At 59.4% G+C, this 114625-nt stretch carries 101 protein-coding genes, 6 tRNA genes and 2 rRNA genes (1 of these 109 cut by a window edge); 75 read left to right on the forward strand and 34 right to left on the reverse strand.

Features of this window, described 5'->3' with window-relative positions:
* The 5 genes from ACESWY_RS02625 to uvrB form a co-directional block, all read left to right on the forward strand.
* A 23S ribosomal RNA gene (locus tag ACESWY_RS02625) occupies positions 1–128 on the forward strand; the annotation flags it as partial.
* A gap of 147 nt (positions 129–275) precedes the next feature.
* Positions 276–391: ribosomal RNA gene (gene rrf / locus ACESWY_RS02630) — 5S ribosomal RNA — on the forward strand.
* Between the two features lie 192 nt (positions 392–583).
* The gene (gene coaE, locus ACESWY_RS02635) at positions 584–1225 is read left to right on the forward strand and encodes a dephospho-CoA kinase (RefSeq protein ID WP_373093971.1); all 642 of its coding nucleotides are present in this window, start codon (positions 584–586) and stop codon (positions 1223–1225) included.
* The gene (locus ACESWY_RS02640; RefSeq protein ID WP_373093969.1) at positions 1218–1799 is read left to right on the forward strand and encodes a lytic transglycosylase domain-containing protein; all 582 of its coding nucleotides are present in this window, start codon (positions 1218–1220) and stop codon (positions 1797–1799) included. The genes coaE and ACESWY_RS02640 overlap by 8 nt, the downstream gene beginning before the upstream one ends.
* Before the next feature lie 51 nt (positions 1800–1850).
* Positions 1851–4091, forward strand: coding sequence for an excinuclease ABC subunit UvrB (uvrB, locus tag ACESWY_RS02645; RefSeq protein ID WP_373093967.1), 2241 nt, complete (start codon positions 1851–1853; stop codon positions 4089–4091).
* A gap of 53 nt (positions 4092–4144) precedes the next feature.
* On the opposite strand, the gene ACESWY_RS02650 is transcribed toward uvrB, so the two are convergent.
* The 4 genes from ACESWY_RS02650 to ACESWY_RS02665 form a co-directional block, all read right to left on the reverse strand.
* The gene (locus ACESWY_RS02650) at positions 4145–5785 is read right to left on the reverse strand and encodes an NAD(P)/FAD-dependent oxidoreductase (protein ID WP_373093965.1); all 1641 of its coding nucleotides are present in this window, start codon (positions 5783–5785) and stop codon (positions 4145–4147) included.
* A gap of 80 nt (positions 5786–5865) precedes the next feature.
* Positions 5866–7137 (reverse strand): NAD(P)/FAD-dependent oxidoreductase, encoded by a 1272-nt coding sequence (locus ACESWY_RS02655; protein ID WP_118081923.1) that lies wholly within the window; start codon positions 7135–7137, stop codon positions 5866–5868.
* Positions 7138–7968: an Mrp/NBP35 family ATP-binding protein gene (locus tag ACESWY_RS02660; protein ID WP_250787734.1), complete on the reverse strand. Its 831-nt coding sequence runs from the start codon at positions 7966–7968 to the stop codon at positions 7138–7140.
* 145 nt (positions 7969–8113) lie between these two features.
* Positions 8114–10267: an LTA synthase family protein gene (locus tag ACESWY_RS02665; RefSeq protein WP_349125625.1), complete on the reverse strand. Its 2154-nt coding sequence runs from the start codon at positions 10265–10267 to the stop codon at positions 8114–8116.
* 193 nt (positions 10268–10460) lie between these two features.
* Between ACESWY_RS02665 and uvrA the strand changes: the two genes are divergently transcribed.
* From uvrA to ACESWY_RS02850, 37 genes are all read left to right on the forward strand, one after another.
* Positions 10461–13337 carry an excinuclease ABC subunit UvrA gene (gene uvrA, locus ACESWY_RS02670; protein WP_373093962.1) on the forward strand — a complete coding sequence of 959 codons (2877 nt, stop codon included), beginning with the start codon at positions 10461–10463 and terminating at the stop codon, positions 13335–13337.
* A gap of 136 nt (positions 13338–13473) precedes the next feature.
* A complete protein-coding gene (ybaK, locus tag ACESWY_RS02675; protein WP_373093960.1) occupies positions 13474–13974 on the forward strand; it encodes a Cys-tRNA(Pro) deacylase in 501 nt (166 codons plus the stop codon).
* A 3-nt stretch (positions 13975–13977) separates the two neighbouring features.
* The gene (gene murJ, locus ACESWY_RS02680; RefSeq protein ID WP_373093958.1) at positions 13978–16281 is read left to right on the forward strand and encodes a murein biosynthesis integral membrane protein MurJ; all 2304 of its coding nucleotides are present in this window, start codon (positions 13978–13980) and stop codon (positions 16279–16281) included.
* A 6-nt stretch (positions 16282–16287) separates the two neighbouring features.
* A complete protein-coding gene (gene uvrC / locus ACESWY_RS02685) occupies positions 16288–18228 on the forward strand; it encodes an excinuclease ABC subunit UvrC (RefSeq protein WP_338400634.1) in 1941 nt (646 codons plus the stop codon).
* 365 nt (positions 18229–18593) lie between these two features.
* Positions 18594–20207: an ABC transporter substrate-binding protein gene (locus ACESWY_RS02690; RefSeq protein WP_195645323.1), complete on the forward strand. Its 1614-nt coding sequence runs from the start codon at positions 18594–18596 to the stop codon at positions 20205–20207.
* Positions 20208–20364: 157 nt separating this feature from the next.
* Positions 20365–21321, forward strand: a complete 957-nt coding sequence (locus ACESWY_RS02695) for an ABC transporter permease (RefSeq protein WP_022094871.1) — start codon at positions 20365–20367, stop codon at positions 21319–21321.
* 3 nt (positions 21322–21324) lie between these two features.
* Positions 21325–23340, forward strand: coding sequence for a dipeptide/oligopeptide/nickel ABC transporter permease/ATP-binding protein (locus ACESWY_RS02700; RefSeq protein ID WP_022094872.1), 2016 nt, complete (start codon positions 21325–21327; stop codon positions 23338–23340).
* Positions 23341–24168 (forward strand): ABC transporter ATP-binding protein, encoded by an 828-nt coding sequence (locus ACESWY_RS02705; protein ID WP_006236159.1) that lies wholly within the window; start codon positions 23341–23343, stop codon positions 24166–24168.
* 80 nt (positions 24169–24248) lie between these two features.
* Positions 24249–25226 (forward strand): acetylxylan esterase, encoded by a 978-nt coding sequence (locus ACESWY_RS02710; RefSeq protein ID WP_373093954.1) that lies wholly within the window; start codon positions 24249–24251, stop codon positions 25224–25226.
* Positions 25219–26070, forward strand: a complete 852-nt coding sequence (locus ACESWY_RS02715; RefSeq protein WP_373093952.1) for an acetylxylan esterase — start codon at positions 25219–25221, stop codon at positions 26068–26070. Before ACESWY_RS02710 ends, ACESWY_RS02715 begins: the two co-directional genes overlap by 8 nt.
* Positions 26071–26138: 68 nt before the next feature.
* Positions 26139–27059, forward strand: coding sequence for a dihydrodipicolinate synthase family protein (locus ACESWY_RS02720; RefSeq protein WP_195520698.1), 921 nt, complete (start codon positions 26139–26141; stop codon positions 27057–27059).
* Positions 27060–27231: 172 nt separating this feature from the next.
* On the forward strand, positions 27232–28197 hold the full coding sequence (locus ACESWY_RS02725) for an ROK family protein (protein ID WP_373093950.1): 966 nt from the start codon (positions 27232–27234) through the stop codon (positions 28195–28197).
* Between the two features lie 141 nt (positions 28198–28338).
* Complete coding sequence (locus ACESWY_RS02730) at positions 28339–29025, forward strand: N-acetylmannosamine-6-phosphate 2-epimerase (RefSeq protein ID WP_006236154.1); 687 nt, start codon at positions 28339–28341, stop codon at positions 29023–29025.
* Between the two features lie 101 nt (positions 29026–29126).
* On the forward strand, positions 29127–30047 hold the full coding sequence (rapZ, locus tag ACESWY_RS02735; RefSeq protein ID WP_117638000.1) for an RNase adapter RapZ: 921 nt from the start codon (positions 29127–29129) through the stop codon (positions 30045–30047).
* A 6-nt stretch (positions 30048–30053) separates the two neighbouring features.
* Positions 30054–30983 carry a DNA-binding protein WhiA gene (gene whiA / locus ACESWY_RS02740; protein WP_373093947.1) on the forward strand — a complete coding sequence of 310 codons (930 nt, stop codon included), beginning with the start codon at positions 30054–30056 and terminating at the stop codon, positions 30981–30983.
* 193 nt (positions 30984–31176) lie between these two features.
* Positions 31177–32202 (forward strand): type I glyceraldehyde-3-phosphate dehydrogenase, encoded by a 1026-nt coding sequence (gap, locus tag ACESWY_RS02745; protein WP_006236151.1) that lies wholly within the window; start codon positions 31177–31179, stop codon positions 32200–32202.
* A gap of 140 nt (positions 32203–32342) precedes the next feature.
* Positions 32343–33533 (forward strand): phosphoglycerate kinase, encoded by a 1191-nt coding sequence (locus ACESWY_RS02750; RefSeq protein WP_022094881.1) that lies wholly within the window; start codon positions 32343–32345, stop codon positions 33531–33533.
* On the forward strand, positions 33526–34293 hold the full coding sequence (gene tpiA, locus ACESWY_RS02755; protein ID WP_195568290.1) for a triose-phosphate isomerase: 768 nt from the start codon (positions 33526–33528) through the stop codon (positions 34291–34293). The genes ACESWY_RS02750 and tpiA overlap by 8 nt, the downstream gene beginning before the upstream one ends.
* Before the next feature lie 5 nt (positions 34294–34298).
* Positions 34299–35852, forward strand: a complete 1554-nt coding sequence (gene gpmI, locus ACESWY_RS02760) for a 2,3-bisphosphoglycerate-independent phosphoglycerate mutase (RefSeq protein WP_373093945.1) — start codon at positions 34299–34301, stop codon at positions 35850–35852.
* A gap of 165 nt (positions 35853–36017) precedes the next feature.
* The gene (secG, locus tag ACESWY_RS02765) at positions 36018–36272 is read left to right on the forward strand and encodes a preprotein translocase subunit SecG (RefSeq protein ID WP_006236144.1); all 255 of its coding nucleotides are present in this window, start codon (positions 36018–36020) and stop codon (positions 36270–36272) included.
* A 293-nt stretch (positions 36273–36565) separates the two neighbouring features.
* Positions 36566–38242 (forward strand): peptide ABC transporter substrate-binding protein, encoded by a 1677-nt coding sequence (locus ACESWY_RS02770; protein ID WP_138375020.1) that lies wholly within the window; start codon positions 36566–36568, stop codon positions 38240–38242.
* A 156-nt stretch (positions 38243–38398) separates the two neighbouring features.
* The gene (locus ACESWY_RS02775; RefSeq protein ID WP_117877270.1) at positions 38399–39436 is read left to right on the forward strand and encodes an ABC transporter permease; all 1038 of its coding nucleotides are present in this window, start codon (positions 38399–38401) and stop codon (positions 39434–39436) included.
* A gap of 14 nt (positions 39437–39450) precedes the next feature.
* Positions 39451–40386 carry an ABC transporter permease gene (locus ACESWY_RS02780; protein WP_022094886.1) on the forward strand — a complete coding sequence of 312 codons (936 nt, stop codon included), beginning with the start codon at positions 39451–39453 and terminating at the stop codon, positions 40384–40386.
* Positions 40387–40388: 2 nt separating this feature from the next.
* Entirely contained in the window at positions 40389–41480 is a 1092-nt protein-coding gene (locus ACESWY_RS02785; protein ID WP_373093941.1) for an ABC transporter ATP-binding protein, read from the forward strand.
* Positions 41480–42508 (forward strand): ABC transporter ATP-binding protein, encoded by a 1029-nt coding sequence (locus ACESWY_RS02790; protein ID WP_022094888.1) that lies wholly within the window; start codon positions 41480–41482, stop codon positions 42506–42508. The genes ACESWY_RS02785 and ACESWY_RS02790 overlap by 1 nt, the downstream gene beginning before the upstream one ends.
* Before the next feature lie 597 nt (positions 42509–43105).
* Positions 43106–43195: transfer RNA gene (locus ACESWY_RS02795), tRNA-Leu, on the forward strand.
* 59 nt (positions 43196–43254) lie between these two features.
* Positions 43255–45600: a GAF domain-containing SpoIIE family protein phosphatase gene (locus tag ACESWY_RS02800; RefSeq protein ID WP_373093939.1), complete on the forward strand. Its 2346-nt coding sequence runs from the start codon at positions 43255–43257 to the stop codon at positions 45598–45600.
* An 81-nt stretch (positions 45601–45681) separates the two neighbouring features.
* Positions 45682–46428, forward strand: coding sequence for an anti-sigma factor antagonist (locus tag ACESWY_RS02805; RefSeq protein WP_271747262.1), 747 nt, complete (start codon positions 45682–45684; stop codon positions 46426–46428).
* 105 nt (positions 46429–46533) lie between these two features.
* A tRNA-Gly gene (locus ACESWY_RS02810) sits at positions 46534–46609 on the forward strand.
* 34 nt (positions 46610–46643) lie between these two features.
* Positions 46644–46717, forward strand: a tRNA-Cys gene (locus ACESWY_RS02815).
* A 42-nt stretch (positions 46718–46759) separates the two neighbouring features.
* Positions 46760–46835 (forward strand) — tRNA-Gly (locus tag ACESWY_RS02820).
* Positions 46836–47013: 178 nt separating this feature from the next.
* Positions 47014–48747, forward strand: coding sequence for a glycoside hydrolase family 13 protein (locus ACESWY_RS02825; protein WP_373093937.1), 1734 nt, complete (start codon positions 47014–47016; stop codon positions 48745–48747).
* Positions 48748–48889: 142 nt separating this feature from the next.
* Positions 48890–48965: transfer RNA gene (locus tag ACESWY_RS02830), tRNA-Gly, on the forward strand.
* Between the two features lie 3 nt (positions 48966–48968).
* A tRNA-Val gene (locus tag ACESWY_RS02835) sits at positions 48969–49043 on the forward strand.
* Between the two features lie 251 nt (positions 49044–49294).
* On the forward strand, positions 49295–50293 hold the full coding sequence (locus ACESWY_RS02840) for an Abi family protein (protein WP_373093935.1): 999 nt from the start codon (positions 49295–49297) through the stop codon (positions 50291–50293).
* Between the two features lie 165 nt (positions 50294–50458).
* Positions 50459–50968, forward strand: coding sequence for a GNAT family N-acetyltransferase (locus tag ACESWY_RS02845; protein ID WP_373093933.1), 510 nt, complete (start codon positions 50459–50461; stop codon positions 50966–50968).
* A 148-nt stretch (positions 50969–51116) separates the two neighbouring features.
* Positions 51117–51668, forward strand: coding sequence for a hypothetical protein (locus ACESWY_RS02850; protein ID WP_373093931.1), 552 nt, complete (start codon positions 51117–51119; stop codon positions 51666–51668).
* A 187-nt stretch (positions 51669–51855) separates the two neighbouring features.
* Here the strand turns inward: ACESWY_RS02850 and ACESWY_RS02855 are convergent, their stop codons facing one another.
* The 12 genes from ACESWY_RS02855 to ACESWY_RS02910 form a co-directional block, all read right to left on the reverse strand.
* Entirely contained in the window at positions 51856–52848 is a 993-nt protein-coding gene (locus tag ACESWY_RS02855; protein WP_373093929.1) for an IS1595 family transposase, read from the reverse strand.
* 184 nt (positions 52849–53032) lie between these two features.
* Positions 53033–53584: a PH domain-containing protein gene (locus tag ACESWY_RS02860; RefSeq protein WP_373093927.1), complete on the reverse strand. Its 552-nt coding sequence runs from the start codon at positions 53582–53584 to the stop codon at positions 53033–53035.
* A gap of 23 nt (positions 53585–53607) precedes the next feature.
* Positions 53608–54291 carry an SdpI family protein gene (locus tag ACESWY_RS02865; protein ID WP_373093925.1) on the reverse strand — a complete coding sequence of 228 codons (684 nt, stop codon included), beginning with the start codon at positions 54289–54291 and terminating at the stop codon, positions 53608–53610.
* On the reverse strand, positions 54281–54577 hold the full coding sequence (locus ACESWY_RS02870) for an autorepressor SdpR family transcription factor (protein ID WP_373093923.1): 297 nt from the start codon (positions 54575–54577) through the stop codon (positions 54281–54283). The genes ACESWY_RS02865 and ACESWY_RS02870 overlap by 11 nt, the downstream gene beginning before the upstream one ends.
* A 323-nt stretch (positions 54578–54900) precedes the next feature.
* Positions 54901–55098 (reverse strand): helix-turn-helix transcriptional regulator, encoded by a 198-nt coding sequence (locus tag ACESWY_RS02875; RefSeq protein ID WP_373093921.1) that lies wholly within the window; start codon positions 55096–55098, stop codon positions 54901–54903.
* A 6-nt stretch (positions 55099–55104) separates the two neighbouring features.
* On the reverse strand, positions 55105–55434 hold the full coding sequence (locus ACESWY_RS02880; protein ID WP_373093919.1) for a hypothetical protein: 330 nt from the start codon (positions 55432–55434) through the stop codon (positions 55105–55107).
* A gap of 670 nt (positions 55435–56104) precedes the next feature.
* Positions 56105–58057 carry a type IV secretory system conjugative DNA transfer family protein gene (locus ACESWY_RS02885; protein WP_373094291.1) on the reverse strand — a complete coding sequence of 651 codons (1953 nt, stop codon included), beginning with the start codon at positions 58055–58057 and terminating at the stop codon, positions 56105–56107.
* A complete protein-coding gene (locus tag ACESWY_RS02890; protein ID WP_373094292.1) occupies positions 58054–59379 on the reverse strand; it encodes a hypothetical protein in 1326 nt (441 codons plus the stop codon). The genes ACESWY_RS02885 and ACESWY_RS02890 overlap by 4 nt, the downstream gene beginning before the upstream one ends.
* A 7-nt stretch (positions 59380–59386) precedes the next feature.
* Positions 59387–59842, reverse strand: a complete 456-nt coding sequence (locus ACESWY_RS02895; RefSeq protein ID WP_373094293.1) for a hypothetical protein — start codon at positions 59840–59842, stop codon at positions 59387–59389.
* Complete coding sequence (locus ACESWY_RS02900) at positions 59839–60042, reverse strand: hypothetical protein (RefSeq protein ID WP_373094294.1); 204 nt, start codon at positions 60040–60042, stop codon at positions 59839–59841. The genes ACESWY_RS02895 and ACESWY_RS02900 overlap by 4 nt, the downstream gene beginning before the upstream one ends.
* Positions 60039–61103: an AAA family ATPase gene (locus tag ACESWY_RS02905; protein WP_373094295.1), complete on the reverse strand. Its 1065-nt coding sequence runs from the start codon at positions 61101–61103 to the stop codon at positions 60039–60041. Before ACESWY_RS02905 ends, ACESWY_RS02900 begins: the two co-directional genes overlap by 4 nt.
* Positions 61090–61320, reverse strand: a complete 231-nt coding sequence (locus tag ACESWY_RS02910) for a hypothetical protein (RefSeq protein WP_373094296.1) — start codon at positions 61318–61320, stop codon at positions 61090–61092. The genes ACESWY_RS02905 and ACESWY_RS02910 overlap by 14 nt, the downstream gene beginning before the upstream one ends.
* Positions 61321–61441: 121 nt before the next feature.
* On the opposite strand from ACESWY_RS02910, the gene ACESWY_RS02915 reads away from it, so the two are divergent.
* On the forward strand, positions 61442–62992 hold the full coding sequence (locus ACESWY_RS02915; protein WP_373094298.1) for a hypothetical protein: 1551 nt from the start codon (positions 61442–61444) through the stop codon (positions 62990–62992).
* A 58-nt stretch (positions 62993–63050) separates the two neighbouring features.
* Here ACESWY_RS02915 and ACESWY_RS02920 read toward each other — a convergent pair whose 3' ends face one another.
* Positions 63051–64037 carry a tyrosine-type recombinase/integrase gene (locus tag ACESWY_RS02920; protein WP_373094300.1) on the reverse strand — a complete coding sequence of 329 codons (987 nt, stop codon included), beginning with the start codon at positions 64035–64037 and terminating at the stop codon, positions 63051–63053.
* 1063 nt (positions 64038–65100) lie between these two features.
* Here ACESWY_RS02920 and nrdD point away from each other — a divergent pair.
* From nrdD to folB, 5 genes are all read left to right on the forward strand, one after another.
* Complete coding sequence (gene nrdD / locus ACESWY_RS02925) at positions 65101–67323, forward strand: anaerobic ribonucleoside-triphosphate reductase (protein WP_373094302.1); 2223 nt, start codon at positions 65101–65103, stop codon at positions 67321–67323.
* Between the two features lie 426 nt (positions 67324–67749).
* Entirely contained in the window at positions 67750–68331 is a 582-nt protein-coding gene (gene nrdG / locus ACESWY_RS02930; RefSeq protein WP_373094304.1) for an anaerobic ribonucleoside-triphosphate reductase activating protein, read from the forward strand.
* Positions 68332–68398: 67 nt separating this feature from the next.
* Positions 68399–68956: a GTP cyclohydrolase I FolE gene (gene folE, locus ACESWY_RS02935; RefSeq protein WP_117766073.1), complete on the forward strand. Its 558-nt coding sequence runs from the start codon at positions 68399–68401 to the stop codon at positions 68954–68956.
* Between the two features lie 2 nt (positions 68957–68958).
* Entirely contained in the window at positions 68959–69540 is a 582-nt protein-coding gene (locus ACESWY_RS02940) for an HD domain-containing protein (RefSeq protein ID WP_373094306.1), read from the forward strand.
* Between the two features lie 43 nt (positions 69541–69583).
* Positions 69584–70069: a dihydroneopterin aldolase gene (gene folB / locus ACESWY_RS02945; RefSeq protein ID WP_373094308.1), complete on the forward strand. Its 486-nt coding sequence runs from the start codon at positions 69584–69586 to the stop codon at positions 70067–70069.
* Positions 70070–70075: 6 nt separating this feature from the next.
* Here folB and ACESWY_RS02950 read toward each other — a convergent pair whose 3' ends face one another.
* The gene (locus tag ACESWY_RS02950) at positions 70076–70852 is read right to left on the reverse strand and encodes a M48 family metallopeptidase (RefSeq protein ID WP_373094310.1); all 777 of its coding nucleotides are present in this window, start codon (positions 70850–70852) and stop codon (positions 70076–70078) included.
* A 72-nt stretch (positions 70853–70924) separates the two neighbouring features.
* Positions 70925–71938, reverse strand: coding sequence for a dipeptidase (locus tag ACESWY_RS02955; protein ID WP_035138875.1), 1014 nt, complete (start codon positions 71936–71938; stop codon positions 70925–70927).
* Positions 71939–72058: 120 nt separating this feature from the next.
* Here ACESWY_RS02955 and ACESWY_RS02960 point away from each other — a divergent pair, with 120 nt between their 5' ends.
* The 3 genes from ACESWY_RS02960 (at position 72059) to ACESWY_RS02970 (ending at position 73949) form a co-directional block, all read left to right on the forward strand.
* A complete protein-coding gene (locus tag ACESWY_RS02960) occupies positions 72059–72487 on the forward strand; it encodes an FKBP-type peptidyl-prolyl cis-trans isomerase (RefSeq protein ID WP_035138874.1) in 429 nt (142 codons plus the stop codon).
* 3 nt (positions 72488–72490) lie between these two features.
* Positions 72491–73069, forward strand: a complete 579-nt coding sequence (locus tag ACESWY_RS02965; RefSeq protein WP_250787605.1) for an urease accessory protein UreE — start codon at positions 72491–72493, stop codon at positions 73067–73069.
* An 82-nt stretch (positions 73070–73151) separates the two neighbouring features.
* A complete protein-coding gene (locus ACESWY_RS02970) occupies positions 73152–73949 on the forward strand; it encodes an HAD-IIB family hydrolase (RefSeq protein ID WP_373093544.1) in 798 nt (265 codons plus the stop codon).
* Positions 73950–74025: 76 nt separating this feature from the next.
* On the opposite strand, the gene ACESWY_RS02975 is transcribed toward ACESWY_RS02970, so the two are convergent.
* The 5 genes from ACESWY_RS02975 to ACESWY_RS02995 all read right to left on the reverse strand — a co-directional run bounded on the left by ACESWY_RS02975 (position 74026) and on the right by ACESWY_RS02995 (position 77550).
* A complete protein-coding gene (locus ACESWY_RS02975; protein ID WP_172677978.1) occupies positions 74026–74406 on the reverse strand; it encodes a Fur family transcriptional regulator in 381 nt (126 codons plus the stop codon).
* Positions 74407–74467: 61 nt separating this feature from the next.
* Positions 74468–74878, reverse strand: coding sequence for an acylphosphatase (locus ACESWY_RS02980; protein WP_373093545.1), 411 nt, complete (start codon positions 74876–74878; stop codon positions 74468–74470).
* A gap of 2 nt (positions 74879–74880) precedes the next feature.
* Positions 74881–75987 (reverse strand): Gfo/Idh/MocA family protein, encoded by a 1107-nt coding sequence (locus ACESWY_RS02985; RefSeq protein ID WP_195624790.1) that lies wholly within the window; start codon positions 75985–75987, stop codon positions 74881–74883.
* A 75-nt stretch (positions 75988–76062) separates the two neighbouring features.
* Complete coding sequence (gene rnhA / locus ACESWY_RS02990) at positions 76063–76599, reverse strand: ribonuclease HI (protein WP_195521723.1); 537 nt, start codon at positions 76597–76599, stop codon at positions 76063–76065.
* Positions 76600–76647: 48 nt separating this feature from the next.
* Entirely contained in the window at positions 76648–77550 is a 903-nt protein-coding gene (locus tag ACESWY_RS02995) for a LysR family transcriptional regulator (protein WP_373093548.1), read from the reverse strand.
* A gap of 273 nt (positions 77551–77823) precedes the next feature.
* Between ACESWY_RS02995 and ACESWY_RS03000 the strand changes: the two genes are divergently transcribed.
* The 3 genes from ACESWY_RS03000 to ACESWY_RS03010 all read left to right on the forward strand — a co-directional run bounded on the left by ACESWY_RS03000 (position 77824) and on the right by ACESWY_RS03010 (position 80616).
* On the forward strand, positions 77824–79134 hold the full coding sequence (locus ACESWY_RS03000; protein WP_373093550.1) for an O-acetylhomoserine aminocarboxypropyltransferase/cysteine synthase family protein: 1311 nt from the start codon (positions 77824–77826) through the stop codon (positions 79132–79134).
* A 312-nt stretch (positions 79135–79446) separates the two neighbouring features.
* Positions 79447–80223 (forward strand): hypothetical protein, encoded by a 777-nt coding sequence (locus ACESWY_RS03005; RefSeq protein ID WP_373093552.1) that lies wholly within the window; start codon positions 79447–79449, stop codon positions 80221–80223.
* Positions 80224–80409: 186 nt separating this feature from the next.
* A complete protein-coding gene (locus ACESWY_RS03010) occupies positions 80410–80616 on the forward strand; it encodes a hypothetical protein (protein ID WP_035138870.1) in 207 nt (68 codons plus the stop codon).
* A gap of 108 nt (positions 80617–80724) precedes the next feature.
* Here ACESWY_RS03010 and ACESWY_RS03015 read toward each other — a convergent pair whose 3' ends face one another.
* Entirely contained in the window at positions 80725–81639 is a 915-nt protein-coding gene (locus ACESWY_RS03015; protein ID WP_373093554.1) for a ketopantoate reductase family protein, read from the reverse strand.
* Positions 81640–81964: 325 nt separating this feature from the next.
* Between ACESWY_RS03015 and ACESWY_RS03020 the strand changes: the two genes are divergently transcribed.
* The 6 genes from ACESWY_RS03020 (at position 81965) to ACESWY_RS03045 (ending at position 88538) form a co-directional block, all read left to right on the forward strand.
* Entirely contained in the window at positions 81965–83155 is a 1191-nt protein-coding gene (locus ACESWY_RS03020; protein WP_195503329.1) for an aldo/keto reductase, read from the forward strand.
* Between the two features lie 91 nt (positions 83156–83246).
* A complete protein-coding gene (locus ACESWY_RS03025) occupies positions 83247–84266 on the forward strand; it encodes a Gfo/Idh/MocA family protein (protein ID WP_373093556.1) in 1020 nt (339 codons plus the stop codon).
* 152 nt (positions 84267–84418) lie between these two features.
* Entirely contained in the window at positions 84419–85285 is an 867-nt protein-coding gene (locus ACESWY_RS03030; RefSeq protein WP_195192519.1) for a deoxyribonuclease IV, read from the forward strand.
* Between the two features lie 147 nt (positions 85286–85432).
* The gene (locus ACESWY_RS03035; RefSeq protein WP_099431468.1) at positions 85433–86293 is read left to right on the forward strand and encodes an ABC transporter substrate-binding protein; all 861 of its coding nucleotides are present in this window, start codon (positions 85433–85435) and stop codon (positions 86291–86293) included.
* A 118-nt stretch (positions 86294–86411) separates the two neighbouring features.
* Positions 86412–87773: an ABC transporter permease subunit gene (locus tag ACESWY_RS03040; protein WP_229058824.1), complete on the forward strand. Its 1362-nt coding sequence runs from the start codon at positions 86412–86414 to the stop codon at positions 87771–87773.
* Between the two features lie 12 nt (positions 87774–87785).
* Positions 87786–88538 carry an amino acid ABC transporter ATP-binding protein gene (locus ACESWY_RS03045; protein WP_195521917.1) on the forward strand — a complete coding sequence of 251 codons (753 nt, stop codon included), beginning with the start codon at positions 87786–87788 and terminating at the stop codon, positions 88536–88538.
* Between the two features lie 115 nt (positions 88539–88653).
* On the opposite strand, the gene ACESWY_RS03050 is transcribed toward ACESWY_RS03045, so the two are convergent.
* A complete protein-coding gene (locus ACESWY_RS03050) occupies positions 88654–89073 on the reverse strand; it encodes a flavodoxin (protein ID WP_373093560.1) in 420 nt (139 codons plus the stop codon).
* A 46-nt stretch (positions 89074–89119) separates the two neighbouring features.
* Positions 89120–89824: a DUF3793 family protein gene (locus ACESWY_RS03055; RefSeq protein WP_373093562.1), complete on the reverse strand. Its 705-nt coding sequence runs from the start codon at positions 89822–89824 to the stop codon at positions 89120–89122.
* Between the two features lie 173 nt (positions 89825–89997).
* Between ACESWY_RS03055 and ACESWY_RS03060 the strand changes: the two genes are divergently transcribed.
* Together ACESWY_RS03060 and ACESWY_RS03065 are read left to right on the forward strand one after the other, a co-directional pair.
* On the forward strand, positions 89998–90381 hold the full coding sequence (locus tag ACESWY_RS03060; RefSeq protein ID WP_373093564.1) for a heavy-metal-associated domain-containing protein: 384 nt from the start codon (positions 89998–90000) through the stop codon (positions 90379–90381).
* Between the two features lie 272 nt (positions 90382–90653).
* Positions 90654–93188 carry a hypothetical protein gene (locus tag ACESWY_RS03065; RefSeq protein WP_373093566.1) on the forward strand — a complete coding sequence of 845 codons (2535 nt, stop codon included), beginning with the start codon at positions 90654–90656 and terminating at the stop codon, positions 93186–93188.
* Here the strand turns inward: ACESWY_RS03065 and ACESWY_RS03070 are convergent.
* Positions 93185–93610: a hypothetical protein gene (locus ACESWY_RS03070; protein ID WP_373093568.1), complete on the reverse strand. Its 426-nt coding sequence runs from the start codon at positions 93608–93610 to the stop codon at positions 93185–93187. The two genes, ACESWY_RS03065 and ACESWY_RS03070, sit on opposite strands and share 4 nt — an antisense overlap.
* Positions 93603–95129: a Y-family DNA polymerase gene (locus ACESWY_RS03075; RefSeq protein ID WP_373093570.1), complete on the reverse strand. Its 1527-nt coding sequence runs from the start codon at positions 95127–95129 to the stop codon at positions 93603–93605. The genes ACESWY_RS03070 and ACESWY_RS03075 overlap by 8 nt, the downstream gene beginning before the upstream one ends.
* Positions 95130–95331: 202 nt before the next feature.
* Here ACESWY_RS03075 and ACESWY_RS03080 point away from each other — a divergent pair, with 202 nt between their 5' ends.
* Together ACESWY_RS03080 and pgi are read left to right on the forward strand one after the other, a co-directional pair.
* A complete protein-coding gene (locus tag ACESWY_RS03080; RefSeq protein WP_373093623.1) occupies positions 95332–95856 on the forward strand; it encodes an iron-containing alcohol dehydrogenase in 525 nt (174 codons plus the stop codon).
* Positions 95857–96055: 199 nt separating this feature from the next.
* The gene (gene pgi / locus ACESWY_RS03085) at positions 96056–97750 is read left to right on the forward strand and encodes a glucose-6-phosphate isomerase (RefSeq protein WP_006234371.1); all 1695 of its coding nucleotides are present in this window, start codon (positions 96056–96058) and stop codon (positions 97748–97750) included.
* A 141-nt stretch (positions 97751–97891) separates the two neighbouring features.
* On the opposite strand, the gene ACESWY_RS03090 is transcribed toward pgi, so the two are convergent.
* The 3 genes from ACESWY_RS03090 to ACESWY_RS03100 all read right to left on the reverse strand — a co-directional run bounded on the left by ACESWY_RS03090 (position 97892) and on the right by ACESWY_RS03100 (position 100916).
* Positions 97892–99196 (reverse strand): VirD4-like conjugal transfer protein, CD1115 family, encoded by a 1305-nt coding sequence (locus ACESWY_RS03090; protein WP_373093572.1) that lies wholly within the window; start codon positions 99194–99196, stop codon positions 97892–97894.
* A complete protein-coding gene (locus tag ACESWY_RS03095; RefSeq protein WP_022094432.1) occupies positions 99189–99806 on the reverse strand; it encodes an ATP-dependent Clp protease proteolytic subunit in 618 nt (205 codons plus the stop codon). Before ACESWY_RS03095 ends, ACESWY_RS03090 begins: the two co-directional genes overlap by 8 nt.
* A gap of 63 nt (positions 99807–99869) precedes the next feature.
* On the reverse strand, positions 99870–100916 hold the full coding sequence (locus ACESWY_RS03100; RefSeq protein ID WP_373093575.1) for a hypothetical protein: 1047 nt from the start codon (positions 100914–100916) through the stop codon (positions 99870–99872).
* A 333-nt stretch (positions 100917–101249) separates the two neighbouring features.
* Between ACESWY_RS03100 and ACESWY_RS03105 the strand changes: the two genes are divergently transcribed.
* The 8 genes from ACESWY_RS03105 (at position 101250) to ACESWY_RS03140 (ending at position 109746) form a co-directional block, all read left to right on the forward strand.
* A complete protein-coding gene (locus ACESWY_RS03105) occupies positions 101250–102092 on the forward strand; it encodes a Cof-type HAD-IIB family hydrolase (protein WP_373093577.1) in 843 nt (280 codons plus the stop codon).
* Between the two features lie 15 nt (positions 102093–102107).
* The gene (locus ACESWY_RS03110; RefSeq protein ID WP_373093579.1) at positions 102108–102815 is read left to right on the forward strand and encodes an HAD family hydrolase; all 708 of its coding nucleotides are present in this window, start codon (positions 102108–102110) and stop codon (positions 102813–102815) included.
* 150 nt (positions 102816–102965) lie between these two features.
* The gene (locus ACESWY_RS03115) at positions 102966–103709 is read left to right on the forward strand and encodes a GntR family transcriptional regulator (protein ID WP_373093581.1); all 744 of its coding nucleotides are present in this window, start codon (positions 102966–102968) and stop codon (positions 103707–103709) included.
* Positions 103710–103927: 218 nt separating this feature from the next.
* The gene (locus ACESWY_RS03120) at positions 103928–105391 is read left to right on the forward strand and encodes a YfcC family protein (protein ID WP_195239145.1); all 1464 of its coding nucleotides are present in this window, start codon (positions 103928–103930) and stop codon (positions 105389–105391) included.
* Between the two features lie 9 nt (positions 105392–105400).
* A complete protein-coding gene (locus ACESWY_RS03125; protein WP_373093583.1) occupies positions 105401–106984 on the forward strand; it encodes an amidohydrolase in 1584 nt (527 codons plus the stop codon).
* Position 106985: 1 nt separating this feature from the next.
* Positions 106986–107837, forward strand: a complete 852-nt coding sequence (locus ACESWY_RS03130; RefSeq protein ID WP_373093585.1) for a sugar phosphate isomerase/epimerase family protein — start codon at positions 106986–106988, stop codon at positions 107835–107837.
* Positions 107838–107899: 62 nt separating this feature from the next.
* Positions 107900–108868: an SIS domain-containing protein gene (locus tag ACESWY_RS03135; protein WP_022094440.1), complete on the forward strand. Its 969-nt coding sequence runs from the start codon at positions 107900–107902 to the stop codon at positions 108866–108868.
* Between the two features lie 14 nt (positions 108869–108882).
* Positions 108883–109746, forward strand: coding sequence for a PfkB family carbohydrate kinase (locus ACESWY_RS03140; RefSeq protein WP_373093587.1), 864 nt, complete (start codon positions 108883–108885; stop codon positions 109744–109746).
* 280 nt (positions 109747–110026) lie between these two features.
* Here ACESWY_RS03140 and ACESWY_RS03145 read toward each other — a convergent pair whose 3' ends face one another.
* Entirely contained in the window at positions 110027–110809 is a 783-nt protein-coding gene (locus ACESWY_RS03145; RefSeq protein WP_373093589.1) for a TatD family hydrolase, read from the reverse strand.
* A 14-nt stretch (positions 110810–110823) separates the two neighbouring features.
* Complete coding sequence (locus ACESWY_RS03150; RefSeq protein WP_373093591.1) at positions 110824–111621, reverse strand: tRNA threonylcarbamoyladenosine dehydratase; 798 nt, start codon at positions 111619–111621, stop codon at positions 110824–110826.
* A gap of 179 nt (positions 111622–111800) precedes the next feature.
* Between ACESWY_RS03150 and ACESWY_RS03155 the strand changes: the two genes are divergently transcribed.
* From ACESWY_RS03155 to ettA, 3 genes are all read left to right on the forward strand, one after another.
* Positions 111801–112079 (forward strand): autorepressor SdpR family transcription factor, encoded by a 279-nt coding sequence (locus ACESWY_RS03155; RefSeq protein WP_195361222.1) that lies wholly within the window; start codon positions 111801–111803, stop codon positions 112077–112079.
* Entirely contained in the window at positions 112072–112776 is a 705-nt protein-coding gene (locus ACESWY_RS03160; protein ID WP_373093593.1) for an SdpI family protein, read from the forward strand. Before ACESWY_RS03155 ends, ACESWY_RS03160 begins: the two co-directional genes overlap by 8 nt.
* 184 nt (positions 112777–112960) lie before the next feature.
* Positions 112961–114625 carry the 5' portion of an energy-dependent translational throttle protein EttA gene (gene ettA / locus ACESWY_RS03165; protein WP_368131380.1) on the forward strand. The gene runs 15 nt beyond the window's last position, so the window shows 1665 of its 1680 coding nt (coding positions 1–1665); its start codon is at positions 112961–112963; its stop codon lies off the right edge, out of view.

Below are 114625 nucleotides of genomic sequence, written 5' to 3' on the forward strand. Positions count from 1 at the left end.
AAGCCGTTCCAGGGATCAGTTCTCCTTCCGGTAAGGGCCCAGGTAGACTACCTGGTCGATAGACGGCAGGTGCAAGGACGGCGACGTCCTCAGCCGAGCCGCACTAATCGCCCGAGCTCTTCCGGAACCGCACCTCGCGGCCCGCGGGACTGAGCGCTCTTAGGCGCGGTCCGGGCACGAGGATGCCCCCGAGTCAGACCTTTCCTATACGCCATGCGGCCCCCAGGGCACGCGATATCGACCCAGGACACCGTAACGGTGGGCGCCGCCCACCGGTCAGCGGCCAGAGCATGGGGGGCACGCCCGGTCCCGTTCCGAACCCGGAAGCTAAGCCCCATCGCGCCGAGAGTACTGCGGGGTCAGCCCGTGGGAGGCCAGGGCGCCGCTGACCGGTGGACGGCACCGAGCCGCCATTGGGAATGTAGAAGGGGGAGGCCTCGCGGCCTCCCCCTTTTTTCGTTTGATAGAGAGCTGTAATACAAGAACTCGCCTTCGTTTAGCTTGTCTTACTGTTTGGCTGTATTTTGAGTCCTTCTTTTGTATTTGCGCGATAATAACTCCCATTGGCGTTAGGGAGGACTTGATGTTTACCGTTTTTGTCTTGGGCAATATTGCTTCGGGTAAGTCGACCGCCTGTCGCTATCTTGAGTCTCGCGGCGCCATGCTCATTGATTTGGATGATCTCGCAAAATCGTTATATGTTCCGGGTTCTGATCTCGTTGGCGCACTCGCTGAGGAATTTGGCTGGGACATTCTTGACGAGGAGGGCGGCGTTCGTCGCAGCGTTTTAGCCTCTCGAGCTTTTGTTTCTCCTGATTCCGTCGCTCGGCTCAACGGTATTGTCCATCCGGTCCTTATCGATCAGTTGTCGCTGAGGATTCTTGATCCGGTTTGCTGCACGGTTTCGTCCCCCCGTTATCCCTTTGCGGTTGTCGAGGTTTCTGCCCCGACTGGTTTTGAGGATGCTTTTGGCCTGGCTGATGAAATTCTGGTTATCAGCGCTCCTTTAGCAGTTCGTCGCGAGCGTGCCATTCATCGTGGTATGGGGTCCTCTGATTTTGATGCTCGCTCTGCATGCCAACCTGATGAGGCTTCGCTTTGCAATCTCGCTACGACGGTAATCGATAATGCGGCAGGCGATAATTCGCTCTATGAACAACTGGACGCATGGCTTGCGCGCCATGGCTTCGGGGATGTAGCGGATAAGGAGGAGGCCGATGCCTAAGACACGTTTCTTTACGTGGTATCGCGTGGCGCCAATTGTCGTTGTGTTCGTCTTCGGCCTTATTTCGCTCGTCTACTCGTATGCCCCTGCCGCCTTCTTTAAGCCTTTGTATCCGATTGACTATGAGGCATATGTAAAGCAATCGAGCATTTCGCACAATCTTGATCCGTATCTGGTGTGTGCTGTCATAAAGTCTGAATCGAATTGGGATCCCGAGGCTGAGTCGAATCAAGGCGCTCGGGGATTGATGCAGCTGATGCCTGAGACTGCCCAGGATATGATTGCCTTGGGTCTTGTCGATGGTAGTGAGTATTCAGCCGACAACCTTAACGATCCCGCTACGAACATCGAGTTTGGCTGTGCGTATTTTTCGTATCTTCTAACGTATTTTAACGGGTCGACGGACAGCGCTATTGCCGCATATAACGCCGGCATGGGTAATGTGGACGGTTGGGCACAGCAGGACACATCGCTTCACAACGCGATTACCTTTCCCGAGACGCAGGCGTATCTGATCCGCGTCAATAATGCCTGGGTTCGCTATAAGACTCTCTATCCCGATCGGTTCGTATAGGACTAAGCCCACCGCCTGCGTATACTGCAGATGTATGAGTTAGGAGTATCCATGGCGGAATTTGAAGTAGAGCGCGTTGGCGGTGAACTTAAACGCTTTGGCGTTGAGGGCTCTGAGGTGCCATTTGAAGTCGTTTCTCCCTATGAGCCTGCCGGTTCCCAGCCCAAGGCCATTGAGTCGCTTGTGCAGGGCGTGAGGGACGGAGACCGTTATCAGGTTTTGCTGGGTGTGACTGGTTCGGGTAAGACTTTTACGATGGCCAAAACCATTGAGGCCTTGGGTAAGCCGACGCTTGTCATGGCTCCCAATAAGACCCTTGCCGCTCAGCTTGCAAGCGAGCTCAAGGAGTTTTTCCCCAATAACTCCGTAGTCTATTTCGTATCGTATTACGATTACTATCAGCCCGAGGCGTATGTGCCGCAAAGCGACACCTATATCGAGAAGGATTCTTCGATCAACGAAGAAGTCGAGATGCTGCGCCATCAGGCGACCGCCTCGCTGCTCTCTCGACGTGATGTGATCGTCGTTGCATCGGTGTCTTGTATCTATGGTATTGGCTCTCCTGAGGATTATGCGGGGCTGGCGCCGAATGTCGACAAGAAAGTGCCGCTCGAGCGTGATGACTTTATCCATGCGCTCATCGATATTCAATACGATCGCAATGATTATGACCTGGCGCGCGGTACGTTTCGCGTGCGTGGCGATGTCGTCGACGTGTATCCGCCCTATGCCGAGCATCCGTTGCGGTTTGAGTTCTTTGGCGATGAGGTCGAGCTTATCGCCGAAATCGATGAGGTCACCGGCGAGATGCTTCGTGAATACGAGGCTATTCCCGTGTGGCCGGCATCGCATTATGTGACCGAGAAACCCAAGGTCAAGGCAGCCCTTAAATCGATTAGCGAAGAGTGCGAGAAGCGTGTGGCAGAGCTCAAGGCGACCGACAAGTTGCTCGAGGCGCAGCGTCTGCAGCAGCGCACCGATTACGATCTTGAGATGCTCGAGACAATGGGATTTTGTAACGGCATCGAGAACTATTCGCGCCATTTGGATGGCCGCAAGCCGGGCGAGCCTCCCTTTACTTTGATTGATTACTTTCCCAAGGATATGCTCTGCATCATCGACGAGAGCCATGTGACGGTGCCGCAGATCCGCGGTATGCATGAGGGCGATCGTTCGCGTAAGGTGACCTTGGTGGAGCACGGCTTTCGCCTGCCCTCGGCACTCGATAACCGTCCGCTCCGATTTGATGAGTTTGAGGCGAGGATCCCCCAGTTCATCTATGTTTCGGCAACGCCAGGTGATTATGAGCTGCGTGTGAGTCAAAACGATGTGGAGCAGATCATTCGACCGACCGGTCTACTCGACCCCAAAATTGACGTACGTCCGGTTCGCGGCCAGATCGATGATCTCGAGGATGAGATTCGCGAGCGTGTGGCCCGCAAGGAACGCGTGTTGGTGACCACGCTGACCAAACGCATGGCAGAGGACCTTACCGACCACCTGCTCGACGCTGGCATTAAGGTCAACTACATGCACTCCGATACGGCGACAATGGACCGTGTCGAAATCCTGCGAACGCTGCGCGAGGGCAAAATTGATGTTCTGGTGGGCATCAATCTGCTGCGCGAGGGCCTGGACCTCCCCGAGGTCTCGCTGGTGGCGATTCTCGATGCCGACAAGGAAGGCTTTTTGCGCAACCGCCGTTCACTGATTCAGACGATTGGTCGTGCGGCCCGTAACGCCGATGGCGAAGTCATCATGTATGCAGACGTTGTGACCGATTCGATGAGAGAGGCCATCGAGGAGACGCAGCGCCGTCGCGAGATTCAGATGGCATATAACGAAGAGCATGGCATTGTGCCCAAGACAGTGCGCAAGGCCATCAATGACATCTCAAGTTTTATTGCCGAGGCCGAAAAAACCGTGGGTTCCAAGGGGCGCTCGAAGGGCGACTCTCTTGGCCATGGCGCATTCTATACGCCCGATGAAAACGGCGAGGGTGCTGCGCCGGAGACGGTATCGTCCGAGCAGACACTAGCTGAGCAGCTCGAGGAACTTCCACATGATGAACTTGTGCGGATCGTCGAAACCATGGAGGAAGATATGCGCAATGCTTCTGCTGCCATGGACTTCGAGGAAGCAGCGCGTCTGCGCGATGCAGTCGTTCAGATTAGGGCGATGCTCGAGGGTGCGACTGAGGACGAGACGATTGAGCGCTTGCGCTCGCAGGCCCGCAAAGGCTCTACGTTCGCTTCGGGCAGAAAACGCCAGGGTGCGCGGTTTAAGAAATAAAAGCACTGCCCTCGAGCTCCTCGCGGAGTTCGGGGGCAGTGCTATTTAGTGGACTAGAGATCAGCAATGATGGCTTCGGCGCAACGGATGCCATCGGTAGCTGCGCTCATGATTCCTCCGGCATATCCGGCCCCCTCGCCGCAAGGGTAGAGCCCCGGGGTCGATACAGCGTGGCATTGACGGTCTCGAGTAACGGTGACCGGAGAGCTCGAGCGTGTCTCAACACCGGTGAGGACGGCATCGGGATGGTCGTAGCCACGCAGTTTTTTGCCGAGTAAGGGAATTCCCAGACGAAGCGACTCGATGATATGTTGCGGCAATGACTCATCGATTGCTGTCCAAGTCACGCCGAGCGGATAGGTGGGCTTTACCTTGCCGCATGTCGTGCTGGCGCGTTCTGCAAGGAAATCGCCGACGAGCTGTGCCGGTGCGTTCCAGTTGGAGCCGCCAAGGTGATAGGCAGCCCGCTCGCAAATGCGCTGGAGTTCTACGCCTGCAAGAGGATCGTCGCTGGGGAGATCGTCGGGCGTGACGTTAACGAGGAGAGCGGCGTTTGCGTTGCGGCCGGCGCGGGCGTTGAGACTGGCGCCGTTGACGCACAGATGGCCGGGCTCTGAAGAGGCTGCGACAACCTGTCCGCCAGGACACATGCAGAATGAGAATACGCTGCGGCCGTTGGGAAGATGGGTAACGAGCTTATAGGGGGCTGCTCCGAGCGCGGGATGACCCGCCGCGGGGCCATATTGCGCCCGATCGATATCACACTGCGGGTGTTCGATGCGAACGCCCATGGCAAACGTCTTTTGAGCGAGGGCGACATCATGGGTTTTGAGAACCTCGAATACGTCGCGGGCAGAATGACCGCAAGCAAGGATGAGATGCTTTGTGTTGATTGACTCGCTTGTCGCGTCGTGGGACGACTGGATGTCGATACCGACAATGGCGCCAGATGTGTCAGTGTGAATGTCAACGAGTTTCGTTCGATAGCGAACGGTTCCTCCGAGCTGTTCAATGCGCTGGGAGATGCTGGTAACGACGGCGGGGAGGATGTCGGAGCCAATATGCGGTTTTGCATCCCATAGAATATCGCGGGGAGCGCCCGCTTCGACGAAGGTCTCGAGGATAAGGCGATGGGCGGGATTTTTGGTTCCCGTATTGAGCTTGCCGTCCGAGAAGGTCCCCGCGCCGCCCAGACCAAACTGGATATTGCTCTCGGGGTCGAGGATGCGCTCCTTTAGAAAGAGGTCGATCGCATGTGAGCGGCGAAATGCCGGGTCGCCGCGCTCGATGAGCAGGGGTTTAAGGCCCGCTTCGGCAAGGGTCAGGGCGGCGAAGAGACCGGCGCAACCGGCGCCGACAACGACGGGACGCCCCTTGGGTGCATTCGGGACGGGGTTGGGGAATGAAGGAGCCTCGCCGTCAACCATGCGGATGCGCGAGCGGTTGCGCTCGGCGACGCGGTCGACCACTTCCTGTTCGAGTCGGGAGCTTGTCAGCTCAACTCGAAAGCTCAAAATAAAATGAACATCTCGCTTTTTACGGGCGTCGATTGACTTTCGGTGGAGCTCGATGGACTTGATCTCGGAGTCCTTGCAACGTAGGACGCGCTTGGCGACTCGCTTGCCAACAATGAGACAGGCACTCTCATCGCCGGCTTCATCGAGCGACGCGTTGACTTGGGTGATTTCGATCATCGAGGTCTCCTTAGAGGCAAGAAAGAGGCCGTCCGGTATCCCAGACGGCCCGAATGCGTTTTTGATTATAGACTGCGCGGCTACAGGCTGCTTGCAGCGCGAATACCCGAGATCCAGGCCCACGCAAGGTTAAAGCCTCCGCAATCGGCGTCGATGTCGAGCGCTTCTCCGCAGACGTAAAGCGGGGCGCCTGTGGTGCTGTTCACGTAAAGATTGGGTGTCGAGACGCACTCGATAGATATGCCGCCACGCGTGACCTGTGCTGAGCGCTCCTCTGCCGTCCCTTCGACGGACAGTTTAAAGTGCTTGAGGATCGAGACCAGGTGGATGACATCGCGCGAGCCGGGATGGCACCGCTCGAATGCCGTACAGACGACGTGTGAGAGCTGCGGGGCGAGCATGCCGTCAAGCCAGTGGGAGTTTCGGGGCGAAAAATCGCCGAGCACGTTGACACGCTGCTCGAGCGTATCGAGCAGCTCATCTTTGGAGAAATCTGGAAAGAAGTCGATCAGAACAGTGTCGCCCTGGTTGATACGGCGAGAGAGATTGAAGGCGGCGACGCCTGAGATGCCGAAGGCACGGAACAGCACTTCGCCATCTTCTCGCCAGAGCTCTTCGTGGCTGCGCGAGAGCGTTAAGCGGGCTCGGACGCGCAGACCATCCAGAGTTCCGAGTGCCGTCCGGTCGCCGACGACTGATGCCGATACGGGGCACAGGACGGGGCGCAGGGGCGTCAAGGGAAGGCTAAACACCTCGGCGATGCCGGTGGGGTTGCCGCCCGTAGCGATAACCACGGCCCTTGCCTGCAGGGCATCGCTCGTGCGAGGAGTATCGGCTAACGCCTTTCGAAGCGAACGGAGCTCCGTCTTTCGGTCGCCGTGCTTTTTGGGTTTGAGTACATGAGCGGGACGGTCGATCTGAAGCGTCCAGCCTTCGGAAGCCTTATGAGCCGCAATGACGTTAGTTCCGCAGAGTAGGGTGATGCCCAAACGCTCGCATGCATTGAGGAGTGCATCGCGAACCGACTCGGCGCGAAGGGAGCGCGGGTATAGGCGGCCTTCCTCACGGATCGTCATGATGCCCAGCGAGGAGAAAAAACTCTCGAGATCTTGCTCGGGTTGGGGGCCCATGATGGATTCGACAAAGGCGGGGCGGTTATATCGCCGAATGTCGATGGATTCGTTTGAGAGGTTGCAGCGGCCGTTTCCGGTTGCGAGCAGCTTGAGACCGCAGGCGACGTCGCGCTCGACGACGCAGACCCTTTTGTCGACACGCGCCGCCGTAATGGCGGCGGCGAGGCCCGAGGCCCCGCCGCCGATCACCAAGACGTCATAGAAGGCGCTTGCGTTCACTTAGGCCTCGTCTGTCTTGTGCGGGGCGATGGCCTCAACGGCGGAGACGGCCTTGGGCAGCATGTCATCGGGCAGTGCGGTCTCGACTTCACCCTTATCGCAGGCCTCGGCGAGTGACGGATTGATGGGAAGCTGACCCAAGATGTCGAGGTTGTAGCGCTCGGCGACTTCGGGGAGCTTGCTCTTACCAAAGACCTCGATCTTCTTGCCGCAGTCGGGGCACTCGATATAGCTCATGTTCTCGACAATGCCCAGAATAGGGACGTTCATCTTCTCGGCCATGTTGACTGCCTTGGCGACGATCATCGAGACCAAGTCTTGCGGGCTCGTGACGATGACGATGCCATCGACGGGCAGCGATTGGAAAACGGTGAGCGCGACGTCACCCGTTCCCGGAGGCATATCGACCAGCAGGTAGTCGATGGGGCCCCACGAGGTCTCGCTCCAGAATTGCCTGATGGCGCCCGCGATAACCGGGCCACGCCAAAGGACGGGATCGGTTTCGTTTTGGAGCAACAGGTTGGAGCTCATGACCTTGACGCCGTGCTCGGAGATCTCGGGCAGCATGAGGTTGCCGAGGGCATGGACATGGCGTCCGCTCATGCCGAACATTTTGGGGATGGAGGGGCCGGTGATGTCGGCGTCGAGAATGCCAACCTTGTTGCCGCGGCGGGCGAGCTCGGTTGCGATGGCGCCCGTCACAAACGACTTGCCGACGCCTCCCTTGCCGGAAAGCACAGCGATAACGCGCTTGACCTCCGACAGCGTATTCTCTTCAAATTGCGACGGCGTTGATTGTCCGCCGGCTGCTTGTGCGTGCTCGCAACCCATGTATGACTCCTTTGTATATGTTGGGGCCGGGGCCCCGCGATGTGACACGAGCGTCATTGTACCCTCGTTTGCGAGCGGGAGTCATTTGCGATGCATTTGGGCCGAGCGTGCTTGCAATACGATGGGTCCAAGCGAATGGGCGGGCTTACTGAACTTTGCTGGCGAACTCGAGGTATTGCATGCGCTGCAGCTTGTCGATCGTCGAGGCGTATGGGCTGTCTTCAGATTCCAAGTCGTAGCGCAGCCCGTCGGCACCAAGATAGCCGGCGACATTGATGGTGGGCACATCTGACCTTGTTGCAAGCAGGGCCTTTTGATAGTCAGTGAGCGGGGCGCCGATCTTATTAAGGGTAATAGCTGCAATCTCGTTTGCCCCGACGGTGTCGTAGACGTTGAGCTCGGTATTGCCGGCGATTTCATAGTTAGCCCAGACGAAATAGGTCGACTGATAGATACGGAAAGCGTGGCTTGCCGTATCTTCCTGAGGGTACAGCTCGTCGTTGAGAGTCGTTGCGGCGCTCGGCTGATGGTCGCCAAAAAAGACAAGAACAACCGGTCTGCCGATATTGCGGAGCTCGTTGATAAAGTACTCGAGGTCCCGGTCGGATGCATTGATGCAGGTGAGATAGGTATTGAGCGCGCTATTGGCGCCCTCGCTGGCTCCCTCGACCCAATAGTTTGTCAGCTCTTCGGCGGGAACGGTGCCATAGTCGTAGCCGCCGTGATTTTGCATCGTGACGTCAAAGATGAACTGCGGGGCTTCGTCGGTTCTGAGCAGGTCGAGTATCTTGTCGTAGGTGGCGTAGTCGCATACGCCGGCATGGTAATAGGGCGCACCTTCGAAATCGCCGATTGAAAGAAAGTCTCCAAAACCCAGCTGCTGATAGATTTTATCTCGATGGTAGTTGACGGGGTTTTGCGGGTGCATAGCGGTAGTGGTATACCCGAGCTCTTTAAGGTCCTTTGCCAGGCTGTTGACGCCATTCATCTGATACAGCTGATAGGGGATTTTGCCTAATCCGACAAAGGCCGTTGTCGCTCCGGTCAAAAATTCGAATTCGGAGTTCGCCGTTCCGCCACCGGTGACCGAAGCGAGCATGGTGCCGCGAACAAGTGTGTCGGGAAGCGAGTTGTAGAATGCGGGACCGGTGTACCCGGCCGCCTGGAGCTGCTCAAAGCACGAAAGGTCGCTAAAACTCTCGTTCATGACGGCAACAATCGTCGGCTTGATTTCATTGAACTGGGCAACGGCCGCCGCGCGCTGCTCGCTCGAGCCATACGTGCTGTCGTAGGCGGCGGCGAGCTCCTGCTCGATGCTCTGCGCCTCATCGGGCGTATAGTCTTCGGGCTTTTCAATGGGCAACTCGTTGACCATTTCGGTGAACGAAGTGATAAAACCCTGAGACGCATACGTGGTGATGGGCTGCCAACGGTCAAATCCAAAATCCAGCGACTGCTCCAAGTCGATGTTGGAAAAGCCCAAGAGCCCCACAACGGTCACTAGCAGAAAAGCGCAGAGGTTAGCGGCGATTGCGGGGAAGACATGGGCGGGCGTACGGAGCTTTCGCGGTCGGATAAGCGAAAGAAGCCCCAGGGAAATCTCCAGCAGGGCGAGTGAGGTTACGATTCCTGCAGTGAAGGTGAACTCATATCCCTCACTTACTTCCATTGCGGTGCCCAATGCCAAAATGTCGCTCGGCAGGATGGCCTCGCCTTTAAACGTTATGACGAAGTGCTCGGCAATGCCAAGGGTACAACAGACGACGGGCACGAGGGCCATGACTCCTCCATGACGCTGTCCCAGCAAATAAAGGGAGAGCAGAACCGTCGCGAGCAGCCCAACGGAAAACCCGAATGAGTTGGCGGGAATGCGATAGAACGTTTCGTTGCAGGCAATTTCGAGTGAAACGAACGAGAGCGCTGAAACAGCGGCGACGACAAGGATGTCGCGGCAAATACAGGCAACCGTTCCCGTCGCAAGATCGGTTTGGTCGATAAGTCCCGAAACCAAGGGCTCGACAAGAAGTATGACAGCGGCAGCACCGAGCGCCGAATAAGAAAGGACCCATAGGGAACAGTCCTCATTTACGAGCAATTGATTCGTAATCCATGCAGCTACCATGCCGAGCGGGATGAGGAGCATCGCGCACCAAAAGACGCGGGCAATGGGCGGTTTTTCGTTGTGTTTGATTGAAAAATACACGCGCACGACGACGGCGGCCACGATAAGGACGGCGATGAATATGGGCAGATTGGCCATGCCACTCGAAGTGATTTCAAGGGGGATATCTTCGGTCATGGACGTTCCTCTGTTACAGCAAATTAAGTTCAGTTTTAGATTACTCTAACCTTTCCACGGCATTTCGAGAAACAAAGCACCCGACACGCAAAGCAAAAGGTCTGCGAATCTTGTATTACGAACATCTGTGCGCGTTGAGTGCGTTAAACTCATCGACAGTGTGATTTGAGGTTATAGGAGGCAAGGAGCTTCCATGTCTGATTCTTCTATCGTTATCCGTGGTGCGCGCGAACACAACCTGCGCAATATCGATGTTTCCATCCCGCGCGACGAGCTCGTGGTCATTACCGGTCTTTCGGGCTCGGGCAAGAGCTCGCTGGCGTTTGACACGATCTATGCCGAGGGTCAGCGTCGCTACGTGGAGAGCCTGTCGAGTTATGCGCGCCAGTTTTTAGGCCAGATGGACAAGCCCGATCTAGACTCGATCGACGGCCTTTCGCCGGCCGTCTCGATCGATCAGAAGACGACGTCCAAGAATCCGCGCTCGACGGTGGGTACTGTAACTGAGATTTATGACTACCTTCGCTTGCTTTTTGCACGCGTGGGCACGCCGCACTGTCCCGAGTGCGGTCGCGTTATCGAGCGCCAGACCACCGACCAGGTCGCCGATAAGGTCCTGGCAGCGGGAGAGGGTCGTCGTGCGTTTGTGCTGGCACCGGTGGTGCGCGGGCGCAAAGGCGAGTACGCAAAATTGTTCGAGGATCTTCGGGCTGAGGGCTTTAGCCGCGTGCGTGTCGACGGCGAAGTACGCTCGCTCGACGACCCCATCGATCTGGACAAAAAGTTCAAGCACGATATCGAGGTCGTAGTCGACCGCATCGTGATTCGGGAAAACTCTCTGGGCCGTATCGCCGAGTCGGTTGAACAGGCGACTGCCTTGGCACACGGCAATGTGAACGTGTACATGCTGCCCGATCGCGATGCTCCCGAGGGAACCGAGGGCGAGCTGCTGGAGTATTCGTTGGCTCTGGCGTGCCCGGAGCACGGGCATTCCATCGATGACCTGCAGCCGCGCGATTTCTCGTTCAACGCGCCCTATGGTGCATGTCCCGAGTGCGATGGCCTGGGCTTTAAAAAGACAGTCGATGCCGAGGCACTGATTGAAGATCCCTCAAAGTCGATTGTCGACGGAGTCTTTGGCAGCCTGTTCGGCAACTCCAACTATTATCCGCAGATTTTTGCTGCGGTCTGCAAACACTTTAAGGTGAGTGCCGATACGCCATGGGAGGACCTGCCCCCGCGGGTGCGTCGTGCGTTTTTGGATGGCATGGGCGACACGAAGATTTCGGTCGACTATCAAAAGCTCGACGGTCGTCGCAGCCAGTGGGACACCAAGTTTTCGGGCGTGCGCAATATCCTGTACGAGCGCTATACCGAGACGACCAACGAGAACACTAAGGCGCGCCTGGAGAAGTACATTCGCGAGGAGCCGTGTTCGAGCTGCCATGGTGCTCGCCTGCGCCCCGAGATGCTCGCCGTCACCGTGGGCGGCAAGTCCATTTATGAGGTTTGCTGCCTGTCGTGCCGCGAGTCGCTCGAGTTTTTTGAGGACCTTGAGCTCACAGAGCGTCAACAATTCATCGGCGGTCGTATCGTCAAGGAAATCCTGGAACGCTTGCGTTTTCTGGTTGATGTCGGCCTTGATTATCTGACGCTCGATCGTGCTTCGGCGACGCTTTCCGGCGGTGAGGCGCAGCGCATTCGCCTGGCTACGCAGATCGGTGCGGGCCTCATGGGCGTTCTCTATATTCTGGACGAGCCTTCGATTGGTCTTCACCAGCGCGACAACGAGCGGCTGATTAAGACACTCGAGCGCCTGCGCGATATCGGCAACACCGTTATCGTCGTTGAACACGATGAGGACACGATTCGCGCTGCCGACTATGTGATCGATATGGGGCCAGGCGCGGGCGTCAACGGCGGGCAAGTGGTCGCCGCGGGAACGCCCGCTGACATCATGGCGTGCCCCGAATCAATGACGGGTGCCTATCTGACCGGCAAGCGAATGATTCGAGTTCCCAATGAACGCCGCAACCCCGGACGTGGCTGTCTTAAGATTACGGGAGCATGTGCCAACAACCTCAAAAACGTTACCGCCAAGATTGAGTTTGGCACGCTTACCGTCGTAACCGGCGTATCGGGATCGGGAAAGAGTTCCTTGGTCACCGATACGATTGCGCCTGCCCTCACCAACGCTATCCATCGCTCTACGCGCCCCGTGGGCCCGTTCAAAAAAATCGACGGTATCGAGTGCATCGATAAGGTGATCGACATTGACCAGTCGCCGATCGGTCGCACGCCGCGTTCGAACCCTGCGACCTATATTGGCCTGTGGGATGATCTGCGCGCGCTGTTTGCGAGCACGCCGGAGTCGAAGGCGCGTGGCTACTCGCCGGGACGCTTCTCCTTTAATGTGAGCGGCGGACGCTGCGAGGCGTGCAAGGGCGACGGCCAGATCAAGATTGAGATGCACTTTCTTCCCGATATTTATGTTCCCTGCGAGGCTTGTGGCGGCAAGCGCTATAACCGCGAGACGCTCGAGGTTACCTATCGTGGCAAGACTATCTCGGACGTACTTGACATGAGCGTGGCCGAGGCACTGGCTTTCTTTGGGAATATTCCGCAGATCAAGCGAAAGCTTCAAACCCTGTATGACGTCGGCCTAGGTTATGTGAGCTTGGGCCAGCCCGCCACGACGCTCTCGGGTGGTGAGGCGCAGCGCGTAAAGCTCGCCAAGGAGCTTCATCGCCGTCAGACGGGTAAGACGTTCTATATTTTGGACGAGCCTACGACCGGTCTTCATTTTGAGGACGTTCGCCAGTTACTTGATGTGTTGCAACGTCTAGTCGATGCGGGCAATACGGTGTTGGTGATCGAGCACAACCTCGATGTCATCAAGGTCGCCGACCGTCTGATCGATATGGGTCCCGAGGGTGGCAACGGTGGCGGAACTGTCGTGGTCTCGGGTACGCCAGAGCAGGTTGCGGCATGCCCGCAGAGCTATACCGGCAAGTTCTTGGCGCCGTTGCTCAAACGCGATAAGGAGCGTCAAGCGCAACTCGATGCCTAATACATAGGTGTTTTTGAAACATGAGCGCCGCCGATTCCTTGCGATTCGGTGGCGCTCTCTTTGTCGAGATAGCGTATGCCGCGCAAATGGACATATACTTAAAAATTGCGTTCTTATATGAGGGAAAGGATATGCCATGCCGAAGGCCGTGAAGACGCCAAAGACCAACGCCATGCGTGAGCTGGAAAGCGCCGGCATCCCCTATGTTCTCCATACGTACGAAGACGATGGCGACGAATCGTCGGGGCTGGGCGTCGCGATTTCCGAGCAGCTTGGCGAGGAGCCCGGTCAAGGATTTAAGACCCTGGTCTGCACGACGCCGTCCAACGACCATGTCGTGTGCTGCATTCCCGTTGCCGACGAGCTCGACCTCAAGGCCGCCGCGCGCGCCGCAGGCGAAAAGTCGCTGACCATGATGCATGTCAAAGATTTGCTTGCCGCGACGGGGTATGTCCGCGGCGGTTGCAGTCCGGTCGGTATGAAAAAACGATTCCGGACGCTGATTGATGAGACATGTATCCTTTGGGATACCATTTTTATCTCGGGTGGCAAGCGCGGCTATCAGCTTGAGCTTGCTCCCGATGACTTAGTTGCATTTTGCGGGGCGACGGTTGCCCCGATCACGAGAGAGGACTGAGCGATGCCGCAGGAAGAATCAAAGCGCGGAGCTCACTTTGCAAAAGGGTCGGCTCCTCAGACGCCCGCGCCCGAGGCCGCTTCGTTCGATAACGAGATTCGAAGCGCCTGGTCCGCTGCCGCTGACCCGGGCGAGACGGCCGTGTACTTGCGTGCCGCCGGTGCCGGCACGGCACTTCCCCGTACGGTTCTTTCTTCGGCTCGTCCCGATGAGACGGCTGTCTTTTTGGCCGCCGCTCAATCGAGCGCCAGCGTGATGCCGATCGCCTCCGAGGCTCCTCGTGCGCCGCGTCCCGATGAGACGGCGGTGTTTTTGATGGCAGCCCAGGGAAAGAGCACACCGCAGAGCGCTCCTGCCGCTCGTTCCGCCAAGCCCACGGCTCATGATGATGGCGAACCGCTTCTTTCGGATGACGAATGGTCGCCGCTTGGTTCGACCGATCCCGTCGAGGGCGTGGCCATCGACGGTGATGACGACTGGGACCCTCTGTCGTTTTCTGCCCGAACCGTCGCCGCCAATGAAGTTGACACGGTGTTTGGCGACCATGCCATATTCGATGATGATGCCGTATCCGGTAGCAACATGCCGAACAGCGATGACGCCGCACCTGCTGATGACGCCGTTTTGGTTGACGATCCCTTTGCGATGACCGGCTCCTTTGCCGTCGTGGACGATTTGCCGCCACAAGATGAGGTTTATGAGGACTCTCAGGACGACGTAGACGATATGGGTTCGTCGGACTACTCCACGGTTGGTCGTTCTGCTGGCCTTATGACCGTGCTGACCATCGTGTCGCGTGTCACCGGGTTTATCCGCACGTGGGCCATGGCGGCCGCCATCGGTATGTCGCTGCTCTCGTCCTCCTATCAGGTTGCCAACAACCTGCCCAACATGCTCTACGAGCTCGTGATGGGCGGCATGCTCGTTACGGCGTTTTTGCCAGTGTATATGGGTGTGAGGCGCGAGCAGGGTCGCGAGGCATCGAACGAGTATGTCGGCAACCTGCTCGGTATTCTGCTTCTGCTGCTGGGCGGTATCTCGCTGCTGGGCACCGTGTTTGCTCCCGGCTTTATTTGGACGCAGTCGTTCCTTTCGGGCGATGGCGGCAGCATGGATACCGCTGCGTTCATGTTCCGCTTCTTTGCTATTCAAATTCTGTTTTATGGCTTGGGCTCGGTGTTCTCGGGCGTTCTCAACGCACACCGCGACTACTTCTGGTCGACGTTTGCCCCGGTTCTCAACAATGTCATCGTCATCGCCAGCTTTATGGGCTTTGCTTCCGTGTCTGCACAATTTGGCGAGCAGGCCGGTATTATCTTGATCGCAGTTGGTACGACCCTCGGCGTCTTTGTCCAGATGGCCTGCCAGATTCCCGCGCTTGGCAAGCATGGCGTGCATCCTCATATCCATATCGACTTTAAGGATCCCGCGCTGCGACAGACGATCGCGCTTGGTATCCCGACGCTGCTCGCCACGGTGTGCATGTTTGTCTCGACCTCCATTACCAATGCCGCCGCGCTGGTGGTGCAGCCCGAGACCGGCCCTTCCGTCATCGCATATGCGCGCTTGTGGTACACATTGCCCTATGCGCTGATCGCCGCCTCGCTTTCGACGGCACTTTATACCGAACTCTCCCACGATGCGCAGGAGAAGGATTACGACAGCGTCCGCACGGGCATTTCGCGCGGTGTCGCCCAGATGCTCTTCTTCCTGATTCCGTTTGCGATGTATCTGATCGTCTTCGCCCGTCCGCTCAACATGATCTACTGCGCCGGCAAGTTCGATGAATCCGGTGTGGCGCTGGTGTCGGAGTTCCTTATCTATCTGGCACTTTCCCTGCCGCTCTACGGCGTGGTCGTGCTGATGCAGAAGAGCTTCTCGGCCCTGCTCGATATGAAACCTTATAGCCGCTATTGCCTGTACTCCGCTATCGGTCAGGCCGGTTCGGTGCTGCTGTTTGGCGTGGTGCTGGGCTACGGTATGCCGGCAATTGCGCTTTCGTACGTCGTTGACTACGTAGTCTTGGTCGGATGCTCACTGTGGTGGCTGCGCCGTCGTCTGCATGGCCTTCAGGTCAAGTCTATCCTGCATGGCGGTTTCTTCGGCCTACTGTTCGGTGGCTTGGGCGCTGCCGCGGGTGCCGGCGTCATGTGGGCACTTGAGCACTTTGTCGGAGCGCTTGGCAGTTCGATCCTAATTACCCTGGGCTACGTTTGTGTTGCAGGCGTCGTCTCGCTCGCTGTAACTTTTGGTCTTGCCTTCGTCTTTAAGATGCCCGAGGTCTCGGCGCTGCTTCGTCGCAAGTAGGTGCGCGTGGCAGGTCACGACAACATTCCAACACTTGCCGAGCAGGTTTCGCGCGTTCCCACGCAACCCGGCTGCTACCTTTGGAAAGATGCCAAGGGTGATGTCATCTATGTGGGCAAGGCAAAAAACCTGCGTGCCCGTATGCGTCAATACGTGACACTGCAGGACGAGCGTCAAAAGATCCCGCTCATGATGCAGCTGGTGGCGAGTTTCGACTATATCGTGGTGGAGACCGAGCACGAGGCATTGGTGCTCGAGCGCAATCTGATTGGCCAGTACCATCCGTACTTTAACGTCGATCTCAAAGACGATAAAAGCTATCCCTTTATCGCCATTACCAAGAGCGACTTGTTTCCGGCTATTAAATACACGCGAGAGCGTCATAAACCGGGAACGCGCTATTTTGGCCCCTATACCGATAGCCGTGCGGCGCGTGAGACCATCGATACGCTACGCAAGGTTATTCCTATTTGCTCGGCATCCTGTGCGGAATGGCGCCGCTGCCGCCGCATTGTCGAATCTCATAAGGGCGAAGAAGACATCGTCAATATGATTTGCGCGCAAAACGGGCGTCCCTGCTTTGACTACCATGTCGGGCGCGGGCCGGGCGCATGCGTCGGCGCGATTTCCCCTGCCGACTATGCCAAGAACGTCAAACGTGTCGAACGTTTCTTGTCGGGCCATCGCAAGGATGTCGTTGACGAGCTTACGTCCGAGATGACGGAGGCAGCCGAGACGCTCGATTTTGAGCGTGCGGCGCGCGTCAAGCGTCGCCTGGAAGTCATTAGGGGCCTGGACGATCGCCAACAGGTCGTTTTTCCATCGAGCGTCGATATCGACGTCATCGGCTTCTATCGCGAAGAGACTATCTCTGCCGCCTGTGTCTTTGTCGTTCGCGAGGGCCGAACGGTTCGAACTTGTGAGTTCATCCTCGATAAAGGCCTGGATGTCGACGAGGAAGAGCTTCAATCGGGCTTTCTTAAGCGCTATTACGACGAGACGGCTGATATTCCAGCCGAGATCAATCTCTCTGTCGAGCTTGAGGACGCCGAAGCGTTGGGGGAGTGGCTTGCGGGCAAGCGCGAACGCTCTTGCCATCTCCATAGGCCGCAGCGCGGCGAAAAGCACCGCCTGCTCGATATGGCTTCCAAAAATGCGCGCCATGCCCTCATGCGCTACATGATGCGCACGGGGTATGCTGACGATCGCACTAATCAGGCGCTCCTGGAGCTCGAAAGCGCGCTGGCGCTGCCTGCGCCGCCGTTGCGCATCGAGTGCTTCGATATCTCGACGTTGCACGGCACCTTTACCGTCGCTTCGATGGTGGTATTTACCAACGGCCGTGCCGACAAGGGCCAGTATCGTCGCTTTAAAATTCAGGCCGAATTGGACGAGGCGAACGACTTCGTATCGATGTCCGAGGTTCTGGGGCGCCGCTATGCTCCCGAGCGCATGGCGGACGAGCGCTTTGGCTCACGCCCCGATTTGCTCGTTGTCGATGGCGGCAAGCCGCAATTGACCGCTGCAATTAAGCAACTTGAGGCGCTTGGCCTCGATATACCAGTTTGTGGCTTGGCAAAGGCCGATGAGGAAGTTTTCGTGCCGTGGGACGAGACTCCCGTCGTGCTGCCGACCGGCTCCGCTTCGCTTTATCTGATCAAGCAGGTTCGCGATGAATCCCACCGATTTGCGATTACCTTCCACCGCGAGTTGCGCGATAAGGCTATGACGGTTTCGGTGCTTGACGACGTTCCGGGCGTGGGACCCACCAGAAAACGTGCCATTATGCGCCATTTTGGCTCGATGAAGCGTTTACGCGCAGCAAGCGAGCAGGAGATTGCAGAAGTTCGAGGCGTTCCGGCCGATGTCGCCAAAGCGGTCCACGAGGCACTTGTTGCATGGAATGCCGAACGCGCCCAGGCATCGGCCAACCGATCCGAAAACTAAACGCGCTTCTAAACAACTGATATACATGATTGGTCAATTTTCAATCATTTGTTTCGCGGTGATTACCTGCCGATTTCGGGTTTTATTAACGCTAAAACGTTTGACTAGCCATGGTGAACAACACTGCTATCCTGCGGGTTGACGAAGACTGATATCTCACCTCGTCGATACATACTGTCTGTCGAATCATTTGTCAATGAATTCGGTGAACGGTAGTAAATACCGTTCAAGCGTATGTATGTATCGGTCGCCGAGCGCGGCACCTCAGTTGGGTTCGTCGGTAGGTAAGGTATATATCGTCCGCAAGTTGCGCGGGGGCAAGTCTAGGTGCTCCCGGGTAAGATTCTCTATTGATAGGAGAAGACATGGCCATCATCAACAAGGGTATGTCCAGGCGTTCGTTCCTCGGCCTCACCGGCAGCGTCGCTGCTGTCGCAGGGCTTGGTCTCACCGGCTGCGGTGGCAGCTCTAGCGACGAGGGTTCCGCTTCCGGTTCCACCGATTCCGCCAACCGTGGCGGCGGCGTGATCACCGCTGGTTCCGCTTACGCTCCGTCCAGCTTCGACCCCGCCAGCACCGGCTCCGCTGTGGGCCTGGGTGCTAACTGGCATGTCGTCGAGGGCCTTTACGGCATCGATTACCACGACTACAGCACCTTCAACGAGCTCGCCACCGACGACCCCAAGTCTGTGGACGACACCACTTTCGAGGTTACCATCCGCAAGGGCGCCAAGTTCTCCGATGGCACCGAGGTCACCGCTGACGATGTCGTTGCCTCCTACACCGCTTGCGCCGCTTCCGCTACCTATGCTCCGTTCTTCCAGCCCTTCGAGTCCATCGAGGCTAAGGACGCCAGCACCGTGACGGTCAAGACCAAGGTCCCCAACTTCTCTCTGCTCAAGGATCGTCTTGCCATCATCCGCGTTACCCCGGCCACCCAGACCGAGGAGGATCGCGCCAAGCAGCCGATCGGCTCCGGCCCCTGGATGTACGACTCTATCTCCGATACCGAGATCACCCTGGTTCCCAACCCCGAGTACAACGGGGAGTATGCTGCCGAGGATAAGAAGATCCAGTACAGCATCCTGACCGACCCCACCGCTCGCGTTACCGCTCAGCAGGAGGGCTCCACGCTCGTTATGGAGCTCGTTACCGCTGACGCCGTCGACCAGCTCGAGAGCGCCGGCTGCAAGATCGATAACGTTCAGGGTTTCGGCACCCGCTTCATCATGTTCAACGTCGCCAAGGAGCCTTGGAACAACGTCAAGGTCCGTCAGGCTGTCATGTATGCGCTCGACACCGAGAAGATGGTCAGCAACACCTTCGCCGGCCTTGCCACCGCTGCCAGCTGCTACCTGCCTAAGAGCTTCACCAACTATCATGAGGCTTCCACGGTGTACAAGACCGACGCCAAAAAGGCTAAGAAGCTCATCGAGGAGTCCGGCATCACCCCGGGTGCCATCACCCTGCGCACCACCGACAACGAGCAGATTAAGGGCATGGCCGCCCAGGTCAAGAACGACCTCGACGCTCTCGGCTTCGATGTGACTATCCAGACCGATACCTCGCCGGCCACCTACGCTGCCATCGACGGCGGCGAGGCCTACGATATCCTCCTTGCCCCTGGCGATCCTTCCTGCTTCGGCGCCGACCCCGATCTGCTGCTCAACTGGTGGTACGGCGACAACGTCTGGATGCAGACCCGTTGCCCGTGGAAGGAGTCCGCTGAGTGGCAGAAGCTCCACGGTCTCATGGACGAGGCTCTTGCCGCCGAGGGCGACGAGCAGCAGAAGAAGTGGAACGAGTGCTTCGACATCATTGCTGACAACGCCGTTCTGTACCCCGTTGTCCACGTCAAGACCGTCTCCGCTTCCTGGGACGATCCGTCCACTGCGCCCAACGGCGAGGCCCTCGATGGCTTCAAGGGCATTGGCACGACGAGCATGTCCTTCAGAGGCGTTGCGACCGTCAAGGCGTAAGACTCGCTTGAGTCTGTATGCAGGATGTCGGCCGTTGGGACCGTATCCTCATAGTTGAAACAAAGACCCGGGCGGCAACGATGTCGCTCGGGTCTTGTAATGAGTATCCGTACTCATATACCAGTTGGTCCTACCGACAAAAGAAAGGGGAGAGAACGTGAACAACTTTCTACGTTTGATTGGAAGGCGTCTCGTGGCGCTGCCGATCATGGCATTGGGCGTCACCGTCCTGGTGTTCTTCCTTATGTCGTTCTCCAAGACCGACCCCGCCTATACGGCGTTGGGTGACGGTGCCTCGCCCGAGGCGGTTGCCGAGTACCATGAGAAGTATGGTCTGGACGACCCCTGGCCCGTGCGCTACGTGCGCTACATGGGCGATCTGATCCATGGTGACATGGGCACCTATGGTGCTGCTCGCAACTCCGTTGCCAAGCGCATCTCCACGGCCCTGCCCGTCACGATGCAGCTGACCTTCATCGGTCTAGCCATCGGCGCGGTCGTCTCGTTTTTGCTCGGCGTCATCGCGGCACTGTATCGCGATAAATGGCCGGACCAAGTGATCCGCGTCTTCTCCATCGCCGGCTTGGCAACCCCGTCGTTCTGGCTTGCCGTTCTGTTGATCCTGCTGTTCTCTTCCTACCTTAAGGTGCTCCCGGCATCGGGTGCTCTGCCTCACTTCACCACCAACCCGGCTGGCTATCTGGGACGTATGATCATGCCCGCTATCGCTCTGGCATTCCCGCTGACGGGCCAGATGACTCGTATCGTGCGTACGGCCATGGTCGAGGAGCTCGATAAGGACTATGTCCGTATGGCTCGCGGCGCCGGCGTTCCCGAGAAGGTCGTCGTCGGCATCAACGTCTTGCGCAACGCGCTGATCACCCCGGTCACCACCCTCGGTCTTAAGATCGGTTACCTTATGGGCGGTGCCGTCGTCATCGAGGTCATCTTCAACCTCCCCGGCATGGGCACCGCGATTCTGCAGGGCGTTCAGGGCAACGAGGCGAACCTGGTTCAGGGCGTCGTCATCGTCGTTGCTCTTGCCTTCATCATCATCAACATCGTGGTTGACATGCTCTACCTGCTCATCAACCCGCGCATCAGGACGGTGTAGATTATGGTAAAGATTCGAGAGAAGCAAACCGAGCAGCTCGAGAAGGCTGCCTCCAAGGGGCTCAAGCTCGGTGGCTGGAAGAAGATGACGCTGTCTTCTAAGATTGCCGCCGTCGTGTTGGTGCTGGTCGCCTTGACCGCGATTCTGGCGCCCCTTCTTGCCCCCTATAGCCCGGTCGAGATCTTTACGGCTCGCCAGGCTCCCGGCAATGGATTTATCTTCGGTACCGACGATAAGGGCCGCGACATCCTGTCGCGTATGCTCTACGGTGGCCGTTACTCGCTGATCATCGGCTTCGGTGCTACCGCCATGGCTCTGGTCTGCGGCTCGGTCGTGGGCGCCCTCGCGGCGGTTTCGCGCAAGTCCGTTTCCGAGGCGATCATGCGCATCCTGGACATCATCATGTCCATCCCGGGCATCGCCCTCGCTGCCGTCTTCGTCTCCATCCTGGGCAACTCCGTGCCGTCGATTATCTTCGCCATCGGCTTTATGTACACTCCGCAGATTGCCCGTATCGTGCGCGCCAACATCGTGTCCGAGTACGGCGAGGACTATGTCCGCGCGGTCATCGTTTCCGGCGCCAAGGCTCCGTGGATTTTGATCAAGCATGTTCTGCGTAACTGCATCGCCCCGATCATGGTCTTCACCGTTACCCTGGTCGCCGACGCCATCATCTTCGAGGCCTCGCTGACCTTCATCGGCGCTGGTATCCAGGAGCCCACCGCTACCTGGGGCAACATTCTCGCTGACGCTCGCGGTGGCGTGCTCGCTGGCCGTTGGTGGCAGGCGCTGTTCCCGGGCCTGGCCATCATGATCACCTGCCTGGCGCTCAACATCCTCTCCGAGGGCATTACCGACGCCATGGCCGCTGCTCCCTCCGCCGCCCTGGATCCGACCGACTCCTCCAAGCGCCGCGAGGCCGACCTGCTGGTCTCCGACCCCGTTCGCGCCTACAAGGAGCAGGCTCAGTCCCTGTCCGCCCGTCTTGGCGCTCTGCGCGATGTCGAACTCAAGCGTAACGACCGCCATGTGCCCGATGAGTCCGTTGAACCGATCCTTTCGGTCCGCGATTTCTGCATCCAGTTTGAGCACCACGGTGACATCAACGTCGTCGACCACGTCAACTTTGACGTCCGTCCCGGCCAGACCATGGGCCTGGTAGGCGAGTCCGGTTGCGGTAAGTCCATCACCACGCTGGCCATCATGGGCCTGACCGACGATGACGAGCATCTTTCCGGCGAGGTTCTCTGGGAGGGCCGCGACCTGCTCAAGATGAGCAAGAAGGAGTGGTTCGGCCTTCGCGGTACCGATATCGCCATGGTCTATCAGGACGCCCTGTCCTCGCTCAACCCCTCCATGCTCATTTCCGCTCAGATGAAGCAGCTCACCAAGCGCGGCGGCACCCGTAGCGCCGAGGAGCTCCTGGAGCTCGTGGGCCTCGACCCCAAGCGTACGCTCGAGAGCTATCCGCATGAGCTTTCCGGTGGTCAGCGTCAGCGCGTTCTGATCGCTATGGCCCTTACCCGCGACCCCAAGCTGGTCATCTGCGACGAGCCCACGACCGCTCTGGACGTTACCGTCCAGAAGCAGGTCATCAAGCTGCTCAACGATCTTCAGGCCAAGCTCGGCTTTGCTATGATCTTCGTTTCGCACGACCTGGCACTGGTCGCAGAGGTCGCTCATAACATCACGGTTATGTACGCTGGCCAGGTTATCGAGCAGGCGCCCACCAAGGAGCTGCTCACCAACCCGATCCACGAGTACACTCGCGGTCTTCTGGGTTCCGTCCTGTCCATCGAGAGCGGTTCGGGCCGCCTGCACCAGGTACCCGGCGCCGTTCCGAGCCCGCGCGATTTCCCCAAGGGCGATCGCTTCGCACCTCGCTCGAGCCATCCGCGCATTGGCCTGGACACCCGTCCGGTCTTCAAGCGCGTGCCCGGCACCGAGCACTTCTATTCCGAGCTCCCCGATGAGGTGCTCAAGGCAAATGGTTTGACCCCTCACGCGGAGGTGATGTAGATGAGCGAGACCGCAGTCAACGGCGTCGAGCCGATCATCTTCCTTGATGACGTCCACGTCACCTTTAGGACCCGTACCGGCTCGATTCTGCACCCCAACCTGGTTCACGCCGTCCAGGGTGTAACGATTAAGCTCATGCCCGGACAGACCATCGGCATCGTCGGCGAGTCTGGTTGCGGAAAGTCCACCACCGCCAACGTCATGTGCGGCCTGCAGGCCCCCACGAGCGGCAAGGTCTACTTTAAGGGCAAGGACGTTACCAAGCGTACCGCCGAGGACCGTCGCCACATGGGTCGCGTCATCTCGGTCGTGTTCCAGAACCCGGCCACGGCGCTCAACCCCCGCATGGTCGTTCGCGAGCAACTGCTCGACCCCATGCGCGTCCACAACTTGGGTACCGAGGCCGAGCAGGAGAAGCGCGTCAAGGAGCTCTTGGAGCTCACCGGTCTGCCCAGCTCCGCCGCCGAGGTTCTTCCCGGCCAGCTTTCGGGCGGCCAGCGCCAGCGCGTCGCAATTGCCCGTGCCCTGTCGCTGAACCCCGATGCCATCATCGCCGACGAGCCCACCTCGGCTCTGGACGTTTCGGTCCGCGCGCAGATTCTGAACCTGCTGACCGACCTTAAGAAGGAGCTCGGCCTGGCCATGGTGTTCATCAGCCATGACATCCAGACGGTCCGCTATATCTCTGACGACATCATCGTTATGAATGGCGGCAAGATCGTCGAGCAGGGCGAGGCCAAGCAGGTTTTCCAGCACCCTCAGGACCCCTACACCAAGATGCTGCTCGGCGCTGCGCCGTCGCTGCTGCATCCCAAGCTCGGCGAGTAGCCTCGCTTTCCCTCCCGTGCGCCCGGTTCCCTTACCGGGCGCACCTCCGTTGCGATTTCGAAAGGTTGGGTTCACGAGCCGTGCCAAGTGCTCAGGAGCTACAACAGCAATTTGGTGAATATCGAGGCGCTATGCCCCGTCCATCGGATTTCGATTTCTTTTGGAAGGACCGCATGGCCGAGGCCGACGCCGTCGAGCTCGATTATGCGATTGAGGCGGCTTCGGTTGCGGATTCCGCGACCTGTCGGTTTTTCGACCTCTGGTATACCGGCATGTGTGGTGCACGCCTGCATGCCAAGTACCTTAAACCTGTCTCGGACGAGCACGTGCCATTGGTACTTCAGTTCCATGGATATCCGGGTGCGAGCCGCAGCTGGTTTGAGCAAGCGTCGTTTGCGGGCATGGGCATGGCGCTCATTGCTCTCGATTGTCCTGGCCAAGGAGGCCCCTCCGAGGACATTGGTGGATTTGAGGGCACGACGGTCGCGGGCCATATCGTCGCCGGTATCGACGGCGACCCAGCCAACCTCTACTATGTCCGCCTACATCAGGATATCCGCATTCTGTGCCGTATCGTTCGCGAGCTCGAGGGCATCGATCTTGCCCGTGTGTTTGTGAACGGCGCGTCGCAGGGCGGCGGTTTGGGTATAGCGACCTGTGCGCTTAACAGCGAGCTTATCAATCGCGCCGCCATCCTCTATCCCTTCCTGTCGGATTTCCGCCTGGTCTGGGATTTGGATGCCGACGACATCGCCTACGAGGGCCTGCGCTATTGGTCTCGCTGGTTTGACGAGGACTCGACTCGTATCGACGAAGCCTATGCCAAGCTGGCGTACTTCGATTCCAAGAACTTTGCCCCCATGGTCAAATGCCCCGTGCTGTTTGGCACGGGCACAGCCGATATCGTCTGCCCTCCGGCGACGCAGTTTGCAGTCTACAACAACCTGACCTGTGAAAAGCGTCATGAGTTCTTTGAAGGCTTCGGTCACGAGGAGATTCAGGATTTTGACGATCTGATCATTCCATTTTTCTGCAAGGGAGGGGAGGCTCATGTCTAAGTGCGAGAGCAATATCGATGAGCTGATTGTCCCCGAGCTTGCGGGAATTGCTGGGACGGTTTCGTCAAGGCTCGCAGAATATCGGGACTGGCACGGTGATGTCCAAGCAGATGTTTCTGATTTAGAGACATGCGCTCCGAATCTTGAGATTCAAGGCCTGGCCATTACGGCAATTGACTTTGTTAACCCCTGCGCCCGTTACTCGGAGGTTTCCTTTAAGCTCGGTGACGATGCGGTCCACGCTCGTTTGATTGAGCCTGTCGGTCGTGCCCGAGTATCTGAGCGCGTGCCGCTGTGCCTGATGTTCCATGACATCGATCGGCCTGTGCGAGGCTGGCATCACATGACGAGATTTGCCGCCATGGGGTATGCCGTCCTCGCGCTGGATGACGATGTTGCTGGTGCGGACGACCTGCAGCGGGGGATTGCTTCACCCGCTTTTGTCGAGCGCGTCCGTTGGGGTTGCGCGATGGCGAAGGTTGCGCGCAATCTTGATGGCGTGGACTCCGATCGCATTTTTGCGTGGGGCGAGGGCCTTGGCGGCGGTGTTGCGCTGGCGGTTTCCGCTCTGGACGAGCGGGGCCTTGCCTGCACGGCGGTTGCCAATCCAATCCCCGGTGGCCTCGAGGCCCTGTCGTCTCGGGTGCGCGGATTGGTGCTCATGGGCACATCGCTTATGGACACCGTGAGCGATCCCAAGGGTCAGTTTGCCGTATTCAACGGTCTTGAGTGTGACCGAAGGCATATCATCTATGCCAAATACGCTCACGAGCGCATCAATGCGTTCGAAAACGAAGTCGTCGACTTCTTTAACCAAACGTTCTACCCGTGTTCTTTGGCCTAGACGGCCTGGACACTGCCAACAAGAGTGGGCGGCATAGGGCTGCCCACCAGACAACTAAGGAGATTCTTGTGGCAACTCAGAAATTCACCGGCGTTATCCCTCCCGTCGTTGTTCCCGATACTGAAGACCACCAGCTCGATGTTGCCTCCTTTGAGCGCAGCATCAACCGCATGATCGATGCCGGCGTCGATGGCTTGTTCTTCCTGGGCTCCTCGGGCGAGGTCGTCTTCTCCACCGACGAGCGTCGCCGTCAGATCATCTCCGAGGCCGTCCGTATCGTCGACCACCGTGTGCCTGTTCTGGTCGGCATCATCGATACCGAGACCGAGCGCATGATTGAGCACGGCAAGGTCGCCCAGGAGCTGGGCGCCGATGCCCTCGTCGCCACCTGCCCGTTCTATGCCCTGCAGGGTATGACCGAGGTCGAGGAGCACTTCCGCATCCTGCACGAGGAGCTCGACCTGCCCATCTTTGCCTATGACATTCCCGTCTGCGTTCACACCAAGCTCCCCTGGAAGCTCCTTGCCAAGCTCGGCGCCGAGGGCGTCCTTGCTGGCGTCAAGGATTCCTCGGGTGATGACATCTCGTTCCGCTACCTCGTTCAGGAGAACGAGAAGAACGGCCATCCGATGAGCATCCTCACCGGTCACGAGGTTGTTGTCGACGGCGCCTATCTCGGCGGCGCTGACGGTTCCGTCCCGGGTCTCGCCAACGTTGAGCCCGAGGGCTACGTGCGTCAGTGGAAGGCCGCTCAGGCTGGTGACTGGGCTACCGTCAAGGCCGAGCAGGATCGTCTCAATGAGATCTCCCACATCTGGGATGTCACCTCGGGCGTCCAGGGCTATGCCGGTGGCGTCGGCGCCTTCAAGACCGCTATGAACCTCATGGGCATCTTCGACAGCCCGACCATGCCGCGCCCGGTGAAGGCCATGACCGGTGAGAACGTCGAGGCGATTAAGAAGGTCCTCCAGGACAACGGTCTCCTGTAAAGCTTCCCCGGGCACCCGATCTTGGGGCTCAAGCGGTCGAGCGTGACCCATTAGGTCAACGCCCGACCGCTTTCACCCCAACCTCGGGCACCCGGGAAACCTTTACCAAGCTGCGGCGATAACGCAGCCTTCATTTCCTGTAGTTGTTTTTTTATCTCCTAAGGAGAGCGACATGGAGAACAAGTACGTCTGCTCTGTCGATATCGGCGGAACTAAGATCGCGACTGCCATCATGGAGTACCCGGCTGACGGCAGTGTGCCCCATCCCGTTTTTGAGGCCGAGGTTCCCACCGAGGCTCTAGAGGGCGGCGAGGCCGTCTTCCAGCGTATCGAAGCGTCCATCAAGGCTGCTCTCGAGGCGAATCCCGATGTCGAGGTCCTCGGCGTCGGCATTGGTGCCGCCGGCGTCGTCGATCCCAAGACGGGCGCCATCGCGTATGCCAACGAGATCATGCCCGGTTGGTCCGGCGTCCAGTTGGGGCCGCGTCTGCGCGAGGACCTCGGTCTTCCCGTTGCCGTTGTAGGCGACGTGCAGGCTCATGCTCTGGGCGAGGCCCACTGGGGCGTCGGCAAGGGCAAGTTCTCCGTCTTGTGTCTGGGCATCGGTACGGGCATCGGCGGCGCATATGTCGAGAACGGCCGCGTGATGCAGGGCTTCCACGGTGCTGCCGGTCATATGGGCCACATCGAGTGCTCGGCTGCCGCCGGCATTCCCTGCGCCTGCGGGCGTTCTGGCCATCTTGAGTCTGTTGCTTCGGGCACTTCCATTGGTCGCATGTACGACGAGCGCTTTGGCCGCGTCGACCCCAGCCGTCCTTCGGTCGGTCGCGATGTAAACGACCTGTGCCGCGCGGGCGACGCAAAGGCGACTGAGGTCATCCATGACGCCGGCTTTGCGCTGGGTGCCAGCTTGGGCTCGCTCGCTAACATCCTGGACCCTGAGGTCATCGTGCTTTCGGGTGGCGTGATTCACCAAGGTCCCGATTGGCGTTCACAGACGTGGAAGGATTCGGTACACGAGGGCTATGCCAGCCAGGCGCTCGATCCGCTTCAGGACACGCCGATCCTCATCGGTTCTCTTGAGGGCGATGCTCCGCTCATCGGTGCCGCCGAACACCTTCTTGCGTCGTTGAAATAAACATAGCTACCAAGTGCGCCTTCTGAGGTGCCGCAGATTGACGTGAAAGAGGAGCGAAGCGTACTTCGGTACGCGAGCGACGGTTTGAACGTCAAGGTGCGGTGTCTCAGAAGGCTGTTTTTGAGAAAGGTTGAGTCGAACATGACCGTTGATCCTTTGATCCAGTCCCTGAAGGGCAAGCTCGTCGTGAGCGTTCAGGCGTATATGGGCGAGCCGCTTCGTACGCCCGAGACCATGGCTCAAATGTCTCGTGCTTGCGAGCTCGGCGGCGCCGCCGCCATTCGCTGCCAGGGCCTTGCCGACATTGCCGCCATTAAGGGTCGCTGTGAGGTCCCCGTTATCGGCCTGTGGAAGGATGGGCACGAGGGCGTTTACATCACGCCGACGCTGCGTCACGCTCGCGCCTGCGTTGCTGCGGGTGCCGATATCGTGGCGATCGACGCCACCGATCGTCCGCGTCCCGACGGCAAGTCGGTCGAGGATACCTTCCGCCCGCTGCACGAGGAGGGTGTGCTCCTGATGGCGGATTGTGCCACCATCGAGGACATTCGCCGTGCGGTTGATATGGGCTTCGACCTTGTATCTACCACGCTTTCTCACGGTGTCGCTGCCATCGACTGCACCATGGCCGATGGCCCCGATCTGCCGCTCCTGCGTCAGGCGACCGAGGAATTCCCCGGCCTTCCCATCATTTGCGAGGGTCGCGTGCATACGCCCGAGGAGGCTCGCGCCGCGATCGATGCTGGCGCCTGGGCCGTTGTCGTCGGCACCGCCATCACGCACCCCACGAGTATTACGAGTTGGTTCAAGGCTGCGCTTGAGGCGTAAGACAGGCCTCGTATCCGCTCGGGGCGGTATACTCAATATAGGCAATTGACCGCGCGGGATCCGGGTTGCTGGGTCCCGCGCTTGTTTTCGGGAGGCAGCACATGCAAAAGGGAGATGCCATGGATGCGGCGGAGCGCTCGGAGCGTATCCCCGATATCGTCATCATCACCGGAATGTCCGGATCGGGCCGCACACAGGCCATGCACGTGTTCGAGGACATGGGCTATTTTTGCATCGATAACCTGCCTCCGCGTCTCATCGCCCAGCTTGCCGAGCTCGTCGGCATCAATACGGGCGTGGGCAGGCATCTCGCCGTCACCTGCGATTTGCGTAGCCAGGGCTTGTTCGATGAGCTGCTCGATGCGGTCGCCGCGCTCGAAGAGCGCGAGATGAGCTGCGACATCGTGTTCCTGGAGGCGTCTGACGAGGTGCTGATTCGTCGCTACAGCGAAAATCGCCGCCGTCATCCCATTGCCAAGCCGGGAGAGACTACGGCCGATGCCATTCAGCGCGAGCGCCTGCAGCTACGGGGCGTGCGCGATCGAGCCGATATGATTATCGACACGAGCCGTCTGCGCACCTCTGCGCTGCGTAACAAGCTACGTATGGCATTTTCCGAGCTGTCCGACCAGCAGCTCATGGACGTCCATGTGTTCTCGTTTGGCTTTAAGCACGGCATGCCCGTCGAGGCGGACATTATGATCGACGTCCGCTTCCTGCCCAATCCGTTCTACGATCCCGAGATGCGCACCATGACCGGTCTCGATAAAAAGGTCTCCGATTTTGTTCTGGACCATCCCAAGACGCAGGAATTTTGGAAGGCTTGGACACAGCTGCTTGATACGGTGATGCCGGGCTACATCGCGGAGGGCAAGCCGCAGCTTTCTATTGCCATCGGCTGCACGGGCGGCCAGCACCGCAGCGTTGCCATTGCCGAGGCCACGGCTCGTTACCTGGAAGGCGCTCAGTACCATGTGAGTATCTCCCACCGCGACCTCTCGCGCGCCAACACGAAGGCATAGGCCTGCATGTCGTTTACCGCTGAGGTGCGCGATGAGCTTGCGCGCTGCGAACCCGAATGTGAATACTGCGACTTGTCGACGCTTGCCGCCCTCACGCGCGTGAGTGGCACGCTCTCGCTTACTGGCTCTGGGCGGTATCGTTTGACGGTTGCGACTGAGACGGGAGCCGTCGCGCGCACGATGATCACGCTGACGCATCGCATCCTTAAACTCAAAACGGAATTCACCGTTCGTAAATCGGTCTTGCATAAGGTTCGAAACTACCTCATCACCTTACCTGATCAGCCCGATTTGGATAAGGCTCTGGTGCTGCTGGGCATCCTCGACCGTAGGGGAGGACTTGTCGCCGGCGTGCCCCGACATATCGTTGCGCGTCCTTGCTGTAGACTTGCCTATATCCGCGGCGCGTTTATCGCGGGCGGCTTCGTGGCCGATCCACGCGGCGATTTTCATTTGGAAATCGCGGTGCAGGGCGAGCAATATGCCAAGGGGCTTTGCGATCTGTTGGAGCAGATTGGGGTCCATGCGCGTGTTAATGCACGGCGGGGGTCATATGCCGTGTACATTAAGAGCGCCGAGGAAATCGAGCATCTTTTAAAGCTGATTGGTGCCAAGCGCAGCGTTGCCGAGATTGAGGAGGCGCGTGCGGTCAAGTTGGTTAAAAACGATGTGAACCGTCGCGTGAACGCCGAACTCGCCAACCAGACCAGAAGCGCCGGTGCCGCCCAACATCAGCTTGCGCTTATCGATGAGCTTGAGCAGCGTGGCCTTCGCGATGCGCTTCCGGATGCCTTGGCGGTCTTTTGCGACCTGCGCGAGCGATATCCCGATCTGTCGCTGCGTGATTTGGGGGAGATGGCTGACCCTCCCTTGTCGAAGTCGGCCCTCTACCATCGAGTTTTGAGGCTTGAAAAGCTCATTGAAGCAAACAGGTAGTTTAAAGTATCGACTTATATACGGATTTAACTGCTGTTTTATTCTTTAAAACGTTTTAACGTAAATTTGATTTTCAATTTCGAGCATTCTCGTGAAATTCAAGTCAAAAAAAAGGTATATTAGGCGAGTGGTTAGTTTGTGGGCCTCAACGGCAGGCGCTGTAGCTTGCGGGGGCCTTACGAAAGGAGACACAATGGCAGTAAAGGTTGCTATTAACGGCTTCGGTCGCATCGGTCGTCTGGCTTTCCGTCAGATGTTCGGTCATGAGGGCTCCGAGATCGTCGCTATCAACGACCTCACCTCTCCCGATATGCTCGCTTACCTACTGAAGTACGACTCCACGCAGGGCAACTATGCTCGCGATCACGAGGTCGTTGCTGGCGAGGATTCCATCACCGTTGACGGCAAGGAGATCAAGATCTACAAGGAGGCCGACGCCAACAACCTGCCTTGGGGCGACCTCGACGTCGACGTCGTTCTCGAGTGCACCGGCTTCTACACCAGCAAGGCTAAGGCTCAGGCCCACATCAACGCTGGCGCCAAGAAGGTCGTCATCTCCGCTCCGGCCGGCAGCGATCTGCCCACCATCGTGTACAACGTCAACCATGAGACGCTGACCGCTGAGGACAACATCATCTCCGCTGCTTCCTGCACCACCAACTGCCTCGCCCCGATGGCCAAGGGTCTGAACGACTTCGCTCCCATCGTGTCCGGCATCATGACCACCATCCACGCCTTCACCGGCGACCAGATGCCGCTCGACGGCCCGCAGCGCAAGGGCAACTTCCGTCGCTCCCGCGCCTGCTCCGAGAACATCGTCCCGAACACCACGGGCGCTGCCAAGGCCATCGGCCTGGTTCTCCCCGAGCTCAACGGCAAGCTCATCGGTGCCGCCCAGCGCGTCCCGACGCCGACCGGCTCGCTGACCAACCTCTACGCCGTCGTTGACAAGAAGGTCACCGTCGACGAGGTCAACGCTGCCATGAAGGCCTACGCCGAGACCATCCCCGATACCTTCGCCTACAACGAGGACCAGATCGTCTCCCGCGACATCGTCGGCGAGACCCACGGCTCCATCTTCGACGCCACTCAGACCATGTGCTCTGATCTCGGCAACGGCCAGACCCTCGTTCAGGTTACCTCTTGGTACGACAACGAGAACTCCTACACCTCTCAGATGGTCCGCACCATCAAGTACTTCGAGAAGTTCGTTGCTTAATTTAGCTTTTAGCGAATAGCTCGTTGAGCGTCTAAAGAAGGGCGCGGCCTCATAGGGCTTACACCCTAGGGTCGCGCCCTTTTTATAAGAAATCGTCTGCCGTAATGGGAGGCAGACACGTACGAAAGGTAGAAGCAAACATGGCCTTTACCAAGAAGACCGTCCGCGACATCGATGTCGACGGCAAGCGCGTTCTCGTCCGCGTTGACTTCAACGTGCCTATCAAGGATGGCGTCGTTGGCGACACCACCCGTATCAAGGCTGCCCTGCCCACCATCAACTATCTCGTTGAGCACAACGCTCGCGTCATCCTCATGAGCCACCTCGGCCGTCCCGATGGCACCGGCTTCCAGCCCGAGCTGTCCCTCGAGCCCGTCGCCAAGAAGCTCGCCGAGCTTTCTGGTCTCGACGTTGCCTTTGTCGCCGACACTTACGGCGAGAAGGCTGCCGAGGCTGTCGCCGCCGTCGAGCCGGGCAAGGTTCTCGTTCTCGAGAACGTCCGCTTCGATAAGCGTGAGAAGAAGAACGATCCCGAGATCGCCAAGAAGCTCGCTTCCTATGGTGACGTCTTCGTTCTCGATGCCTTCGGCACCGCCCACCGCGCCCAGGGTTCCGTCGTGGGCCCCGCCGCTTACCTGCCCGCCGTCGCTGGCTTCCTGCTCGAGAAGGAGGTCGACACGCTGACCGGCATCTTCGCCGAGCCCGAGCGCCCCTTCGTCGCTATCGTCGGCGGTTCCAAGGTTTCCTCCAAGATCGGCGTTCTCGATCACCTCATCGACTCCGCTGACACCCTGATCATCGGTGGCGGTATGGCCTACACCTTCTTCCTGGCTCAGGGCCTGTCCGTCGGTCAGTCCCTCAAGGAAGAGGACTGGGTCGAGCGCGCTGGCGAGATGCTCAAGAAGGCCGAGGAGAAGGGCGTCAAGATCCTGCTCCCCATCGACAACCGCGTTGCCGATCACTTTGGCGAGGACGCTGTCCCCGAGGTTGTCGCTTCCGACGCTATCCCCGACGATCGTGAGGGCATGGACATCGGCCCCAAGACCGAGGAGCTTTATGCCGAGGCCGTCAAGGGCGCCAAGACCGTGTTCTGGAACGGCCCCATGGGCGTTTTCGAGTTCGACAACTTCGCTCATGGTACCCAGGCTATCGCCGAGGCTGTCGCCGAGGCCGACTGCACCTCGATCATCGGCGGTGGCGACTCTGTCGCAGCTGTCAACAAGTTCAACCTGGCCGATAAGATGAGCTGGATCTCCACCGGTGGTGGCGCTTCCATGGAGCTCGTCGAGGGTAAGGCCCTGCCCGGAGTGGAGGCGCTTCTCGATGCCTAATCGCACCCTTCTCATCGCTGGTAACTGGAAGATGAACAACGACGTCGCTGAGGCCGCCAAGCTCGCCGACGAGCTGGCTCAGGCTCTGCCTGAGGTTCCGGCTGGCGTCGAGGTGCTCGTCTGCCCTCCGACCATCGACATCACCACGGTTCATGACCGTATTCAGGCTGCCCCCATCGCCCTCGGTGCACAGAACGTGTACTGGGAGGCCAAGGGTGCCTTCACCGGTGAGTCCTCTTGCGACATGCTCAAGTCAGCTGGCTGCACTTACTGCATCATCGGTCACTCCGAGCGTCGCGACTACTTCCACGAGTCCGACGAGGATCAGAACAAGAAGGCCAAGGCTCTCGTTGCCGCCGGTCTTGTTCCCGTCTTCTGCTGCGGCGAGTCCCTCGAGGTCCGCGAGGCTGGCACCTATGTCGAGCACGTTGTGAACCAGGTCAAGGCTGGCCTTGCTGGTCTTGAGATCACCTGCCCCAAGCAGGTCGTCGTCGCCTACGAGCCCATCTGGGCCATCGGCACCGGCAAGACCGCTACCGCCGAGGACGCTCAGGAGGTCTGCGGCGCTATCCGTGAGACCCTCAAGGAGATGTTTGGCGAGGAGCTCGCTAACGGCATCCGCGTTCTCTATGGTGGCTCTGCCAAGCCCGGCAACATCGCCGAGCTCGTCGCCAAGCCCGACGTTGACGGCGCCCTCGTGGGCGGCGCTTCGCTCAAGGCTGCCGACTTCGCCTCTATGGTCGTCAAGGCAGGCGAGTAGGACATATGGCACAGCGTCATCTTCCTGCACTCCTGATCATCATGGACGGCTGCGGCCTGGCTCCGGCTGATGGCGAGAACGCCGTCGCCGCTGCCAAGACGCCCTTCCTTGATAACCTGTACGAGAAGTACCCCCACACCACGCTCGGCGCTTCGGGCGAGGACGTGGGTCTTCCCGATGGCCAGATGGGTAACTCCGAGGTGGGTCACCTCAACATCGGTGCCGGCCGCATCGTGTTCCAGGAGCTTTCGCGCATCAACAATGCCATCAAGGACGGCTCCATCGCCAAGAACGAGGTTTTCGTCAAGGCTATGGACGATGTCAAGGCCGAGGGCAAGACCCTTCACCTTATGGGCCTTATGAGCCCTGGCGGTGTTCATTCTCACATGAACCACGTCGAGGCTCTGGTCAAGATGGCTGCCGAGCATGGTGTCAAGACCGTTCGCGTCCACGCCTTCATGGATGGCCGCGACGTCGACCCGCAGTCCGGTGCCGGTTACATGAGTGAGTTCTGCGCCTTCCTGGCTAAGATTTCCGAGGAGACCGGTTGCGACGCTCGCGTTGCCACCGTCTCGGGCCGTTATTGGGCTATGGACCGCGATAATCGTTGGGAGCGCATCCAGCGCGCCTACGACGTCATGGTCAACGCGTCCGATGCTGATACCGACCCCGTTGCCGGTATCAAGGCCTACTACGAGAAGGATCCGCGCGGCGACGAGTTTGTCGAGCCCTTCGCTGCCCACAACGAGGGCATCCACGAGGGCGACGCGGCCATCTTCTTCAACTTCCGTCCCGACCGCGCTCGTCAGATGACCCGCGTGTTCACGGACAAGGAGTTCGACGGCTTTGAGCGCGAGCAGATCAAGCTTTCGCACTTTGTGACGATGACCGAGTACGACCCGACGTTTGACGTCGAGGTCGCTTTCCCCAAGACGTTCCCCGAGAACGTTCTGGCCGACGTTATCGCCGCCAATGGCCTGAAGCAGCTGCACACCGCCGAGACCGAGAAGTACGCACACGTGACGTTCTTCCTCAACGGCGGCATCGAGGAGCCCAAGGAGGGCGAGGAGCGCGTGCTCGTCGCTTCCCCCAAGGTCGCTACCTACGATCTGCAGCCTGAGATGAGCGCTCCCGAGGTTACCGAGAAGCTCGTCGCCGCCATCAACGAGGATCGCGCTGATTTCTACATCGTGAACTTCGCGAACTGCGACATGGTTGGTCACACCGGTGTTTTCGACGCCGCCGTTAAGGCCGTCGAGGCTGTTGACGATGCCCTGTCCAAGGTTGTCCCGGCGATTCTCGCTAAGGGCGGCTTTGCGCTGATTACCGCCGATCACGGCAACGCCGATCACATGTTTGACGTTGCTTCCGACGGTTCCAAGCATCCGTTCACGGCTCACACCACCAACCGTGTGCCGTTCATCATTGTTGATGAGAAGGCACAGCTCACCGGTATCGAGGACGGCCGTCTTTCCGATATCGCTCCGACCATGCTCACCATGGCTGGTATTGAGCCTTCCGCCGAGATGACGGGTCGCGTGCTCGCCACCGAGGCCTAAGAGAAAACAAATACCGTTTTCTAGTAAGGGGGTTGTCCACAATCGGGCAACCCCCTTTTTTGGTATTTCTGCCATTTCTAACCCGCCCCCAAATGGCAGGTAGGGGAGTGCTGGGGGTTGTGGTACAGTACTGGAGTTTGAACTGTTCTATTAAGGAGCTTATCTATGGGTCCGTTTCAGATTCTTCTGTTTGTCGTTTGGGCTGTCTCTGCCGTGGCGCTGACGATTCTCGTCCTGATGCATTCCGGTAAGGGTACCGGCGTTTCGGATATGATCGCTAGCTCGCTGTATAACTCCAGCTCTGCCACAGGCGTTATGGAGCAGAACCTCGACCGCCTGACCGTCATCATGGCTGTCGTGTTTGCCGTGTGCGTCGTGCTGTGCATGTTCTTCTTCCCGCAGGGCATCGTTGGCTACTAAGCATTGGCGTTTATACGTTTGAAAAGGGTCCCGCATGTGCGGGGCCCTTTTTGTTTACAGACTTGTAACAGAGTCAAAATATCCCCACATACTTCGCCCAACTAAAGAAATTCTCGACCTTTAACCGGAATTAGCCCCAAATCGTGCATAAAATGCGCTACTGTATTGCAAAACGTTGGCCTGTTGTGCATAACCAGCCATAGCAGCGGGCGGCGTTTTGATGGTTCGGATCGGATTGTCTCGACATGTGTCCGACTGAACATTTCTTTGTCCTATCTCATAAGGAGGATGGCATGGCTGATTCTATGTTCCACCAGCCCGTTATGGGTCGTCGCGCCTTTGTCGGCGGCACCCTTGCTGCGAGCTCCATGGCTTTTCTTGCCGCATGTGGCAAGAAGGGCGGCGACGCTTCCGGTTCTGAGTCCGGTTCGACGCTGAACTTCTACATCAACAACCCGGTCTGCATCGACCCCTACAATGTCCAGGAGGACCAGGGCACTCAGGTCGAGTACCAGCTCTTTGACGCTCTGACCTCTTATGACGCCGAGAAGGGCGAGATCGTTCCGCTGGCTTGCGAGTCCTTTGAGGCCAACGACGACGCCACCGAGTTCACCTTCAAGATCAAGAAGGCCAAGTTCCACAACGGTGACGACGTTACCTCCAAGTCCTTCAAGCTCGGTTGGGAGCGTCTGGTCAACACCAAGTCGGCCATCGCTACCGAGTACGGCCCTTCCGAGGTCTCCTATCACCTTTCTATGGTCGAGGGCTATGACGACCTGCTTGCCGGTAACGCTACCGAGCTCAGCGGTGTTACTTGCCCCGACGATGAGACCCTCGTCGTCAAGCTGTCTTCCGCTTACGCCGACTTCCCCTTCGTCGCCTCTCACCCGGCTCTGGCCCCGGTTCCCGAGTGCGCCGAGTCCGATGTCAAGAGCTTCTATCTTGCACCGGTCGGTAACGGCCCGTTCATGATGGACGGCAAGTGGGAGGATGGTCAGGAGATCAACCTCAAGAAGTTCGACGATTACTATGGCGACAAGGCCAAGATCGATGGCATCCACTTCCAGGTCATCAAGGACATGGAGACTGCTTACAAGGAGTTCCAGGCCGGTAACCTCGATGTCTGCGACGTTCCCGTCGCTCAGATCGATGCCGCCAAGAAGGATCGCGGCGTGTCCAAGGACGGCTACACCATGGGTGACGGCGAGCGCATGCTGCTCGGCGCCGAGCCTTCCACGTACTATCTGACCTGCAACACCACGGCCGAGCCGTTCAACAACGCCGACCTGCGCAGGGGCATCTCCCTGGCCATCAACCGTGAGGCCATCTGCAAGACCATCTATAAGGGTACCCGTACCCCTGCCGACGGCATTGTTCCTCCGGGCATCGATGGCTACAAGGAGGGCGCATGGGAGTTCTGCGCCTACGATGTCGACAAGGCTAACGAGTACCTCGACAAGGTTGCTCCCGCTGGCGCTAACGGGGATCGTGGCATTAGCGTGACCCTTTCCTACAACCAGGACGGCGGTCACAAGGAGATCATGGAGTCCATCATCGGCGACCTCGCCAAGGTTGGCGTTACCGCTGTCTCCGATACCCCTGAGTGGTCTGCCCTGCTCGAGCAGTATCAGAACTTTAACTATCAGTTCGGTCGTCTGGGTTGGATTGCCGACTACCCGATCATGGACAACTTCCTGTATCCGCTGTTCCACTCCGACTCCCTCGGTGGCGATAACCGCTCCGGTTACAACAACCCCGAGTTCGACGCCAAGGTCGACGAGGCTCGTACTATTGTTGACGACGAGGAGCGCGTCGCTAAGATGCAGGAGGCCGACGCAATGGTCGCTGCCGACTGCCCGGTCATCCCGATTATGTTCTACACGCACACCATCGTCGGCTCCGATCGCATCAAGCACCTCTATGTCGATCCGCAGAAGCATGCCGAGCTGGGTACCGCTGAGCTCGCCTAAGAGTTTGCAGCTTCCGTGAGGGTCAAGTATTTACGTAGACCTCATGGGAAACATACAGTTCTCCCTAACCTGGGGTAAACTGGCTGATGGTAATTTTGGGATGCCGGTCTGGCGATCGGCATCCCATTTAGGTTAATCCCTAGATAGGGGAGTGGTATGGGTAAGTACATCGTTAAACGTGTGCTTCAGTTCATCCCGGTGTTTTTGGGCGTTACGCTGATTCTGTTCGCCCTCCAGAATATCGTGCCGGGAGATCCGATCAAGCTGATCGGTGGAGACAAGGCTCTGTCCCCCGAGGTGGAGCTTCAGCTTCGCGTCCGCTATCACCTGGTCCAGTCGGACGAGGACGGCAACGCGATCCTTGACGAGAACGGCGACCCCGTTCAAACGTCGCTCGTGGACCGTTATTTGTATTACATGAACGGCCTGCTTCATGGCGATCTGGGCAATTCGTATCAGCGTAAGCTGCCGGTTACGGAAATCTTTGCCCAGAAGTATCCGTATACGGTCAAACTTGCCGCGTGCGCCATCGTGCTCGAGGCAATCATGGGTATCGGTGCGGGTATCATTTCGGCGGTAAAGCGTTATTCCTTCTGGGATATTTTGGTAACGCTCACCACGTCGATCCTCGTTGCCGTCCCGGCCTTCTGGCTCGGTATGTTGCTGCAACTGTTCTTTGGCGTCATTCTCAAGGACGCCACGGGCGGTGCATTCTCCATGCCGATCTCGGGTGCCGGTGGTTCCAGCTCTCAGTATCAGGATTGGATGCACTATGTGCTCCCGACCATTACGCTGGCTTCGGTTTCGACCGCTTACGCCGCCCGCATTATGCGCTCGCAGCTGCTTGACGTCATGAACCAGGATTACATCCGCACGGCAAAGGCCAAGGGTCTCTCCAATCGCGCGATCATCATCAAGCACGCGCTTAAGAATGCACTCATCCCTGTCGTTACCTATATTGGTGTCGACTTTGGCGGCATGCTTTCTGGTGCCATCCTGACCGAGACGGTCTTTAACTGGCCCGGTATCGGCTATGAGGTCTATCGCGCCATTAGCATGCGTGACTGGCCCATCGTTATGGGCGGAGTTACGCTCATCGTCGTCGTCGTCATGGTGATCAACCTGCTCGTCGACATTAGCTATGCATTCCTCGACCCGCGCATCCGCCTTGGCGGTCCGTCGGATAAGGCCTAAGGGAGGTACGTCTCATGCAGGAAACTGATTCTCAGTCTCAGGAGCAGGCTACCGCCACCAAGGCCGCATCTGCTCCCGCCAAGTCCCGCACGCTGTGGGGCGACGCTTTTAAGCGTCTTCGTAAGAACAAGCTCGCCGTTATCGGTGTCTGCTGGATCATCATCGTCGTTGTGGTTGCCCTGACCGCAGATCTGTGGGCTAAGCCCTGGCTCGGTTCGCCGACGGCTTCGGACTCGACCACCATGGCCCAGACGTCGCTGCTGGCTCCGTGTGCAGAGCACCCGTTTGGCACCGACGCCCTTGGTCGCGACATTCTCGTCCGCGTTATCTACGGTGCACGCGTTTCGCTTTCCGTCGGTATTATGGCCACTGCGATTTCCACGCTGATTGGTCTGGTCATGGGTGCTCTGGCCGGTTTCTACGGCGGCATCTGGGATACGATCATCATGCGCTGCGCGGATATCTTCCTGGCGTTCCCGTACGTGCTGTTCGTCGTCGCCATGATCGCCGTTATCGGCCGTGGTCTTCAGAACGTCTTTATCGCCATCGGCATTCTCGGATGGCCTTCGATTGCGCGCGTCTTCCGCTCTGCAATCTTGACAGTCAAGGAAAACGACTATGTTGACGCTGCACGCGCGATGGGTGCATCTGATGCTCGTATCGTCGTGCGTCACATCTTCCCGAACTCTGTCGCCTCCATCGTGGTCTATGCGACCATGAACATTGGTGGCGCCATTCTGACCGAGTCCGCTCTGTCCTTCCTCGGCATGGGCGTTATTCCGCCTACGCCTTCGTGGGGCTCCATGATTCAGGACGGTCAGCAGTATCTTCTGACTGCTCCCTGGATGATGATCATGCCCGGTCTGGCAATTCTCTCGACGGTGCTCGCCTTCACCCTGCTGGGTGACGGTCTGCGCGACGCCCTCGACGTCAAGATGAAGGACGCATAAGGATGAAGAAGAACAAGAACTATGTGGACCTGAAGGACCAGCCGGTTCCCGAGGGCCAGCATCTGCTCGAGGTCGATGACCTTAAGATGTATTTCCATACCGAGGATGGCGTCGTTCGCGCTGTCGACGGTGTCTCCTACACGCTCGATCGCGGCGAGACCCTGGGCGTCGTCGGTGAGTCCGGCTCCGGTAAGTCCGTGACCGCCATGACCATTATGGGCCTCATCTCGATGCCTCCGGGAAAGATTGAGGGCGGCGACGTTCGCTATCGCGGTCGTTCTATCCTCGAGATGACTGAAGAAGAGATGCAGCACATTCGCGGTAACGATATCGCGATGATCTTCCAGGATCCTATGACCTCCTTGAACCCGGTCTATAAGATTGGCAAGCAGGTGGGCGAGGGCCTTCGTCTGCACCGTGGCTACTCCAAGCAGGAGGCACTCAAGCGCGCTACCGAGCTTTTGGACCTCGTTGGCATTCCTGAGCCCGAGAAGCGCGTCAATGAGTATCCGCACCAGTTCTCCGGCGGTATGCGTCAGCGTGTCATGATCGCTATGGCACTTGCCTGCGATCCCGATATCCTGATTGCCGACGAGCCCACGACGGCTCTGGACGTTACCATTCAGGCTCAGATTATCGAGCTCATGCAGGAGATGCAGGAGAAGAACGGCAACGCCATCATCATGATTACCCATGACCTGGGTGTTGTCGCTGATATGGCCGACAAGATCATGGTTATGTACGCCGGCCGTCCCGTCGAGTTCGGTACTGCTGAGGAAATCTTCTACGAGAGCCGCCACCCCTACACCTGGGGCCTTATCCGCTCCATCCCGGAGCAGGCCATCGAAGAGAAGAAGCCGCTCACGCCGATTCACGGCAACCCGCCATCGCTCATGAACCTGCCTGTGGGCTGCGTCTTCTCTCCTCGCTGCCCCTATGCGACCGATAAGTGCCGCAAGCAGCGCCCCGAGCGCGTTGTCACTGAGTCTGGTCATTACTCTGCGTGCCACTACTCCGGTGACCCCGAGTTCCTCAAGAACGCTCCTGAGACGTCCCGTACGCGCAAGGATTCCAAGAAGGGAGGCGAGGCGTAATGGCAGATACCAACGAGCGTACTCCGCTGCTGAAGGTCGAGCACCTCTCTAAGGAGTTTCCCGCTGAGTCCGGCATGTTCGCCAAGCGCTTCTCCAAGCGTGTCGTCTCTGCTGTGAATGACATTTCGTTCGAGATTTATCCGGGCGAGACCTTTGGCCTGGTCGGCGAGTCTGGTTGCGGTAAGTCCACCACGGGCCGCACCATCATGCGTCTGACCAAGCCGACTGCCGGTAAGGTGTTCTTCCAGGGCAAAGATGTTGCCGAGATGAGCAAGCATGAGATCAAGGACATGCGTCGTGAGATGCAGTTTATCTTCCAGGATCCTTATGCTTCGCTCAATCCTCGTATGACCATCGGCGAGATCGTCTCCGAGCCCATGACCATTCACGGCGTGGGCACCAAGGAGGAGCGCATTGAGCGTGTCCGCGAGCTTCTCGACGTTGTCGGACTGAACCCCGAGCACATTAACCGCTATCCTCATGAGTTCTCCGGCGGTCAGCGCCAGCGTGTCGGCATTGCCCGCGCATTTGCGTTGAAGCCCAAGCTGATTATCTGCGACGAGCCGGTTTCCGCTCTGGATGTGTCCATTCAGGCCCAGGTTCTGAACCTGCTCAAGGAACTTCAGGACAAGTTCGGTACCGCATATCTGTTTATTGCCCACGACCTGTCCGTCGTGCAGCACATCTCCGATCGCGTCGCAGTTATGTATCTGGGTAAGATGGTCGAGGTTTCGGACTGGAAGACGCTCTACAGTGAGCCGCACCACCCGTACACGCAGTCGCTGCTGTCTGCTGTGCCGGTGCCCGATCCTGATATCCAGAAGACCCGTAAGCGCATCATCCTTGCCGGCGACCCGCCGTCACCGCTGGATCCGCCGACCGGTTGCCGTTTCCACACCCGCTGCCCGATCGCGCAGGGCATCTGCTCTGAGAAGCTTCCCGAGTTTAAGGAAGTTGCACCGGGTCACTGCTGCGCCTGCCACTTCGCCGAGCCGTTCCCGATCAAGGAATCGCACATCGACCTGTAGTCGGTTGTTCTCGTCCAGGCCCGCCCTGGTGTTACTTTTCAGAACGTCCTCGGACATGCAAGAAACCCCCGCTGCGCACTTCGTGCGGCGGGGGTTTCTTGCGTCCTGCGGAATGTTCTGAAAAGTAACTTCAGGGCAGGCCCTGCGGTAACTCGGCAGAGGAGGGGAGTGCGATTCCTCGATCGCTCACTTAATCTAATAGGAAAGTTAGTGAGGCCGGAGCTTTAGCTCCGGCCTCCCCATATAAGGGCTCGGCTTTGCCGAGCCACCAAATTTACATCAGCCCCCAGAACATGTTTGAGAACTGTGCCTGAAGTATGTATTTGCAGGCCCCGAATCGGTGTTGCCTCCCGGCGCATTCCGCAGGGGGAGCGATATTTTGCAGCACGAAGTGCGCAGCAAAATATCGCTCATGCCCGAGGACGCGCCGGGAGGCAACACCGATTCGGGGCCGGACACACGGATCTACCTGCGCATTTACAAATTCGTAAACTTTTTTGAAAAAAGTGCTTGCACAGTTCTCGAATCATAGGTTATTATCTTCCTCGTTGAACGCGCGGGTCCAACAAAAGGAACCGCAAATCAACAACATAGCATGTCGGAGTGGCGGAATTGGCAGACGCGCTAGCTTGAGGTGCTAGTGACCGCTTTTTGGTCATGCGGGTTCAAGTCCCGCCTCCGACACCATCGCATTTGAGAAGCCTCTTCGGAGGCTTTTTTGTTACCGATAGACGGTGAGGTCCACGATGGAAACGCTTGAGCGCAACGAGTGGGCAGACGTTGCCCAACTGGTCGAGATCACGAGCGATGCTGTCATCATTTGTGAGCTCGACGGAACCATTCTGCATGTGAATAATCGCTTACTTGGTTTGATGTGCGAGGAACGCGCCGATGTCATCGGTGGAGATGTTAAAGATGTCCTGTACTCGTCCGCTTTTGAACGTGCGACGGAACATCGTCTGCCATTTGAAACTGATGGGTCCGAGAGCGAGCTGATGCTCAAGCTGAGTGACGGCTCCTTTATCCCCGTCTTGGTTCGCGCGGGTTCCGTTACGCCTCCGCGTATCTTTGGACGCCGTGCGCCACGTGTCCTGGTGGCACTTCACAGTATCGAGGAACAGTATTCTCACGACCGTCAACTCAAGCGTGCGTTATCGGAGCTTAGAGTGGCGAACAAGCGTCTCTCTGGCACGCTTTCGGTCATTATGAGCACCGTGGGCTCCGATGAGTTACCCAGCCTGCTTGATACCGTTTTAAACCAGCTTGTCGGAACGCTCGATGCTTCTGGAGCTGCGATTTATTTTTCGGAGAGCGGCGGCTTTAAGCTCCGCGGTGTTTCTAAGGAGCTTGAGGATAGCTATCTGCCCGAGTTTTTGCCGTATGGTGCGGGCATTCCGACGTATGTGCTTCGCGAGTCGCGCGCTTGCCGCTTGTCGATTCAGCAGGATCTTGAGGGCGATCGTGTCGCCTCGGGCATGTTTATGGATTTGGACAATCGTTCTAAGCATCTGTTGCGCATGCAGGATATGCCTCCGTACCGCAGTGAGATCTGTCTTCCCGTTTTTTACGGTACGCAGATCCTTGGCGTGCTGGAAGTTGGTTGGAAACGCCCCCAGGCACCGCTCGCCTATGACGTTAATGTACTCGAGGTCATTTGCGATTACCTGTCTATCCAGCTGGTCGGCATGGCATCGAGCCTTCGCTCTCGTCGCACGGCCGAGCTTGGCCGCTCGCTCAATGTCTTGCGCGATGAGCTGTTTACCTTTCTAGACGATTCCGCCGCGGCTACCCAGGTGGTATCGTCCGAGATCTGCAATATGCTCAACTGCCATTTTTGCCCTGTTGAGTATGACGCCAGTCTGGACGCCTACGTCATAGATTTTGAAGGCGGCAGTCGCGTTGCTTTGCCGGACGATCCCGAGAAGCTTTTCTTTTCTACGACGGCGCCGGCGGCACGTCTGGGAGCTGGCCCTGATGGCTTTGAGGCCTCTGTTTTGGGCGGCACGAGTGCCGAGGACCTTAAACACGTCCGTATAACTCGCGTTGACGAATCGATGCCTATGGGAGGCTGGCTTAGGGCGCATGGTCTGCCTTGCCAGGGCCTCTACGTCGACACCGGCATCGAGGCGGGGCACCCGCGCTCTGAGGGTGATGGCAAGCACGGTAACGACGCGATTGTTCCTGCTTCTGTTGCGAAGGGCCCGACGACGCGCGCGCTGCTGCTTCGTGATGGCAGCCAAGAGCCGATTGATGACCTTGAATATGACTACTTGGTGCACTTGGCGCATGACTTTGAACTGATCTACGAAGGCGAATCTCAAAAGCGCGAGGAGCGCCATATCGCTCAGACCCTCCAGATCGGCATGAGAAATTCCCTGGGGGATGTTCCGGGTATCGCAACCGATTCGGTGTACCTGTCGGCCACGAACTCGGCGTTGGTCGGCGGCGATTTCTATACGCTCATCCGTCTTCCCGACGACTGCGCCGTCATGATTCTGGGCGATGTGTCTGGCAAAGGCATTGAGGCCGCATCGATGTCCGCGCTCGTCAAGACGGCCCTGACGGCATATGCCTGGGAGGGCGCTGGCCCGGCCCGCATGGCACGCTCCCTTAACAGCATGCTCATGGGCTTTTCGAGGGTCGAGACGTTCGTGACGGCCTTTATCGCCAAGATTGACCTTAAAGCCGGACGCGCAACGTATTGTTCGGCGGGCCATCCTCCGACCATGGTCATCAGGCCAGAGTCGATGCCGCTGGGCGGCGGCGGGGCCCGAGGGGGAGAAGTGGAGCTCCTTGGGTGCCAATCGGGCGTGATCGGTGCCTTTGAGAGCATGGTCTACGAGACGGGTGCCTTTACGTTCGCTCCTGGTGACATGCTGTTTATGTATACCGATGGAACGATTGAGGCACGCGACCGCACGGGGGCGTTCTTTGGCGAACAGCGTCTGCGCGATCTTTTGCTATCGGTATCGGGCGAGGGCGTATCGCGAATCTGCGGTAAGGTCTTGGGCGAGCTTGACCGCTTTACCGAGTCGGCGCTGGACGATGACATCGCGCTGGTTTCCCTTGAGTTTTTACGGGGTCGATCGTAGGCCGCGACGTTTGACGAGCAAAATCTGCGCGGTTGCAGATGCGTATGCATCGAGCGAGCACTTTTGGGGAACCATGGTCGTATGAATGAGTGGAATGACATAGCGGTTTTGACGCCACCAGGCGATATCGACATCGCCACGGTGCCTGCACTGCGTCGGCGGTTGGATGCTTTGATTGACCGCGGCGTGCGTCGTGTCGTCATCAACTGTCAGGCTGTTAGCTTTATCGATTCGACGGGCTTGGCATTCCTGCTTACGCGCGCTCGTGAGCTCATGAGGCGAGAAGGCCTGCTTTCGCTCGTCAATGCATCAGGCGAAGTTGTTCGCTTTTTGGAGATTGCTCGTCTTGTCGATATCCTTCATGTCGCGGGTCCGGCACGGGAGTCTATTCCCGCCATTCCGGTGGGGGAGCTGCCTCGCTGGAGCAAGAGCGTCGAGGTCCGTCAGGGTATTGAGAATCTTCCATACTACCGACATCGCATCGCCGAACTCCTTGAATCGCTTCCGTTGCGCCGCGACGAGCGCTACGATGTCGCATTGGCGTCGGGGGAGGCGCTGGGTAATGCCTATGACCATGCGGGCGGTATCGGGTGCGTCCTGACGGTTCAGGCCTATGGCGATCGCGTCGTGGTTGAGGTGCTTGATCGAGGTGCTGGCTATTCTATCGATGAAACGAGCGAACCGGTCGCATCTGAGGAGCGCGGCCGTGGTATCAAGCTTATGCGTTTGCTCGTCGATAACGTGGATGTTGCTCGTCGTACAGACGGCGCTGGCACGCGCGTGCAGATGGTGAAGCTGTTTAGCGGAGCGCTGGAATCGTGTGCCTAGCCAATCGCTTTAGCGTGTTTGGCTACCAAGAACATGCGGCCGGCAACTTTTTTGAAAAAAGTACTTGCGTCTTTTGGGCAACTCGCGTAAATTAATAACCCGCAAGCGGACATGGCTCAGTTGGTAGAGCACAACCTTGCCAAGGTTGGGGTCGCGGGTTCGAGCCCCGTTGTCCGCTCCATTGCATTTCCGGACCGTCTCAAGCGGTCCTTTTTGGCGAAGTGGCCAAGTGGTAAGGCAGAGGCCTGCAAAGCCTTTACCCCCGGTTCGAATCCGGGCTTCGCCTCCAGGCAACATCCGGGCGCTCCGGCGCCCGTTTTGTTTTACATATGCGGACATGGCTCAGTTGGTAGAGCACAACCTTGCCAAGGTTGGGGTCGCGGGTTCGAGCCCCGTTGTCCGCTCCAAGCACAACAGCCCGACTACTACGGTAGCCGGGCTTTTTCGTACCCATCGCCTGGGCTCGAACCCGAGAGGGGGCGAGTGTTTTGGGGCGTGGCTGTGGTGTTATTTGCCGCGAATGTTAGCTTTGAGCGTATCATCGTGGACATCTCGCAAAACCTCGTTGCAAGGGAGGCACACCCCATGGCTACAGAAAAGTCCTCTTCTCGCTCATGGATGTCCGATGCCGCGATCTATCAGATCTACCCGCGCTCGTTTAAGGATTCGACTGGTTCGGGTCTGGGCGATATCGCGGGCATTACCCAGCAGATGGACTATCTTGAGCGGCTGGGTATCGAGGCCATCTGGCTGAGCCCGTTTTACCCATCGCCTCTTGTCGATGGTGGCTATGATGTGGCGGACTACTGCGATGTCGATCCACGTCTCGGCTCGCTTGACGACTTCGATGACATGATCGCCGCGGCTCACGCGTGCGGCATCAAGGTCATCGTCGACATCGTGCCCAACCATTCATCCAACCAGCACCCGTGGTTCAAAGCCGCTCTTGCCGCTGGCCCCGGATCGCCCGAGCGCGCTCGTTATATCTTCCGCGATGGTCGTGGCGAGTACGGCGAGTTGCCTCCCACCAATTGGAATGCCAACTTTGGCGGCCCCGCCTGGACGCGTGTCGCGGACGGTCAGTGGTATCTGCACATGTTTACGCCCGAGCAGCCGGACTTTGACTGGTCATGCCCCGAGGTTCACGCGTTCTTTTGCGACGTCCTGACGTTTTGGAGCGATCGAGGCGTCGATGGCTTTCGCATTGATGTGGCGCACGGTCTTGCCAAGGATCTCGACCGCGATGACCTCGACCGGTGGCATCTCGCCGAGGGCGATGACATGGTTGACGACGGCACCCATCCGCTGTGGGACCGCAACGAGGTCCACGAGATCTATCGCGAGTGGCGCCGCGTGTTCGACCGCTATAATCCGCCGCGCAGCGCCGTTGCCGAGGCGTGGGTGCTGCCCGAGCGCCAGTATCTCTACGCGCGTCCCAGCGAGCTTGGCCAGACATTCAACTTTGAGTTCGCCAAGGCCACTTGGACCTATGATGACATACACACTGCAATCGAGAAGGGCTTGAAGGCGGCCATCGAATCCGATTCCGCCTCGACCTGGGTTCTCTCCAACCACGACGTGCCGCGCGTGGCGACACGCTATGCCCTGCCGCAAATCAAGGCGACGCGCTACCACCAGATTGCGCTCGACTGGCTCTTACGCGATGGGTCGTCTTATGACGAGGACCGTGAACTCGGCGAGCGCCGCGCGCGGGCGGCCCTTTTGCTTGAGCTGGCGCTTCCGGGCTCGGCATACGTGTATCAGGGTGAGGAGCTCGGCCTTTTTGAGGTGGCTGACATCCCGTGGGCTGCACTCGAAGATCCTACTGCGACCAATACGCGCGGACCGAAGCGTGAGAAGGGGCGCGACGGCTGCCGTGTGCCCCTGCCGTGGGTGGCGGCGGACGATCCCGCGCAGGGCGGATCGTTTGGGTTTTCGCCGGCGGATGCCGATGCGGCGCCCCATCTGCCGCAGCCTACATGGTTTTCCGATTACGCCGCCGATAGGGAAGAAGCGGACCCGACATCGATGCTTGCGCTCTATCGTGACGCCCTCTGGCTTCGGCGCAAGCTGCGCGGTTGCGCCAACGATTTTGCGTGGCTCGATCTTGACGGGCGCACCGGTCTTGCGGATGGTGCCGAGGGCGCTGAGGGCGGCGTCATCGCCTATCGCCGCGACAACGGCTGGGCGTGTGTGACGAACTTCAGCGCAGCACCCGTGGAGCTGCCGGCGGGCAGGGTCCTGCTCACTTCATCACCGCTTGCAGACGGCAGGCTCGCGCAGGACAGCTCTGCCTGGATCATGCTCGCTGAGTTGTAGGGGGCCTTTTGCGGCGAATTTGCGTTTGCCTACACCTTCCGTGGTGGCTGATGTCTTCGCGAGGTTAGCGAGGGCGTTGGAAAACTTTTCAAAAAAAGTTCTTGCATAGGATGCGGGCATCACGTAAGATTAATCCTCGTAAGCGGACATGGCTCAGTTGGTAGAGCACAACCTTGCCAAGGTTGGGGTCGCGGGTTCGAGCCCCGTTGTCCGCTCCATTTGGGCGTTTAGCTCAGGGGGAGAGCGCTTCCCTGACACGGAAGAGGTCACAAGTTCAAATCTTGTAACGCCCACCACGAATTCGCAGCTCAGAGCATATTCGCTCTGAGCTGTTTTTGTATCTGTCCAAATGGCGTCCAAACAGCTGTCCAAATTCGGTGGGATTCACCGGACGATATGGAATGTCAAGTTATGCATGGACTTGAGTATCGGTGCCCTGAAGTACCGATATAATGCCACCAATATTCCATAATCATCTAACCGTTTCGGCTCATGAGGTTCGGGAGCCGGGCTCTTCAGTTTCTGGTCGTAGGGTAGAATTGCTTGCATGATGGATGATGTTAGGAAACTCACAGCTTGGGGCATGGATGACGGCGTTCATGACGCGCTGCCCCTCAAGCCCATAACGACTCCTGAGCAGCAGATCGATCTGCTCAAGGGCAAGGGCGTCACGTTTGAGCGCTGTGCGGAGGAGCGCGCGCTCGAGATTCTTTCGAATGCCGAGACCTACCTGCACCTCTCCGCCTACCGAGTGCTTTTCCAGCGCCATGAGGACGGCTCCGACGCCGGGAAGTTCGTGAGCCTCGACTTCGGGAATCTCTTGGACGTGAGCTCTCTTGACGACGTTCTTCGCGAGACGTTTCGCCTCATGGCGAAGGATGTCGAGCGCGCGGTCAGGGCATGGCTCGTGTCCGATGCCGCTAAGCGCGGGGAGGATGGCTATGGGATTGTCGCCGACTTCGTGTCCTCCCTACCGCGCGGCTTCCGTGAGGGGCTGAGACGCGATCTCGTATCGCGTTCCCAGGCGGACGAGTACGCGGGGTCGCTGATCGACCACTACCGGGATGCCATGCCTGTATGGGTGCTGCTGGAAGTGGTGCCGTTCGGGACGCTGCTCGCCTTTTACCTCTTTTGCGTTGAGCGCTGGGACGAGGCGGAAAGGCGGGAGATTCACTACGCTCTTAAGGATGTGAAGGCCGTTCGCAACTGCGCGAGCCATGCGGGCTGCCTGTGCAACGGCTTCGTGCCCGAGCGCGAGACGAGGCACGCAACCTCGGGGGTCGTGCTCGAGTGGCTGAACGCCCACGGCATCCGAAACAGCAAGGGCCGTCGAGCCAGATTGCGCAACCGACGTACGCAACAGCTCGTAACCACCGTGGCACTGCATGACATGCTTGCGGGCGAGCATGCCTCCCCGGCGGCGCTTGACGCGGTTGCTGGCCTCCGTCCCCTGATGGACGACGCGATTGCGCGCTATGGGACGCAGAACCCTCTCGTGTCTCATCTTGCGTTTCTTGCAAGGGTTCTTGACGTGGCACGAGGCTGATGCCATGATGTACGCAGATGCAAAAACCTTCGAGGTTTTGTAAGGGCCGGTCCTCTCGGGGACTGGCTCTAGTTGTTGCCTTAATTGATGCTGGATGCCATGCGGTGACTAGAAGAACGACCGGCGGGTGATACGATGAACGGTGACGCGCCCAGCAGTGCAGTCATGTCGGTCAGGAAACTTTCCCATTCCGACCTTCCCGCATTGCTCTCCCTCTGTCTCGGTAACCCGCAATACTACTCATTCCTCGACGAGGAACCGACGATGGACGCTCTTGCTGCCGAAATGACCGAACTACCCCCAGGATGCTCCCTGGATCAAAAGTCTTATCTCGGATTCTTCGATGCCGGCGGGGATCTTTTCGCCGTGCTCGACCTCATCCGGGGATACCCAGCTGAGAGGAGCGCCTTCATCGGGTTCTTCATGGTCGACGCCTCTCGGCAGGGGGCAGGTGTTGGGAGTCTGCTCATCTCGCAGCTTCTGGACCGCCTCCGCGGCGAGGGCGTTTCTCGCGTGCGCCTCGCCTACGTCGAGGGGAACGAGCAGTCACGCCACTTCTGGAGGAAGTGCGGTTTCTTTGAGGCTGGCGCACCGATTGACCAAGGCGAATACAAAGTCGTCCCCATGGAGCGTTCGCTGGCACAGACCATTTCTGCTCCGCCGCACTGCATCTGACTACGACAAGCTCAAGAACTAGCACAACGTTGCGCCGCTTGCCGAGAAATCCCTGCCTCCTGTCGAAAGACAACCAGCTAGTCGAACATTCCTCAGGGGGGGGGTAAGCTGACGGTGGCATCAATCAAATCCGCATGAAGGGACGCTCATGACTGGTCAATCAAGGCGGAAATTCAGCGTCGTCGGCGTTATCGCATTGTTTGCTTGCGTCATCGCCATCGTGTTGATGTTCCTAATCCAAACCTGCGGGTTCAGCAACGGGACTTTCTATTACCGACATTCCGACAACGGCATGTACGATGACGCCACCGCAATCACGGCCCAGGTGGCGAAGAGCTCCCAGGGCTTCCTATCCTTTACCGCCGATTCGGAAAAAGCCTGCGCCGGCACAATCGAATGCCTCGGTTTCGGAGGGCGAAACAACTTGGCGATGATCGATAGCTCCCAGTCGAACCAACCCGCCTCCGTCTCTATCAACCTCTCCTGCACGCAAGGCAGGGCAAAAGTCGTGCTCTACCAAATAGAGAGCGGCGACTACATCACCCTCGCCGAGGGGACAGCGACGTTCAACGATGTCGTGTCGCTACCAGAAGGAACAAGCATTATCGCCCTGATCGGAGATAAGGCAGACGTCGTTTGCGATTTCGATATCGCTGCAAACGAGGAAGTCTCTGCCTCCCTCGCAATGACCGATATATAACGCGGTTTTCCTTCGCATTGCAACCCGGACAGGCCTTCCGTCTAGTAAGCTATACCCATGAATCAAGCAGCCCTCCTATTAATGAGAGCCTCTCAGTAATCCAATCTCTGCATCTCGTAATTTGAGTATCTTAGCCATCATGCACCTTTTGGCTGGGAACGCTTTTAAACCAGCTTGGAGATGGGGGTCACGCCGCGGCTCGCCTCCTCTCCCAGTAGCCCATGTCGTAGCGCGGGGCGGCGAACAGCGCCCTCCTCGTCGTCCGGTAGCGGCCAGAGAGGCACAGGTCGCGCGCGGCCTCGCGCGCGCCGCCCCCGCGCCTGCGCGCCCGCTCGAGCCAGCAGAACCAGGCCAGGTAGAGCGGCAGCCTCCTGGTGGAGACGCCGTTCATCCGGCCGAGGAAGTCCTTGAGCCGGGCGTGCAGGGCGTTCACGCCGGAGAGCGCGGCGTCCGCCTCGTCGCCCGAGTGGTGGGCGAGGTGCTCGGCGTCGACGCCCAGCGCCTCCTCGACGCCGGCGTAGGCCCAGTGCGCGTCGGTGACCAGGACCGACCCGTCGCCGACCCTGCCCGCGAGCATCTCGCGCACGCGCGCCTTCGTCGCCCGCCCGCGGCAGCAGACCTCGGCGAAGACGTCGCCGAGCGAGTTCTCCCCGGCGAGCACGCACACGCGCTCGCCGGAGACGCCGCCCATGGCCTCGCCGCCGTGCCGGTGCGGCGGCCTCGGCATCTCGAACGGGCCGCCGCCCGAGAGCGACTCCGGGACCATGGTGCCGTCGACCTGCGCCTCGATCCCCTCGCCGCAGCGGAAGGGGCCGAGGGCCGCCGACATCGCCTCGCACGCCCTCATGCGCATGAACCACGCCGTGGGCAGGCTCGCCGCGCAGCGCTCCGCGACGACGCGCAGCGGCGCGCCGTCCGCCATGCACGCCGCGAGCTCCTCCCACTGCCACGGCTCGAGCTTCGACCAGCTCACGGGCCCCAGCGTCGAGGCGGTGAAGGAGCGGCCGCAGCCCCGGCAGAGCCACCTCTGGCGGCCGCGCCCGTCCCGGCCGCGGCGGACGACGACGGGGCGGCCGCACCTCGGGCAGCGGCCGACCTCGCGGTCGGCGGCCGCCGCGCGGTCGGCCGCGACCATCCTCCTCAGCTCCTCGGCGGCCTCGACCCTCTCGTCGGCGGTCATGCCGGCCAGCACATGCCTTACAATGTCCCTCACGGGCCCTCCGATCGTCGATTGTTCCTGGCAGAACCATCGTATCGGAGGGCCCGGACACTTAGCGGAGGCCGCCCATCTCCAGAGTGGTTTAAAAGCGTTTGGCTGGGATACTTTGTTGCCGACTAAGGTGTTAGATTGCCCGTACCCCCACTCATTCGCCGTGCCCGTCTCCTCCATCGGCCTCAAGATGGCCTCTGGAGGAGCGCGGGGCCCATGCATGTCCGCCATCTCGTGGGTGTCCTGCGGCAGGACGGGGACGGCCGGGCCGCAGGGCGCACCTGCGCTCCAGCTCGGCCACGAGGGCGTCGTTGTCCCTGACCGAGACGATGGCGTCGCCGTCGTAGGGCGCCTCGATGTAGACACGGTCGAGCGAGTTGGCCGTGCCCGCCAGAAGCGTCCTGGTGCGCCGGACGCCCCGCACGTGGGCGTAGGGAATCGCCGAGCGCGTCCCCGCGTACACGATGACGAAGCGGTCGTCGTAAAGCTCGATGCGGTTGCTGCGGATGGGCAGGGCCGCCAGGGCAACGAAGACCGGAACGAACAGGAGCACGAGCCAGCTCCACGGGAACGAGGGGGCCGTGGCCACGAAGCACGCGACGCACCCCGCCGCGAGACCACCCGCGACGACCGCCATGACGGCAATGAACCACGGATCGTTCCGGCCGGGGAACACCCGATCCGGTCGCACATTCTCTTCAGTCATCGCGACTCCCTTCCAATGCCCTCCTAGCGACTCTCATGCCGCCAGACGAGGAAACTGTAGGCGCCCACGACGAGGGTTGCGACCAGTACCGACGCCATGCCGGCCCAGAACGACACGTCGGGCGCAACGGTTGAGAGCACCGCTGCGACGAGCATCACCGCGCCGGCAACCACGAAGACGGGACCGGCAAAGCGGTGCGTGCGGCGCCAGTTGTCCTCGCTTGCGAGCGTCCAGGGCGTGCGGATGCCAAAGGTGTAGTTGGGCTTGACGCGCGGCAGGTAGTTGCCGAGCGCAATTATGAGGGCGCCGAGCGCGAAGAGGGTTACCGTCGAGACGATCGAACCTCCCTCAGACACGAGGCCGAAGGCGGTGAGCGGCGTCATCCACGCGATGACGACCAGAAGCAGGGTAAGCGCGGCGCTCATACCCAAGTAGACGCCACGGAAACGCTCGAAGTTGCGCCCCTTGGGGTCGAGGCGCGGCACGGCGAGCATGAAGATCGCGACGAGAGCGGGCATGGCCGCCATGAAGATCGTGCCCGCCTTGTCGCCCCAGCCATCGACCGCGCCATCGGCACCCCAGTGCGTGGGCACCGTCTGTGGCATGGCGGGGTAGGCCAGCATCACGTACGCCAACAGGTGCGCCGCCACCACCGCAAAGAGAACGATCCAGAAGATGCGATCGCCGCGCCCAAGCTCAACCTTCATCGCTTGCCTCCGTTTCCGTGAGCCCGAGGAACCATGGGATGAGGCCCTGCAGGACGGTAGTGTCCAGCCGGTAGCTGACGTTCCTGCCCCGGCGCTCCGCCTCCACGAGACCCGCCTCGCGCAGGACCTCGAGGTGATGCGAGAGCGTCGCCTTGTTCTGGGGGAAGTGCTCGCCGATCTCACCCGCCGTCATATCCCGCTCGCCGAGGAGCTCGAGGATGCGGCGGCGCGTGGGATCCGAGAGCGCCTTGAACCCGTCACCGACCATCTCGCCTCCCCTCGCCATGGACCTCTTGCGACGGAGTATGCCCCCGATTGTTCGATGGGTGTCGTACTATTCGATATTTGTCGAACTTTTTTGAAATGATGCTGCGCCGGCGAGCGAAGACGGGTCCCATGGGTCACTCGTGATGTGCCCATAGCTTGTGACTGCTGGTTTTTCGGGTGCGGGGAGATCGCCTTCTCCGGGCTCGACCCCTCGTCTCTCGAGGAGCTCGCCTACACCTTCGGCGGGTGCGGCTCGCTCACGCCGCGCGTACCGGAGGGGTGGACGCGCCGCCACGGGGGCTCGGGACGAGCCCGCCGCGTGCGGCGCGAAGGATAAGCCGATTATCGGTCGTCCAAGAAGAAGATCTCGTCTACGTGAAGTCCCAGCAGCCTTGCGATCTTCATCGCAAGCTCGAGCGTGGGGTTGTACTTGTCGTTCTCGACGGCGATGATTGTCTGGCGGCTCACGCCAAGCTCCCTCGCCATGTCCTCCTGTCGCAGCCCAGCCTGCTTCCTCAGCCGCTTCACTATGTTCCTCATGGCGGCCTAGGCCCTTGCCAGGAGGTAGGTCCCGATCGACAGGACGAGCACGGTGACGACGATTGCGGCCACCACCGTCCGCAGGAGCTTGTTGGGCTCCCGGTACTCCTCGTCCCCGACGACCATCCTCCGCTTCATGGACATCTGGGAGAATCCCTGGACGCACACCGCGAGGCACAGGACCAAGGCGGGCAGGGGGCTGTACTCGGAGCCGTGCGCGAGCGCCTTCCAGCAGTTGAAGAGCGCCCACGCGCTCAGGGACAGCAGGGCGGTTCGATACCCCCGCTCCTCCGCATGAAGCTGGATGCTCCTCTCCATCTCGTCCATCTTCCTCATGTCACTTACCTCCCGTCGCATAGTGGGGCCGGCCTTGCGATTGCTTCTACCTCCCTCCGCTTGTCGAAGTCGGCTTGAAATGTCAAAGCCTCTTTACATTTCTCGTTATACTGCAAGGTAGAAAAATGTCAAGAGTTTTTTACATTGTGAATGACTTTTTCGGGCTGGCGCAAAATGCCGCCCGCCCGGCTTCGGCGCGTCGCTGCATGGCGCATGGGCACTTTCAGAATCTCCTTCCCTGAAACCGTTGCGCGAAGCGACGAGACGCGCCGGCCGCCCCCTCCCGACTGAACAGCTCTCTTCGACGAGGCGATCGCCGCGGACGAGTGGGGTCGCCGGAGCGATGGCGGGGGGGGGGGGGGTGACGGGACGGGGTGCCGGCGCATGGTCGGCACCCCGTCATCTTGTACGGCATGCTCGGCGTCCCAGCGCCCCGCGCGCCATGGGGGACGTTCAGAGTCCCATCATTTCCGCCGAAAACCGGCGGAGCAGGATAAGGCTCCACTACGTTCCGCCGGAAGAACGGGCGGCGCAATCCGGCGAGCCGGGTTCGGGGCGCAGGTGGGGACGCCGTGGGCGCTCCCGGCGCGGCCTAGGTGCCGCGTTTACGTGTCGTTCCCCATGTAGTTGTTGCTCTCGAATAGTCAGGTTGCGGGCGATTACGCGCGGCTCAAAAGCCCTCGGGGGTGTATCCGGTGCGCGCGCCGGCGACCCGTGTGGGGACGCCGCCGCCGGCTCCCGTCCAGACGGGCGGCGCCGCCTCGTTCCGCACCTCGCGATGGCCAAGCGCCTCCTCCATCATGCGCCGCTCGGCCTCGGGGGAGGCCATGCCGAGCATCCCCGCGACGAACGTCTCGGAGACGTCCCGGCTCGGCAGTGCGAGCGCGCGGCCGTCGCGGATGACGAGTGCGCCGGTCTCGCGGCCCGTCCAGCGCATCAGCTCGTCGGGCGCGATGAGCGGCCGGCGGACGACGCCCTCGCTGGTGCCCGTCGAGCCCGAGTTCGTGCCCTTGGTGCGGCTGCGGGACTCGGTGAGCGCCGTGTAGGAGCCGAGGGAGTCCGAGAGCTTGCGTGCGGTATCTATGTTCGAGCAGGAGAGGACGACCTTGTCCTTGAGCAGGTCGAAGATCGTCTCCGCCTCCTCGCGCGTGTACCCGGAGACGCTTTGGAGCTGCAAAAGCGACTGGCAGAACCACAGGATGTGGATGCCCTCGCTGCGCATCTCGCCGAGGTCCTGGATGGTGCGCTCGTTCCTCCCGAGCGACGCCGCCTCGTCGAGTACGAGGACGGTCTCGACGGGGCAGCGCCCGGCGTGGCGCGCGGCGCACACGCGCAGCGCCGAGAGCGACTGAGCCACGAACGTCTGCACGAGGCGCTTGTAGTTGCCCGTCGCGGAGCTCGAGGAGACGAAGAAGGCGGTCGGCTCCTCTCCGATGCGGTCGAGGCCGCACTCGTCCCCGTGGAGCATGGGCGCGACGTTGCCGTCGGCGTACTCCGACAGGTAGGTCGTGAGGGTCGAGACCACGCCCGGCGCGCCTCCCGACTCCCCGTTGATGCCGGAGAGGAACGGCAGCGACGGGTGCCCCGGCGGGAGCTCCGATACGAGGGCGGCGATTCGGTCGAGCGCGGACTCCTGCCCGGAGGGCGCCAGTGCGGCGGCGACCGACATGACGGTCTTCCGCTCCTCGGGGATGTCGTCGTCCATGATGATCCGCAGCGCGATGCCGACGAACAGGTTCCGGGCGTTGTCGGTGAAGAAGGGCTGGCCCTTGAGGGCGGAAGGGACGATGCAGCGCGCCAGCTCGCGGAGCTCGCGGGTGGCCCCGCCGTGCCCCTCATCCCGATACGCGGCCTTCGCCCGCTCCAGTGGGTCGAACCTCGCCGAGGCGGCGGGCGCGTCGAACATCACGTCCACGATGCGGTGGGTGCCCGCGCGCCTGAAATACGGCTCGAGGTAGGCCCTCAACTCGCCCTTGATGTCGTTGATGACGAGGCTCCTCCCCATCAGGAAGTTCGCCATCGCCGAGGGGATGGCGACCCTGCGCGACTTGCCCTCGCCGCTCTCCGCCAGCACGCACGCGTGGACGGAGTCTACCAGCCGGATCTCGCCGCCGAGTGTCCCCACGGCGAGCGTGCCGCCCTCAGGAGGGCGCCCCTCGCGCCAGCCGCGCGTGAGCCGGCGCAGCTCGGAGGGCTTGGAGACGAGCCGCGCGTCGCCGTGTATCGGCGCGCCCGGCGCCCTCCTGCCGCCTACCCACGTGCCGTCGTGGATCCACCTGAGGCGCGAGAGCCGGCTCGCGAGCGCGGTCGCGACTGAGAGGGCGAGCATGGCGAGCGAGGCCAGCAGGAAGGCGTTTCTCTGATCTCCTGACAGGATCGACGGCAGCGCGTCGATGGGGCATTCGAGGTGGATAGATGCCGCCGTCCCGGTGGGCGGGGCCGCAGTCGAGGGCGACATGAGGTACAGCGCCGCGCCTGCAGCGTTGGCGACGAACTCCGTGAGCCATTTCCATGTGGCGGGGAGCGCCGTGAGGTCGATGGCGAGTCCGACCGCCACGCCGAGGAGCGTCGCCTTGGAGACGCTTGCGCCGCCTTTTCCGTTGAAGCTCTTCTCCCTGTTCATATCCTCATTCCCCTCTCTATTCCGTTCGTCAGGCGGACGGTTCTCTCGCCCGTGCTCATCGCCGCCCGCAACGCGGCGAGCGCCGCTCTGGTGAGGATTCGCAGGGCCTCTTTGCCCGCCTCGTCGCCGAGGTCCCTCCGGCCGCCCGAGGTTGCGGCATCCTCGATGACCGCGAGTGCGGCCCGCGCGGCGTCGGCCGGAGCGCGCCGGACGGCCGCGAGGTAGGTGGGACACGCCCTGAGCGCGCCAGCGGGGACGGGGCGGCGCTCGCGGACGGCTGCGGCCGCCTCTGCCATCTCCCTATGGGGCACGCACGCCGCGACCTCGCACCTCACGCACCTCTCGCGCTGCCTCCGCGTCGCGGGGCCGTTCTGCGGGGCGGGCGCGTGCATGGGAGCCGCCTCGGGTGCCTCGGTGCGGTCGGGTGCGATGGTGCGGAGCAGGGCGTTCGCCCTGCGGGCCGTCAGGTCCCGCATCGCGTCGCCGACGTAGCGGTCGCGCTCGCCGCCCCCGAGCCCCTTGAGGTCGGCGCAGTGCTCGACCGCCGCGCGGTACCGCTCCCCGGCGTCCCTGATTGCGGGACACCTCTCGGCGGCGCGGGACAGCTCCTCGCGTACCCCGCCCGCCGTCTCGGGGTGCCAGCAGCGGAGGTGCGCGTAGCTGATGCGACCGGTGGGCGGGAGCGTCACGCGCACCTCTTCTGCTGGGACGCGGCGCACGGCTTCCACGGCGAGGGACCGCGCGATGTCGCGCTCGCGGAGCGCGGCCTCCATGGCCGGGGCGAGTGCCGCGTCCGTGAGCATCGCGCGGGCGCGCTCGAGCCGCTGCTTGGGCATCACGGATGAGAACGAGCCGTCCGAGGACCACGAGATGACATGAACGTGCTTCGAGTTCTCCGCGTTCTCGTGCTCGGCGGCGACCCAGCGGACCGACGACTCGGGCACGCCCATCGCGGCGGCGAGGGCGGGGGTCAGCTCGCGGCGGCACCAGCGCTGCCACTCCTCCTTGCAGCCGAGGGCCAGCTCGTCGGCCTCCTCGCGCCGGACGCTGACGACCCACGTCGCGACCGCGCCCTCGGCGGCCGCGAGCCGCGTTCGCGCCTCGTGCAGGGGCACCTGGCCGTCCTGGTCGAACAGAGAGGTCGAGCCGGGGCGCTCGGCGTAGTAGCCCGCGAGCGCCATCCGCTCCGCGAGCTCGGCACGGCGGAGGTCGCTCGGGGTCGCGGACATATCCGCCCCCGGCCTCGTCGCGATGTAGCCGACGGTGCCCGTGGCGACGGCCGCGCGGCCCTTCGAGCCGGGGAGGTGGACGCGGGCGTTCACGAAGAGGCTACTCCTTCCCACGGCGCACACGCTCCCTCGCCTCCCCAAGGGAGTAGCCTGCCTGCATCAGGCCCGCCTGCTTGTCGTATGCGGCGTATATGTCGGCGGCGCTGACGCCCTCAAGCCCCTCGAAGGTGCCCTTCTCGATCTCGACCGACGCGATCGCGGCGACGATGGAGGCTCGGGTGGCGCGGTGGACCACGCGCGCGATGCGATCCTCCTGCTCGGCGTTGCGCCGCTCGAGCGACTCGTCGATCTGGTCGAGCAGCGGCTGCACGACGCCGCGCAGGTAGGTTCCCAATTCGGTGCTGTAGAGCGAGAGGCCGTCGGCGGCGAGGCCGCCCGCGATGAGCTCGCGGGCGGCGGCGCTGTCGGAGATGCCCCTCGACGTGCCGTAGGCGTTGAGGCGGCGGTAGGTCTGCTGGTCGAGCCGGAGGCTCATGACCTTCGTCTTTTCACTCATCTATTCTCCTTGAGGTTGCGGTTGTGATAACGGTTCCTTGCGAGCGCCTCGATGCGGAGATCCTGGCGCTCGAGCTCTCGCTCGATGGCAAGCAGGCGCAGTCTGAGCCCGCGCTCGTCGAGCTCCTCGTCCAGGCGGTGCTCACGCAGCGCTACGTTGAGCTTGAGGCGCGTGAGCGGGAGGTTGTCCAACACACTCATCGGCTTCCCCTTCCGGTGACGGAGTGACGGTCTGCAGACGCCCCGGGGAGGGGCGAGACCGCCACTCCGTCACCGCTTGCTGCGTCGTGCGCCCTTCCCAGAGAGACGACGGTCCCACGGTTGGTCCGCCGCCACGCGATAGAGATGCCGATTGCGCCGAGGGCGTCCGCGTTGTCGCGGAGCTGCTGCGACAGGGCGCGCTCGGTGATATCGGGAACGCCGATGGTCTCCAGGAGCTCCTTGCAGGTGCCGCTCCAGGAGTCGCGGGGCCCCATGAGGTCGGTGACCCGCTTGACTGCAACGGGCAGCGTCCGTACGGCGCGCTCGCGCACGGTCCCCTCGTCTGCGAGCTCCCAGTTCCCGCCGTTGAACGCGAGGTCGTACTCGCGCTCCTCGAACTCGCGGCCTTTGACCAAGAGTTTGGTCTCCTCGCCGGCGCGGGAGAGGACCATCATCGTGTCCGCCACGCCGGTGATCCCCGACGTCCCGGAGATCCTGTCGTACTCCGTCCCCGCCTCGGATTTGCGCGTGTGGTGGAGGAGCAGGATGGCGATGCCGTGCTCGTCGGCGTACTCCTTCATCAGGCCGAGGTCCTCGTAGTCGGCGTTATATCCGACATCTCCCGCGCGGTGTCGGACCTTCTGGAGGGTGTCTATCACCACGACGCGAATGTCGGGGAACGTCGCCAGCTGGGAGTCGAGCTCGTTGAAGAGCGCCCCGGGTAGGCCGTCTGACGACGTCGCGAAGTGCAGCCGGTCTGTCTTGTCGTAGGGGAGAGCCGCGAGGCGGTCCTTGATTCGGTCGAGGGTGTCCTCCAGGGCGAGGACGAGGACGCCGCACTGGACGGGCGGGAGGCCGAGGAAGCTCACCCCGAGCGCCAGGCAGAGGCCGAGCTTGATGGACATGAAGGACTTCCCGTCCTTGGGGCGCGACGCCAAGATGGTGAGCCCGACGTAGAGAAGGCCGGGGATGATCGCCCGGCTGACGCTAAACTCCATGGACATGAGGGCGGCGGCGTCGATGGACTCGCCCGGCGGCAGCAAACGCCTAGATGCGGCCATAGCGCCTCAGCCTCTCCTCGACCTCGGAGCGGCGAGCGCGGACGCAGCCGCCAATGCGGATGGTGTCAAGGCGCTTGAATGCCTGGTAAGCGGTCGAGCGCCCGACGTGGTACTCGGCGGCAAGCTGTTTCGCCGTGATCCACTCCTCGCGGGTGTCCGACGACTTCCTTCCCCGCACGCCCCCGCACTCAGGAGATGTGCCGATGCTGTGCCTCATATAGTCCTCCTTGTTCGAGTCGTCCCGGTTTTCCCGGCTGTCCCCAATAATTCTCAACTGTTCGCAATTGAGTTACAATATGGATAAGTTATCGAGAACACGCAGGTAAGAGGTGGTATTGATGGAGGCGGAGCAGTATTGGAGCGTTTACGATTGCTCGATCGCTGATTTGGGCGAAGGCAGCGCGGGGTATCCGAAGCTCCCCCGAGCGATCCGCATCGACAGGGACAAGGAGCTCAAGAAGGCGGTCGCCCTCCCGAGAGGCTTCGTCACGAAGGTCCTGCTCGACTACGACTTCTCGGACGACGAGCAGGTGCTGTCGTTCTTGAGGGAGTACGGTCCCGTGATGTGCCCTTACGCCGGCGCCATCGACCGCACCTTTGCTGCGATCGAGGACCCCCTTTCGTACCGTCGTCTGCTCCACAGCGTCGTCTCCGAGCGCCAAGCAGAGGACGAGCGACGCGACGGAGGCGCCTTCGCCCGCCTGTTCAGCATCGTGAGAGACATGAGGGACAGGATGGGGTCCCGTGACCGGTGGCCCCTCGACCCGTCCGAAAACTTCTCGGGGTGCGACTACGCGTGGGATGCCAAGAGGCTGTTCTACTCCGGGATGACCGCCAGCGCCGAGTCCGATTACCTTCGAGCGGGCTGCCGCGGCTTCGTGCGCTATCTCGAAGACGATGACAAACTCGTCGGTACAGAGCGGCTTCGGGCCCTTGCCTGGAACGAGGCGGCGGGCAGGCATCACGATGCCGGGTTCTGGGAGGCGCCTCCGTGCCTCATATCGTTGGAGGAAACGCGGGCGGTGCTCTATCTGCTGCAGATGGCGTCCGTGGTATTACAGGGGTTTTCCTACATCGACGATACGGCCAGCGAGCGCCATATCACCGGACTCCAGCGTCATCGCTACGTGAGCGCCCTCAAGCCGGGGTCGCTTGAGGGCGTGAGGAAGGGGGAGACTGAGAAAATCGAGCGCGCAGCCAGACGCGTCGGCGGAATGCAGCTGGACATTCGCCGGGTCGAGAGGCTCTTCGACCTGTTCATCAAGGGCCGACCCAACCTCATCAAGGCGTTTTGCGCGGTAAGCTGGGAATACCTCCCCACCTTCGAGGAACCCGACTCAAGGCCGGGCATGCCGGACGGCATCCTGAACGATTCCGAGGCAAAGCGCGTAGACGAAATCGTGCACAAGGCGTTGGAGCGCAGCGGGGACGACCCCGAGACACTGGCCCTTCTCGAGAGGCGTCCGCTGTGGCAGGCGTGGGATGGGCTTCAGGGGGACCTCGCGATATTCCTCGAGGCCTGCCTTACGAACTGCTGGGGGACCTACGGTCACCGCCTCGTTTCAAAGGAGTCCCTGCGCGTGGACGGCCTCGAGGACGGAGGGGCGTACTTCGGCGGCTCTGCGGACAGGATGACGCTCCAAAGGGCGATTGCCGAGCAGATCGTCGAGAACCTTGACCTCGCCCGCAGGAAGAATCCTGAGACCAGGCGAAAAGGGGCGGAGGACGACCCGGTTTGGCAGGTCTGCTCCGTGTGCGGAAGCCTCTACATGGCGAGGAGCAGGTCGAGGAAGCTCGTCCTCCTCGGGGAGGAGAAGCCGAGCCGATTCAAGATTCCGACGGCTACCACGTGCTCAGAGGCGTGCCGCATGGCCGCGACGCGGGCATAGCGGCAGGATGTCGTACCGATTGAGTGGGGCGCAGCTCAATAGCGGGCTGCGCCCTCTCTTATCCGGCGAGCCCCTCGAGCGCTTCCGCCGCCGACTCCATCCCGGCGGGCGTGTTGGACGTATAGACGTTGAGGGTCATTGCCGCATTTGCGTGACCGAGAAGATAGGAGACAGTCTTCACGTTCACCCCTTGGGAGATAAGGTGCGTGGCGAACGTGTCGCGGAGGTCGTGGAACGTGGCTCGCTTTCCAGCCGCTCCGATGAGGTTCATCGCCTTGGCGAGCGACGTGAAGTCCTTCGTGATGCGGTCGGGCGTGTAGAACGAGTCTCCGTCTCCGAGGACATAGCGGTCCTCCCGCGCGCTTACCCCGAGAGAGCTCCTGAGGGAGCGCAGAGTATCGGCGAGCCCCTTCTCGAGGACGACCTCCCGTTCGCCTGCCTCGGTCTTCGTGCCCTTGAGATAGGGTCTCCCGTTCGACACCCCGACGGCGCGACCGACTCTGATTCTGTTGGCAATGAGGTCAACGTCGCCCCACCTGAGGCCAGCGACCTCCTCCCTTCTGAGTCCGGCGAGCAGCCCGAGGCGCGCCGCAACGCTCTGCTTGGTCGTGGGGGACGCGTCCAGGACGGATAAAAGCATCGAACGGCTCCTCTCGTCGAGCGCGTTCGGACGAGGCTTCCGACGCTTCGGCGGCTTGGTCGCCTTGTTGAAGGGGCTGCGATGGATATGGCCCATCTCGCAGGCGTAGTCCATCACCTGTTTGAAGAAGCGATGGTCCTTTGCAACGGTATCGGCGACGAGGCCGTCCGCGAGCAGGGCTGCCTGCACGTCCATGACGTTCTCCGGCGTTATCTCTTCGATTGAGTAGCCCTCGAGATAGCGCGCGAGATGCTTGATTGAGCTGCGGTAGTTGGTTGCGGTGCTCGCCTCTATCTGCTGGGAGCGCTCGCGCTCGTCAACGTAATCCAACATGTACGCAATGAGCTCGCGACTTGAGGCGCCGTCGCCGTCCTGCTTGATCAGCTCCCTTCTGATGTCCTCCATGATGAGGGTCGCGGCTCGGCGAGAGGTTGCTTCGAACGATCTGGTTACGATGCTCGAGCCGTTTCTATCGGTTCGGCAGAAGCGTGCTTGCCAGTGCCCCTTGCTTCGCTCGCGCAGGCTGCCTTTCGAGTAAGTTGCCATTGAGATCAGCTCCCGAGTATCTGTCCAAATGAATGATGTCCGCTGTCCAAACGCTGTCCAAAATAGGTTCGGACTTACCGTAACGGACGGCCTGTCTGGAATCATAGAGAATCAGAAAAGCCGAGATAGACGGACCAATCGGACGCTCTGGATGCATGAAGTGTGAAGATTGATTCACTGGGAAACGCCTGTTGGCGGAGCGGCAGGGCGCTGACACGGAAGAGGTCAGAAGTTCAAATCTTCTAACGCCCACCAAATGTTCGCAGCCCAGAGGCTTAGCCTCTGGGCTGTTTTGTTTTGGTCGCCAAATACGTCACCAAATTACGAGTTTTTTGATCTTCCGGGATGCTTCTCAGTGGTCATCCGAGGAAACTCTCGTCTTTTCCGTTTGCATACACATATCTTTCAAGGATTCGTGTCGCGTTGCATGAGGCTCGGCAGGGCACGACCGCAACATGTTGGTCAAGCATAATCTTTTGGATTCTTTTGGCGTGAGCGGCTTGGTTTTGGTAGGATTTGTCAGCGGCTTGACTAAGGGGGTTTTATAACTGCCATGCAGGTAGCCGTGTTGGTAACGTTCTACCGACTTGTCAAATACCCCTCATTTTTAATGCGTCTGCAAAATGACCAATTGCTTTGACCTGCTGAAACACTATATGTTGTGTTTGACCTAAAAAAAGAATACAGGATATAGGTGCGTCTTTGTCGTATGATAGATGGCGGACAGAGAACGAAGACCTTGTTCGTCCCATTTGGACACGCCTTTGAGCCGCTTGATCGGCCGCGAGGATTGTCCGCATGAGGACCTATGGTTTATCGAGAACACAGATTGCGCGACGGCGCCGCAAGACAGGGGCAAGCCCTGCCGAGCATCGTTTGGCTCTGAAACGCAATGAGACTACGACGTGAAAGAGGCAAGAGGATGAAGATCATCAAGCGCAGCGGCACCGAGGTTGTCTTTGACATCGATAAGATTGTCAATGCGATTCGCGCCGCCAACTTGGAGGTCGAGGAGGGCTCTCGTCTTACCGACCGCCAGGTGGTTTATGCGGCGCAAAACGTCGCCGAGGCATGCGAGAACGCGGGCCACACCGTGTCGGTCGAGGAGATTCAGGATCTGGTCGAGGACGAGATTATGCGTCTCGACTGCTACGAAGTGGCCCGCCACTACATCATCTATCGCTATGTTCAGAGCCTGAAGCGCCAGAAGAACACGACCGATGACAAGATCCTGTCGCTAATTGAGTGCAATAACGAAGAGGTCAAGCAGGAGAACTCCAACAAGAACCCGACCGTCAACTCCGTTCAGCGCGACTATATGGCCGGCGAGATTTCTAAGGACCTGACCCAGCGCGTGCTGCTGCCCCAGGAGATCGTGGATGCCCATAATGAGGGCCTGATCCATTTCCACGATTCCGACTACTTTGCCCAGCACATGCATAACTGCGATTTGGTGAACCTGGAGGACATGCTCCAGAACGGCACTGTTATCTCGGGCACGCTGATCGAGAAGCCGCACAGCTTCTCGACCGCCTGCAACATCGCGACGCAGATCATCGCCCAGGTTGCTTCCTCCCAGTACGGCGGCCAGTCTATTTCGCTGACCCATCTCGCCCCGTTCGTTGAGGTGAGCCGTCAGAAGATTCGCGGCGAGGTCGCTCGCGAGCTTGAGGAGCTCGGTGTTTCGGCATCTGCCGAGAAGGTTCGCGAAGTCGTTGAGGATCGCTTGCGCGATGAGATTCGTCGCGGCGTCCAGACGATTCAGTATCAGGTCGTGACCCTTATGACCACGAATGGCCAGGCGCCGTTCGTGACGGTCTTTATGTATCTCAATGAGGCCCGTACGCCCCAGGAGAAGCACGACCTTGCCATGATCGTGGAGGAGACGCTTCGTCAGCGCTATGAGGGCGTTAAGAACGAAGCCGGCGTGTGGATCACTCCGGCGTTCCCCAAGCTTATCTATGTGCTCGAGGACGATAACGTTTACGAGGATTCCCCGTACTTCTACCTGACTCAGCTGGCTGCAAAGTGCACCGCCAAGCGCATGGTGCCCGACTACATCTCCGAGAAGAAGATGCGCGAGCTTAAGCTGTCGAAGGGCGAGACCGCGGGCAACGGCGATTGCTACACCTGCATGGGTTGCCGCAGTTTCCTGACGCCCGACCGTTCGGGCAACGGCTTTAACAACGTCGCCAACGCGCTGAACTATGACCCGACCAAGCCTAAGTACTATGGTCGCTTTAACCAGGGTGTTGTGACCATCAATCTGCCCGATGTCGCGCTGAGCTCGCATCAGGACATGGACAAGTTCTGGAAGATCTTCGACGAGCGCCTTGAGCTGTGCCATCGTGCCCTGCTGTGCCGTCATGAGCGCCTGATGGGCACGCTTTCGGATGCCGCGCCGATTCTTTGGCAGTACGGCGCCCTGGCGCGTCTGAAGAAGGGCGAGACGATCGATAAGCTGCTCGTGGGCGGCTATTCCACCATCAGCCTGGGATATGCCGGTCTGTATGAGTGCGTCAAGTACATGACGGGTCACAGCCACACCGAGAAGGAGGGCACGCCGTTTGCTATGGCCGTCATGCAGCGCATGAACGACAAGTGCGCGGAGTGGAAGGCTGCGAGCGACATCGATTTCTCGCTGTACGGCACGCCGTTGGAGTCGACGACCTACAAGTTCGCCAAGTGCTTGCAGCGCCGTTTTGGCATTATCCCGGGCGTGACGGACAAGGGCTACATCACTAACAGCTATCACGTCCACGTGTCCGAGGAGATCGATGCCTTCGACAAGCTTAAGTTTGAGGGCATGTTCCAGCAGCTTTCGCCGGGCGGTGCAATCTCCTACGTCGAGGTTCCCAACATGCAGGACAACCTCAAAGCTGTCATTCGCGTGATGCAGTACATCTACGACAACATCATGTATGCCGAGCTCAACACCAAGAGCGACTACTGCCAGGTGTGCGGCTACGATGGCGAGATTAAGATTGTCGAGGACGATGGCAAGCTGGTGTGGGAGTGCCCCAATTGCGGCAATCGTGACCAGGAGAAGATGAACGTCGCCCGTCGTACGTGCGGCTACATCGGTACCCAATTCTGGAACCAGGGCCGAACCGAGGAGATCCGCGACCGCGTGCTGCATCTCTAATAACCATCCCAGGCTGCCCCGTAGCGAGGCCCCGGACCTTTACTCGCTATTTCGAACAGTCCTGGCTCACGACGGAGGCGCCACTGGCGCCTCCTGTTCGTGCGGAACTCATATCGAGTAAAGGTCCGGGGCCTCGCTACGGGGCAGCCAAGTTGATGTAGCTGAGATGCAGCATGCGGTCTGCTCACTCCTCGAAGTTCTTAGCGGAAATGAGTTGACTTGCAACAACGCTTTGCTTGCGATGGCGGTTGAGCTGCAACAAAGTTTTTATTAGACCTCGAACCCTATGCTCGATGTTCGCTTCGTTCATTGAGTTACCCTTTGCATGAGGCCGGGACATATCGTCCCGCCCGCAGTTTCGCAGGCCGCAGGCCGAGAATGTTTGAGGACGGGATGATATGTCCCGGTCTCCCGGGAGAGTTACCTATGAACTACGCGAACATTAAGTATTTCGACATTGCTGATGGGGAAGGCGTTCGTACTTCTCTGTTTGTGAGCGGGTGCCGTCGTGGGTGCAAGAACTGCTTTAACTCTGTCGCGTGGGACTTTGCTGCGGGCGAGCCGTTCGATCGCGCCGTCGAGGATAAGATTATCGAGAGTCTCGACCATCCCTTTATTGATGGCCTGACGATTCTGGGCGGGGAGCCTATGGAACCCGAGAACCAGGCGGGGCTCGTTGATTTCATTGAGCGTGTTCGTGCCACTTATCCTGTGGATTCGGGGAAGACCATTTGGTGCTTTACCGGCGACGTGCTTGAGGAACTTATGCCGGGCGGTCGTCATCATACCGAGGTGACGGACCGCATTCTCGCCTGCCTCGACATGTTGGTGGACGGCCCGTTCGTTCAGGATCTGTATGATATCTCGTTGCGCTTTAGGGGCTCGAGCAATCAGCGCGTGATTGATATGAACGCCACGCGTGCCCGTGCCGAGCGTGAGAACGTTGCGCTTTGCGACGCCGTGGAGCTTTGGCGAGACGATCCGGTCTATTCGACCCATACTATGTAGCTTGTGGCCGATGCCGGAGGGCGTGGTACCATAGCGCGAACGCGAAATCGAAAAAAGTGAGGCCCAGATGGTCGATCAGGAAAAAGTCGAGACTGCCATTAAGCTGCTACTTGAAGGTATAGGCGAGGACCCAACTCGCGAGGGCCTGCTGGAGACGCCGGCGCGCGTCGCCCGTATGTATGGCGAGATTGCCGGCGGTATGGACCAGAGTGCCGAGGAGCATCTGTCCAAAACTTTCGCTGTCGCTTCGAACGATTTGGTTATCGAGCGAGACATTACGTTTTACTCGCTGTGCGAGCACCATCTGCTGCCGTTTTATGGCAAGGCTGCGATCGGCTATATCCCTAACGGTCGCGTGGCGGGTCTGTCTAAGCTTGCTCGCACGGTTGAGGTCTATGCCCGTCGTCTGCAGCTTCAGGAGCAGCTGTGCGCACAGGTTGCCGATGCCCTCATGGAATATCTTGCTCCCCAAGGGGCGATTGTGCTGATGGAAGCCGAGCATATGTGCATGACCATGCGCGGCGTGCAAAAGCCCGGCACCAAGACCGTGACGCTCGCTCGCCGCGGCGTCTTTGAGACCGATCCCGCGCTCGAGGAGCGGTTCTTTAGGATGCTGGGCCGCTAACCATGAGAGTCGTCAACGACTTTACATCGAAGACCGATGAGGGGACGCCGCGTCGCGGCTTTATGGCTTCGGGCCTGACTCCCTTTGGCTCCATGCCTCGCATTGATTACATTTGTGCCAACGGGCTGTTCCGGCGGCACCTGGGCAACATTGCACAGTTGGAATCGGGGCGCATCTTTTGCCGCCACGGTATTGACCATCTGCTGGATGTCGCGCGCATTATGTGGATTAAGAATCTCGAGGAACAGCTCGAATTTGACCGCGAGGTCATCTACGCCACGGCACTTCTTCACGATATCGGCAAAGATGAACAGTATGAATCGGGTATATCCCATGATGTTGCAAGCGAGCGCGTCGCTGATGCGATTCTCGGCGGCATGCCCGATGACGTGGCGTTTGAGCCGGCCGATGCCGCAGCCATTAAGACGGCCATTCTGGGCCATCGAAAGCTGCGCGTGAACAGCCAACCGCTTGAGCGTCTGCTCTATGCAGCCGACAAAGCGTCGCGCGCCTGCTTTGCATGCCCCGCGCGCAATGCTTGCAACTGGAGCGATGATAAAAAGAACCTGTCGATTCGCGTGTAGTTAGTTTGCGCGGTCGGGGTTCTAAACGAAGGAGACGATCGCGATGAGTAACAAGAAGCTGCCCGAGAATGCAACCAAGACTGAAGGCGCTGAGCTCGCCCGCCGTGGAAGGGGCGAAATATCCACTGCAACGGCGGTGCCCCACGTGAGCTATGACGATCTTCGCCATGCCGATCGCATTACTATCGACGGTCTCGAGGTCTTTGCCAACCACGGCGTGTATCCCGAAGAGAACGCGCTGGGCCAGAAGTTCATCGTGTCCCTGGTGCTCTATGCCGACCTGCGTGCAGCGGGGGAGCACGATAACCTGGACGCCTCGATTGACTACGGCTCGGTGTGCCACGATGTCGATGGCTATCTGCGTGAGCATACGTTTAAGCTTATCGAGGCTGCAGCCGAGGGTGTGGCCCAGATGCTGCTACGTCGTTACCCCCTGATGCTTGGCGTGCGCGTTAAGCTCGATAAGCCTTGGGCGCCCGTCGGTCTTCCCCTGGCAAGCTGCGGTGTCGAGATCGAGCGCGTGCGCTAGTCGACGCTAGGGCTTGTTGAGGGGTGGCTGCTTGAGCCGCTGGGACAGTGCTCTATTGTTGGGGCAGTACGTGTCGAGCAGGGCGTGAAACCGCCGATTGTGGCTTGGCTCGAGCAAGTGGACGAGCTCGTGGGCGACAACCATGTCGAGGCATTCGACGGGGTAGGCGGCAAGTTCTCGTGCGATGCGAACGGCGCCGGATTTGGGCGTGCAGGAGCCCCAACGCGTTTTCATGCTGCGTACGGAAACGCGGGAAACGGCGACACCCATTGCGATTTCGTATGCGTGCACCATATCGTGCAGCGCCGTGGTGACCTCGGTTGCATAGAGCTGGTCGATGTGGGCTTGGAGCTCATCGGACGTTAGGCCGTCGAGGATTGCGCGCCGCTGGGCTTGTGGGCCTTCGTCCGATTCATCGGTACCCATAAAACTTGCGAAGGTGGCCTGTTTGGGTCGCGGTGCGGGTGATGCAAAGTTGTGATCGAGCGCATCCTGTACCGTGATGGGCTTGCCCCAAAGTGCAATGATGGACGAGGGGCTGAGCGGCTCTCGTGCCGTCGCCTGACGTTGCTCGCGCTGGGCAAGTCGACTGATAATCCAGGCGCTGTTGCGCTTCACAAACGCTTCGATACGCTCGCGGCTGGCGTCGAGCGGTGCACTGGCGTGGACCTCACCGCTCGATGTGACGCGTAGGTTGAAGTTCTTGACGCGCTTTTTGGTAACGACGACGGGGATGGATGTGCCATCCGGTCGGGATACGGTAATCGTAAATTGCTGCGTCAAAAGCGGTCCTTCAGATTGGGGACGGGCCGCATGTCGACCGTTCGGCATGCGGCCCGCTCAGGGGATGTGAAATTAATAACGCTCGAAGAAGGCAAGGGCATTATCGCTGCAGAGCTTCTGCATCACGGTCTTGCCAAAGTGCTTGGAGAGCATGTTCTGGAACTCGGGCATCTTGCTGGCATCGGAGAGGAAGGCGGGCACCGTGGCACCGTCCCAGTCGCCGCCGAGCGCGATGACATCCTCGCCGCCCAGGTCGAGCCAGTGCTCGATATGTGCCGCTAGCTGGTCGAAGGTGACGTCTGCGGCGGTCTTGTCGGTTGCGTCGTTGGAAAGGAACTCGCTGCAGTAGTTGAGGCCGACGATACCGCCCATGTCGCGAATGGTGCGGAACTGGTCGTCGGTAAGGTTGCGTTTGACGCCGCAAACCGCACGGGAGTTGGAGTGGCTGGCGACGAAGGGACGCGTGGCGTGGGCGACAACCTCGTCAAAGCACTCATCGTTGAGGTGGGAGACGTCGAGTACCATGCCGGCGTGCTCCATCTGCGTAAGTGCCTCGATGCCGGCGCCGGTGAGGCCGGCGTGGGTGTCGTGGCCGCTCGCGAGCGGCCCCTGCGCATTCCAGCTGAGTGACGACATAAGCACGCCCAAGCTCTTGAGCACTTCGATCAGCGCGGGGTCCTCGGCAAAGAACGTGGCGTTTTCGATGGTGTGGATGCAAGCGACCTTGCCGTCCTTGAGCGCGGGGCGAATGTCTGCGGCGCTGCGCACGTTGACCATACGGTCGTGGTTGAGCATTGCCTGGCCGCTCATATGCGCCATGATCTGCGCCTGGAAGCGCGCGGCGTGGGCGGTGGGAATCTCGTCGGGGACAAACGTGGCGAAGCACTGTGCCCACGGCGTGTTGCCGATCTTTGCGAGCGAGATGGCACAGGCGTTACCCTCGATGAGGTCGAAATCTTGCGGATGCGTTTCGTCGCCGGGGAAATAGCCGTCGGTGCCGGCGGTAAAGCGCAGGTCGAGATCGAGCGTGGCCCAGCCGATGCGGTCGGCGGTGTCGCAGTGTAGGTCAAATACGGGATATGCCATGGTTCCTCCGGTTGCAGCGTTTCTTTGCAAACTGTCATTGAATTGTATGACTAGGGTATAGTTAGCGCCATATGTTCACGGCGGCCCGCGTTGTGCGCCGCCCTTATCACGGAGGTTACCATGTCTAACCAGGGCAAGAAGGTCAAGACCCATTATCGCGGCACGCTCGACGACGGCACGCAGTTCGATAGCTCCTACGATCGCGGCGAGCCGCTGGAGTTCACCTGCGGCGCCGGTCAGATGATCAAGGGCTTCGACGCCGCTGTTGTCGATATGCAGGTGGGCGAGAAGAAGACCGTGCACATTCCTGCTGCCGATGCCTATGGCGAGCACAATCCCGAGATGGTTCTGACCTTCCCGGCCGAGCAGGTTCCCAACATCGAGCAGATCGAGAAGGGCATGAAGCTCTTCCTGTCCACGCCGAGCGGCATGCCTGTCCCCGCCGTCGTCATTGACGTGACGCCCGAGGCCGTGACGCTCGACGCCAACCACGAGCTGGCCGGCAAGGACCTCAACTTTGATATCGAGCTCGTCGAGGTCGAGGGTTAGAGCATGCCTGAGCGCTTGGTTTCGACGACATGCTTGGGAAATCTCAACGATCCGTCCTATGAACTCCTGCTTCGCCGGAAGCTGGGCGGCGTCTTTGAAGTTGACGAGCTGCTGCTCGATTGGGACCAGGCTGATGTATACGCGTTTGTGGGCGTGACGGAGCTGGGGCGCACGGTCGATGTTCGGCTGGATACTGCCGACGGCGGTCGTTTTGTCGACGGCGACGTGCTCGCCGTCGACCGTTCGGGCGTGGTGCCCGTGGCGGTTGTTGTGCGCCTGCGCAGCGCCGAGGTTTATTTGGTCGAAGTTGACCGCTTGGACCCGATTGCGCTCGCGCATGCGTGCTGGGAGATCGGCAATATGCATGCGCCGCTTTTTCGAGGCGATTCGGACGAGCATACCGTGCGCATGTATACGCCGGTGCAGCCTGTTTTGGGCCGCATGCTCCGGGGCGTCGAGGGCGTTCGGCTCTCGACGGTTACCCGTGAACTCGATTCGGACCGGCGCTTTGCGTCGAGTGCGGCGGATGCCGTTGTGAGTATGGCTCCAGACTTTACGATCGTAAAGAAGGCGCGCGGCTAAGCACGCATATGCGCAAGACGGGCTTTGAGGGGCGACCAATCAAGGTCCGTCTTGCTGTTGATAGGAGGCTTTGGGGGAACATATGGGTCTTGAGGGAATCAAGCTGATTGCCTGCGATTTGGACGGCACGTTGCTGCATCCGGGGGAGCGCGAGCCGCGTTCCGAGGCCTTTGAGCTTATCGATGAGCTGCATCGTCGCGGTATCGTGTTTATGCCGGCGAGCGGTCGTCAATATGCGAGCTTGCGCTATCTGTTTACCCCGGTGGCCGATGAGCTCGCCTATGTATGCGAGAACGGAGGCCTGGTGATGAGCGAGGGGCGTGCCGTTGTCAAGCGCTCCATGGAGCGTAGCCTTGCTATGGATATCGCGAATGCCGTGGTTGCGTATCCCCATGCCGACGTGACCCTTTCGTGTGAGGGACACCTCTACACCATGAGCGGCAACGATGCGTTCGTCGACCATTTGCGCTATGAGGTCCACTGCGATGTGGCGGTGGTCGACCGTCCCGAGGACATCGACGAGGACGTCATTAAGATTGCCTTCCAGACGCCCGAGGTGGATCAGCCGGCGGCCCTGGAGTATTTTGAGCGCCTCTTTAGCGACCGTGTCGACGTGATGACGTCGGGAACCGAGTGGACGGACTTTATCGGCTTTGGTTCGGGCAAGGGTTCCGCGCTTGCCGATTACGGTCGTGCCCTGGGAATTTCGCCCGACGAGATGATGGCGTTTGGCGATAACGAAAACGACCGCGACATGCTCAACGTAGTGGGCCATCCTTATCTAATGGAGAGCTGCAATCCCTCTATGTGTGGCATCAACGACCGCGTCCGCTACGTGCGCACGGTCGAAGAAGAACTGCGCCGCCTGCTCGCCGAGTAGATATATGTGGCATGCCTAGGAATCTCTTTTTGCTGCAGAGTGCAGAAAGGTGGATTTTAAGGCATGTCCCGAACATCTACCGGCAGTCGGGGCAGAGACCCTCGAAGATGGTGTAGTGCGACGTGACGTGCCAGCCGATTTGCTCGGATGCCTTGGCGTCGAGCTGGGCATCGAAGGGGAGCGGTACGTCGATGACGCGGCTGCACGAGGTGCAGATGATATGCGCATGCGGCTCGATCGTGCGATCGAAGCGGCTGCCGCCCGGCGTCTTGATGGAGAGAATCTCGCCGGCGTCGGCCAAGAGATTGAGGTTGCGGTAGACCGTGCCGCGGCTGATTTTGTCATCCTGCGCGCGCACGACGTTGTAGATTTCGTCGGCGGTGGGATGGTTATAGCTTTGGCGCACGGCGTCAAGAACCAGCTTTCGCTGCCTGGTATTCCTTCTTTGCACCGCCATGCGCCTCGCCTCTTTTCTATCAACGGTCGTAGGTAAATGATACCGTATTTAGCACACAATACTAATAACGAGGCGTGAAACCGTCTTCATTGGCAAGTGGGGCTCGGGCCTGGGCGTCTACGAGGCGAAAACGCGTTCCCATACGCTCGTAGGAGGCATGAAGCGCCTCGAGATGAGATAGGATATTTGCCGGAGCCCCCTGTATCTCCATCTCGACTGAGCCGTCTTCCATGTTACGCACCCAGCCGGTGAGCGCGCGTGCCTGCGCGAGGTTGGTGTTGGTAAAGCGAAAGCCAACGCCCTGGACTTGCCCCGCCCAGCGCAGGAAATAGCGCAGGGGAGTGTCTTGAGTGGCCTCGTCGCTTGCGAGCACAGTAAGCCTGCGGCGCAGCTCGAGCTCGACGCTTGATGGTTTTTGAGGCTCTCGACTGCTGCCGGTGACGCTGGAGAAGAACGTATCGAAGAGGCCCATAGCTATGCCTGCTTGCCTGCGTCGGCCGGGAAGGTTATGCCGGCCTGCTGGCGCACGGCATCCATGATGCGCAGTGAGACGAGTGTGACATCGCGGTAGTGGCCAAGCTCGTGGCGTCCCGCCGGGGTCTCCCAAATCTCTTCCTTAACGTTATCGATGCCGCCGATGGCGGTGATAAAGTCTGTGAGTTCGTATTCCATAGTGTTGCTCGATTTGGGCAGGTCGAGCACGCGGCCGTTGTCTCCCTGTTCGCGCGGTGCCTCGGTCGCCGAGCCGCGTACGACGTCGCCGCGATAGTCGATGCGGACGTTGCGGGGCGTGGACAGATGGTCGATCTGGATAGTGCCACGCTCGCCTTCGATCTGCGAGGGCAGCAGGTCATTCGTAATTTTGGAGTGCGCGAGCTCGACGGAGATACGCCCTCCGCCATAACTGGCGAGAATGGAGCCGCAGCCGTCGATGGGGCCATGGGTGAGCTCTTGCGTTGAGGGGTCGAGCAGCGTGGTCATGCTGGTGAGACCGGAGGGCATGCCGAAGATCTCGACCATGGGCTCGACGGTGTAGACGCCAATGTCCATGAGGGAACCCGATGCCATATTGCAGTCGAAGATATTGGTGGCACGTCCCGCGAGAATCTCGTTGTAGCGCGAGGAATACTTGCCAAAGCGCAATGAGGCGCGGCGGATGGGGGCAATCTCGCCTAGGACGTCCTCGATGGCGTGGAAGGCGGGATCGTGGAGGGGACGCATAGCCTCGAGGGCCACGACACCTGCTGTCTCGGCAGCGCGAAAGACCTCGAGCGCCTGCGCTTCGGTGGCGCAGAAGGGCTTTTCGACGATGACATGCTTGCCACCGGCGATGCAGGCAAGGGCCTGCTCGTAGTGAAGTGCGTTAGGGCTGCCGATATAGACGGCGTCGACGTCGCCGGCTGCCGCAAGCTCATCGAGTGACGTAAAGTTTCGCTCGCCACCGCGCTCGGCGGTAAAGGCAGTACCGCGCTCGGCATCGCGCGAGAGCGTGCCCACAAACGCGGCTTGGTCGTTGGCGTTGACGACCTGGATAAAGTCGTCGGTAATCATGGATGTGCCGATGGTCGCTATACGCAGCATGTATCCCCCTCGTGCCGTTCGGTTTACAGGATGAGTGTAGCGCGAGGGGGCAGGAAATAGCGTGCGAAAACGCCGTTACAGGTCGCTCTCGTTAAAGCCGGTGTCGATATCGAGGTTGCTGCCGTCGGCCGCCGTGGTGGCGAGCTCATCGCAGCGCTCGTTGAGCTCGTGGCCGGCGTGACCCTTAACCCAGATGAACTCAACCTTGTGCTTGCTTTTGGCGGTGAGCAGGCGCTCCCACAGGTCGCGGTTCTTGACGGGCTGCTTGTTGGCGGTTTTCCATCCGCGCTTTTTCCAGCCGTCGATCCAGTGCTTGTTAAAGGCGTTGACGACGTACTGCGAATCGGAATGGACTTCGACGTCGCAGGGGCGGTTAAGTGCCTCGAGCGCCACGATGACCGCCATGAGCTCCATGCGGTTGTTGGTGGTCTTGGCATAGCCGCGCGAAAGCTCGGAGGTGAAGGTCTTGCCGGCGGGGTTGGTGTATTTGAGCACGGCGCCGTAGCCGCCGCGTCCCGGATTTGATCGGGCCGAGCCGTCGGTATAGATGATGACCTTCACGGGCTTCCTTTCGTTGGGTACGTTTCGTGTGAGTGACCATTGTAGCGCCATGCCCGCCGGGGGCTAGCAATCTACGATTTCTACCCCGTCTTCCGACAGTTAGTTGGCATGGATGATGCGGTTGAGCTCGTCGAGGTATTGCTGCAAGAGGGGAGAGGGCTTGCGCTCGTCGTGCATGATATAGCCTACGTGCATCGTTGGGGCGTCTGCTAACGGGATCGATGCCATACCCCATTGCATTTCATTGGAGAGGACACCGGTCGACAGGGTGTAACCGTTTGACGTGATAAGTAAGTTAGTAAGTGTTCCGCGGTCCGAGATTCGTATGTTGCGGTCGCAAGGGATATAGCTAAAAGGTTCCTCGGCGTAATAGAAGGAGTTCGAGGTGCCTTGCTCAAAGCTGTAGCGCGTATAGGGTGTGAGGTCGGCAAGGGACAGCTGCGGGCGGCGGGCAAGCGGGTGGCGCTCGCTAACGAAGACGTGGACCGTCGCGTCGAATAGGGGATGGAAGCTCGCGCGCGCATCGGCAAAAGCCTTCTGCAGAACGCGGGCGTTAAAGTCGTCCAGATAGAGGATGCCGATATCGCTGCGAAACGCGCGCACGTCGTCGATGATCTGCGCTGTGGTGGTCTCGCGCATGATGAACTCGAACTTGCTGTCGCGGCAGCGCTCGACCACGTTGACAAAGGCCTCGACCGAAAACGCGTAGTGTTGGGCCGAGATGGCAAGGCGGGCCTGAGGTGTACCGCCGTCCTCGTAGCGTGCCTCGAGCATGTCGGCCTGCTCTACGACCTGGCGCGCATAGCCCAAAAGCTCGGTGCCGTCGTTGGTGAGTGCAACACCGCGGCTAGAGCGCGTAAAAATTTCGATATGAAGTTCCTGCTCCAGGCTTTTGACGGCGTTTGAGATGTTGGACTGAGCAGTATAGAGGCGCTGAGCTGCGGCGTTGATTGAGCCGGACTCTGCCACGGCGATCAGAAAACGAAGCTGCTGGAGGGTCATCGGCGCTCGTCCTTTCGATTGTTATCTATAAAACAGATAACAGGTTAGCGCTTTTAAGTGATTGACCGAGGGAAACAATGCTCGTACTATTCAAAACACACAAAGGTGGTAGGTAATTAAGCCAACCACGGAACCGGGATGCGAAAGGAGGCCCGCATATGAATTGCTTACCAAGACGAATGCCGGGCTCCTGTTTGCGCCCGTCGGCGTGATCAGGAGACAGCGACTTACTTCTCTCTTTTTATTTACTTTTGTTCGATCAAGGAGATCATCATGAGCCAGTTCATCAACAACCCCGAGCACACCTTTGGTTTCGATACCCTGCAGCTGCACGTTGGCCAGGAGAGCGCCGATCCTGCATCCGACTCCCGTGCCGTGCCTATCTACCAGACCACGAGCTATGTGTTCCGCAACTCCCAGCACGCCGCCGACCGCTTTGGTCTTGCCGATGCCGGTAACATCTACGGCCGTCTGACCAACTCCACCCAGGGCGTCTTCGAGGACCGTATCGCCGCCCTCGAGGGTGGCGTGGCAGGTCTTGCCGTCGCCTCCGGTGCTGCTGCCATCACCTATACCCTGCAGGCTCTTGCCCAGGCCGGTGACCACGTAGTGGCTCAGAAGACCATCTACGGTGGCTCCTACAACCTGCTGGAGCATACGCTCTCCCAGTTTGGCGTCGAGACCACGTTTGTCGATGCCCATAATCTGGAAGAGGTCGAGGGTGCCATCAAGGACAACACCACGGTCGTCTATCTCGAGACGCTCGGCAACCCCAACTCCGACATCCCCAACATCGACGCCATCTCCGAGATCGCCAAGAAGCACGGTCTGCCGGTTGTCGTCGACAACACCTTCGGCACCCCGTATCTGTTCCGTCCGCTGGAGCATGGTGCCAACATCGTCGTCCACTCCGCGACCAAGTTTATCGGCGGCCACGGCACCTCGCTGGGCGGCATGATTGTCGACGGCGGTAACTTCGATTGGAAGGCGAGCGGAAAGTACGCCCAGATCGCTGAGCCCAACCCCTCCTACCACGGTGTTTCGTTTGCCGAGGCTGCCGGTCCCGCCGCCTTCGCAACCTATGTCCGCGCTATCCTGCTGCGTGACGAGGGCGCCTGCATCAGCCCGTTCAACGCCTGGGTCCTGCTCCAGGGCACCGAGACTCTGTCGCTGCGCGTTGACCGTCATGTCGAGAACACCAAGAAGGTCGTTGAGTTCCTGGCTGGTGACAGCCACGTCGCCAAGGTGAACCACCCGAGCCTGCCTGAGCATCCCGATCACGAGCTCTATCAGAAGTACTTCCCCCGTGGCGGTGCCTCGATCTTCACCTTTGAGATTAAGGGCGGCCAGGAGGCAGCTTGGAAGTTCATCGATCATCTGCAGGTGTTCTCGCTGCTCGCCAACGTGGCCGACGTCAAGTCGCTCGTCGTGCACCCGGCTACCACCACGCACTCCCAGCTCTCTGCCGAGGAACTCGCCGAGCAGAACATCACGCCCTCCACGATCCGTCTTTCCATCGGTACCGAGAACGCCGAGGATATCATTTGGGATCTGAAGCAGGCCTTCGCCGCGCTGGACGAGTAAGGCGACTTGTGCAAGGACCCCTTGCGACTCGATAGGTATAACTGCATAAAATGCCTGCTCAAGGCGCCTGTGCGAACGATGGTTGCACAGGCGCCTTTTTTGCATAGGAAGGGCGCTGTTACAGGGTTTTTGGCATGCTTTATGCAATCGAGATGTGGAAAACTCCTGTTGAGAGGATGTGAGTTTTACGCAATTGACGTGCGCCTTTTGAGTAAAACCGCAGGTCGCGATTTGCTCGGGGTACTATGCAGCGCGATCGAATCACACGCAGCTCAAACGCAGCAAAAACGCACTACGGAGGTTTCCAGCTACATGAGGATCGATTCACGAAAACCGAAAGCCGCCGCCCTTTCCGCCGCTCTGACCGTGGCACTTTTGGCGGGCGCCGGCGCAACTGATGTCCACGCGGCAACACTATCCGATACGGTCGGATCTACGCCGTCCGAGGCGACGCTGGTGCAGCCCGTCGACTACCGCGGCGACGGCTATGGCTCTATGCAGGAGTGGAACGCCTCGATGGGGGCAAAGCGCGATTCCCTGGAGATGCGCGCTCAGATCATTATGAATATGTATGGCGACTATGCTACCGATGACGAGCGCGCTGTGTTGCAGGGCTGCATCGACGGTGCGGGTAGTCTGTTGACGATGGGGGAGGTCGATGCCAAGTCGACCGAGCTCGACGAGCTTCGCTCTACGCTTGAGGATGCCAAGCGCGAGGCGCTCGAGGCTGCCGCAGCCGAAGCCGAGGCCGCTGAGGCCGTTCAGGCTTCGTATTACAACGCCGGCTCCGGCTCGTCTTACGCGTCTGCTGCGTATTACGCGAACGGCTCGGGCCTGACGCGCTCGAGCGGCGTCAATAACTATAACGGCCGCCGCGAGACTTATTACAGCAGCAACGTGTTGTATCACCACCGCACGGGCGAATGGACGCAGGATTCCGAGGGCTTTTGGCGCGATTCTGATGGTTACTACGTCGTGGCCGCGGGTGATAAGGCTCAGGGCTCCACGTTTACCGGTTCCAAGGGCGAGTGCAAGGTCTATGACTCCGGCTGCGCCGCCGGAACCACCGACTACTACACTGGCTGGTAATTTTTCTGCATCACGGATATTTGGCGGACGGGCGTCTTTACCGAGCTTTAGGGCAACGTAAGGACGCCCGTTCTATGTATGCGCTTGAGCTAACAGAGCCCTTACCGTGACGGTACGTCGCGCATATGGGCGCGGGGCACACTAGTTCATGAGAAATAAGGTCTTTCTCGTGGAGGAAGTGGTCTTGTGAACGCTCGAGATATTGCCATTGCCGCCGTCGCATTGGTGCTTGGCTGCCTTGGTCCTACGGCCGCGCTCGTTGCGGGCATGCAGGGGTCTTGTGGGGCTGCCTCTATCGTGGTCAGTGCGTTGGTCGCGGCCGCACTGCTGGGAAGTGCGGGTGTAGTCCTTTGTCGCGACGATGAGGACCAGGCGTCGGAGTCGCAGCTCTAACCGTCGGGACATCGACTACTGGTTATAGATGAAGATGAAAGCCGCCGTAAGGGGAGTGCTCCTTGTGGCGGCTTTGCTGTTGAGCCTGTTGACGTGGTGAGCCGGGCGCTACCAGCTTTTCTCGATATCGCGGATGCGCTGATAGAGCCAATCGTTTTGCGGCACTTGGATATCGTGTTTGACGGCCAGGCGGCAAATGGTGCCCGCGAACTCCTCGACTTCGGTTTTTCGTTGCGCGATGCGGTCCTGCGCCATCGAGGGCATACCGGTGGGGTCGATTCCCTCGATGAGGTGCACCATCTGCGTCAGGTCTGCCTCGGTCAGCTCAATGCCCTCGGCGTTGGCGACCGCAAGCGTTTCGCGCATGGCAGAAACAAAGCAGCGACGCTGCTCGGAGCCCGGCTCCGTGGCGCTTCCGTAGGTCCCGCCGTAGGCCATGCACGTCTGGTTGATGCCGTCGTTGAGCATGAGTTTGGCCCACATGCGGTGCGCAACGTCGCTCTCGACGTTATGGGCGATGCCGCAGCGCGTGTAGAGCTCGTCGATGGCGGTGACGGTTGCGAGCTCGGTGCCGGCCGCCGCGCCAAAGCGGATTTCGCCCGCATTGGTAAAGGTGAGCTCTCCGTTGAGGAACACGGCGTCCATGCCCTGGCAAATGCCAAGAACGGTATGCTCCCAGCCAAAGCGCTCGGCAATCTTCTGCTCGCTCGTAATGCCGTTGCACAGCGAGGCGATGAGCGTATTGGGTCCCACGACGCGCTCCATAGTCTTGAGTGCTTGGTTGAGTCCAGTCGTCTTGACCGTGAGAATGACCAGATCGGCGGGCGTTGCCTCGCTGGCGCGGACGGACTTGAGCGCGCAGGGCTTGCCATTGACGGTGAGCGCATCGCCCGCGTGACGCTCAAAACGGACGTCATCCATAACGTATTCGACGGCGTCGTTGCCGAGTGCCTGGGCGATCATACTGCCGTAGAGTAGCCCGACGCCGCCCTTGCCGATAAAGGTGACCTTGTTGATCTGCATGTGAATTATCTCCCCATATAAAAGGCGCCCGCGTAAGGGGCGCCTGATGGATTGTATGCTGCCAGGGTGATTGGTGGGTGCGCGGGGCGGCTGTTATAAAAAAGAAACGTTTGCCTGGACGCTACGCTGCAGGGCAGACCGCAAAGACATGCGCGTGGTCATGTCCGGCTCCTTTCATCGGGCTTTTTGCTGATGTTAAAGCGGTGCCGTGACGGCTCGATTTCTGCTGCGTTACGATACGTTCTCGATTGCGATTCCACGATGTTTCGGCTGCGTGACCATTGTGTTTCGCCTTGCCGGGGCGCTGATGGCGAAGGGAGGGGCCGTGCAATACCGTGTTGACCCCAAAAGTGGTAACCGAATATCCGCTCTGGGTCTGGGCTGCATGAGGTTTCCCGGTGCGCCGGGACACCCCGATGCGAAGACGGCCGATGCCATCATCTCCCGCGCGGTGGAGCAGGGGATTAACTACCTGGACACGGCCTATCTCTATCCCGGCAACGAGGCGTGCGTGGGTGCGTCGCTTGAGCGCCTGGGCTTGCGCGACCAGGTTTTGCTCGCAACCAAGCTGCCGCATGCTTCGTGCAAATGCGCGGAGGATTTCGACCGGTTCTTCGACGAGCAACTGCGCCGCCTACGGACCGACCATATCGACTATTACCTCATGCATAACATTACCTCGCCCGCCCAGTGGGAACGTGTGGTGGCGTTGGGCATTGAGGACTGGATCGCGTGTCAAAAGGCGGCGGGGCGCATTCGCCAGATTGGTTTTTCGTACCACGGCAGCGCGGTGGATTTCCTGACGATGCTTGACGCATATGACTGGGATTTTTGCCAGATCCAGTACAATTACGCTGGAGAGCGATATCAGGCGGGAACAGCGGGGCTCATGGCCGCCGCCGAGCGAGGCCTCGCGGTGTTTGTGATGGAGCCGCTGCTGGGCGGGCGTTTAGCGGGCAAGCTGCCGCCACGGGCCCGCGCTGTGCTCGATAGTGCCCGTGACCCGCATTTGCTCACTCCTGCCGCCTGGGGTCTTTCGTGGGTGTGGAATCATCCTCAGGTGACGATGCTGCTTTCGGGTATGACCGATACCGCGCAGGTGGATGAGAATTCGTCACTGGCAGACCTCGCGTTGCCGAATTCGATGACTGCCAACCAGCTCGACACGATCGCGCACGTGCTGGATGAGTTTGAAAAATCGAATCGCGTGCCCTGCACGGGATGCGGCTATTGCATGCCGTGCCCTAAAGGCATCAATATCCCTGGATGTTTTGCCGCCTACAACGCAAGCTATGCGCACAGCTGGTTTACGGGGCTGTCTCAATACTTTACGGCGAGCGCGGTGCGCACAAGCGAGCCCAAGTTGGTGAGCAATTGCGTCAAATGCGGCAAATGCGCGCGGCACTGCCCACAGCACATCGATATTCCCGAGTGTCTCGACGATGTGCGCCGACGTTTCCAGCCTGGTCCCGTGACGGCGGTGCTTAAGGCCTTCGGCAAAACACGCTCCTCATGACCCTTTTATATCTTGTGATGGAATAGTTCCTGTTTGCGGCAGAATAAGGCATCAACAGGAACTATTTCACCGCAACTGATGGGAGGCTATCGTGGGTGACCGAGGTTTACGAAATGATTCGCGTGAGGTTCGTTGGGGCATTTTGGGCGCTGGGCACATTTCTCATCGATTTGCATCGTCGCTCAAGAAGGCCGACGGGGCACGGCTGGTGGCTGCGGCCGGCCGCACTCCTGCACATGTCGAGGAATTTTGCCGAGCGTTTTCGATCGATGCTGCGCATGGCCATGCCTCGGTCGACGATAACGGCAATGCGGCTTATGACGCGCTGATTGCCGACCCCGATGTCGACGCAATCTACTTGGCTCTTCCGCATGGCATGCATACGCGTTGGGCCTGTCGCGCGCTGCGCGCCGGAAAGGCCGTGCTGTGCGAAAAGCCGGCCGTTTTGAGTGAGGAAGAGGCTCTCTCGATTGCCTCCATCTCTCGCGAGCGCGGCGTGCTGTTTATGGAGGCGATGAAGAATCGGTTTTGCCCGATGCGCACTCGCGTGAAGGACTTGCTTGCGTCGGGTGAGCTTGGCCGTATTGTCTCGATTGAAAGCGTGCAAAAGCTCGATTACGGCGAGCCTCCTTCGGGCTATCTGCTTGATCCGTTGCAGGGCGGCTGTCTATATGATATGGGCTGCTATGCAGTCGGTTGGTTTGAGGATTTGCTCGCGGGCGCGTGCGAGGTTTCTTCCCGTGAAGTTCGCTGGCGTGACGTATCGGGCGGCCGCGTCGATTGGGCCGACGAGATCCATATGAGCGTCGGCGGTATACCCATTCATATGGTGTGCGACGGCAAAGCAACATATGAAAGCCGCTTAACGATTGCCTGTGAGCGGGGCTCGTTGGAAATCGAGCGGCTCCATCGCCCCGAGCTCGCTCATGTGAAGTATTCCGACGGTCGAACGCTAGAAATAAATGCCCCGTTTGAGATCGATGATTTCTACGGCGAAATCCAGCATGCGACGCAGCTTATTCAGGCGGGGAAACTCGAGAGTCCCGTCATGCCCCTTGCCGCCACGCAGCGCTGTGCACACATCATCGATGCGATTCGCTTGAAACTTTAGGGCGTGGGGGCATGGCGCCAGCGCTTGGAATGCCTGGAGGCCTTTGCTCTTGATGCCCCTTTTATAACTTGCGGTGGAATACGGTCTGTTTGCGCCAAAATAAGGCACCAATAGACCGTATTTTTCCGCAACTGATGAGGAGGGAGCTGGAGATGCTGACGATCGGGTGCCATCTTTCGACGACGAAGGGCTATCGGGCAATGGGGGAGACAGCGTTGTCCATTGGCGCCAATACCTTTGCATTCTTTACGCGCAACCCGCGCGGCGGCAAGGCGAAAGACCTTGACATGGATGACGTGGCGGCCCTGCGCGAGCTTATGGAGCAAAACGACTTTGGCCCGCTCGTGGCTCATGCCCCGTATACCTATAACCCCTGCTCAGCCAAAGAGCGGGCGCGCGAGTTTGCCCTGGAGGCCATGGCAGAGGACCTGCGGCGCATGGAGGCGCTGCCCGGCAACTACTACAACTTCCATCCCGGTGCGCATGTGGGGCAGGGCTCCGACGCCGGCATTCAGATGATTGTCGACACCCTGTGCCAGGTGATGTTTGAGGGCCAGCAGACGACGGTGCTGCTCGAGACCATGGCCGGCAAGGGTACCGAGGTGGGCCGCAGCTTTGAGGAGCTGGCGTGCATTATCGAGGGCGTTGCCGCCAAGTGCCCAGAGCTGTCCGATAAGCTGGGCGTTTGTTTGGACACCTGCCATGTGAGCGATGCCGGCTACGACATCATCCATGATCTGGACGGCGTACTCGACGAGTTCGACCGCGTGGTGGGTATCGATCGCTTGCATGCCGTACACATCAACGATTCGAAGAACCCTTGTGGCGCCCATAAAGATCGTCACGAGTGCATCGGCAAGGGATACCTTGGCAGCGAGGAATTTGGTGGCGGTATGCAGGTTATGCAGAATATTGTATCGAATGGCCACTTGCGTTCGCTGCCGTTTATTTTGGAGACTCCGAACGAACTTGCAGGTTATGCAGCTGAAATTAGACTATTAAGGTCATTGCAGCAGTAATGACTGTCACAAAGTAGAGTATTCCATTCACGTTATGGGTTTGTTTCAATCAGTTTTCTCATTGCAGATTCGTAATTCCGGGTGCATAATAGCCAACAGTTTTTGCAGACCTCTGAATCAAACGAGGTCACCGGAAGGAGACTGATTATGAAGCTGAAGAAGCTTGGCGCATTTGCCGCCACGGGTGCTATGGCACTCGCCCTTGCTCTGACGGGCTGCGGTTCGTCCAACGCCACCTCTGGTTCTGATGCCGGTTCCAGCAGCTCTGACGACGCTAAGGTCGAGAAGGTCGACGGCTCCAAGGAGTACGCGCTCGTCAAGGACGGCACGCTGACCGTCGGCACCTCTGCCGAGTACGCGCCGTTTGAGTACAAGGATGACAACGGCGACTACCAGGGCTTTGACCTTGAGCTCATCAAGGCTATCGGTGACAAGCTGGGTCTGGATGTCGAGTACGTCAACAATGACTTTGACACGCTGGTTCCGGGCGTCGCTTCGGGCGCCAAGTATGACGTTTCCATCGCGGCTATCACCGACACGCCCGAGCGTGAGAAGGAAGTCACTTTCTCTGATTCCTACTACATGGACGATCAGGCTATCGTGACCAAGGTCGATAACACCGACATCACGGCCGACAACTACAGCGAGAAGCTCAACAACGCCGACGCTACCATCATCGTCCAGTCTGGCTCGACCGCCGAGGCCTTTGCCCAGGAGAACTTCCCCAAGGCCAAGATCGTCCCCTACAAGGACGCCACCGAGTGCTTCAGCGCCCTGCAGTCCGATAAGGGCGACGCCGTAGTCACCAACCGCTCCGTTGCCAGCCAGCTGACCGCCGAGCAGTTCAACACCTGCCAGACCATCAAGCAGATCAGCACCGGCGAGGAGTACGCCATCGCCATCAACCAGGGCAACACCAAGCTCAAGGACGACATCAACCAGGCTATCAAGGACCTGACCGACGACGGTACCGTCGACGCCCTCATGGCTAAGTACAATATCAAGTAAAATAACTACTTGATTGCGCGCGGGCCCTTTCCGTTTTGGCGGAAAGGGCCTTTGCGCTTCTCTTGACGGAGAGCGTTTCCGTCTCGTTTTGCCGGCAACTTCTACGATAGGAGCCACCTTGTCTCGACTGAACAAAGGGGCCGCGGAGCAGCGTTTTCCACTGCCCTCGATGCTCCAAAAGCTGGCCTGTGCCCTGGCTGTGGCGCTCGCCCTGGTATGCGCGGGGGCCTGCGTGCCCACGACCGCCCAGGCGCTTGAGACCGCAAAGATTACCGCCCGACCCAATACCGGTTCGGGTAGCGATGTGGTCGGCGGCACCGAGACGCGCATCACTTGGGAAGTTCAGGCCGATGCCGACGAGGAGCTGAGCGGTCTTTCGCTGACGTTTGTCGACGGCACGACGTTTGGTACCGACGACACGCGATTGACGATGCTCTCGGGCGAGGACCTCATGGATCGTACGCCCATGAAGCCCACGTGCAAGGCTGACGGCCAGACGCTCAAGATTGACTTTGGCGAGACGGCGCCTGCCGGCGGCTATTTCCGCGTCGAGGTTTACGGCGTGACCTTCCCCGTCGAGGGCGGCGATGAGGCCTTTAGCGGCACCTATACGCTCGCCGACGGTTCGACCAAGAAGATCTCCAAGATTCCGTCGGTGGAGATCAAGGGCGTGACGGCCTTCGATAACTTCCTGGCCGACCTTAAGGAGCAGCCGTGGGTCGAGGCGTGGAACTCCAATATGTTCCTGCGCCTGTTCCTGAACCCGGTCATTTTGGTCCAGAGCCTGCCGATCGTCTTCAAGGGCTTCCTTATGTCGCTTTCGATCGTGCTCGTGGCGTTTCCGCTGGCAATTCCCTTTGGCTTTGCCCTGTCGCTTATGCGCATCTCCAAGTCGCGCATCCTGCGCTGCCTCGCCGGCATCTACGTGAATATCATTCGCGGTACGCCGGCGTTCCTGCAGATCTATATCGCGTTCTTCGGTCTGCCGTTGGCCGGCGTCAAGGTGGACGACTATGTTTTGGGCGTTATCGTCATGGCCATGAACTCGTCTGCGTACCTGTGCGAGATCTTCCGTGCCGGCATTCAATCGATCCCCAAGGGCCAAAACGAGGCTGCTCGCTCTCTGGGCATGAATGCCTTCCAGACGCTGCTCTACGTTATGATTCCGCAGACGTTCCGCAATGTTTTGCCTACGCTGACCAGCGAGTTTATCTTGCTTTACAAGGATACGTCGCTGCTTGCCGCCGTGGGTGTGGTCGAAATCGTCATGAACGCCCGTACCATCGTGGCCACGACGGGCTCCATTACACCGTACGTGGTTGCCGCCCTGTTCTATCTGGTCATCACCCTGCCGCTCGCTCGCTTGGTGAGCGGTCTTGAGGCGAGGCTTTTGGGTACGACCGAGACCAAGAAGAAGCGTCCCGCCAAGAGCGCCGGACAGGTTGTCGCGACGCCTGCCGATCACATCGCCGGTCTGTAAGGAGGTCCTATCATGAGCGAAATCAATAACTCGAACGAGGTCGTCGTCAGCATTAAGAACCTCCAGAAGGCCTTTGGCGATAACGTGGTCCTGCGCGATATCGATCTGGATGTGCATAAGGGCGAGGTCGTCGTAGTTCTGGGTCCTTCGGGCTCGGGCAAGTCGACGATGCTTCGCTGCATCAATCGTCTGGAGCATCCTACGAGTGGTTCGATTGTCGTCGAGGGCGTGGATGTGTGCGCCAAGGGCGTTGACCTCAATAAGGTGCGTACGCACTTGGGCATGGTGTTTCAGCAGTTCAACCTGTTCCCGCACCTGTCGGTCAAAAAGAACGTCATGCTTGCGCAGCAAAAGGTGCTCAAGCGCAGCAAGGAAGAGGCCGAGAAGATCGCCGTCGAGGAGCTGACCAAGGTCGGTCTTGCCGAGCGTATCGACTTTATGCCGAGCCAGCTCTCGGGCGGCCAGCAGCAGCGCGTTGCCATCGCCCGCGCCCTGTCGATGAACCCTCACGTTATGCTCTTTGACGAGGCCACGTCGGCGCTCGATCCCGAGCTGGTTCGCGACGTTCTGGGTGTCATGCGCGACCTGGCACGCGATGGCATGACCATGATCGTCGTGACGCACGAGATGGGCTTTGCCCGCGATGTCGCCGACCGCGTCGTCTTTATGGACGGAGGCGTCATTGTGGAAGAGGGTACGCCGAGCGAGGTCTTCGACCACCCCAAGAGCGAGCGCACCAAGGCGTTCTTGGGCAATATCTCGTAGCCGGTTGATGTAAGTGCCGTTACAAAAGAGCGGGGCTGGACTTGAATCCAGCCCCGCTCTTTTGTAGGGATGGGGATGCGCTTTGATGCAGGCTCTCTTGGAAGCCCTGGGTTCGTTACGCGAGCTCGGCTCCGAGGGCCTTGCAAGCGGTCTCGCCCTCGTCGTCGGGCGCGTCGTAGCAGATGGTGGAGTTCACGACGTTGACGCCGGCCTCGTCGGCGTCGGCCTTCCAGTTGTCCATCCACTCGCCCTCGGCCCACGAATAGGAGCCAAAGAGGACGACCTTCTTGTCGCCGAGCGTCTCCTTGACCTCGTCCCACATCGGCTGGAACTCATCGTACTCGAGTTCCTCGGAGCCCATGGCTGGGCAGCCGAAGGCGAAGGCATCATATTCGGTGGCCTTGTCGGCAGAGAAGTCGGCGCAGGAGATGACCTCTGCCTCGGCGCCGGCATCGGTTGCACCTTCGGCAACGAAGTTTGCCATGGCCTCGGTGTTGCCCGTGCCGCTCCAGTAGACAACGGCGATCTTGCTCATGTTGAGTCCTTTCAGTTGTGCGGCAGGTTGCCGCGGCTTCTATGTTCTATCGGTTTGCCTGGGCAAGTTGCGCCAAGCTGCAGCCCTGCTGATAGACAAAGGTGAGGTATTGAGTGCAAGCGCGGTAGGCGTCAAACATCGCAAGCGCTTGCTCGACATTCGTGTAGACCTTCCAAGCTCCAAAGACCTTGTAGTTCTCGCCGCGCTGGACGATAAACTCGTGCACGTCGTCGTAGGGATATCCGAGGAAGTAGCCTATTTCGTGCGGAAACTCGCAGGTACAGTCGTTGCTGCAGCTAGCTTGCTGGGGTAGTGCGCATCGAGTCTGGCTACAGGCGCATTCCGCGACGTTATTGCTCGCGAGCGTGATGCGTGATGCCAAATGCACAAGGCATGTCGAAAGGTCTCTTGTGTCGTAGCCTTCCGAGGCGAGCGCCGTTTGGGCGCGAGGGTCTGCGAAATAGGTGGTGAGGCTTTTGGCTCGGTACATATACACGAGCGCTCCGCAGGGCCGCCAGACCAAAACACTCAGGTGGATACCGAACGGGTCAAGCTCGCGATTGCACTGGGCGATAACGTTGAGCAGGCGTGCTCGGCGTTCTGCGATGGTTTCGGTTGCGGTCGAGCCGTCCCCGTGGGCATAGGTGCCTGGATAGGTAAAGAGCGATGCCGGCTTGATGCCCGCGAGCGTGGGAGAGCAGTTGCGCACGACTGCTGCCTGAAACGTTGGGATGTCTATGGTTCGAGTCACGGCGCTCCTTACGGATCTAAACTGTTAGCCTAGGAAAACTTATACACGAAAGTAAGCCATGGTCAACAAAAAAGTTTGAAGAGGAAAACTAATTGACCGAACGGACATGATTTTGGGTTAAGATGGGGACACCCCATGGGGGTATCTAGATAGTGCTACTGAAAGGGGAACGCATGAGTGACTTGCTCAACCCTGCGAATCTCATCGTGCTGACCGTCATTGCCGTCGGCATGTTTTTTGGACTGCGTCGCATTGCCGCTTCGACACACGGGAAGAGTTGCTGCAGCGATGGTGCGAGCGGCAAGAAGGCCAAGAAGGTAGTGGTTGCGGATACTGATCCGTCCCACTACCCCTATAGCGATGAGCTGCTTATCGGCGGCATGAGTTGCGACGGCTGCGCTCAGAACGTGACGAATGCCCTCAATGCGCTCGATGGCGTTTGGGCAAAGGTGACGTATGCCGACCATACGGCGCGCGTGCGTTCGAAGCGCCCGATTGACCGCGAGGCACTCGAGACGGCGGTGAGAGGTGCGGGCTATTTCGTTATGAAAATGTAGATGCCGCCCTCTCCAATGGGTACCGGTCTCCTCCCCATTGGGGCTATCGACGTCCTATAATTTGCGCAAAAAACAACTTGCGGATGCGGAGAAAGTGGAGTTTGGTGACGGTTCGCGCGGAATTCGTGGCCAATCGAGCATCCGCTATCCCGTAAGAAAATTACAGGTGTATATTTATATGCTGATTATTGCTGTGCTCAGATTGCAATTAAACGTGGACAGAGATGATGAATGCTAAAACTGGGCTTAAGGACAGGGGAGGCTATAGCCTTATGAGACGAGTGAGAACACTTGGCTTAGTGGCAGCGCTTGCCGCTATCTTGGCATCACCGTTGCCGGCGAATGCCGAAGGCACTTCGGGTGCCGTTACCTACAATGCGGGAAATGGGTATTCCTTTGAGAAGCTCTCGCATCCTTCGGTAGGAACGTCGCAGCCTGATGGCATCGTCGACTACCAGGGTGATGGTGTCGTTGCCGTCCCGGGCACCGACGGTAACACGGCCAACAACGAAGGCGATCGCGGCCAGAGCTACACTTGGGCGGCTGCGAGCTATGGTGACTGGCTTTATGTGGGCACCTGCTATGCGGCGATGGGCAACACGCTTACGCTCATGAACAGTTCGCTGGGCGATTCCTTTGATGTCGAGACCATGCGCCTGACGTTGGAGGCCATGTTTAACGGCACGTTCTTCTATGGACAGCAGAAGGAGGACGGCACGGCCGACAAGGACAGCGGCGGCATCTTGGTCAAGATCAACACCAAGACCGGTGAGACCAAGCTGCTACTCTCTGAATCGCTCAACGGCGTCGCTCCTTTGTTCCGCAACGCCGTGAGCTATAAGGGCAAACTCTATTTCTGCGGCAGCGTCAGGACCAGTGGCGGCAAAGGCGGCCTGCCTGCTGTATATGAGATTGATCCTAAGACGGATGAGTACAAAGTTGTCTATCAGGGCCTTTCGAGCATGCAAGATTACGGTGCTGCCTACAAGCAGGGCATTTCTACTGGTATCCGCGGCATGTGTGTCCATGATGGCCAGCTCGTCATCAGTAATGTGGGCAAAGACGCGGCCGGTAAGTTTGTGTCGACAATCCTGACGTCGCCTGACCCGTCGAAGGGCCAGGACAGCTTCACCGAGATTGCTAACTCGGACACGTTGTTTAACTATCCGGCGATTCGCTATCAGGACAGCATCTACGGCGGCGCCATTTGGGATATGGTCTCGTACAATGGCCACCTCTATGCGACCATCTGCACCGGTACGCCCGAGAACGCTCCCGATGATAATTCCATGCAGTCGTTTGCCATGGTTCGTGGCGACAAGAACGCCGACGGCAGCTATTCGTGGACTCCCATTGCTGGCGATCAGGAGACGGACGGTGCAAAGTACTGCTTTGGCATCGATCCTGCCCGTACCCGTTCTGGCGCTGCCAACCTCGTCGTCTACAACGACTACCTCTATATCGGTGAATACAACGACGAGGAGATTGCTCTCGAGCGCATCCTGTTCAACAAGTCCAGCACCGAAGAGGGCGGCAAGAGCAGCATGGGCGGCGTTGACTGCTCGTTTGTGAATGCCAATCTTGAGCAGTCGGTTAACATCTATCGCATGGACAAGGACGAGAACATGGAGCTCGTCGTTGGCGATCGCACCGACATGTTCCCCGAGGGCGGTATTTCCGGCCTGACTTCGGGCTTTGGCCGAAACGAGAACCAGTACATTTGGCGCATGCAGAAGTTCGACGGCAAGTTGTATATCGGTACCTTTGATACCGCGAGCCTGCTTGAGCCGATCGGCCAGTTCTCCAATGGCGACATTATCGATATGACGCCCGAGGAGTGGGAATCTCAGGTTCAGCGCCTTAAGGACCTGCTTGATCACCTGCTTGACGTGAATTTGCCCGATGCCCCCATCGTTCCTGTGGACACGCTTACGGACGACGATTCGAACGAAGCTGCCGATGTCGATGACGAGAAGACTGAGGTTGCTAAGGGTTTTGGCGATTTGAGCGAGGCGTTGGATGAGGCTGCGGGCGATCTTTGCAATCAGGCCGCGACGATGTCCGCGGGCGTTGAAGACGACGCTGCTTATGTTCAGAAAATCGATAGCGAGATTGCGTATTTCAAGTCTTTTGCCGATCAGTATCAGGACATGCTCGATAGCTATGGGAGCCTGAAGCAGCAGTACGAGAATGCCTATGGCACCGAGCTGCCGAGCGATATTCAAGATGCGCTCGATAAGCTGCTGAACGAGGAGAACCTCAAGAAGTTGCACAGTGTGCTTACATGCATGCATTACCTGCACGATGCCAAGCGCGGCTTTGATATGTATGTGACAGAGGACGGCGTGAACTTTACGACGCTGACGACTAACGGTTTTAACGATCCGTACAACCATGGCCTGCGCACCTTTGCCGTTACCGATCAGGGCCTGTGCCTCGGTACTGCCAACCCGTTCTATGGTTGCCAAGTCTGGATCCAGCGCAAGGAGAATTCGGAGAATCCGATTGATCCCGGTACTCCGGATCCGACGGAACCCACCGATCCTTCGCAGCCGGGTGGCAGCGATCAGCCGGGTGGCAGCGATCAGCTTGGTGGCAGCGATCAGCCTGGTGGCAGCCAGACGGGCGGCAAAGACCAGTCGAGCAGCACCACGACGACCGTTTCGACGACCACTAAGAAGACTCCGAAGGGCGGCTCGCTGCCTCACGCTGGCGACTCGACCCTCACGCTGGTCTTGGGATTGCTGGTTGCAGCTGCCGCAGTGCTTGGCATTGCTCTCGTCTTGCGCAAGCGTTCTCGTCGCTAGGCTCGACCACGCAGCTCGATGCCTTGGATATCGTCGAAGTCGATGGCGATGTCGCGGAGCTTGAGGAGCTTGAAGGCAGGGAGTACCTCGTCGAGGATGCCGGTGCGGCTGCGATAGCCGTATGTATCGTAATAGGTGACGCGCACCAAGTCGCCGCGTTTGAGGCCCTCGAGCTTTTTCGAAAGCTCGAGGGCCTTTTCTTCCGTGATCTCGCATTTTGGCTCGGCGGCGATCTCTTGTTTACGCACGAGTTCGTAGTATCCCGTGAGGGCGGCAAAGGGCATAAACTGTGCGGCGCGGTTGGCGCGCACGGCACCGTTGGCAGTGAGCTTGGGGTCGGCGGCGCGGCGTCTGCCCTCGGGGTCCGCCAGGCGCTCGAAGGCGGTCGGCGGGCGCACGGGCTGTTGTTTGGGCTTAGGCACGGTGTCCTCCAACTTGGTCGTTGCGTTCGCGCGCGGTGGCGCCGGCGGTAAAGCTTAATCCCTTGACGAGCGCGTTCTTGCCGTACTTGCCTTTCACGGCCAGGACGGCGCGCGCCAGGTCGTGCTCGCGCTCATCGGCCTCGATATCGCTGAACAGATCGATGGTGGCAAATTCCTCGGGCACAAGATTGCTAAAGCCCAGGTTGATGCGCTTGACCGGTCGTTTGGGATCGACAGTCTGCGCCCAGAGCTCATCGAAATAGCCCATGATCTTCTTAAACGAATTGGTGCGCTCGGGCAGCTTTCGCGAGGCGTTGGAGTGCGCAAAGAGTGCGGCATAGCCACCGCGCGGTTTGCCGCCATGCTCTCCCACAAAGATGCCATCGATTGCCTGCGCTTCGCGCACCAGGCGGCGCCGTTCGTCATCGCGCTGGACGGGCTTGGGAGCACGGGGCGCGAGCTCGGGGCCGGCGGTTGCGGTAGGTTCGATACTCGATGTGCTCGAGCGCAGGTGCCCGCATCCGTCCACATATTGCGCTGTACCGCTGGCGTCGAGGCGGCGTATGTCGGCTCGCTCGCTCGCGTAGCCCACAAAGAGCGAGATGCTGTCGCAGACCACGTGTTTATCGACCAAGTCCAACACGGCGTTGTCGACCATCTCGCGCAAGACGGTGTAGGCTTGCTCGTAGGCATAACCCTTCGAGAGCACCTGTCCTGTGGTGGTCGAAGTTGCTTGTGGGCGATAGGCTTGGATATCGGCGATGGTTGTCGGCTCGCGCCCAAAGGCGTGGTCGATGAGATATTCGGCATTGACGCCGAGCTCGTCGTAGAGCAGGTTCTCGTCGAGTGCGGCGACACCCATCAGGTCGTAGACGCCATATTTTTCGAGTCGTGCTGCCACGCCGGGCCCGATGCCCCAGATGTCGGTGATGGGGCGGTGAGGCCAGATTTCCTTGTGGAACATCTCGTCGTCGAGTATGCCGATGCGGCTGGGTACGTGCTTGGCGGTAATGTCGAGTGCCACCTTGGCCTGGAATAGGTTGGGGCCGATGCCGACCGTTGCCGTGATGCCGGTGCGCCCCAGGACCTCGTCACGCAGCATACAGGCGAAGCCTTCAGCGTCGGTATGGTAGAGGTCCAGATAGGGCGTCACGTCGATAAAGCATTCGTCGATGGAGTAGACGTGCACGTCCTGTGGGCTGACGAATTCCAGATAGATGCCGTAGATTTGCGCCGACACTTCCATGTAGTGCTGCATGCGCGGTACGGCCTTGATGTAGTCGATGCCGTCGGGAATCTCGAATAGACGGCAGCGGTTGTGTATCCCGAGGTCCTTCATGGCCTGTGTGATGGCGAGGCAGATGGTCGTACGCCCGCGTGATTCGTCGGCAACGACCAGGTTGGTGGTGAGCGGGTCGAGCCCGCGGTCGACGCACTCGACGCTGGCGTAAAACGTCTTGAGGTCGATGCAGATATAGGTGTGACGCTCGTGCCCCACGCGGCCTCCCATCAAACACATGTTCTTATCGAATACATGTTCGATAATAACCGCTCATCCGGACATCGTCAAAACCTGTCCCTTTTTGGCGGGTATGGTCGCGCGGTTGCATCGGGGTTTTTAACGCAGCTCTAAAGAGCGCGAAACAGCTCGGAAAACCTCGCTTCGTAGCATGAGCCTAACGATCGCTACCACCATAAAGCACGGAAGGGTTGTGGGAAAGATGGTCAACTATGGGTTTGGTATGCCGACGCGCTTGGTTGCGGATGGGGATGTGGCTCGCTGGTGCGGGCGATTGGTTGCTCACTATGGCGGCACCAAGGCGCTGGTCGTGCTGGGAGGCGACAAGCACACGCGTGATGAGCTCGTTTCGGCAGCACTTGGCTCGCTTGATCGAGCTCTGCTCGAGCGCGTGCTTTTCCGCTGCGGCTCGGTTGAGGGCGACGGGGGAGACGAGCTGATCGACGAGGCCGTGGCCCTGGCGACCGACGAAGACGTGGACTTTATCCTGGCGATCGGCGATGCCGATACTGCCGGCTTTGCGCGCGAACTCGCGCGTCGCATGGCGGCGCTCGATGCCGGCGAAGACGGTTTTGTCCCTTATGGATGTATTGTCTCGGAGGGCAAGGTGCCTGCCGTCGTGGGAGCCGGTGAGATTCCCGTTTTCGCCATTATCGCGCCCGAACTGCTTGAAGGCATTGGGTCGCCTCTGCGCGAGCTGCTCGGCAGCGTGTGCGCCGCAGCCTAATATCTGCCATAAAGGGATGGGTTATTTTTGGTAGGTAAAGCGTTTGACCTGCCAAAATAAACCTGTCCCTTTTTGGTCGGTCGCCGTTTGGGGGCGGATTGGCAACGCTCGCTGATTACGGTCTTGACCTGCGCTAGAATAGGGGCATCTGATTATCCGGGCGCATGGAGGTATGCGCCCGTATGTTGAGGAGGACTTTATGGCAACTGTTGCCGCACCTATCGACGCTACGTCGACCGCCGCTTGGAAGGCGCTCGAGGCCCATCAGGAGAAGCTCGAGGCCGAAGGTATCGACCTCAAGGCCTGGTTCGCTGCTGACGCCGACCGCGTGAACAAGCTGAGCTTTGACGCCGGTGACCTGCACTTCGATCTGTCGAAGAACCTGGTGACCGATGAGACCGTCAAGCTGCTGTGCGATCTTGCCCGCGAGGTGAAGCTCGAGGAGCGCCGCGACGCCATGTTCTCCGGCGAGCACATCAACACTACCGAGGACCGCGCTGTCCTGCACACCGCGCTGCGCCGCCCGGCAAGCGAGAAGGGCCAGCTCATCGTCGACGGCCAGGACGTCGTCGCCGACGTGCACGAGGTCCTCGACCGCATGTATGCCTTCGCCGAGCGCGTGCGCTCCGGTGAGTGGAAGGGCGTTACCGGCAAGAAGATCGAGCATCTGGTGTCCATCGGCATCGGCGGCTCCGATTTGGGCCCGGTCATGGCCTACGAGGCTCTGCGTCCCTATGCCGACGCCGGTATCGACTGCCGCTACATCTCCAACATCGACCCCAACGACCAGGCCGAGAAGCTCAAGGGCCTGGATCCCGAGACCACGCTCGTGATTATCGTCTCCAAGACCTTCACCACGCTCGAGACCCTCACCAACGCCCGCGAGGTCAAGACCTGGATGCTCGAGCAGCTCAAGGCTCAGGGCGCCATCGACGGCTCCGATGAGCAGAACGCCGAGGCCGTGGCAAAGCACTTCGTCGCCGTTTCCACCGCACTCGAGAAGGTCGAAGCCTTCGGTATCGACCCCGCCAACGCCTTCGGTTTCTGGAACTGGGTTGGCGGTCGCTATTCCGTTGACTCCGCCGTGGGCCTGTCGCTGATCGTCGTGCTCGGCCCCGAGCGCTTCCAGCAGTTCCTCGAGGGCTTCCACGCCATCGACGAGTACTTCTGCAACACCCCGCTCGAGAACAATGCCGTCGCGCTGATGGGCCTGCTCAATGTCTGGTACGTCAACTTCTTCGGTTCCAAGAGCCACGCCGTGCTTCCGTACTGCCAGTATCTGCACCGCTTCCCGGCCTACCTGCAGCAGCTCACCATGGAGTCCAACGGCAAGCACGTCCGCTGGGACGGCAGCGCTGTGACCTCCGATACCGGTGAGATCTTCTGGGGCGAGCCCGGCACCAACGGCCAGCATGCCTTCTATCAGCTGCTGCACCAGGGCACTGTGGTGGTCCCGGCCGACTTTATCGCTTTCGCCAACACTGCCAACCCTGCGACCGACAGCGGCCAGGATGTCCACGAGCTGTTCCTGGGCAACTTCCTGGCCCAGACCAAGGCGCTCGCCTTTGGTAAGACGGCCGACGAGGTTCGTGCCGAGGGCACGCCCGAGCAGATCGTCCCGGCCCGCTGCTTTGAGGGTAACCGTCCGACGACCTCGATCTTTGGCGACACGCTGACCCCGTTCGCACTCGGCGAGCTCATCGCACTGTACGAGCACATCACGTTTGTCGAGGGCACGGTCTGGGGCATCGACTCCTACGACCAGTGGGGCGTTGAGCTGGGCAAGCAGCTTGCCAAGCAGATTACCCCGGCCTTCCACGACGACGCCGCCAAGGCCGAGCAGGACGCTTCGACCCAGGCGCTTATCGAGTTCTACCGCGCTCACCGTAAGTAGCCGCTGCTGTTAACGCATCGCGCCTTATAGTCAGGGGCCCGTATCCTATCGGATGCGGGCCCCTTTGCTTTGCCGTGGTCCCGGGGCGCACGGCCTTTGTGGAACATCGCCGGGGCGCCGCGCGCTGCGAGAACCCTGCGCCTAGATCTTGGCCTCCGCATGGCCTCGCTGCGCCTCGGGCAGCTCCCCATAGAGCGGATGGTCTTCGAGCCTAAAGCGCTCGACCTGTTCGGGAGTGCGACCGCGTACAAAGAGCCACGAGCGATCGATCGGCGTCGCCATGAGCGTGCTGGGCAGCGCGTCGGCGCGGTCGGAAAATACCCGGGCACTCTCGGGATCCTGGAACGCCAGCACCAGATGCGTGTCGCAGTTGCCTATGATGGAGCGTGCGCGTGCCTCGCCATAGAGCGCATCGAGCTGGTTGGTCGACTGCAGCAGCAGCGTTGCCCAGATGTTGCGGCTTCGGATAATCGAGAGCACGTTGTCGATCTGGGGGATCTGCAGATTTGCGAAGTCATCGAGCATAAAGCGCACGGGCACGGGCAGGCTGCCGTCGGGCTGCCTATCGGCCTCACGAATGAGGCCCATAAACGCCTGCGAAATAAAGAGGCCGGTCAGCGGATCGAGATTGCGGTCAATATCGCTCACGGTTACAAATAGGGCGCAAGGGGTGTGTCCCATGGAAGCGAAGTCCACCTGATGGCACTCACGATAGAGCTGTGCCGCACCGTCGAATCCCAGACACATGACCTTTTCGGCAAGGATGCCGACGATGCTCGCGTGCATGCGCTCGGCATTTTGCGTAATGGCGTAGCGCCGCCATAGCGAGAGGGCATAGCTTTGGGGGTCGGTCGTGATCAGGTCGTCAAACAATCGACCCGTGGCACCGTCCTGCAGGTGCTCGATCAGCTTGATGACCGAGCTGATCGTCTGCTCGTCGGCGGGTAGCTGTTCGGTGACGTAGGCGATAAGACACGACAGCAGGTTTGCCGCCGCATGATCCCAAAAAGGCTGGTTGTTGTCTTCGATGGGGCAGATGGCCTTTGCCACCGAGAGGATGTCCTGCTGGTTGGGCCCGCCGTCCGCCTTGCGGCGAATGTGCCTCAGGGGGTTGTAGCCGCAGCGCTCGATGCCGGGCGCAAGGGCCGGGACGGTGTTGAGGTCGGCGAAGTTGAGACATTGCACGCGGTAACCGTGGGCTGCCAGCACGGGTCCCACTTCGCGACAGAGCGTGCCTTTGGTGTCGAGCACGATGTAGCTTGCGTTCATTTGCAGCAGGTTGGGCTTGAGGACGTTTCGGGTCTTGCCGGCTCCCGAGGGGCCGATCACAAGTACGTTGTTGTTGAGTCCCGTTTGGCGGGTGTCGCAGGAAAGCGTTCGATCCTTGGCGAGGATGGTGGACGATGCGGACTCAGATGCGGCGAGGCGGTTGGCGAGGTTAGACATGGGCGACCTCCTTGGTGGTCGAGAGGATTTCGTGGGCAAAGCCGAGCTCGACGGCGCGCTCGGCCGAAAGGTAGGTGTCTTTTGCAGTGAGGGACTGGATGCGCTTGGGCGTGAGGCCGCTGCGGTCCGAGAGGATTTGCGTGAGGGTCTTGCGGGTCTGCATGAGACGCCGGCTGGTTTCCTGTAGCGCAAGTGCCGAGCCGCCTGCCCCCTGGGGGATCAGCGGGTCGTGAATCATGAGCTCTGCATGGGGCGCCATGCGGCGATCGTCGCCGCCCATAAAGATCACGGCACCCATGGACGCGGCGAATTCCAGACAAACGGTGCGGATGGGGCACGATGCGAGGCGCATGGCGTCATAGATCGCAAGACCCGATCGCACGCTTCCGCCGGCGCTGGCGACAAATATGGTGATGGGACGGCTGGGGTCGGTGGCATCGAGCAGGCGGATCTGCTGGCATAGGTCGTGAGCCATTGGGGTTTCGATGTTTCCCATGACGGAGAGCTCGCGACGGGCGAGCATCTCATCGTAAATGCTGGTGAGCGTGATACCTCGGGCGGATTCACGCATGGTGAGGGGGCTGATGATGGGGGAATGATTGGTGTCCATGAGGACTCCTTTCTGTTGGTGGTGTTGTGGAATAGAGTCGCTGCCCGCGGAGGGGCTGGCGGGCTACAGGGTTCGTCCGAGCCTGAGATCGAGCTCGGTTGTGGGGCAGGCTGCCTGTCCGTGCGGCTCGCAAGCGCCAAGGGCTCCAAAGCGATGGAGCGTTGCGACGGGCGTGGTGTAGGCGAGCCGCAGCTGATGCTCGATAGGGGCACATCCGTCATTTTTGTAATGAGCCGCGTAGTGCTGCGCGATGCTGGCGTTCATCTCGCTGCCATTGCGATGGCGCTCAAACTGGCGTCTGCAGGTCTCGATGATCTTTGCTACCGACTTGGGTGCCGTCGCGGGAACAAGGGCGAGATAGCCCTCAAATAGCTCGTTGATGTTCAGGAGGCACAACAGGTCGATCAGCGTCCTTATGGCTGCTCCCTCGGCAGAAAAGTGCGCGGTCATGCGGTTATATCGGTTGCGGTCGACGATGGCCGCATGGGGTCTTGGAGTTTTCTGCCCCGTGGTCCCGGGCTTTTGCAGCGCCTGTGTATTGAGCTCGACGTTGCAGCGCTTGAGGCCGTCCAACGGAAGGAACAGTGCGGTGCGCAGAGTGTTCCGCTTGCTTTCGAGTTCATGACGCTCGTCGGGTTCCCATTCGAGCTTGAGTTTCGTGTCGAGCGCCGTAAGCATATGGGCTAGGCAGCCTACGGTAAGAACGCACGAATCGTTGTCGCGTTTTGGGGCATAGGGGTCTGTCAGCTTGCGAATGTCGGGGTCGCCCATGATCTTTGTGCAGCGCTTCAGCAGTTGAGGGTGGTCGGCCAAGATCGTCGCGAGCGGTAGCGACGCGTAGTTCTTGATGGTCGCGGCGGCAAAGGCGGCGTCATATTCGTTTGTATATGCTCGCTCAATTCGGGCATCCAGAATGCTTTTCTTATCGCCGTCTTCAGCGCGGTGGTTTGTCATAGCTTCTCCAATCGGTTGATGTTCGTGCTGTTTGTTGATGTGTTGGTTGTCGTGAGTGATGTGCTTGCCGTGGGTGATGTGCTGACGTTGGGGTGCTATGCGGTTTTCAATGAGCCCGTGAGGCAGTTGCTGCAGGGGTGGGATGGAACGGCCCATGCAAGGCGGAAGGCATCGTGCTCAAAATCGAGACAGCAATGCCCTGGGTGCCTCGCATGTGGCAGTTACCTCATTAAGTTGTCATTGCGTTTGGGGTTGTACTTTGCCGATCTTCCTTCTCTTACACGCTAAAACTCAAACTTCATATGCTCGATCTACTTAAAACCGCAACGGCGGTCTTTTATCAACTTATATGTCGGAACGCGTCTTTGCAAGTACTTTTTTGCCTTTGTTTCAAATGGGGTGGTTTTGCAACCGTCATACGCGCGCTGTGCGAACGTGCCCCGGCTCGGATAAGATAGTGCGCGATAAAAACGATGCAAGGAGGCACATATGGCAATCAAGGCCATCGCAATGGATATCGACGGTACGCTTACCAACGATCAGAAGGTGATCAGCCCGCGTACGCGCGAGAAGCTGCTCGCGGCGCAGGAATCGGGTATTAAGCTCATCTTGGCTTCGGGCCGTCCCGCATGGGGACTACATGCTCTGGCGCAGGAGCTCGACCTCCAAAACCATGACGGTCTGCTAGTCGCTTTCAATGGCGCGCATGTGGTCGACGCTCAGACCGATGAGGTCCTTTTTGACCAGGCCATGCCGGCTGACGAACTGCACCATCTGATTGATCACCTGCAAAACTATGATGTGATCCCCATGATCTCGCTCGGTCGCGACTTGCATGTTGAGGACTCGTACCACTGCATGATTACGCTGCCGGATGGCTTGCAGAAAAACATCGTCAAATACGAGCGCGATGCCTGCGACCTTAAGATCCGCGAGGTCGAGAGCTTGCATGAGGTCGTGGACGCTTATCCCGTGGACAAGCTACTGACGGCAGGCGACCCGGCCTACCTGCAGGCGCATTACGAGGAGATGTATGCGCCCTTTACCCAGACGCTTTCGGGCATGTTTACGGCCGACTGGTACTTTGAGTACACGGCGCCCGGTATCGACAAGGCCCGCGCGCTCGAGGGTGCCCTGCCCAAGCTCGGCATCGATGCCAGCGAGGTTGTATCGTTTGGCGACGGCCAGAACGACAAGTCTATGATTGAGTGGGCCGGAACCGGTGTTGCCATGGGCAACGCCGTCGATGAGGTTAAGGCTGTGGCCCAGATGGTGACCGCCAATAATAACGAAGACGGCATTGCGGTGGCGCTGGATAAGCTACTGGGCTAGAATCGCCGATAATGCATGGTTCGGGCGTCCGCTTGCGGGCGCCCTTTTGTTAGGGAGGGTGCCGTGTCCGCATTTCCGTTCGACGCCGTTATCTTTGACATGGACGGCGTCATTGTCGATACCGAGTATTACTACCTGGGCGAGACCGCCGCGTTTGCCAAGGAGCTTGGGCTTAACCTGACTCAAGAGGAGTTGAACGGGCAGGTCGGTACCTCGCATCAGTTCTTCCTGCGTATGCTGGTCGATTGGTTTGAGCGCGCCGGTAAGGGGCATTTAACTGGCGAGGAAGCGTTGGCCCGTTGGGACGAGTGGGCGCATAAGCGTCCGCGCGACTATCAGGCTTTGATTAACCCAGGCGCCGTGGATACGATTCGAGAGCTGCCGCGCCGTGGCGTTCGCGTGGCGCTTGCCAGCTCGTCTCCCATGGATAGCATCGAGGAAGTGCTCAACGCATGCGGGCTGTCGGATGCCTTTGAGTATGTGGTGAGCGGCGAGCAGTTTAAGGAGAGCAAGCCCGAGCCCGACATCTACCTGCATGCGCTGGACCTGCTGGGGCTGCCCGCGAATCGCTGCTGCTGCGTTGAGGATTCGGTGCCTGGCATCACTGCCGGCAAGCGAGCCGGCCTGACAGTCATTGCCAAGCGCGAGGAACGCTTTGGCTTTAGCCAGGATGCCGCGGACAAGATTATCGACCAGCTGCCGGAGCTGCTCGCGCTTTCTTAGGGGTGCGGTAGTTGCGCGTTTTTCGGGTCTGATGAGTAAATACCCGACATTTTGGTGCGGCACCTAGCATACTTTAAGCTAATGCGGGCTTAAGGGCTTGTTGAATGCCCTTAAGCCCGTTTTAGAATTAATTGTGCTGGGAGAGGGTATATGCCACCGACTGAAGGGCCAACTGACGGTAAAGCAGCGATACCGCTGTACCAACAGGTTATTGATATCATCAAAAACGAAATCAACTCCGGCGCCTACAAGTCAGGCGCGCGGATACCCAACGAATTCGAATTGGCTGAGAGCTATAAAGTTGGCCGCGTTACCGTGCGGCGCGCTATTGAGGAGCTCGTCCAGCAGGGCTATCTAACGAAGCGACAGGGGAAAGGCACGTTTGTCAATGCCCCCAAGCTCAAGCGCAAGATTCGCCAGAAGGATGACGTCCAGAGTTTTTCGGACGCATGCCGCGTTAACGGAATGGAACCGGGGGCGTGTGTCATTTCGAGAAAGATACTGCCGGCGGATTCCACCGAAGCACAGTTCTTTGGTGTTCCCGTTGGAACTGACTTGATTTGCGTTGAGCGCGTGCGCACTGCCGATAGCGTCCCTGTCATGCTCGAGAACAACATATATGTTTACGAGGACAACGCCTATCTATCAACGGCACCTCTATCGAACCAATCCATTTTTGAGTTCGTGCGCAACCGGACGGGCCGCACGCCCGCGTTTACCGACCCGTGCACGCTCGAGATCGCGTGTGCGTCGCCCGAGGTCGCTCGACTGTTGGCAGTTCCCGTTGGCGAACCCTTGTTTTATATGGAAGCCTTCTTTTTCGATGAGCAGCGGCGGCCGTTTATCATCGGTCGTCAGCGGATCGTTGGGTCTCGCTACGTTTTTGACATCTAGGACATTGCGAATGGAAACGCCCGGTGGATCATCTCACCGGGCGTTTCCATACCGTTCACGGCGCAAACGCAACCGTTCAACCGCGTTGCGGCAATCAGTCTGAAATTATCTTGATGAAGGAAAAAGCTGCTGGTAATCTATGGGACGTCATAGAACGTTTGCATTGTGCAAACGTTGAAGCGAGATGCGATGCAGTCTCGAGTTCTTTGGAGGTATCTATGTCAGATACGAAGGCGAAGAAGACAAACAGACGTTTTAAGTTCAAATTACCGCATGTCTATACGATCATGTTCTTGCTGATCGTTGTCTTTGCGGTCCTGACTTGGATCGTTCCCTCTGGTCAGTATCAGCGCAAGACGATTTCGACAGCGGCGGGCGAGCGTGAAGTCGCCGTTGCTGGAACCTATGAACAGGTCGATAAGAACTACACCGATTCCGAGACCGGCGAGACCATCAATCTGGGCCAGGATATCTTCGCGGTTCTGCAAGCGCCCACCAAGGGTATCCAAGAGGCTGCCGACGTCGTTGCGTTCGTCTTATTGATTGGCGGATCGTTTGCGATCATCACCAAGACCAACGCTTTGAATGCCGGCATGAGCCGTGTGATTAAAAAGCTCAAGAACAAGGACATCCTCATCATTCCCATCACGATGACATTGCTGTCCATTTGCGGCACTACGTTTGGTATGTCTGAGGAAGCCCTGCCGTTCTATGCCATCTTCATTCCCATCATGATGGGTATCGGTTATGACTCGATGACGGCATTCATCATCTGCTTCCTTGGTCCTAACCTGGGATATTGTGCTTCGACCATCGACCCGTTTAATGTTTTGATCGCCCAAGGCATCATTGGCATCGAGGGTAATCCGCAACTGTGGCTGCGCGCCGTTTCTTGGGTCATCTTCACTGCCGTCGGTATCGCATGGGCCATGCGCTACGCCATGCGCGTCAAGAAAAACCCCGAGTCGTCCATTGTGTACGAGGACGATAAGCTCAAGCGTATTGAGTTTTCCGTGACCGATGCCTCCATCGAGGAAGAGTTCACTATCCGTCAGAAGCTCGTGCTTATCGATTTTGCTTGCGGTATGGGCATTATCGTCTGGGGTCTTGTTACCCAGGGCTGGTACATGAATGAGATTTCCGCCGTGTTCCTTGGCATGGGCTTGCTTGCCGGTATCCTGGGCGGTCTTGACCAGCAGACAATCGCAGAGGAGTTCGTTAAGGGTCTCGCCGACTTTGCGTACGCTGCCATCGTTATCGGTATCGCTCGCGGTATTCTGGTCATCGCCGAGGGCGGCATGATCATCGACACCATCCTCCAGGCGCTCGCTACCGCGCTCGCCGGTGCACCCGCCGCCGTCTACACCACGTTTATGTATATCGTCCTTGGCCTGCTCTCTTTGCTGGTTCCCTCGAGTTCTGGCCTGGCGGCGCTCACCATGCCCGTTATGGGCCCCCTGACCGAGCTCATGGGCCTCAATCCCGAGGCGGCCGTCACCGCGCTCCAGTTTGCCAACCAGACCATCAACACCATCAGCCCCGTGGCGGGCATGACGGTCGCCGGTCTTGCCGTGGCTAGGATTTCGTTTGGCCAATGGTGGAAGACCATTTGGAAGTTCTTCATTTTCATGGTCGTCTTTGGCGTGATTGTAACGGCAATCTCTGGCATGCTTCCGGTGTAGGTGGTTGTGATGTCTGATCGTTTGACGGTCCTGACGTCTAAGAGCGTCTTTACCGGTACGGGGGACCTGCCGTTTGAAGGTTTCGTAGCGGTCCGTGGCAATCGAATTGAGGCTGTTGGCACCAAGTGTGAGGTAGCTTCGTATTTGACCCAGGCGGACGAGGTAGTTGACCTGGGCGACCGCACTGTCATGCCCGGCCTGATCGATGTGCATACCTTCTATACAGGTTGGGCGCTGCGGACGTTGGGGACTGATCTGTCCGGCATCGATGATGCCAAAGAGGCCGTGTCGCTCTTGCGTGCATGGAAAGAAGATCATCCGGATTGCGCGGCGGCTTTTGGCCACAACCTACCCGAAACGTTGGCATCGGATGCCGAGAACGCAAATACGGCAGCTGTGTTTGACGATTGTTTTGGCGATATCCCTGTCGTCTGCTTTACACCGGGTGCGGAGACCTGCGTTCTCAATGCTGCCGCCAGTGCGCGATACGGCTTTACACCCCAGGCGTGCTATGCCGAGAAGATCTGGCGCATGATGAGCGATTTCCTCGCGCTGCCCGAGGTGCGTGCCGGGTATTCGGACTACATGAGCATGCTTAACGAGCGCGGCGTTACCGCCATCAAGGAGATGGCGTTTGATGACTACTACGGCTTTGCCGACGAAATGGCTCGCCGTGAGGAATCTGGTGAGCTGACGGTTCGCGTCTCTATGATGTCGCAGCCGGTGGGTGCCGGTGCAAATCTGGCATATGCCCGCGAGGCGCGAGAGCGCTTCCGGGGACCGTTCGTTCGTTTTTCTGGCTTCAACCGTATGACCGATCGCGGCGTATGGGCGGGGCTTGCCGAGATGATTGATCCCTATGAGGACACGGCCGATGCGGGCGCTGCCGGCAAGACGGTCGTCGAGGAGCCAGAGTGGGATCTGATTGAGAACGAGCTGCGTGCAATTGATGCTGACGGCTTCCGATATTCCTTGCATTGCCAGGGCGATGGCGCCGTTCGTCGCACCGTGGCGCTCTATGCCTCGCTGCCTCGAGACGAGCATGGACGGATGCTTCGTCGCCATGCGATTACCGATCTCGAGAACTCTGACCCGACCGATCTTGTCAAGTTTGGCAAGTTAGGTGGAATTTGCGAGGTCTATCCGCAGATTCTGACGCTGGACCGGCGCGAGGATTGCCTGTCGATGATGCGTCGACAAATTGGCGAGACGCGACTTTTGCACAGCTGGAATCGCCGCGGCATGGAAGATTCCGGATGCACAGTGTGCTGTGGCACGGATTTGCCGCTGTTGATTCCGAGCTTGGGCGAGTCAATCTACAGTGCGTGCGGCGGATACTTCGACGACGGACTGCCCGTGAATGAGGTCAACACGCTGACGCTTGTCGAGCTCTTGTGCGCTTGGACTGCCGGGGGCGCGTACGACCTGATGCGCGAAGACGAGCTGGGTACGCTCGAGGTTGGCAAGCTTGCCGATATCTGCGTGCTCGATCGGGATGTGTTCGACCTCGATTATCGCGACGCACGCGATCTTGCGGTTGACATGACGATGTCGGACGGACAAATCGTGTTCGATCGAAATAAGGAGGCATAAGATGTCTGAATCCAAACCGACGCTGCACCGCGAACAGATTGCGGGCATGAATATCCACTACATCATGTGGTCGCTCGATTACTTCCTTGATGTGCAGCAGCGTTTGGGCTTTGAGTCCATTGAGCTGTGGTGTGCGGAGCCGCATGTGACGCTCGACCACACGGGCTACTTTGAAGCTGAGGTCCTGGCGAAAAAGGCTGCAGACCGTGGGCTTAGGTATCGTACTCTGTGTCCCGAGAATGTTGTCTATCCTTGGCAGTACTGCGCACGCAAACCGCTGCATGAACAGCGCAGCTTGGCGTACTTTAAGCACGGCATTGAGCTTGCCGAGGTACTTGGGTGCGACCGCATGTCCATCAACTCGGGCTGGGGCGACTGGGACGAGGGCCGCGAGGAAGCCTGGAAGCGCAGCCGCGAGCACTTGTCCATTCTGGCGGAGTATGCCGGCGAGCACGGTCTGGTGCTTACGATGGAAAGCCTGCGTCCCGAGGAGAGCAACCTTGTGACGACGGTTTCCGATGCGAAGCGCATGATTGACGAGGTCGCGAGCCCGTACTTACAGCCCATGGTTGATACAACCGCGATGGGCGTTGCAGGCGAGACGCTCGAGGACTGGTTTGCCGCCTTTGGTGATGGGGCAATTCACGAGATGCACTTTATCGACGGTGACCCGTATGGCCATCTGGTGTGGGGCGATGGCAAGCACGATATGGACGCCTTCGTCGCCACGCTCAACGCCCATGGTTTCGACGGCATGCTGGGCCAGGAAATCACGGACGGTCGTTACTACGATGATCCGGCGGCGGCAGATGCCAAGAACATGGCCGCATTCGAGAAATATCTGATTGACTAAAACAACCATCGGCCACGCAACCAACGTCATTGATTGCGGGCCAAATAAGAAAGGAACTGGATATGAACGCACACGATCTGATCAAAGAGGCAATTGCCGAGAAAGGCAAGTTCGACAGCGTCTACTGGATTGCTTGCGGTGGCTCCATGATCGATTTGATCCCGGCCCATGAGCTTCTGCAGCGCGAGGCAACCACCTTCACTTCGTATATCTATACGGCTCGCGAGTTCGATATCATGCGTCCGCGTCGTCTGGGCGAGAAGTCCCTGGTCATCGCTTGTAGCCACAGTGGCAACACCCCCGAGGTCGTCGAGGGCTGCGAGATTGCCCTTGCTGCCGGCGCTACGGTGATCGCCCAGACCGACAACGCTGGATCCAAGATCGACTCCGGCAAGTGGACCACGTGGGTCTACCCGTGGGGCGAGGGCGTGCCGCAGGCCGAGGTCCCCGCTGGCATTTCGCTGTCGCTTGCGGCCGAGCTGCTCGATCAGCAGGAGGGCTACGCCGATCTTGCCGATATGTATGCCGGTATCGCCGAGATGGATAAGATTCTTCCCCCGGCACGCGAGAAGGTAAATGCCGAGCTGGGCGATCGCTTTGCCAAGCTTTGCCAGGAGCACGAGTTCTTCTACATTCTGGGCAGCGGTCCCAACTTTAGCCAGACCTACGGTTTCGCTATCTGCTCTCTTATGGAGATGCAGTGGCAGCACTGTAGCTACATCCACTCTGCCGAGTACTTCCACGGTCCCTTCGAGGCTACTCAGGATGGCGTTTTTTACTTCCTGCAGATGGGCTCCAGCGAGTGCCGTGCTATGGACGAGCGCGCCCTGGCGTTCCTTAAGACGCATACCGATACGCTGATGGTGCTCGATGCCAAGGAGTACGGTATGGAAGCCGTGCCGGCGAGCGTCCGTGCCTATCTGGACCCGGTGCTGTTCTACGCCATGAACTGCGAGCTGCGTGCTGCACGCGGCAAGGTGTTTGATCACGATCCCGATTTCCGTCGCTATATGGGTGTTGTCGAGTACTAGAAGGGGCAAAGGCCATGGCATTTAACGTTAACGCGCTCGGATTTGGCGACAACGTCGTCGATCGCTACGAGCATATCCACACCATGTATCCCGGCGGCAATGCGGTGAACTTCGCCGTTTATGCCAAGAAATGCGGTGCCGCACGCTCCGCATACATGGGCATTTTTGGCAATGACGCCGCTGCCGAGCATGTCATTGCAAGCCTCGAGGATGAAGGTATCGAGCTTGACAAGTGCGAGCAGATGATTGGCGAGAACGGAGCGGCTCGCGTGACCGTCGTTGACGGTGACCGTGTCTTCCTCGGCTCCAACGAGGGCGGTATCCGTGGCGATGCGCGCTATGTCCTCGATCGCTTCGACCTTTCGTACATGAAGCAGTTCGATGTGGTTCATTCGGGCAACTATTGCTTTACCGAGCGCGAGCTGCCCAAGCTGAAGGCTGCGGGCGTCACGGTCTCTTTTGACTTTTCGGACGACTCCACCGACGAGTACTACGAGCAGATTGCGCCCTACGTCGATTTCGCTTTCTTTAGTGCGGCGGATGCCGCGAGTGAGGACGAGATTCGCGAGCGTCTGGCATGGGTGAAGGGCCTGGGTCCGCGTTTTGTGTCGGCTACGGCGGGCGCCGAGGGCTGCATTGCTTACGACGGCGAGCGTTATTACCGCCAGCTGGCTAAACCGGTAACGGACATGAAGGACACCATGGGGGCGGGCGACTCGTTCCTCACCTCGTTTTTGATGTGCTATCTCGATTCCGCCAAGCGCGGTGAGGATGGCGCCGAGGCCATCGAGCGCGCGCTCGACTTTGCTGCCGGGTTTGCCTCGACCGTGTGCGGCATGGAAGGTTCTTGGGGCCACGGAGCGCCGATCGCCGAATAGCCGAACGGTCACAGGGAGGCGCATTGGCGCCTCCCTGTGACTCGGTGGTCAAAAAATGCCAAATATGAGTACTGTGACTAATTTAGCCGCAGCATAATTGACCCCTTCAGACGTGATTTAAGCGTTTGGAGGGGGTTTAAACTTGCGAAAATGTAGGAGGAATGACTGTAAAAGTGTTAGTTAATGGACAATCGTAAATCATTCTGGTGATCGGAAAGCTCAAAGTAATGTATCCGTTTCGGTAACAGTACTCATATTTGACATTTTTTGACCACAGGGGTTAGCGAAGGCTAAAAACAGAGTGCGCATTTGCTAAAACCGCCGACTCGATGCGCTTTGCGTCACAGTTTTTGAGTGAGGCAATGCGCATCGAGGTCCTTGCGAGCGATCTGATGAGCGACTGCGCGCTTGTTTCTGTGTTTGCCTCCGCCGGCGCATCGGTTTCGAGCAGTAAACGATCGAGTGGAATCTGTCGTGCGTATTCGCGTCCTCGTTTAGATGCGAGCATGCGTTCGTTGACGGAAAAATAGCAGCCTGCATCGCGCGCGCGGACAAGCTCGTCCGAAGTACCGCTAAACCAGTGGAAGATGATAGCGGGGGAGTCGGAGTTTGGGATGAGTAGTCCATGCGATTCGAGGACGTCCAGTACGGCTCCTGCCGAACGAACGGCGTGAATTGATATCACGCGCCCGGTAAGAGGATGCTGCACGAGCGCATCGCAGAGCCGGTTAAGTGCCTGTATTTGTAGCGGCTCACTTCCAGCAAAGCGCGCGGAAAAGTCGAGTCCGACTTCGCCGATGTAGCGTTCTTGGGCAGCAACTTCGCAAAGCAGATTGACTTCGACAAAACCGCAGTGGCCATCGGCGAGCCACCAGGGGTGAAGCCCAACGCCGGCGATGATGCCTGGTTGGCGACGGGCGCGCTCGTTTGCGGCCGAAAAGTCGCGCGGATTGACGCCGCAGTCAAATAGGCCCAAGCCCAGTGCCGTCGCCTCATCGGCAACGGCGTCCGGGTGAGCCATTAAATCAAGATGGCAGTGTGCATCAATTAACCGGGGCTCCATCTCGGCGCGCTCCGCTAGTCCAGGCGCTGGCCATCAGCGCGCACGCGCTCGGTGCCGCGGCCACTGATCCGGCGGATAACCTCGCCGGCAATCATCTGGCCCATGATGGGCGGAATAAAACTGGCGGTGCCCAACTCGGTGCGCTCGTGGATATTGGAAGGGTCGCGGGGCTGTGTCTTAACCGATTCCTCGCAGCTAAACAGTACATGCAGGCTCTTGATTCCGCGTTTCTTGCATTCTTTGCGCATAATGCGGCTCATGGGGTCACGTACCGTATCGAAAATGTCGGCAAAGCGGAGGCACTCGGGATGGAGCTTGTTGGCCCCGCCCATGGAGCTAACCAAACGAATGCCGTGGTCCTGAGCATATTTGGCAATGGTGAGCTTGGCCGAGATGGTGTCGATGGCGTCGACGACGTAGTCGAGCTTGCCGTCCGTCTGCTCCAAAACGCTCGCGAAGAAATCATCGATGTTGTCGCTCAGCAAGTATTCAGTTCGCTTGATGACGGCAGCGGCGGGATTGATGTCGTGGATCATGGCTTCCATCACATCAACCTTGCGCTTTCCGATGGTGCTGTGAAAGGCGATGGCCTGACGGTTGATATTGCTGGGCGCGATGACGTCCTTATCCAGAATGACGAAATGACCGATGCCGCCGCGGGCGAGTGCCTCGCAGCAGTTGGAGCCCACGCCTCCGCAGCCGAGCACTAGCACCGTAGCATCGGCGAGCTTATCGAGTGCCTCGCGGCCCATGATAATCTCGAGCTTGGTGTCGCGTGTCTCGATGGGAGTTGCGGCTGTGGTTTCGGTCATAGATATCCTCCGATGGGGAAGCGAATCGTGTTTTAGCTATCGTCATTATAGGTAATCGCCCAGAGGTTGCGATGGCGTTTGCTTTGATGTGGTTTGAAGCATTGCGATTAGATAGTTAGACAAACATCTAAATATCGAGTATAGTGTGCACGTCATGAGAGATGATGAGAGGAGGTCTTATGCCGGGAGAGGGTTTTAAGGCGCTTGCCGATCCAACGCGACGGCGCATTTTGGAGTTGCTGCGCGAGGGCAATTGCACGGCGGGGGAGCTTGCCGAGCATTTCGATATCAGTAAGCCGTCGCTGAGCCATCACTTGGCGACGCTCAAAAACGCCGGGTTGGTGACCGACGAGCGCCATGGCCAAAACATCGTATACAGCTTAAACACCACCGTCATACAGGATTTAATTGGCTGGTTTATGGGCTTTACAAACACTGAAGGTGATAAGGATGAATAACGAAAACAAGGGCATTCACCCCACGGGGGTATCGTCGCGCGTGTGGATTGCGCTGGTCGCTCTGTGCGTCGCCAATGTCGTAGCGCACCTCATGGTGATGCCGAGCTTGCCTGCGCAGATTCCCACGCACTGGGGCGCGAACGGCGCCGTCGACGGTTGGGGTCCTAGCTGGATGGCCTCCGCGCTCGGCGTGCTGCCTCTGGCGCTTCTCGCAATGTTCCGCATGGTGCCGCGCATCGACCCCAAAGGTGAGGCATATCGAACCTCGGGCAAGTTCTACCAGGGCTTCGTAATCGCCTTCACCTTGTTCATGTGCGCCATAAGCTGGCTGGGAGAGCTTACGGTCTGGGGCGTGGTGCCGTCGGTCGGTTCGGTTAACGTGCTGATTTCCGGTGTTGTCGGTTTGCTATTCATCGGCGTAGGCAACTACTTGCCGCGTGTGAAGCAGAACTATACGCTCGGTATCAAGACACCTTGGGCGCTTGCCGATCCCGAGAACTGGCGCCGTACTCAGCGTTTTGGCGGCGCCTGCTTTATGGTGCTGGGTATTGGCCTGATTGTGATGGGCGTGGCAGGCAGCGTGCTTTCGAGTGAAGTCGTCGCCGCGGTGATTGCGGTTCTGGCGTTTGGTTCGGTTGGAGCCGTCTGCGTCTACTCGTATCTGTTGTGGCGCAAATCGCAGCGAGCCGCTCGTTAAGGTTGCGGAAAACTAGCGTACGCAGTTCATAGTATGTTCCGGGGGACTTTTCCCAGGTAGTATTAGGGGGTGTGGGCAACCATGCCCCTTTTTCGTTACGTTTCAGAGCTGGTTCCCTCATTTCGTTTCCACTAAAGCGAATCAAGAATAGGGAAACAGCAGGTAGAAAGGATAGAACAGACATATGGCGGAGTTTATCTACCAGATGTATCAGGCTCGCAAGGCCCATGGCGACAAGGTAATCCTTGACGACGTGACCCTGAGCTTCTACCCCGGTGCCAAGATCGGCGTCGTGGGTCCCAACGGCATGGGTAAGTCGACCCTGCTCAAGATTATGGCCGGCATCGAGGAGGTCTCCAACGGCGATGCCAGGCTCACCCCCGGCTACACTGTGGGCATCCTGCAGCAGGAGCCGCCGCTCGACGATGACAAGACCGTCATCGAGAACGTGCGCATGGCGTTTGGCGACATGATTGCCAAGGTCGATCGCTTCAACAAGATCGGCGAGGAGATGTGCGACCCGGATTGCGACATGGACGCCCTCATGGCCGAGATGGGCAAGCTCCAGGACGAGATCGACGCCGCCGACGGCTGGGATATCGATTCCAAGCTCGGCCAGGCCATGGACGCCCTGCAGCTGCCCGATTCCGACATGCCGGTCAACGTGCTTTCCGGCGGCGAGCGCCGTCGCGTGGCCCTGTGCAAGCTGCTGCTCGAGGCTCCCGACCTGCTGCTGCTCGACGAGCCCACGAACCACCTGGACGCCGAGTCGATCCTGTGGCTCGAGCACTTCCTGCACAACTACCAGGGCGCGGTGCTTGCCGTCACGCACGATCGCTACTTCCTGGATAACGTTGCCGAGTGGATCTGCGAGGTCGACCGCGGTCACCTTTATCCCTACAAGGGCAACTACTCCACGTATCTGGAGACCAAGGCCGCCCGTATCGAGGCGCAGGGCAACCGCGACGCCAAGCTCGCCAAGCGCATGGAGGCCGAGCTCGAGTGGGTACGCAGCTCGCCCAAGGCTCGCCAGGCCAAGAACAAGGCCCGTCTGGCTCGCTACGAGGAGATGGAGGCCGAGGCCCGCGCAAGCCAGAAGCTCGACTGGACCGACATCCGCATCCCTGTGGGCCCGCGTCTGGGCAACAAGGTGCTCGAGGCTCATCACCTGCACAAGGAGTTCGATGACCGTGTGCTCATCGATGACCTTTCGTTCACCCTGCCGCGCAACGGCATTGTGGGCGTCATCGGCCCCAACGGTGTCGGTAAGACCACACTGTTCAAGACGATTGTGGGTCTGGAGCCGCTGACTTCGGGCGAGCTCGAGGTGGGCGAGACCGTCAAGATTTCTTACGTCGACCAGAACCGTTCCGGCATCGACCCCGATAAGAACCTGTGGGAGGTCGTCTCGGATGGCCTGGACCACATGATGGTCGGCGAGACCGAGGTCCCCAGCCGCGCGTACGTGGCGAGCTTTGGCTTTAAGGGCCAGGACCAGCAGAAGCGCGCTGGCGTACTCTCCGGTGGCGAGCGCAACCGTCTGAACTTGGCGCTTACGCTCAAGCAGGGCGGCAACCTGCTGCTCCTCGACGAGCCCACGAACGACCTCGACGTCGAGACGCTGTCCTCGCTCGAAGCGGCGCTGCTCGAGTTCCCGGGCTGTTCGGTGGTCATTAGCCACGACCGTATGTTCCTGGACCGCGTCGCCACGCACATTCTGGCGTGGGAGGGCACCGACGAGAATCCGGGCAACTGGTATTGGTTCGAGGGCAACTTCGAGGCCTATCAGGCCAACCGCATCGAGCGCCTTGGCGAGGACGCAGCCCAGCCGCATCGTATTCACCGCAAG

Origin of the sequence: Collinsella aerofaciens ATCC 25986, assembly GCF_964237925.1 — a bacterium.
Lineage (GTDB): Bacteria > Actinomycetota > Coriobacteriia > Coriobacteriales > Coriobacteriaceae > Collinsella > Collinsella aerofaciens_BJ.

What these genes read in the sequence shown, in the direction of transcription:
- ACESWY_RS02860 (WP_373093927.1), bottom strand. Translation starts at nt 53,584, where the DNA reads ATGACTGAAGAGAATGTGCGACCGGATCGGGTGTTCCCCGGCCGGAAC.
- ACESWY_RS03050 (WP_373093560.1), bottom strand. Translation starts at nt 89,073, where the DNA reads ATGAGCAAGATCGCCGTTGTCTACTGGAGCGGCACGGGCAACACCGAG.
- ACESWY_RS03155 (WP_195361222.1), top strand. Translation starts at nt 111,801, where the DNA reads ATGCCGGGAGAGGGTTTTAAGGCGCTTGCCGATCCAACGCGACGGCGC.
- ACESWY_RS03095 (WP_022094432.1), bottom strand. Translation starts at nt 99,806, where the DNA reads ATGGACACCAATCATTCCCCCATCATCAGCCCCCTCACCATGCGTGAA.
- ACESWY_RS03110 (WP_373093579.1), top strand. Translation starts at nt 102,108, where the DNA reads ATGGTTCGGGCGTCCGCTTGCGGGCGCCCTTTTGTTAGGGAGGGTGCC.
- ACESWY_RS02985 (WP_195624790.1), bottom strand. Translation starts at nt 75,987, where the DNA reads ATGCTGCGTATAGCGACCATCGGCACATCCATGATTACCGACGACTTT.
- ACESWY_RS02845 (WP_373093933.1), top strand. Translation starts at nt 50,459, where the DNA reads ATGTCGGTCAGGAAACTTTCCCATTCCGACCTTCCCGCATTGCTCTCC.
- uvrB (WP_373093967.1), top strand. Translation starts at nt 1,851, where the DNA reads ATGGCGGAATTTGAAGTAGAGCGCGTTGGCGGTGAACTTAAACGCTTT.
- tpiA (WP_195568290.1), top strand. Translation starts at nt 33,526, where the DNA reads ATGCCTAATCGCACCCTTCTCATCGCTGGTAACTGGAAGATGAACAAC.
- gpmI (WP_373093945.1), top strand. Translation starts at nt 34,299, where the DNA reads ATGGCACAGCGTCATCTTCCTGCACTCCTGATCATCATGGACGGCTGC.
- ACESWY_RS02905 (WP_373094295.1), bottom strand. Translation starts at nt 61,103, where the DNA reads ATGGCCGCATCTAGGCGTTTGCTGCCGCCGGGCGAGTCCATCGACGCC.
- ACESWY_RS03105 (WP_373093577.1), top strand. Translation starts at nt 101,250, where the DNA reads ATGGCAATCAAGGCCATCGCAATGGATATCGACGGTACGCTTACCAAC.
- ACESWY_RS03135 (WP_022094440.1), top strand. Translation starts at nt 107,900, where the DNA reads ATGAACGCACACGATCTGATCAAAGAGGCAATTGCCGAGAAAGGCAAG.
- ACESWY_RS02940 (WP_373094306.1), top strand. Translation starts at nt 68,959, where the DNA reads ATGAGAGTCGTCAACGACTTTACATCGAAGACCGATGAGGGGACGCCG.
- ACESWY_RS03075 (WP_373093570.1), bottom strand. Translation starts at nt 95,129, where the DNA reads ATGTGTTTGATGGGAGGCCGCGTGGGGCACGAGCGTCACACCTATATC.
- ACESWY_RS03125 (WP_373093583.1), top strand. Translation starts at nt 105,401, where the DNA reads ATGTCTGATCGTTTGACGGTCCTGACGTCTAAGAGCGTCTTTACCGGT.
- ACESWY_RS03060 (WP_373093564.1), top strand. Translation starts at nt 89,998, where the DNA reads ATGAGTGACTTGCTCAACCCTGCGAATCTCATCGTGCTGACCGTCATT.
- ACESWY_RS03160 (WP_373093593.1), top strand. Translation starts at nt 112,072, where the DNA reads ATGAATAACGAAAACAAGGGCATTCACCCCACGGGGGTATCGTCGCGC.
- ACESWY_RS02870 (WP_373093923.1), bottom strand. Translation starts at nt 54,577, where the DNA reads ATGGCGAGGGGAGGCGAGATGGTCGGTGACGGGTTCAAGGCGCTCTCG.
- ACESWY_RS03115 (WP_373093581.1), top strand. Translation starts at nt 102,966, where the DNA reads ATGCCACCGACTGAAGGGCCAACTGACGGTAAAGCAGCGATACCGCTG.
- ACESWY_RS02955 (WP_035138875.1), bottom strand. Translation starts at nt 71,938, where the DNA reads ATGGCATATCCCGTATTTGACCTACACTGCGACACCGCCGACCGCATC.
- ACESWY_RS03065 (WP_373093566.1), top strand. Translation starts at nt 90,654, where the DNA reads ATGAGACGAGTGAGAACACTTGGCTTAGTGGCAGCGCTTGCCGCTATC.
- nrdD (WP_373094302.1), top strand. Translation starts at nt 65,101, where the DNA reads ATGAAGATCATCAAGCGCAGCGGCACCGAGGTTGTCTTTGACATCGAT.
- ACESWY_RS02790 (WP_022094888.1), top strand. Translation starts at nt 41,480, where the DNA reads ATGGCAGATACCAACGAGCGTACTCCGCTGCTGAAGGTCGAGCACCTC.
- ACESWY_RS02665 (WP_349125625.1), bottom strand. Translation starts at nt 10,267, where the DNA reads ATGACCGAAGATATCCCCCTTGAAATCACTTCGAGTGGCATGGCCAAT.
- ACESWY_RS02995 (WP_373093548.1), bottom strand. Translation starts at nt 77,550, where the DNA reads ATGACCCTCCAGCAGCTTCGTTTTCTGATCGCCGTGGCAGAGTCCGGC.
- ACESWY_RS03145 (WP_373093589.1), bottom strand. Translation starts at nt 110,809, where the DNA reads ATGGAGCCCCGGTTAATTGATGCACACTGCCATCTTGATTTAATGGCT.
- ACESWY_RS03130 (WP_373093585.1), top strand. Translation starts at nt 106,986, where the DNA reads ATGTCTGAATCCAAACCGACGCTGCACCGCGAACAGATTGCGGGCATG.
- nrdG (WP_373094304.1), top strand. Translation starts at nt 67,750, where the DNA reads ATGAACTACGCGAACATTAAGTATTTCGACATTGCTGATGGGGAAGGC.
- ACESWY_RS02725 (WP_373093950.1), top strand. Translation starts at nt 27,232, where the DNA reads ATGGAGAACAAGTACGTCTGCTCTGTCGATATCGGCGGAACTAAGATC.
- coaE (WP_373093971.1), top strand. Translation starts at nt 584, where the DNA reads ATGTTTACCGTTTTTGTCTTGGGCAATATTGCTTCGGGTAAGTCGACC.
- ACESWY_RS02960 (WP_035138874.1), top strand. Translation starts at nt 72,059, where the DNA reads ATGTCTAACCAGGGCAAGAAGGTCAAGACCCATTATCGCGGCACGCTC.
- ACESWY_RS02900 (WP_373094294.1), bottom strand. Translation starts at nt 60,042, where the DNA reads ATGAGTGTGTTGGACAACCTCCCGCTCACGCGCCTCAAGCTCAACGTA.
- ACESWY_RS02650 (WP_373093965.1), bottom strand. Translation starts at nt 5,785, where the DNA reads ATGATCGAAATCACCCAAGTCAACGCGTCGCTCGATGAAGCCGGCGAT.
- ACESWY_RS02700 (WP_022094872.1), top strand. Translation starts at nt 21,325, where the DNA reads ATGGTAAAGATTCGAGAGAAGCAAACCGAGCAGCTCGAGAAGGCTGCC.
- ACESWY_RS02880 (WP_373093919.1), bottom strand. Translation starts at nt 55,434, where the DNA reads ATGAGGAAGATGGACGAGATGGAGAGGAGCATCCAGCTTCATGCGGAG.
- ACESWY_RS02640 (WP_373093969.1), top strand. Translation starts at nt 1,218, where the DNA reads ATGCCTAAGACACGTTTCTTTACGTGGTATCGCGTGGCGCCAATTGTC.
- uvrA (WP_373093962.1), top strand. Translation starts at nt 10,461, where the DNA reads ATGTCTGATTCTTCTATCGTTATCCGTGGTGCGCGCGAACACAACCTG.
- ACESWY_RS02875 (WP_373093921.1), bottom strand. Translation starts at nt 55,098, where the DNA reads ATGAGGAACATAGTGAAGCGGCTGAGGAAGCAGGCTGGGCTGCGACAG.
- ACESWY_RS02775 (WP_117877270.1), top strand. Translation starts at nt 38,399, where the DNA reads ATGGGTAAGTACATCGTTAAACGTGTGCTTCAGTTCATCCCGGTGTTT.
- ybaK (WP_373093960.1), top strand. Translation starts at nt 13,474, where the DNA reads ATGCCGAAGGCCGTGAAGACGCCAAAGACCAACGCCATGCGTGAGCTG.
- rnhA (WP_195521723.1), bottom strand. Translation starts at nt 76,599, where the DNA reads ATGGCGCTACAATGGTCACTCACACGAAACGTACCCAACGAAAGGAAG.
- ACESWY_RS02850 (WP_373093931.1), top strand. Translation starts at nt 51,117, where the DNA reads ATGACTGGTCAATCAAGGCGGAAATTCAGCGTCGTCGGCGTTATCGCA.
- ACESWY_RS02780 (WP_022094886.1), top strand. Translation starts at nt 39,451, where the DNA reads ATGCAGGAAACTGATTCTCAGTCTCAGGAGCAGGCTACCGCCACCAAG.
- ACESWY_RS02690 (WP_195645323.1), top strand. Translation starts at nt 18,594, where the DNA reads ATGGCCATCATCAACAAGGGTATGTCCAGGCGTTCGTTCCTCGGCCTC.
- ACESWY_RS03100 (WP_373093575.1), bottom strand. Translation starts at nt 100,916, where the DNA reads ATGGGCCGTTCCATCCCACCCCTGCAGCAACTGCCTCACGGGCTCATT.
- ACESWY_RS03140 (WP_373093587.1), top strand. Translation starts at nt 108,883, where the DNA reads ATGGCATTTAACGTTAACGCGCTCGGATTTGGCGACAACGTCGTCGAT.
- ACESWY_RS02800 (WP_373093939.1), top strand. Translation starts at nt 43,255, where the DNA reads ATGGAAACGCTTGAGCGCAACGAGTGGGCAGACGTTGCCCAACTGGTC.
- ACESWY_RS02915 (WP_373094298.1), top strand. Translation starts at nt 61,442, where the DNA reads ATGGAGGCGGAGCAGTATTGGAGCGTTTACGATTGCTCGATCGCTGAT.
- folE (WP_117766073.1), top strand. Translation starts at nt 68,399, where the DNA reads ATGGTCGATCAGGAAAAAGTCGAGACTGCCATTAAGCTGCTACTTGAA.
- ACESWY_RS02910 (WP_373094296.1), bottom strand. Translation starts at nt 61,320, where the DNA reads ATGAGGCACAGCATCGGCACATCTCCTGAGTGCGGGGGCGTGCGGGGA.
- secG (WP_006236144.1), top strand. Translation starts at nt 36,018, where the DNA reads ATGGGTCCGTTTCAGATTCTTCTGTTTGTCGTTTGGGCTGTCTCTGCC.
- ACESWY_RS03090 (WP_373093572.1), bottom strand. Translation starts at nt 99,196, where the DNA reads ATGTCTAACCTCGCCAACCGCCTCGCCGCATCTGAGTCCGCATCGTCC.
- ACESWY_RS03120 (WP_195239145.1), top strand. Translation starts at nt 103,928, where the DNA reads ATGTCAGATACGAAGGCGAAGAAGACAAACAGACGTTTTAAGTTCAAA.
- ACESWY_RS02750 (WP_022094881.1), top strand. Translation starts at nt 32,343, where the DNA reads ATGGCCTTTACCAAGAAGACCGTCCGCGACATCGATGTCGACGGCAAG.
- ACESWY_RS03000 (WP_373093550.1), top strand. Translation starts at nt 77,824, where the DNA reads ATGAGCCAGTTCATCAACAACCCCGAGCACACCTTTGGTTTCGATACC.
- ACESWY_RS02965 (WP_250787605.1), top strand. Translation starts at nt 72,491, where the DNA reads ATGCCTGAGCGCTTGGTTTCGACGACATGCTTGGGAAATCTCAACGAT.
- ACESWY_RS03030 (WP_195192519.1), top strand. Translation starts at nt 84,419, where the DNA reads ATGCTGACGATCGGGTGCCATCTTTCGACGACGAAGGGCTATCGGGCA.
- ACESWY_RS02785 (WP_373093941.1), top strand. Translation starts at nt 40,389, where the DNA reads ATGAAGAAGAACAAGAACTATGTGGACCTGAAGGACCAGCCGGTTCCC.
- ACESWY_RS02770 (WP_138375020.1), top strand. Translation starts at nt 36,566, where the DNA reads ATGGCTGATTCTATGTTCCACCAGCCCGTTATGGGTCGTCGCGCCTTT.
- rapZ (WP_117638000.1), top strand. Translation starts at nt 29,127, where the DNA reads ATGCAAAAGGGAGATGCCATGGATGCGGCGGAGCGCTCGGAGCGTATC.
- ACESWY_RS03005 (WP_373093552.1), top strand. Translation starts at nt 79,447, where the DNA reads ATGAGGATCGATTCACGAAAACCGAAAGCCGCCGCCCTTTCCGCCGCT.
- gap (WP_006236151.1), top strand. Translation starts at nt 31,177, where the DNA reads ATGGCAGTAAAGGTTGCTATTAACGGCTTCGGTCGCATCGGTCGTCTG.
- ACESWY_RS03015 (WP_373093554.1), bottom strand. Translation starts at nt 81,639, where the DNA reads ATGCAGATCAACAAGGTCACCTTTATCGGCAAGGGCGGCGTCGGGCTA.
- ACESWY_RS02825 (WP_373093937.1), top strand. Translation starts at nt 47,014, where the DNA reads ATGGCTACAGAAAAGTCCTCTTCTCGCTCATGGATGTCCGATGCCGCG.
- ACESWY_RS02975 (WP_172677978.1), bottom strand. Translation starts at nt 74,406, where the DNA reads ATGGCGGTGCAAAGAAGGAATACCAGGCAGCGAAAGCTGGTTCTTGAC.
- ACESWY_RS02970 (WP_373093544.1), top strand. Translation starts at nt 73,152, where the DNA reads ATGGGTCTTGAGGGAATCAAGCTGATTGCCTGCGATTTGGACGGCACG.
- ACESWY_RS02705 (WP_006236159.1), top strand. Translation starts at nt 23,341, where the DNA reads ATGAGCGAGACCGCAGTCAACGGCGTCGAGCCGATCATCTTCCTTGAT.
- folB (WP_373094308.1), top strand. Translation starts at nt 69,584, where the DNA reads ATGAGTAACAAGAAGCTGCCCGAGAATGCAACCAAGACTGAAGGCGCT.
- ACESWY_RS03045 (WP_195521917.1), top strand. Translation starts at nt 87,786, where the DNA reads ATGAGCGAAATCAATAACTCGAACGAGGTCGTCGTCAGCATTAAGAAC.
- whiA (WP_373093947.1), top strand. Translation starts at nt 30,054, where the DNA reads ATGTCGTTTACCGCTGAGGTGCGCGATGAGCTTGCGCGCTGCGAACCC.
- ACESWY_RS02885 (WP_373094291.1), bottom strand. Translation starts at nt 58,057, where the DNA reads ATGAACAGGGAGAAGAGCTTCAACGGAAAAGGCGGCGCAAGCGTCTCC.
- ACESWY_RS02980 (WP_373093545.1), bottom strand. Translation starts at nt 74,878, where the DNA reads ATGGGCCTCTTCGATACGTTCTTCTCCAGCGTCACCGGCAGCAGTCGA.
- ACESWY_RS02730 (WP_006236154.1), top strand. Translation starts at nt 28,339, where the DNA reads ATGACCGTTGATCCTTTGATCCAGTCCCTGAAGGGCAAGCTCGTCGTG.
- murJ (WP_373093958.1), top strand. Translation starts at nt 13,978, where the DNA reads ATGCCGCAGGAAGAATCAAAGCGCGGAGCTCACTTTGCAAAAGGGTCG.
- pgi (WP_006234371.1), top strand. Translation starts at nt 96,056, where the DNA reads ATGGCAACTGTTGCCGCACCTATCGACGCTACGTCGACCGCCGCTTGG.
- ACESWY_RS02840 (WP_373093935.1), top strand. Translation starts at nt 49,295, where the DNA reads ATGATGGATGATGTTAGGAAACTCACAGCTTGGGGCATGGATGACGGC.
- ACESWY_RS02920 (WP_373094300.1), bottom strand. Translation starts at nt 64,037, where the DNA reads ATGGAGGACATCAGAAGGGAGCTGATCAAGCAGGACGGCGACGGCGCC.
- ACESWY_RS02865 (WP_373093925.1), bottom strand. Translation starts at nt 54,291, where the DNA reads ATGAAGGTTGAGCTTGGGCGCGGCGATCGCATCTTCTGGATCGTTCTC.
- ACESWY_RS02660 (WP_250787734.1), bottom strand. Translation starts at nt 7,968, where the DNA reads ATGGGTTGCGAGCACGCACAAGCAGCCGGCGGACAATCAACGCCGTCG.
- ACESWY_RS02715 (WP_373093952.1), top strand. Translation starts at nt 25,219, where the DNA reads ATGTCTAAGTGCGAGAGCAATATCGATGAGCTGATTGTCCCCGAGCTT.
- ACESWY_RS03150 (WP_373093591.1), bottom strand. Translation starts at nt 111,621, where the DNA reads ATGACCGAAACCACAGCCGCAACTCCCATCGAGACACGCGACACCAAG.
- ACESWY_RS02895 (WP_373094293.1), bottom strand. Translation starts at nt 59,842, where the DNA reads ATGAGTGAAAAGACGAAGGTCATGAGCCTCCGGCTCGACCAGCAGACC.
- ACESWY_RS03080 (WP_373093623.1), top strand. Translation starts at nt 95,332, where the DNA reads ATGGTCAACTATGGGTTTGGTATGCCGACGCGCTTGGTTGCGGATGGG.
- ACESWY_RS02805 (WP_271747262.1), top strand. Translation starts at nt 45,682, where the DNA reads ATGAATGAGTGGAATGACATAGCGGTTTTGACGCCACCAGGCGATATC.
- ACESWY_RS03035 (WP_099431468.1), top strand. Translation starts at nt 85,433, where the DNA reads ATGAAGCTGAAGAAGCTTGGCGCATTTGCCGCCACGGGTGCTATGGCA.
- ACESWY_RS02855 (WP_373093929.1), bottom strand. Translation starts at nt 52,848, where the DNA reads ATGACCGCCGACGAGAGGGTCGAGGCCGCCGAGGAGCTGAGGAGGATG.